The 113,645-nt window shown below is 63.9% G+C and carries 107 protein-coding genes (2 of these 107 running past the window's edge); 52 read left to right on the forward strand and 55 right to left on the reverse strand.

The features are described from left to right. Positions 1-1,288 carry the 5' portion of a glutamate--tRNA ligase gene (gene gltX, locus E1B25_RS05815; RefSeq protein ID WP_132827822.1) on the reverse strand. The gene continues 38 nt to the left of window position 1, outside the view, so 1,288 of the gene's 1,326 nt are visible here — the first part of the coding sequence; the start codon lies at positions 1,286-1,288; its stop codon lies beyond the left edge, outside the window. A gap of 195 nt (positions 1,289-1,483) precedes the next feature. Here gltX and E1B25_RS05820 point away from each other — a divergent pair, with 195 nt between their 5' ends. Continuing rightward, complete coding sequence (locus tag E1B25_RS05820; RefSeq protein WP_132827823.1) at positions 1,484-2,416, forward strand: MBL fold metallo-hydrolase; 933 nt, start codon at positions 1,484-1,486, stop codon at positions 2,414-2,416. 49 nt (positions 2,417-2,465) lie between these two features. Here E1B25_RS05820 and E1B25_RS05825 read toward each other — a convergent pair whose 3' ends face one another. The 3 genes from E1B25_RS05825 to E1B25_RS05835 form a co-directional block, all read right to left on the reverse strand. Then, the gene (locus E1B25_RS05825; RefSeq protein WP_132827824.1) at positions 2,466-3,797 is read right to left on the reverse strand and encodes an NAD(P)/FAD-dependent oxidoreductase; all 1,332 of its coding nucleotides are present in this window, start codon (positions 3,795-3,797) and stop codon (positions 2,466-2,468) included. A 63-nt stretch (positions 3,798-3,860) separates the two neighbouring features. Then, the gene (locus E1B25_RS05830; RefSeq protein ID WP_165937560.1) at positions 3,861-4,793 is read right to left on the reverse strand and encodes a DMT family transporter; all 933 of its coding nucleotides are present in this window, start codon (positions 4,791-4,793) and stop codon (positions 3,861-3,863) included. A gap of 42 nt (positions 4,794-4,835) precedes the next feature. Beyond that, positions 4,836-6,494 (reverse strand): NAD+ synthase, encoded by a 1,659-nt coding sequence (locus E1B25_RS05835; protein WP_132827826.1) that lies wholly within the window; start codon positions 6,492-6,494, stop codon positions 4,836-4,838. A 202-nt stretch (positions 6,495-6,696) separates the two neighbouring features. Here E1B25_RS05835 and E1B25_RS05840 point away from each other — a divergent pair, with 202 nt between their 5' ends. Further along, positions 6,697-8,094 (forward strand): MORN repeat-containing protein, encoded by a 1,398-nt coding sequence (locus tag E1B25_RS05840; RefSeq protein WP_132827827.1) that lies wholly within the window; start codon positions 6,697-6,699, stop codon positions 8,092-8,094. A gap of 95 nt (positions 8,095-8,189) precedes the next feature. Here E1B25_RS05840 and E1B25_RS05845 read toward each other — a convergent pair whose 3' ends face one another. From E1B25_RS05845 to E1B25_RS05855, 3 genes are all read right to left on the reverse strand, one after another. After that, positions 8,190-8,648, reverse strand: coding sequence for a tRNA (cytidine(34)-2'-O)-methyltransferase (locus E1B25_RS05845; RefSeq protein WP_342635584.1), 459 nt, complete (start codon positions 8,646-8,648; stop codon positions 8,190-8,192). Positions 8,649-8,745: 97 nt separating this feature from the next. Further along, positions 8,746-9,258, reverse strand: a complete 513-nt coding sequence (locus E1B25_RS05850; protein ID WP_132827828.1) for a hypothetical protein — start codon at positions 9,256-9,258, stop codon at positions 8,746-8,748. Positions 9,259-9,505: 247 nt separating this feature from the next. Then, positions 9,506-10,786 carry an NAD(P)/FAD-dependent oxidoreductase gene (locus E1B25_RS05855; protein WP_132827829.1) on the reverse strand — a complete coding sequence of 427 codons (1,281 nt, stop codon included), beginning with the start codon at positions 10,784-10,786 and terminating at the stop codon, positions 9,506-9,508. 542 nt (positions 10,787-11,328) lie between these two features. Between E1B25_RS05855 and E1B25_RS05860 the strand changes: the two genes are divergently transcribed. From E1B25_RS05860 to E1B25_RS05890, 7 genes are all read left to right on the forward strand, one after another. Then, complete coding sequence (locus E1B25_RS05860; protein WP_132827830.1) at positions 11,329-12,903, forward strand: 2-isopropylmalate synthase; 1,575 nt, start codon at positions 11,329-11,331, stop codon at positions 12,901-12,903. 214 nt (positions 12,904-13,117) lie between these two features. Beyond that, entirely contained in the window at positions 13,118-14,164 is a 1,047-nt protein-coding gene (locus E1B25_RS05865; protein ID WP_132827831.1) for a rod shape-determining protein, read from the forward strand. A 59-nt stretch (positions 14,165-14,223) separates the two neighbouring features. Continuing rightward, the gene (mreC, locus tag E1B25_RS05870) at positions 14,224-15,141 is read left to right on the forward strand and encodes a rod shape-determining protein MreC (RefSeq protein ID WP_132827832.1); all 918 of its coding nucleotides are present in this window, start codon (positions 14,224-14,226) and stop codon (positions 15,139-15,141) included. Beyond that, positions 15,134-15,673, forward strand: a complete 540-nt coding sequence (locus tag E1B25_RS05875) for a rod shape-determining protein MreD (RefSeq protein WP_132827833.1) — start codon at positions 15,134-15,136, stop codon at positions 15,671-15,673. The genes mreC and E1B25_RS05875 overlap by 8 nt, the downstream gene beginning before the upstream one ends. Then, positions 15,670-17,613 carry a penicillin-binding protein 2 gene (gene mrdA, locus E1B25_RS05880; RefSeq protein WP_132827834.1) on the forward strand — a complete coding sequence of 648 codons (1,944 nt, stop codon included), beginning with the start codon at positions 15,670-15,672 and terminating at the stop codon, positions 17,611-17,613. Before E1B25_RS05875 ends, mrdA begins: the two co-directional genes overlap by 4 nt. Then, positions 17,610-18,749, forward strand: coding sequence for a rod shape-determining protein RodA (rodA, locus tag E1B25_RS05885; protein WP_132827835.1), 1,140 nt, complete (start codon positions 17,610-17,612; stop codon positions 18,747-18,749). Before mrdA ends, rodA begins: the two co-directional genes overlap by 4 nt. 19 nt (positions 18,750-18,768) lie before the next feature. After that, positions 18,769-19,707, forward strand: coding sequence for a 2-hydroxyacid dehydrogenase (locus E1B25_RS05890; RefSeq protein ID WP_132827836.1), 939 nt, complete (start codon positions 18,769-18,771; stop codon positions 19,705-19,707). A 116-nt stretch (positions 19,708-19,823) separates the two neighbouring features. Here the strand turns inward: E1B25_RS05890 and E1B25_RS05895 are convergent, their stop codons facing one another. Next, the gene (locus E1B25_RS05895) at positions 19,824-21,836 is read right to left on the reverse strand and encodes a M3 family metallopeptidase (RefSeq protein ID WP_132827837.1); all 2,013 of its coding nucleotides are present in this window, start codon (positions 21,834-21,836) and stop codon (positions 19,824-19,826) included. Between the two features lie 120 nt (positions 21,837-21,956). Between E1B25_RS05895 and E1B25_RS05900 the strand changes: the two genes are divergently transcribed. Next, positions 21,957-24,191, forward strand: coding sequence for a S8 family serine peptidase (locus tag E1B25_RS05900; RefSeq protein ID WP_165937561.1), 2,235 nt, complete (start codon positions 21,957-21,959; stop codon positions 24,189-24,191). A gap of 60 nt (positions 24,192-24,251) precedes the next feature. Here E1B25_RS05900 and E1B25_RS05905 read toward each other — a convergent pair whose 3' ends face one another. The 5 genes from E1B25_RS05905 to E1B25_RS05925 all read right to left on the reverse strand — a co-directional run bounded on the left by E1B25_RS05905 (position 24,252) and on the right by E1B25_RS05925 (position 28,807). Beyond that, positions 24,252-25,322, reverse strand: coding sequence for a HesA/MoeB/ThiF family protein (locus E1B25_RS05905; RefSeq protein WP_132827839.1), 1,071 nt, complete (start codon positions 25,320-25,322; stop codon positions 24,252-24,254). Then, on the reverse strand, positions 25,322-25,777 hold the full coding sequence (dut, locus tag E1B25_RS05910) for a dUTP diphosphatase (protein WP_132827840.1): 456 nt from the start codon (positions 25,775-25,777) through the stop codon (positions 25,322-25,324). The genes E1B25_RS05905 and dut overlap by 1 nt, the downstream gene beginning before the upstream one ends. A gap of 49 nt (positions 25,778-25,826) precedes the next feature. Further along, positions 25,827-27,023, reverse strand: a complete 1,197-nt coding sequence (gene coaBC, locus E1B25_RS05915) for a bifunctional phosphopantothenoylcysteine decarboxylase/phosphopantothenate--cysteine ligase CoaBC (protein WP_132827841.1) — start codon at positions 27,021-27,023, stop codon at positions 25,827-25,829. Between the two features lie 90 nt (positions 27,024-27,113). Then, on the reverse strand, positions 27,114-27,932 hold the full coding sequence (locus tag E1B25_RS05920; RefSeq protein ID WP_132827842.1) for a ChaN family lipoprotein: 819 nt from the start codon (positions 27,930-27,932) through the stop codon (positions 27,114-27,116). Further along, positions 27,929-28,807: an RNA polymerase factor sigma-32 gene (locus E1B25_RS05925; protein ID WP_132827843.1), complete on the reverse strand. Its 879-nt coding sequence runs from the start codon at positions 28,805-28,807 to the stop codon at positions 27,929-27,931. The genes E1B25_RS05920 and E1B25_RS05925 overlap by 4 nt, the downstream gene beginning before the upstream one ends. A gap of 97 nt (positions 28,808-28,904) precedes the next feature. Between E1B25_RS05925 and cobU the strand changes: the two genes are divergently transcribed. The 4 genes from cobU to E1B25_RS05945 all read left to right on the forward strand — a co-directional run bounded on the left by cobU (position 28,905) and on the right by E1B25_RS05945 (position 32,403). Continuing rightward, complete coding sequence (cobU, locus tag E1B25_RS05930; RefSeq protein WP_132827844.1) at positions 28,905-29,426, forward strand: bifunctional adenosylcobinamide kinase/adenosylcobinamide-phosphate guanylyltransferase; 522 nt, start codon at positions 28,905-28,907, stop codon at positions 29,424-29,426. Next, entirely contained in the window at positions 29,423-30,001 is a 579-nt protein-coding gene (locus E1B25_RS05935) for a histidine phosphatase family protein (protein WP_132827845.1), read from the forward strand. The genes cobU and E1B25_RS05935 overlap by 4 nt, the downstream gene beginning before the upstream one ends. Positions 30,002-30,059: 58 nt before the next feature. Then, positions 30,060-30,761, forward strand: a complete 702-nt coding sequence (locus tag E1B25_RS05940; RefSeq protein WP_132827846.1) for a glutathione S-transferase — start codon at positions 30,060-30,062, stop codon at positions 30,759-30,761. Between the two features lie 127 nt (positions 30,762-30,888). Continuing rightward, positions 30,889-32,403: a YifB family Mg chelatase-like AAA ATPase gene (locus tag E1B25_RS05945; RefSeq protein ID WP_132828112.1), complete on the forward strand. Its 1,515-nt coding sequence runs from the start codon at positions 30,889-30,891 to the stop codon at positions 32,401-32,403. Here the strand turns inward: E1B25_RS05945 and E1B25_RS05950 are convergent. The 4 genes from E1B25_RS05950 to rsmI all read right to left on the reverse strand — a co-directional run bounded on the left by E1B25_RS05950 (position 32,369) and on the right by rsmI (position 35,534). Beyond that, positions 32,369-33,277: an alpha/beta hydrolase fold domain-containing protein gene (locus tag E1B25_RS05950; protein WP_132827847.1), complete on the reverse strand. Its 909-nt coding sequence runs from the start codon at positions 33,275-33,277 to the stop codon at positions 32,369-32,371. The genes E1B25_RS05945 and E1B25_RS05950 overlap by 35 nt on opposite strands. Continuing rightward, positions 33,274-34,209 (reverse strand): glutathione synthase, encoded by a 936-nt coding sequence (gene gshB, locus E1B25_RS05955; RefSeq protein ID WP_132827848.1) that lies wholly within the window; start codon positions 34,207-34,209, stop codon positions 33,274-33,276. The genes E1B25_RS05950 and gshB overlap by 4 nt, the downstream gene beginning before the upstream one ends. 70 nt (positions 34,210-34,279) lie before the next feature. Continuing rightward, entirely contained in the window at positions 34,280-34,672 is a 393-nt protein-coding gene (locus tag E1B25_RS05960) for a YraN family protein (protein WP_132827849.1), read from the reverse strand. Positions 34,673-34,676: 4 nt separating this feature from the next. Then, positions 34,677-35,534 (reverse strand): 16S rRNA (cytidine(1402)-2'-O)-methyltransferase, encoded by an 858-nt coding sequence (rsmI, locus tag E1B25_RS05965; RefSeq protein WP_132827850.1) that lies wholly within the window; start codon positions 35,532-35,534, stop codon positions 34,677-34,679. Positions 35,535-35,618: 84 nt separating this feature from the next. On the opposite strand from rsmI, the gene E1B25_RS05970 reads away from it, so the two are divergent. From E1B25_RS05970 to E1B25_RS05985, 4 genes are all read left to right on the forward strand, one after another. After that, positions 35,619-36,797 (forward strand): penicillin-binding protein activator, encoded by a 1,179-nt coding sequence (locus E1B25_RS05970; RefSeq protein WP_132827851.1) that lies wholly within the window; start codon positions 35,619-35,621, stop codon positions 36,795-36,797. Continuing rightward, complete coding sequence (locus E1B25_RS05975; protein ID WP_132827852.1) at positions 36,757-39,600, forward strand: [protein-PII] uridylyltransferase; 2,844 nt, start codon at positions 36,757-36,759, stop codon at positions 39,598-39,600. Before E1B25_RS05970 ends, E1B25_RS05975 begins: the two co-directional genes overlap by 41 nt. Before the next feature lie 99 nt (positions 39,601-39,699). Beyond that, positions 39,700-41,244: a murein biosynthesis integral membrane protein MurJ gene (gene murJ, locus E1B25_RS05980; RefSeq protein ID WP_132827853.1), complete on the forward strand. Its 1,545-nt coding sequence runs from the start codon at positions 39,700-39,702 to the stop codon at positions 41,242-41,244. 99 nt (positions 41,245-41,343) lie between these two features. Then, entirely contained in the window at positions 41,344-41,535 is a 192-nt protein-coding gene (locus E1B25_RS05985) for a YgaP family membrane protein (RefSeq protein ID WP_132827854.1), read from the forward strand. Positions 41,536-41,642: 107 nt separating this feature from the next. Here the strand turns inward: E1B25_RS05985 and E1B25_RS05990 are convergent, their stop codons facing one another. Further along, the gene (locus E1B25_RS05990; protein WP_132827855.1) at positions 41,643-42,329 is read right to left on the reverse strand and encodes a rhomboid family intramembrane serine protease; all 687 of its coding nucleotides are present in this window, start codon (positions 42,327-42,329) and stop codon (positions 41,643-41,645) included. 101 nt (positions 42,330-42,430) lie between these two features. On the opposite strand from E1B25_RS05990, the gene trpS reads away from it, so the two are divergent. The 12 genes from trpS to E1B25_RS06050 all read left to right on the forward strand — a co-directional run bounded on the left by trpS (position 42,431) and on the right by E1B25_RS06050 (position 53,777). After that, positions 42,431-43,459 carry a tryptophan--tRNA ligase gene (trpS, locus tag E1B25_RS05995; protein ID WP_132827856.1) on the forward strand — a complete coding sequence of 343 codons (1,029 nt, stop codon included), beginning with the start codon at positions 42,431-42,433 and terminating at the stop codon, positions 43,457-43,459. Between the two features lie 182 nt (positions 43,460-43,641). Beyond that, on the forward strand, positions 43,642-44,505 hold the full coding sequence (locus tag E1B25_RS06000) for a branched-chain amino acid aminotransferase (protein WP_132827857.1): 864 nt from the start codon (positions 43,642-43,644) through the stop codon (positions 44,503-44,505). 68 nt (positions 44,506-44,573) lie between these two features. Continuing rightward, the gene (locus E1B25_RS06005) at positions 44,574-45,029 is read left to right on the forward strand and encodes a universal stress protein (RefSeq protein ID WP_132827858.1); all 456 of its coding nucleotides are present in this window, start codon (positions 44,574-44,576) and stop codon (positions 45,027-45,029) included. Positions 45,030-45,151: 122 nt separating this feature from the next. Further along, complete coding sequence (locus E1B25_RS06010) at positions 45,152-45,715, forward strand: NifU family protein (protein ID WP_132827859.1); 564 nt, start codon at positions 45,152-45,154, stop codon at positions 45,713-45,715. A 20-nt stretch (positions 45,716-45,735) separates the two neighbouring features. Then, positions 45,736-46,383, forward strand: a complete 648-nt coding sequence (tsaB, locus tag E1B25_RS06015) for a tRNA (adenosine(37)-N6)-threonylcarbamoyltransferase complex dimerization subunit type 1 TsaB (RefSeq protein ID WP_132827860.1) — start codon at positions 45,736-45,738, stop codon at positions 46,381-46,383. Further along, entirely contained in the window at positions 46,383-46,817 is a 435-nt protein-coding gene (locus E1B25_RS06020; protein ID WP_245510623.1) for a GNAT family N-acetyltransferase, read from the forward strand. The genes tsaB and E1B25_RS06020 overlap by 1 nt, the downstream gene beginning before the upstream one ends. A 161-nt stretch (positions 46,818-46,978) precedes the next feature. Then, positions 46,979-47,977 (forward strand): BMP family lipoprotein, encoded by a 999-nt coding sequence (locus E1B25_RS06025; RefSeq protein WP_132827861.1) that lies wholly within the window; start codon positions 46,979-46,981, stop codon positions 47,975-47,977. Positions 47,978-48,049: 72 nt separating this feature from the next. Continuing rightward, positions 48,050-49,585: an ABC transporter ATP-binding protein gene (locus E1B25_RS06030; RefSeq protein WP_132827862.1), complete on the forward strand. Its 1,536-nt coding sequence runs from the start codon at positions 48,050-48,052 to the stop codon at positions 49,583-49,585. A gap of 184 nt (positions 49,586-49,769) precedes the next feature. Continuing rightward, complete coding sequence (locus tag E1B25_RS06035; protein WP_132827863.1) at positions 49,770-50,864, forward strand: ABC transporter permease; 1,095 nt, start codon at positions 49,770-49,772, stop codon at positions 50,862-50,864. After that, the gene (locus E1B25_RS06040; RefSeq protein WP_425358921.1) at positions 50,861-51,829 is read left to right on the forward strand and encodes an ABC transporter permease; all 969 of its coding nucleotides are present in this window, start codon (positions 50,861-50,863) and stop codon (positions 51,827-51,829) included. Before E1B25_RS06035 ends, E1B25_RS06040 begins: the two co-directional genes overlap by 4 nt. Before the next feature lie 62 nt (positions 51,830-51,891). Next, entirely contained in the window at positions 51,892-52,815 is a 924-nt protein-coding gene (locus tag E1B25_RS06045) for a sulfite exporter TauE/SafE family protein (RefSeq protein WP_132827864.1), read from the forward strand. 197 nt (positions 52,816-53,012) lie between these two features. Next, positions 53,013-53,777 carry a TIGR02186 family protein gene (locus tag E1B25_RS06050; protein WP_132827865.1) on the forward strand — a complete coding sequence of 255 codons (765 nt, stop codon included), beginning with the start codon at positions 53,013-53,015 and terminating at the stop codon, positions 53,775-53,777. Here E1B25_RS06050 and E1B25_RS06055 read toward each other — a convergent pair. The 5 genes from E1B25_RS06055 to E1B25_RS06075 all read right to left on the reverse strand — a co-directional run bounded on the left by E1B25_RS06055 (position 53,774) and on the right by E1B25_RS06075 (position 59,329). Further along, the gene (locus E1B25_RS06055) at positions 53,774-54,508 is read right to left on the reverse strand and encodes an SDR family oxidoreductase (protein WP_132827866.1); all 735 of its coding nucleotides are present in this window, start codon (positions 54,506-54,508) and stop codon (positions 53,774-53,776) included. The genes E1B25_RS06050 and E1B25_RS06055 overlap by 4 nt on opposite strands. Further along, a complete protein-coding gene (locus E1B25_RS06060) occupies positions 54,505-56,040 on the reverse strand; it encodes an ATP-dependent DNA helicase (RefSeq protein WP_132827867.1) in 1,536 nt (511 codons plus the stop codon). The genes E1B25_RS06055 and E1B25_RS06060 overlap by 4 nt, the downstream gene beginning before the upstream one ends. Positions 56,041-56,108: 68 nt before the next feature. After that, on the reverse strand, positions 56,109-56,324 hold the full coding sequence (locus tag E1B25_RS06065) for a hypothetical protein (RefSeq protein ID WP_132827868.1): 216 nt from the start codon (positions 56,322-56,324) through the stop codon (positions 56,109-56,111). A 157-nt stretch (positions 56,325-56,481) separates the two neighbouring features. Then, positions 56,482-57,771 (reverse strand): crotonyl-CoA carboxylase/reductase, encoded by a 1,290-nt coding sequence (gene ccrA, locus E1B25_RS06070; protein WP_132827869.1) that lies wholly within the window; start codon positions 57,769-57,771, stop codon positions 56,482-56,484. Positions 57,772-57,964: 193 nt separating this feature from the next. Further along, positions 57,965-59,329 (reverse strand): 1-acyl-sn-glycerol-3-phosphate acyltransferase, encoded by a 1,365-nt coding sequence (locus E1B25_RS06075; protein WP_132827870.1) that lies wholly within the window; start codon positions 59,327-59,329, stop codon positions 57,965-57,967. Between the two features lie 195 nt (positions 59,330-59,524). On the opposite strand from E1B25_RS06075, the gene E1B25_RS06080 reads away from it, so the two are divergent. The 3 genes from E1B25_RS06080 to deoD all read left to right on the forward strand — a co-directional run bounded on the left by E1B25_RS06080 (position 59,525) and on the right by deoD (position 62,663). Beyond that, the gene (locus E1B25_RS06080; protein WP_132827871.1) at positions 59,525-61,504 is read left to right on the forward strand and encodes a protein meaA; all 1,980 of its coding nucleotides are present in this window, start codon (positions 59,525-59,527) and stop codon (positions 61,502-61,504) included. 105 nt (positions 61,505-61,609) lie between these two features. Further along, positions 61,610-61,933, forward strand: a complete 324-nt coding sequence (locus E1B25_RS06085; protein ID WP_132827872.1) for an H-NS histone family protein — start codon at positions 61,610-61,612, stop codon at positions 61,931-61,933. A 16-nt stretch (positions 61,934-61,949) separates the two neighbouring features. After that, positions 61,950-62,663, forward strand: a complete 714-nt coding sequence (deoD, locus tag E1B25_RS06090) for a purine-nucleoside phosphorylase (protein WP_132827873.1) — start codon at positions 61,950-61,952, stop codon at positions 62,661-62,663. Positions 62,664-62,689: 26 nt separating this feature from the next. Here the strand turns inward: deoD and E1B25_RS06095 are convergent, their stop codons facing one another. The 9 genes from E1B25_RS06095 to sdhC all read right to left on the reverse strand — a co-directional run bounded on the left by E1B25_RS06095 (position 62,690) and on the right by sdhC (position 69,801). Then, complete coding sequence (locus E1B25_RS06095; protein WP_132827874.1) at positions 62,690-63,535, reverse strand: urea carboxylase-associated family protein; 846 nt, start codon at positions 63,533-63,535, stop codon at positions 62,690-62,692. 179 nt (positions 63,536-63,714) lie between these two features. Beyond that, entirely contained in the window at positions 63,715-64,887 is a 1,173-nt protein-coding gene (locus E1B25_RS06100; protein WP_132827875.1) for a type III PLP-dependent enzyme, read from the reverse strand. 208 nt (positions 64,888-65,095) lie between these two features. Further along, complete coding sequence (locus E1B25_RS06105; protein ID WP_245510639.1) at positions 65,096-65,284, reverse strand: hypothetical protein; 189 nt, start codon at positions 65,282-65,284, stop codon at positions 65,096-65,098. 71 nt (positions 65,285-65,355) lie between these two features. Further along, on the reverse strand, positions 65,356-65,544 hold the full coding sequence (locus tag E1B25_RS06110; RefSeq protein ID WP_132827877.1) for a hypothetical protein: 189 nt from the start codon (positions 65,542-65,544) through the stop codon (positions 65,356-65,358). A gap of 104 nt (positions 65,545-65,648) precedes the next feature. Next, entirely contained in the window at positions 65,649-66,404 is a 756-nt protein-coding gene (locus tag E1B25_RS06115) for a ZIP family metal transporter (protein WP_132827878.1), read from the reverse strand. A 9-nt stretch (positions 66,405-66,413) separates the two neighbouring features. Further along, positions 66,414-67,193: a succinate dehydrogenase iron-sulfur subunit gene (locus E1B25_RS06120; protein WP_132827879.1), complete on the reverse strand. Its 780-nt coding sequence runs from the start codon at positions 67,191-67,193 to the stop codon at positions 66,414-66,416. Between the two features lie 13 nt (positions 67,194-67,206). Then, on the reverse strand, positions 67,207-69,012 hold the full coding sequence (gene sdhA / locus E1B25_RS06125) for a succinate dehydrogenase flavoprotein subunit (RefSeq protein WP_132827880.1): 1,806 nt from the start codon (positions 69,010-69,012) through the stop codon (positions 67,207-67,209). A 23-nt stretch (positions 69,013-69,035) separates the two neighbouring features. Continuing rightward, positions 69,036-69,407, reverse strand: a complete 372-nt coding sequence (gene sdhD / locus E1B25_RS06130; protein ID WP_132827881.1) for a succinate dehydrogenase, hydrophobic membrane anchor protein — start codon at positions 69,405-69,407, stop codon at positions 69,036-69,038. A gap of 10 nt (positions 69,408-69,417) precedes the next feature. Further along, entirely contained in the window at positions 69,418-69,801 is a 384-nt protein-coding gene (gene sdhC, locus E1B25_RS06135; RefSeq protein ID WP_132827882.1) for a succinate dehydrogenase, cytochrome b556 subunit, read from the reverse strand. 373 nt (positions 69,802-70,174) lie between these two features. Here sdhC and E1B25_RS06140 point away from each other — a divergent pair, with 373 nt between their 5' ends. Further along, positions 70,175-71,299 carry an alpha/beta fold hydrolase gene (locus E1B25_RS06140; protein ID WP_132827883.1) on the forward strand — a complete coding sequence of 375 codons (1,125 nt, stop codon included), beginning with the start codon at positions 70,175-70,177 and terminating at the stop codon, positions 71,297-71,299. A gap of 16 nt (positions 71,300-71,315) precedes the next feature. Here E1B25_RS06140 and E1B25_RS06145 read toward each other — a convergent pair whose 3' ends face one another. The 5 genes from E1B25_RS06145 to E1B25_RS06165 form a co-directional block, all read right to left on the reverse strand. Continuing rightward, positions 71,316-72,356 carry a MaoC family dehydratase gene (locus E1B25_RS06145; protein ID WP_132827884.1) on the reverse strand — a complete coding sequence of 347 codons (1,041 nt, stop codon included), beginning with the start codon at positions 72,354-72,356 and terminating at the stop codon, positions 71,316-71,318. After that, on the reverse strand, positions 72,357-72,563 hold the full coding sequence (locus E1B25_RS06150) for a DUF1737 domain-containing protein (protein WP_132827885.1): 207 nt from the start codon (positions 72,561-72,563) through the stop codon (positions 72,357-72,359). It abuts the gene before it with no gap. An 8-nt stretch (positions 72,564-72,571) separates the two neighbouring features. After that, positions 72,572-73,123: an NnrU family protein gene (locus tag E1B25_RS06155; RefSeq protein WP_132827886.1), complete on the reverse strand. Its 552-nt coding sequence runs from the start codon at positions 73,121-73,123 to the stop codon at positions 72,572-72,574. A gap of 6 nt (positions 73,124-73,129) precedes the next feature. Then, complete coding sequence (locus E1B25_RS06160; protein WP_132827887.1) at positions 73,130-73,987, reverse strand: HpcH/HpaI aldolase/citrate lyase family protein; 858 nt, start codon at positions 73,985-73,987, stop codon at positions 73,130-73,132. A gap of 186 nt (positions 73,988-74,173) precedes the next feature. Continuing rightward, complete coding sequence (locus tag E1B25_RS06165; protein ID WP_132827888.1) at positions 74,174-74,929, reverse strand: sulfite exporter TauE/SafE family protein; 756 nt, start codon at positions 74,927-74,929, stop codon at positions 74,174-74,176. Between the two features lie 158 nt (positions 74,930-75,087). On the opposite strand from E1B25_RS06165, the gene mdh reads away from it, so the two are divergent. From mdh to lpdA, 7 genes are all read left to right on the forward strand, one after another. Continuing rightward, entirely contained in the window at positions 75,088-76,050 is a 963-nt protein-coding gene (gene mdh / locus E1B25_RS06170; protein ID WP_132827889.1) for a malate dehydrogenase, read from the forward strand. A gap of 332 nt (positions 76,051-76,382) precedes the next feature. Continuing rightward, positions 76,383-77,576, forward strand: a complete 1,194-nt coding sequence (sucC, locus tag E1B25_RS06175) for an ADP-forming succinate--CoA ligase subunit beta (RefSeq protein WP_132827890.1) — start codon at positions 76,383-76,385, stop codon at positions 77,574-77,576. A gap of 3 nt (positions 77,577-77,579) precedes the next feature. Further along, positions 77,580-78,014, forward strand: coding sequence for a hypothetical protein (locus E1B25_RS06180; protein WP_132827891.1), 435 nt, complete (start codon positions 77,580-77,582; stop codon positions 78,012-78,014). A 1-nt stretch (position 78,015) separates the two neighbouring features. After that, the gene (sucD, locus tag E1B25_RS06185) at positions 78,016-78,897 is read left to right on the forward strand and encodes a succinate--CoA ligase subunit alpha (protein ID WP_132827892.1); all 882 of its coding nucleotides are present in this window, start codon (positions 78,016-78,018) and stop codon (positions 78,895-78,897) included. 309 nt (positions 78,898-79,206) lie between these two features. Then, complete coding sequence (locus E1B25_RS06190; protein WP_132827893.1) at positions 79,207-82,164, forward strand: 2-oxoglutarate dehydrogenase E1 component; 2,958 nt, start codon at positions 79,207-79,209, stop codon at positions 82,162-82,164. Between the two features lie 6 nt (positions 82,165-82,170). Next, positions 82,171-83,691: a 2-oxoglutarate dehydrogenase complex dihydrolipoyllysine-residue succinyltransferase gene (gene odhB / locus E1B25_RS06195; protein WP_132827894.1), complete on the forward strand. Its 1,521-nt coding sequence runs from the start codon at positions 82,171-82,173 to the stop codon at positions 83,689-83,691. A gap of 241 nt (positions 83,692-83,932) precedes the next feature. Beyond that, a complete protein-coding gene (lpdA, locus tag E1B25_RS06200) occupies positions 83,933-85,321 on the forward strand; it encodes a dihydrolipoyl dehydrogenase (protein ID WP_132827895.1) in 1,389 nt (462 codons plus the stop codon). A gap of 149 nt (positions 85,322-85,470) precedes the next feature. On the opposite strand, the gene E1B25_RS06205 is transcribed toward lpdA, so the two are convergent. Genes E1B25_RS06205 through E1B25_RS06215 form a run of 3 tightly spaced genes read right to left on the reverse strand, consistent with a single transcriptional unit; the run spans position 85,471 to position 87,757 of the window. Continuing rightward, a complete protein-coding gene (locus tag E1B25_RS06205) occupies positions 85,471-86,184 on the reverse strand; it encodes a lysophospholipid acyltransferase family protein (protein WP_132827896.1) in 714 nt (237 codons plus the stop codon). Next, on the reverse strand, positions 86,184-87,071 hold the full coding sequence (locus E1B25_RS06210; protein WP_425358924.1) for a cell division protein FtsX: 888 nt from the start codon (positions 87,069-87,071) through the stop codon (positions 86,184-86,186). Before E1B25_RS06210 ends, E1B25_RS06205 begins: the two co-directional genes overlap by 1 nt. A gap of 8 nt (positions 87,072-87,079) precedes the next feature. Continuing rightward, positions 87,080-87,757 (reverse strand): cell division ATP-binding protein FtsE, encoded by a 678-nt coding sequence (locus E1B25_RS06215; protein ID WP_132827898.1) that lies wholly within the window; start codon positions 87,755-87,757, stop codon positions 87,080-87,082. Between the two features lie 178 nt (positions 87,758-87,935). Between E1B25_RS06215 and E1B25_RS06220 the strand changes: the two genes are divergently transcribed. Beyond that, a complete protein-coding gene (locus tag E1B25_RS06220; protein ID WP_132827899.1) occupies positions 87,936-88,826 on the forward strand; it encodes a zinc-ribbon domain-containing protein in 891 nt (296 codons plus the stop codon). Between the two features lie 36 nt (positions 88,827-88,862). Here E1B25_RS06220 and E1B25_RS06225 read toward each other — a convergent pair whose 3' ends face one another. From E1B25_RS06225 to argH, 4 genes are all read right to left on the reverse strand, one after another. Next, the gene (locus E1B25_RS06225) at positions 88,863-91,478 is read right to left on the reverse strand and encodes a TIGR02302 family protein (protein WP_132827900.1); all 2,616 of its coding nucleotides are present in this window, start codon (positions 91,476-91,478) and stop codon (positions 88,863-88,865) included. 36 nt (positions 91,479-91,514) lie between these two features. Next, positions 91,515-92,780, reverse strand: a complete 1,266-nt coding sequence (gene lysA / locus E1B25_RS06230; protein WP_132827901.1) for a diaminopimelate decarboxylase — start codon at positions 92,778-92,780, stop codon at positions 91,515-91,517. Between the two features lie 76 nt (positions 92,781-92,856). Next, on the reverse strand, positions 92,857-93,174 hold the full coding sequence (locus E1B25_RS06235; RefSeq protein ID WP_132827902.1) for a DUF2834 domain-containing protein: 318 nt from the start codon (positions 93,172-93,174) through the stop codon (positions 92,857-92,859). 178 nt (positions 93,175-93,352) lie between these two features. Further along, positions 93,353-94,744: an argininosuccinate lyase gene (gene argH / locus E1B25_RS06240; RefSeq protein WP_132827903.1), complete on the reverse strand. Its 1,392-nt coding sequence runs from the start codon at positions 94,742-94,744 to the stop codon at positions 93,353-93,355. Positions 94,745-94,765: 21 nt separating this feature from the next. Between argH and E1B25_RS06245 the strand changes: the two genes are divergently transcribed. Beyond that, on the forward strand, positions 94,766-95,332 hold the full coding sequence (locus E1B25_RS06245; RefSeq protein WP_132827904.1) for a TlpA family protein disulfide reductase: 567 nt from the start codon (positions 94,766-94,768) through the stop codon (positions 95,330-95,332). 112 nt (positions 95,333-95,444) lie between these two features. Next, positions 95,445-95,828: a hypothetical protein gene (locus E1B25_RS06250; RefSeq protein ID WP_132827905.1), complete on the forward strand. Its 384-nt coding sequence runs from the start codon at positions 95,445-95,447 to the stop codon at positions 95,826-95,828. Positions 95,829-95,981: 153 nt separating this feature from the next. On the opposite strand, the gene E1B25_RS06255 is transcribed toward E1B25_RS06250, so the two are convergent. After that, complete coding sequence (locus tag E1B25_RS06255; RefSeq protein ID WP_132827906.1) at positions 95,982-96,578, reverse strand: DNA-3-methyladenine glycosylase I; 597 nt, start codon at positions 96,576-96,578, stop codon at positions 95,982-95,984. Positions 96,579-96,675: 97 nt separating this feature from the next. Here E1B25_RS06255 and E1B25_RS06260 point away from each other — a divergent pair, with 97 nt between their 5' ends. From E1B25_RS06260 to phbB, 3 genes are all read left to right on the forward strand, one after another. Then, entirely contained in the window at positions 96,676-97,527 is an 852-nt protein-coding gene (locus E1B25_RS06260; protein ID WP_132827907.1) for an EAL domain-containing protein, read from the forward strand. 180 nt (positions 97,528-97,707) lie between these two features. After that, positions 97,708-98,883: an acetyl-CoA C-acetyltransferase gene (locus E1B25_RS06265; protein WP_132827908.1), complete on the forward strand. Its 1,176-nt coding sequence runs from the start codon at positions 97,708-97,710 to the stop codon at positions 98,881-98,883. A 200-nt stretch (positions 98,884-99,083) separates the two neighbouring features. Continuing rightward, positions 99,084-99,806: an acetoacetyl-CoA reductase gene (phbB, locus tag E1B25_RS06270; protein ID WP_132827909.1), complete on the forward strand. Its 723-nt coding sequence runs from the start codon at positions 99,084-99,086 to the stop codon at positions 99,804-99,806. 207 nt (positions 99,807-100,013) lie between these two features. Here phbB and E1B25_RS06275 read toward each other — a convergent pair whose 3' ends face one another. From E1B25_RS06275 to E1B25_RS06285, 3 genes are all read right to left on the reverse strand, one after another. Then, on the reverse strand, positions 100,014-100,178 hold the full coding sequence (locus E1B25_RS06275) for a DUF465 domain-containing protein (RefSeq protein ID WP_132827910.1): 165 nt from the start codon (positions 100,176-100,178) through the stop codon (positions 100,014-100,016). Between the two features lie 127 nt (positions 100,179-100,305). Further along, positions 100,306-101,073, reverse strand: a complete 768-nt coding sequence (locus E1B25_RS06280) for a tRNA1(Val) (adenine(37)-N6)-methyltransferase (protein ID WP_132827911.1) — start codon at positions 101,071-101,073, stop codon at positions 100,306-100,308. Next, entirely contained in the window at positions 101,070-101,285 is a 216-nt protein-coding gene (locus E1B25_RS06285) for a putative signal transducing protein (RefSeq protein ID WP_132827912.1), read from the reverse strand. Before E1B25_RS06285 ends, E1B25_RS06280 begins: the two co-directional genes overlap by 4 nt. 68 nt (positions 101,286-101,353) lie before the next feature. On the opposite strand from E1B25_RS06285, the gene E1B25_RS06290 reads away from it, so the two are divergent. Then, complete coding sequence (locus tag E1B25_RS06290; RefSeq protein ID WP_425358922.1) at positions 101,354-102,340, forward strand: polyprenyl synthetase family protein; 987 nt, start codon at positions 101,354-101,356, stop codon at positions 102,338-102,340. A gap of 142 nt (positions 102,341-102,482) precedes the next feature. Here the strand turns inward: E1B25_RS06290 and E1B25_RS06295 are convergent, their stop codons facing one another. The 3 genes from E1B25_RS06295 to E1B25_RS06305 form a co-directional block, all read right to left on the reverse strand. Then, positions 102,483-103,301 (reverse strand): 4-(cytidine 5'-diphospho)-2-C-methyl-D-erythritol kinase, encoded by an 819-nt coding sequence (locus E1B25_RS06295; RefSeq protein ID WP_132827914.1) that lies wholly within the window; start codon positions 103,299-103,301, stop codon positions 102,483-102,485. Beyond that, a complete protein-coding gene (locus tag E1B25_RS06300; RefSeq protein ID WP_132828115.1) occupies positions 103,291-104,958 on the reverse strand; it encodes a tetratricopeptide repeat protein in 1,668 nt (555 codons plus the stop codon). Before E1B25_RS06300 ends, E1B25_RS06295 begins: the two co-directional genes overlap by 11 nt. 147 nt (positions 104,959-105,105) lie before the next feature. Next, entirely contained in the window at positions 105,106-106,755 is a 1,650-nt protein-coding gene (locus tag E1B25_RS06305) for an electron transfer flavoprotein-ubiquinone oxidoreductase (RefSeq protein WP_132827915.1), read from the reverse strand. Between the two features lie 561 nt (positions 106,756-107,316). Between E1B25_RS06305 and greA the strand changes: the two genes are divergently transcribed. Further along, positions 107,317-107,787 carry a transcription elongation factor GreA gene (gene greA / locus E1B25_RS06310; RefSeq protein ID WP_132827916.1) on the forward strand — a complete coding sequence of 157 codons (471 nt, stop codon included), beginning with the start codon at positions 107,317-107,319 and terminating at the stop codon, positions 107,785-107,787. Positions 107,788-107,815: 28 nt separating this feature from the next. Beyond that, positions 107,816-108,847, forward strand: coding sequence for a hypothetical protein (locus E1B25_RS06315; RefSeq protein WP_132827917.1), 1,032 nt, complete (start codon positions 107,816-107,818; stop codon positions 108,845-108,847). 46 nt (positions 108,848-108,893) lie between these two features. Here the strand turns inward: E1B25_RS06315 and hemF are convergent, their stop codons facing one another. The 4 genes from hemF to clpS form a co-directional block, all read right to left on the reverse strand. Further along, positions 108,894-109,787 carry an oxygen-dependent coproporphyrinogen oxidase gene (hemF, locus tag E1B25_RS06320; RefSeq protein WP_132827918.1) on the reverse strand — a complete coding sequence of 298 codons (894 nt, stop codon included), beginning with the start codon at positions 109,785-109,787 and terminating at the stop codon, positions 108,894-108,896. A 107-nt stretch (positions 109,788-109,894) separates the two neighbouring features. Continuing rightward, complete coding sequence (locus E1B25_RS06325) at positions 109,895-110,704, reverse strand: SDR family NAD(P)-dependent oxidoreductase (RefSeq protein WP_132827919.1); 810 nt, start codon at positions 110,702-110,704, stop codon at positions 109,895-109,897. A gap of 52 nt (positions 110,705-110,756) precedes the next feature. Continuing rightward, positions 110,757-111,764 (reverse strand): class I SAM-dependent methyltransferase, encoded by a 1,008-nt coding sequence (locus E1B25_RS06330; protein WP_132827920.1) that lies wholly within the window; start codon positions 111,762-111,764, stop codon positions 110,757-110,759. A gap of 8 nt (positions 111,765-111,772) precedes the next feature. Then, entirely contained in the window at positions 111,773-112,114 is a 342-nt protein-coding gene (clpS, locus tag E1B25_RS06335; protein WP_132827921.1) for an ATP-dependent Clp protease adapter ClpS, read from the reverse strand. Between the two features lie 100 nt (positions 112,115-112,214). On the opposite strand from clpS, the gene E1B25_RS06340 reads away from it, so the two are divergent. Continuing rightward, positions 112,215-112,925, forward strand: a complete 711-nt coding sequence (locus tag E1B25_RS06340) for an HAD family hydrolase (RefSeq protein WP_132827922.1) — start codon at positions 112,215-112,217, stop codon at positions 112,923-112,925. 323 nt (positions 112,926-113,248) lie between these two features. Further along, positions 113,249-113,645, forward strand: the beginning of a protein-coding gene (locus E1B25_RS06345) for a D-alanyl-D-alanine carboxypeptidase family protein (RefSeq protein ID WP_245510624.1). Its footprint extends 1,121 nt past the window's final position; only the first 397 of its 1,518 coding nucleotides appear in the window; the start codon lies at positions 113,249-113,251; its stop codon lies beyond the right edge, outside the window.

The raw sequence follows: 113,645 nt of genomic DNA on the forward strand, positions 1-113,645 counted from the left end.
GCGTGGCCATTTCCGGCCCGCGCTCCATCCCCGTCAGCGCCTTGCGCAGCGGCATGAACAGACCTTTGCCCTTGCGCCCGGTCGCCTCTTTCACAGCGGCGGTCCATGCGCCCCAGGTCGTGCCGTCGAACGGGCCTTCGGGCAGCAGCGTCATCGCCTGCGCAATGAAGTCCTTGTCCTCGTCGGCGATCAATGGCTCGGCCCCATCCCGGCACAGGCTCCACCAGCCGCCAAGGTCGTTCAGCGTGGTGATGTTATCGCGCGCCATCAACCAGAACGACTCGGCCAGATCCGCCGGCACGCCCAGCGCATCGACCTCTGCCCGCACGGTGTCCAGCGGCAGCGACTGCAGATGGTGGGCGGTCAGCGGGAACAGGTCATTGACGTCGAACTTGGTCGGCGCCGCGCCAAAGCGCGAGATATCAAAACCTTCGATCAGCTCGTCCATGTTGCTGCGCAGCTCTACCGGATCCGCCGAACCCAACCGCGCCATCAGGCTGAGCAGCGCCATCGGCTTGACGCCCTGCGCCCGCAGATCGCGCAGGCTAAGCGTACCAAGCCGTTTCGACAGCGCCTCGCCCTGCGGGCCGGTCAACAACGAATGGTGCGCGAACTCCAGCGGCGCGCCGCCCAAGGTCCGGATGATCTGGATCTGGGTGGCGGTATTGGTCACATGGTCAGCGCCGCGCACGATATTCGTCACGCCCATTTCCATGTCGTCCACCACCGACGCCAAAGTATACAGGATCTGCCCGTCGCCGCGGATCAGAACCGGGTCGGAAACCGAGGCCGCGTCGATCGAAATCGGGCCAAGGATACCGTCCGTCCACTCGATCCGTTCCCGGTCGAGCTTGAAGCGCCAGACGCCGTTGCCACGCTCGGCCCGCAGCGCGGTCTTTTCCTCGTCCGACAGATCAAGCGCGGCGCGGTCATAGACCGGCGGCTTGCCCATGTTCAGCTGCTTCTTGCGCTTGAGGTCCAGTTCGGTCGGGGTCTCGAACGCCTCATAAAAGCGGCCCATCTCGCGCAGTTTGTCGGCCGCCTCGTGATAGCGATCCAGCCGTTTGGACTGATATTCCATCCGGTCCCAGGTGATTCCCAGCCATTCCAGATCTTCCTGGATGCCGTCGATGTATTCCTGTTTCGACCGTTCCTGATCGGTATCGTCGATCCGCAGGATGAACGTGCCGCCCGCCTTGCGGGCGATCATGTAGTTCATCAGCGCGGTGCGCAGGTTTCCGACATGGATATAGCCGGTGGGCGACGGGGCGAAACGGGTGATGGTCATGGGGGTACTCCTGTTGTCGGCCATGTGTCACACGGACCGGGAAATGTCCAGTTGTCAGCATGCCGCCCCCCGTCTTTGCGCCCGTCTTTGCGCCGCGCCGTGATCGCCCCTCCAGATCAAATAATTGCGATTTGCACGCGCCGAATGCGCCGGATGCCCTATGTTTCCTGCAAGAGTTCAACAAGGAGCAAGACCATGACGATCAGACTGACGCGCCGCGCCGCCCTGACCGGGGCTGCCGCCCTTCCCCTGGCCATGAGTGCCGCCCGCCCTGCCTTGGCAGAGGCCCACGCAGGCAAGCCCGCGCTGCCGCACGCCCGCGCCTTTTCGCTGGGCGAGATGTCGGTGACCACCCTGCTTGACGGCAGCCTGCCGCGCGACGGCGCCAAGGCGATTTTTGGCGGCGGGGCCAGCGAAGAGGAATTCGCCGAGGTTTCGGCACAGAACTTCATCTCGCCCGATACCGCGCAGTTCTATTTCACCCCGTCTCTGGTCGAGGTCGGCGGGCAGAAGATCCTGTTCGACACCGGGTTGGGACAGGGCGGTATTGCACAGGCCCTGGCCGAGGCAGGCACCACCCCCGATCAGATCGACGTGGTGGTGCTGACCCATATGCATCCCGACCATATCGGTGGCATGATGACAGAGGGCGCGCCGACCTTTGCCAATGCGCGCTATGTCACCGGACGGGTCGAATATGATTTCTGGTCCAAGATGGATGCGGGCAATCGGGTCGGTGATCTGGTGGCTAAGAACGTGACGCCACTGGCGGAAAAGATGACCTTTATCGAGGACGGGGCCGAGGTGGTGCCGGGCATCACCGCGCTGGCCAGCTTCGGCCATACACCGGGGCATCTGTCGTTCCATCTCGACAGCGCCGGCAAGCGGCTGGTGCTGGCTGCCGATCTGGCCAACCACTATGTCTGGTCCTTCGCCCATCCCGAATGGGAGGTGCAATTCGACATGGACAAGGCCGCCGCCACCGCCGCGCGCCGCAAGGTGCTGGGTATGCTGGCGGCCGACCGGGTGGCGATGATCGGCTATCACATGCCCTTCCCGGCCACCGGCTTCGTCGAGACACGCGGAGATGGGTTCCGGTTCGTGCCAGTCAGCTATCAGATGATGTAAAGGCGAGGCGTCCCCGTCCGACGTCAACGCCGGGCGGGGCGTCTGTCTCTCAAAACCCCTTGTCGAGATAGACCCGGCTGCCGTCGCTGAAGCGCGACAGGCGGAAGGCCTGCGGGTCCACCACCGGCGCACTTCCAGTGACCAAATCGGCCATCAAACGCCCCGCCGCCGGCCCGATGCCAAAGCCATGGCCGGAAAATCCGGTCGCGATATGCAGCCCCGGCAGATCCTCCACCCCGGAAATCACCGGCACCGCATCGGGGGTCACGTCGATCATGCCGCTCCAGCTTTGCAGCCTTTCGGCCCCTTGCAGGATCGGAAAGGCCTGTTGCGCCTCGCCCCAGCATTGCCGCAGCACCCGCTCGGACGGAGTCGGATCAAGGATGCGGCAGGTCTCGAACGGGGTGATATCCTCGGGCCGCCAGTGGCGCGGCTGGCGCGCCTCCTCGCTCCAGCGCCCGGACAGGCGGAATTTCAGGCTCGACCATTCGTGAAACAGTGCCGGCAGGAAAGCGCGGGCAAGGCGAAAGCTGTCGGGCACGAAATCAACGGTATTCTCGGTGCCCGAGGCCACGGTGTAGCCCCCATCGGCGCGTTTGCGCAGGGCAAAGCCCCCCGCCCAGACCGAGGCCTCCGGCCCGCCCTCGACCGGAGAGGTGCGCATGACGGTGTTCAACACCTTGAGCTGCGGCAGTTGCACCCCGGAATTGCCGGCAAACAACCGCGACCACGCCCCGCCCGCCAGCACCACCGCATCGCAGCCCACCCTGCCCTTTTCCGTGACCACGCCCGTCACCCGCCCCGCTGCGACGTCAAGGCTGCGCACCGCGCATCCGGTCATCACCACCGCCCCGGCCTCGCGCGCTGCTTCGGCGACGGCAGGCGCGGCCCATTGCGGTTCGGCCCGGCCATCGCGCGGGGTATAAAGCGCGCCTTTCAGATCCATTCGGTGCCCCGGCAACAGCGCGTCCAGATCCGCGCCGGACACCATCTTGCTCTCGACCTGATAGGGGGTCAGGTGCTCGGCCCAACGGGCGTGTTCGGCATAGGTTTTCTCGCTGTCGGCGGTGAACAGGATGCCGGCGCGGCGATACCCTGTCTTGCGCCCGGTGCGCACGTCCAGCCCCTCCCAAAGGCGCAGCGCCTCGATCATCAGCGGGATCTCACGCGGGTCGCGCATCGACAATCGCACCCAGCCCCAGTTGCGGCTGGACTGTTCGCCGCCGATCACGCCCTTTTCACACAGCAAGACGGACAAGCCGCGCTCGGCCAGTTCCAGCGCAGTCGAGGTGCCGACGATGCCGCCCCCGATCACCACCACATCGGCGCGATCAGGAAGCTGCAGGTCAGAAGAAACGGGGGTGAGTTGGGGTCCGGGCATGGCGTGACTATAGCCAAGCCATCGCCACGCGCATCCCCTTTTTGCCCGGGTTCAGGGGCCCCCTCAGGGGGTCGGGCCGGGGGCCGCGACGGCGACTGTCTTCGACTGTCTCGGCTGCACCAAGGACAGGCCCAGCGCCATCACCGCCAGCGCCGCCCAGACCCAAAGCGAATAGCGCTCGCCCAGCACGACCATACCCAGCAGAACCCCGGTGCCCGTCACCACATACCCCACCTGTGCGGCAAACACCGGCCCAGCCTGCCCGATCAACCAGATATAGCCCGCATAGGCCACCAGATGCAGCACGGTGATGCCAAGCACGGCCAGTTCCGGCGGGCCAAAGGCGGTGATGTCAAACCAACTCTGCGTTGCCAGCATCGCCGGCGTCAGCAACCCCAGCGCGCCCCAACTGAGCCCACAGAGCATTGCGAACGGCCCCAGATCGCGCATATCCGATTTGGCAATGACGATATTCTCGCCGGAATAGGACAGTGCCACCGCCAGCGGCGCGAGGATCCAAAGCGCCTTGGCCGGGTCCGGCAGGCTGCTGCCCGGAAGCACGATCAGCGCCACGCCCACCACCCCCAGCAAAAGCCCGAGGATGCGGCGAAGCGAGGGGCTCTCCAACCGCAGCGGCCAGGCCAGCAGCAGGGTGACCATCGGCACCAACGACAGCATCATCATCATGATGCCAACCGGCAGATGCGCGTAGGCGGTATAGGACAGGCTGTTGGGTAAGGCGGTTCCGAGCAGACCACAGGTCAGGTAAAACCGCACATGCCGCGCGCTCAGCGGCAGCCGCCGCCCGCGTACTGCCAGCGTCAAGCTCAGGATCAGAGCGGCAAGCAGGGTGTTCCAGAATGTGATCCCCACCGCACTATGTCCGGTGGAAACCGCCAGCTTCGACAGCGGCCCGGTCGCCCCCCAGCACAGCCCGATGCCCAGAACCGTCAGCCAGAGCCGCGAGGTCGAGGATGCTGCGATCAGGGCTGTCACGGGGCAAACTCTCCTCAATCGGCAAAGATGGCCCGCAGGCCCTCAGGACGGGTCGCGCCAACGGTTGACGATGGGGTAGCGGCGATCAAGCCAGAACGCGCGCTTGGTCAGACGCGCGCCGGGGGCCGACTGGAACCGCTTGTATTCACTAATGTAGAGCAGATGCTCGACCTTCTTAGCCGTGGCCCGATCAAACCCGGCGGCGACGCAATCGGCGATGGAGCCGTCGCGGTCCACAAGGATATCAAGGATCGCGTCCAGCTCGTCATATTCGGGCAGGCTGTTGCTGTCCTTCTGATCCGGGCGCAGTTCGGCACTGGGCGGTTTGGAGATCACCCGGGGCGGGATCACCTCGCCCGCAGGCGCCTTCATCCAGTCGCGGTGATTATCATTGCGCCAGCGGCAGGTTTCGAACACGCGGGTTTTGTACAGATCCTTGATCGGATTGTACCCTCCGGCCATGTCGCCGTAGATGGTGGCATAGCCCACCGCCACCTCGGATTTGTTGCCGGTGGTCAGCAGCATCTCGCCAAACTTGTTGGACATCGCCATCAGCAGCAGACCGCGCAGGCGCGACTGGATGTTTTCCTCGGTCAGGTCGGGTTTCAACCCCGCAAACAACGGCTCCAAGGTATTGGAGATCGCCCCCCGCCCCTCGGCAATCGGGACATAATCATAATGGCAACCCAGCGCCTTGGCGACAGCCTCGGCGTCCTCCAGCGACTCCGGGCTGGTGTATTCCGAGGGCAACATGACGCAGCGCACATTCTCTGGCCCCAGCGCATCGGCCGCGATCACCGCGACCAGCGCCGAATCGATGCCCCCCGACAGCCCCAGCAGCACCTTGGAGAACCCGGTCTTGGCCATGTAATCGCGCAGGGCGATGACCATCACCTGATAATCCTGCTCCCATTCCGAGGGGTGGACGTGTTCCGCGCCCGGCAGGATGCGCCAGCCGTCGGACCCACGTTCCAGATCCACGTGAGTGATGGCCGCGTCGAACTGCGGCATCTGAAACGCCAGTTCGCCCCCCGGGTTCAACCCGAAGCTGGCCCCGTCAAAGACCTGATCGTCCTGTCCGCCCACCATGTTGAGATAGATCAGCGGCAGGTCGGTCTCGACCACGCGGGCGACCATGTGGTTGAGCCGGGTGTCATGCTTGCCCCGGTAATAGGGCGAGCCATTGGGCACCAGCAGGAATTCCGCCCCGGTCTCGGCCAGGGTCTCGGCGACATCCTCGTGCCAGGCATCCTCGCAAATCGGGCTGCCGATGCGGGTGTCGCCCACCGAATAAGGCCCGCCCAACGGACCGGCGGCAAAGATCCGCTGTTCGTCGAACACCATCTCGTTGGGCAGATTATGCTTGAGCGCGGTATGGGCGATCTTGCCATCCCTGAGGATGAAATAGGCGTTGAACAGCTGCGCCCCCTCGACCCATGGCCCGCCAATGGCCAGCGCCGGACCGTCGGCACAGTCTGCCGCCAGTTTGCGCACCGCCTCGATCGCGGCGGTGTGGAAGGCGGGTTTCATCACCAGATCCTGCGGGTTGTACCCGACAAGGAACATCTCGGGCAGCGCCACCAGATCGGCGCCAGCGGCACGGCCCTGGTCCCAGGCCTCGCGCGCCTTGGCGGCGTTGCCTTCCAGATCCCCCATCACGGGGTTCAATTGCGCCAGCGTCACGCGGAAACGATCAGACATCCTGCCCTCGGTCCAAGTCCTGTTTGCAGCCATTTAACAGATCATGTGCCGAGGGAAAGCCTTGCGCCGCAAAAGACGTTGCTTGAACCCGCCCCCTCGCCTAGTTTCTAATGGCTTCGCAGGCGCGCCACAGCGCCGCGCGGGCACATCGCGACGCGGATCTCGACACGGATCGCGGCACAGGGGGCAGGCAGGACATCCGATGAGACATCTTGGAATGGTATTGGCGATCACAACCGGTCTGATGCTGGCGGGACAGGCCCGTGCGCAGGACGGTCAGGTGCTGACCACCGAAGACGATATCGGCGGCGTCTATGAGGGCACCTTTCGCGGCGGGTTGCAGCACGGCACCGGCACCTATCGGCTGCCGAACGGCTATGAATATTCCGGCGACTGGCTGGATGGAGAGATCAAGGGCCAAGGCGTGGCGCGGTTTCCCAACGGCTCGGTCTATGAGGGCGAATTTGCCAAGGGCAAGCCGAACGGTCTGGGCAAGATCACCTTTTCCGACGGCGGCACCTATGAAGGCGACTGGCTTGATGGGGTGATCAACGGACAGGGCGTGGCCACCTATGCCAACGGGGTGCGCTATGAGGGCGAATTCCGCAACGCGCAGCACAATGGCTTTGGCGTCATGACCAGCCCCGGCGGGTATGAGTATCGCGGCGACTGGCTCGATGGCGAGAAACAGGGCAAAGGAGTGATCACCTATCCCGACGGCGCCGTCTATGATGGCGAGATCAACGATGGCCAGCGCCACGGCCAAGGCACGCTGCGGATGCCCGACGGGTTGACCTATGTCGGCACATGGGCAGACGGGCAGATCAGCGGCACCGGGGTGCTGACCCAAGCCAATGGCGATGTCTACGAGGGGGATCTGGTCGCCGGTCGGCGCGAGGGCATGGGCAAGGTCACCTACGCCAATGGCGACGTCTATCAGGGCGCCTTCGCCGATGACCGCCGCCATGGGCAGGGCAGCTTTACCGGCGCTGACGGCTATGTTTACACCGGTTCCTGGGTGGCAGGGCAGATCGAAGGACAGGGCCGCGTCACCTATCCTGACGGTTCGATCTATGAAGGTCAGTTCCGCGCCGATCTGGCCGATGGGCAGGGCAAGATCGCCTATCCCGACGGGTCAACCTATGAGGGCGCATGGACCGCCGGGGTGATCGACGGCGAGGGCGTGGCCACCTATGCCAATGGCATCATCTACAAGGGCATGTTCAAGAACGCCAAGAACCACGGCACCGGGGTGATGACCTATGCCGACGGCTATCGCTATGAGGGCGACTGGCAAGACGGCCAGCGCCACGGGCAAGGCAAGGCCACCTATGCCGACGGCTCGGTCTATACCGGCCAGTTCGTCAACGGCCAGCGCGACGGTACGGGCGAGATCGTGATGGCCGACGGCTTTCGCTATTCCGGAGACTGGTCCAAGGGCGAGATCAGCGGCGAAGGTGTGGCCACCTATGCCAATGGCGATGTCTATGAGGGCACCTTCAGAAACGGCAAGCGACAGGGTCAGGGCACCATGCGCTATGGCACCGGGCAAGAGACCAGCGGCCAGTGGGACAATGGCGCGCTGAAGAACGGCGGGTGAGGGTTCGCTTGCGTCGCCTGTTCGGGTGAGGGGCGGAATGCGGAGGTGCAGGCGCGGGCGTGCAGGCAGTGCCAACGACCTCACGCAGACCGCTGTCAGCCGCCCAGTTGCGGACGCATCGCTTGATAGACAACTGCCGCGGCTACATTCGCCAGATTGAGCGATCGAACACGTGAATCGAGCATGGGCAACCTGAAAGTCCGATCTTCCAACCCGTTGAGAATCGCCAATGGCAGGCCTTTGGATTCACAGCCAAAGACCAGAAAGGCATCCTTAGGATAGTCGGGATCGTAGAACGTTTGGGCCCCGTGTTCTTCGAAGAAAAACAGGCTTTCGGGACGCGGCTTACGCGCCTCCAAAAAACTTTCCCAAGTGTCATATTCGCTGAGGTTCACATATTTCCAATAGTCGGTTCCGGCCCGCCGCACCGCTTTTTCGTCGAGGGAAAACCCGTAGGGCTTGATCAGAACCAGCTCCAGATTCAGCGCAACGCAGGTCCGTCCGATGGCCCCTGTGTTGTACGGTATTTCGGGGGTGACCAACACGATTTTCATGCGGGGATCAGACATGGGATATGTGAACTTTCTCAGGTGAGGGCGCGGCATTCGCCGTGCTTCTCCTATTCAATCTCGTGAAATCGAGGGTGGAAACCTACCGGGTCTCTAGGAATTTATGCGCCTCAAGAAGTGTCGTGGCGAGCCCGTCAAAAAAGCCCGGCACGCCAACATCTATCAGGCTTGAAGGCGCGTCTTCTTCTTTTGGATCGAGAGTTTCAGCGGGTTTCATATGAAAAAGTTCGGTCGGAGTGTCGAGCAATTCCCGATAGCTTGCGCCTTTTCCGTGCTTGAGCACGTTGATCGCCAGATAGTACTTGTGGACCCGATCGGCGAGGTCAGCCTGCCCGGAGTTTACCAGCGACGTTCTCAACTTTTTTGAAAACGGCCCCCGTTTGAAGTGGTGCTGCATGCGCGCCTCGAACAGGGTGAAGATATCAACAGCGGCCAATTCAAGCGCGACAGTCGCCGCGCGCAGGTCTTCAGCTTGAGCTTCGGAGCCGCTCTGCCCGTCCAACTGCGCCCGCGCGAGCGAAATTCTATCTTCGAACACCTTTGCTTTGACCTGTGCCGCCACAATCAGGTCCGGCACGCTCTGTGAGGTTTCCACCGTTCGCTCTCCTTAATGTCCCGGCCTCTCTTAAGCTAAGCGGACAGGAATGATAGGGGCGGGAACGATTCAGTGTACCGCCGCACAAAAACCCTTTCCCTTCGGCAGAGCCTCAAGAGTGCAGAGTCGTGCCAGCGCCGGATTGTGGTTCCGGCGCTGGCACGACTCTGACACGGCGGGCCTACGGCCCTTGAGTCCGTGCCCTTTGCGCTTTGCGACAGACGTTTGCAAAGGGAGGTGACGCGCCTCAGCCCTGCCCGTCTTTCAGCTTGTTGATCTTCATGAACCGCATCATGAATTTCTCGTAGAACGGTTCGCTCACCCCACGGCGCACCTTGCGCATGAAATACCACTCGAACGCCAGCTTGGCCCAGTGCACCCAGCGCCCCTGCGCCGCCCAGTTGACGTTGCGCGGCGGGTTCTGCGGCATCGCCAGAAAGGCGGCCCCGTCGTCGCCGAAATCGGCCAGACACAGCGCGTTCCAAGTGGCCATCTCGCGCGGCTCGCCGCCTTTCACGATCTGCGCGATGTTGTGGGCGGTGGCGGTGACCATGGATTCGATCATGAACCCGGTTTTCGGCACGCCGGTGGGCACCGGCGTGGGCTCTTTCGGGGCGATGGCGATACAGACGCCGATGCCAAAGATATTGGGATAGGCCGGGTTGCGCTGATGTTCGTCGACGATGACAAATCCGCGCGGATTGACCAGCCCTTCAAGCCCCATCAGCGCGGGGATGCCGCGGAAGGCCGGCAGCATCATCGCATAGGTAAAGGGGATGTCATGCGTCTTCTTCGGCTTGCCGTCCTCGTCGCATTCGGTGACGTGGATCTTGTCGGCCTCGAAACTGTCGGTCTTGGCATTGGTGACCCAACGGATCGAGCGTTCGCGCATGATCGTTTCCAGCATGCCCTTGGTGTCACCCACCCCGCCAAGGCCCAGATGGCCAATATAGGGTTCCGGGGTGACAAAGGTCATCGGCACCTTGTCGCGGATCTTGCGGCGACGCAGATCGGTGTCGATACTCATGACATATTCATAGGCCGGGCCAAAGCACGAGGCCCCCTGCACCGCGCCAACCACGATCGGGCCGGGATTGGCGCAAAACGCCTCCCAGTTTTTGCCCGAGATCTCGGCATGTTCGATTTGACAGATCGAATGGGTGAACCGATCCGGACCGAAGCCTTCGATCTCGTCAAAGGCCAGGTCGGGACCGGTGGCGATCACCAGCATGTCATAGCTGACCTCGCGGCCGCTTTGCAGGTGGATGACATTCGCCACCGGGTCTAGTTTCACCGCCCCGTCGCAGATGAATTCGATCCCCTGCCGCTCCATCACCGGGGCCAGATCGATGGTGATTTGCGCCTTTGTGCGCAAACCGATCCCGGCCGAGGGGTTGGAGGGCGTGAACTGAAAATAGGGCTTGTTCGAAATCACGGTGACCGTGTCATTGCTGCCCAGCGCTTCCTTGAGCTCATAGGCCTGAATGGTACCGCCTACCCCGGCACCTAGGACGACCACATGCGTCATATCCGTCTTCCCTCCTGAGTGGTGGCCCCGGCTCCCCCTCCGCGGCCTGAATGCACGCCTTGCAAATCGGCGTGCCCTGCCCCCCTGCGGTCAAAGCGGCCAGAACCGGCGCACCCCGACTGCATGGGATTAGGGGTTGGCTAACATATTCAATCTTCGCCATATATGATATGGATCAAATGGCGCACAAACTGGTACGCCGAAGTATACCCAAGCAAGCTGGAACGGCGCGGCGGGTCGATCCAGCCCGTCCATACGCTGGGGGCGGTCATTGCTGCTCCCGCATATATCCCCCTTCATCCCCCCTTCCTCCATCCATTTTGTCTCACCTCGGTCATTTTGGCTTTTCTTTCCGGTTTTCCGCGGTATAGATTGCCCACATGATCAGCCAGCCACATACCCCGACCGACGCCGCGTTTCGCGGCGCGTCGCTACGTGGCCTACTGCTCCTAATCCGCCTCTGAGCGTGCCCTTCGGCGCGCCCGCTCAGGGGAGGACGCTTGCGCGCCAAAGGCATTAGGACAGATACGAAAGATACCGACATGACACATGCATCAGAACAAGACCGCGTCTTGATCTTTGACACCACGTTGCGCGACGGCGAACAAAGCCCGGGTGCCACGATGACCCACACCGAAAAGCTGGAGATTGCCGGCCTGCTCGATGAAATGGGCGTGGACATCATCGAGGCCGGCTTCCCGATCGCCTCGGAAGGCGATTTCAAAGCGGTGAGCGAGATCGCGGCGAATTCCAAGAATTCGGTGATCTGCGGGCTGGCCCGCGCCAGTTTCACCGACATCGACCGCTGCTGGGAGGCGGTGAAAAGCGCCGGGAAACCGCGCATTCACACCTTTATCGGCACCTCGCCGCTGCACCGGGCCATTCCCAACCTCAGCATGGATGAGATGGCGCAGAAGATCCATGAAACCGTCAGCCACGCGCGCAATCTTTGCGACAACGTGCAGTGGTCGCCTATGGATGCCACCCGGACCGAATGGGATTACCTCTGCCGCACGGTCGAAATCGCGATCAAGGCCGGGGCCACCACGATCAACGTGCCCGATACCGTCGGCTATACTGCCCCGGAGGAAAGCGCTTCGCTGATCCGCCGCCTGATCGAAACCGTCCCCGGTGCCGACGAGGTGATCTTTGCCACCCACTGCCACAACGACCTTGGCATGGCGACGGCGAATGCGCTGGCCGCCGTGGCCGGTGGCGCGCGCCAGATCGAATGCACCGTCAACGGGCTGGGCGAACGCGCAGGCAACACCGCGCTGGAAGAGGTGGTGATGGCGCTCAAGGTGCGCCATGACATCCTGCCTTGGACCACCGGCGTGGACAGCAGCAAGATCATGCATATCTCGCGCCGGGTTTCGACCGTGTCGGGCTTTCCGGTGCAGTTCAACAAGGCGATCGTCGGCAAGAACGCCTTTGCGCATGAAAGCGGCATCCACCAGGATGGCATGTTGAAGAACGCCGAGACCTTCGAGATCATGCGCCCCGAGGATGTCGGCTTGGCCGCGTCGAACCTGGTGATGGGCAAACACTCTGGCCGCGCCGCATTGCGCGACAAGCTCAAGCATCTGGGCTATGAGATCGGGGACAACCAGCTCAAGGACGTTTTCGTGCGGTTCAAGGCGCTCGCCGACCGCAAGAAGGAAGTCTATGACGACGATATCGTGGCGCTGGTGGGCGACACCGTTGATCCGGCCAATGACCGCTTGCAGATCGTATCGCTCAAGGTGCTTTGCGGCACCGACGGGCCGGCCGAGGCGACGCTTGAGATGGAAATCGACGGCAAGGAGGCGATCGCGACCGAACATGGCGACGGACCCGTGGATGCCACCTTCAAGGCTGTGCGCGCGCTGTATCCCAACGAGGCGCGGTTGCAGCTGTACCAGGTGAATGCCGTGACCGAGGGCACCGACGCCCAGGCCACAGTCAGCGTGCGGCTGGAAGAGGATGGCGTGATCGCCACCGGCCAGTCGGCGGATACCGATACCGTGGTGTCCAGCGCCAAGGCCTATGTCAACGCGCTGAACCGGCTGCTGGTGCGCCGCGAAAAGGCCGGCCCCGGCGCGGATACCCGCGAAGTGTCGTACAAAGACGTGGGCTAGACCCGCGAGGCCGGCGCGCGCGACCCCGCGCGCTGGCCGTTCCAGGGGGCATCACAGGTCTAGGTGACGTCACAAGTGGCATCACAGGCGAAAACGCGCTGCCCGCCGCGAATCCGCTCTTTCACGCTTTGACTCAGCCGCCTATAAGGCAAGGGTCCGGCTCGTCAGGAGTCGTGGACCAGGCGCGCAGTACTTTACAGGATCGCAGGTATATATGTCGGTGTTTGGAAATTTCGGCGGCTTGTTCACATCGGACATGGCCATTGACCTCGGTACGGCTAACACTTTGGTCTATGTCAAAGGGCGCGGCATCATCCTGTCGGAACCCTCGGTGGTGGCCTATCACATCAAGGACGGCGTCAAGAAGGTGCTCGCCGTCGGCGAAGACGCCAAGTTGATGCTGGGGCGCACGCCCGGCTCGATCCAGGCGATCCGCCCGATGCGCGAAGGCGTGATCGCGGATTTCGACACCGCCGAAGAGATGATCAAGCATTTCATCCGCAAGGTGCACAAACGCTCGACCTTCTCCAAGCCCAAGATCATCGTCTGCGTGCCCCACGGCGCCACCCCGGTCGAGAAACGCGCGATCCGCCAGTCTGTCCTGAGCGCCGGCGCCCGCCGCGCCGGGCTGATCGCGGAACCCATTGCAGCGGCCATCGGGGCCGGCATGCCGATCACCGACCCCACCGGCAACATGGTTGTGGATATCGGCGGCGGCACCACCGAGGTTGCGGTTCTGTCGCTGGGCGACATCGTTTACGCCCGCTCGGTCCGGGTCGGCGGCGACCGCATGGATGAGGCGATCATCGCCTATCTGCGGCGCCAGCAGAACCTGCTGATCGGGGAAAGCACCGCCGAACGGATCAAGACCACGATCGGCACCGCGCGGATGCCCGATGACGGGCGCGGCACCTCGATGCAGATTCGCGGTCGCGATCTGCTGAACGGGATTCCGAAAGAGATCGAGGTCAGCCAGGCCCAGATCGCCGAAGCGCTGGCCGAGCCGGTGCAACAGATCTGCGAAGCGGTGATGACCGCATTGGAAACCACGCCCCCGGATCTGGCGGCGGATATCGTGGATCGCGGCGTGATGCTCACCGGCGGCGGCGCGCTGCTAGGGGATCTGGACCTTGCCCTGCGCGAACAGACCGGGTTGGCCGTCTCGATCGCCGACGAGAGCCTGAATTGCGTGGCGCTTGGCACCGGCAAGGCGCTGGAATACGAGAAACAGCTTCGCCACGCGATCGACTACGACAGCTAGGGGGCGCACCCTTTGTCCGGTCGCCCCGTGCGACCGCGACATGTGACGCAAGGATACCATTGGCCAGGGACCGCTCACAGCGCGATGACTATACCACCCCCCTGCGCCGGTTGGGGCTGGGGGTGCTGGTTCTGTGCCTGCTGGGCATCTTTCTGATCTGGCGCATCGACAGCCCGCGGGTGGAACGTTTCCGCGCGCAAGTGGTCGATCGCGTCGTGCCCTCGATGGACTGGGCGATGGCGCCTGTCACCGGCACGATCAACCTGATCCGCGATTTCCAAAGCTATCGCCGGCTGACCGACCAGAATCAGGAGCTGCGCCGCGAGTTGCGCCAGATGAAGGCCTGGAAAGAAGCCGCGCTGCAACTGGAACAGGAAAACGCCCGCCTGCTTGACCTCAACAACGTGCGGCTTGACCCGCGGCTGACCTATGTGACCGGCGTCGTGCTGGCCGACAGCGGCTCGCCCTTCCGCCAGTCGGTGCTGCTGAACGTCGGCGCGCGGGACGGCATCCGGGACGGTTGGGCGGCGATGGACGGGATCGGGTTGGTCGGGCGGATCTCTGGCACCGGCCAAAACACCGCGCGGGTGATCCTGCTGACCGACGCCTCCAGCTCGGTGCCGGTGATCGTGCAACCCTCGGGGCAGAGCGCGCTTGTCGCTGGCAACAACACCGCCGCACCGCTGATCGATTTTCTGGAGAACGCGGATCTGGTCCGCCCCGGCGACCGGGTGGTCACCTCGGGGGATGGCGGGGTCTTTCCCGCCGGCCTGCTGATCGGGCAGGTTGCCGCCGACCCGACGGGGCGGCTGCGGGTGCGACTGGCGGCGGATTACGAGCGGCTGGAATTTCTGCGGGTGCTGCGTCTTCACGGGGCGGAAACAATCACCGATCCCGGCCAGCTTGTCCTGCCAGCGACCGAGGCAGTGCCCCCCACCGCCCCCGCCGTCCCGGACGAGGAGGCCAGCGGTGGCTAGCCCGTCCCCCTCGCACCTCTGGCTGATGCGTGCCGCCTTTCTGGGGCTGGCGCTTCTGATCATGTTCTTTCACCTGATCCCGCTCGACACCGTGCCACGGCGCTGGGCCCCGCCCGATCTTCTGATCGCCGCCGCCTTTGCCTGGTGCCTGCGACGGCCTGACTTTGCCCCCGCCGCCAGCATCGCAGCCATGATGCTGATGGCAGATCTGCTGTTCCAACGCCCACCGGGGCTGATGGCGCTGCTGGTGGTGCTGGGCAGCGAATACCTCAAGACCCGCGCCGGTGGCCTGCGCGAGGCCAGCTTTGCTGGCGAATGGCTGGCGGTCTGCCTGACGCTGCTGGCGATCACCGTGCTGAACCGGCTGGTGTTGGCGCTGCTGGCCGTCGAACAGGCTCAGCTCAGCCTCAGCCTGTTTCAGATGGTGATGACCATGCTCGCCTATCCGCTGGTGGTTCTGGTCACACAATCGTTGATGGGGGTGCGCAAGCTGTCACCCAGCGACGTCGAAGCAATGGGAAACCGGGCATGAGACGCAATCCGCGCGAGCTTGAGCAGTTGAACCGCGTTTCCAGCCGCCGGGCGCTGCTTTTGGCGGGGGTCCAACTGGCCTTTGTCGGCGGACTGGCGATGCGGATGCGGTATCTGCAAGTCGAACAGGCCGACCAGTTCCGCCTGCTGGCCGAAGAAAACCGCGTCAATATCCGCCTGATCCCGCCGACCCGTGGCAAGATCTTTGACCGCAACGGAAATGTGCTGGCGCAAAATGTGCAAAGCTATCGCATCGTCATCGTGCGCGAAGATGCCGGCGATGTCGAGCGGGTGCTGGCCGACCTGTCCGAACTGATCCCGCTGGACCCTGAGGATCTGGAGCGCGCCCGCGCCGAGATGCAGCGCAGCCCGCCGTTTCTGCCGGTCTCGCTGGCCGACCGGATCAGCTGGGAGGACATCTCGAAAGTGGCGGTAAACGCTCCCGCCCTGCCCGGCATCACGCCCGAAGTCGGCCTGACCCGCGTCTATCCGCGCGGCGCCGATTTCGCCCATGTGGTCGGCTATGTCGGTCCGGTTTCGGATTACGACCTGAGCAAGATCGAGGATCCCGAACCGGTGCTGCGCATCCCGCGGTTCCAGATCGGCAAGGTCGGGCTGGAGGCCAAGCGCGAGGTGATGCTGCGCGGTAAGGCCGGCGCAAAGCGGGTCGAGGTCAACGCCACCGGCCGCGTCATGCGCGAGCTGGACCGCCGCGAGGGCCAGCCCGGCGCCGACCTGCAACTCTCGGTGGATGCCGATCTTCAGGGCTATGTGCAGGCCCGGCTGGGCAGTGAAAGCGCCAGCGCCGTGGTGATCGACTGTGAAACCGGCGATCTGCGCGCCATTTCCTCCTCGCCCAGCTTTGACCCCAACCTGTTCGTGCGCGGCATTTCGGTCACCGACTACCGCACGCTGACCGAGGACATCCATCGCCCGCTCGCCTCGAAAACCGTGCAAGGGCTGTACCCGCCCGGCTCCACCTTCAAGATGATCACCGCCATGGCGGCGCTGGAAGAAGGGCTGATCGGCCCCGAAGATACCGTCTGGTGCCCCGGCTATCTGGAGGTCTCGGGTCGAAGGTTCCACTGCTGGAAGCGCGGCGGGCATGGCCATTTGAATCTGGAAGGCTCGCTCAAGCAAAGCTGCGACGTCTATTTCTATGACCTCGCCCTCAAGGTCGGGATCGACAAGATCTCGGCCATGGCACAGCAGTTCGGCCTCGGCATACACCACGACGTGCCGATGTCGGCGGTGGCCAGCGGGCTCGCACCGGACCGCGCCTGGAAGAAACGCGTGCACGGCGCAGAGTGGCTGATCGGCGACACCGCCAATGCCGCGATCGGTCAGGGCTATATGCTGGCCTCGCCGATGCAACTGGCGGTCATGACCGCCCGGCTCGCCACCGGGCGCGATCTTACGCCGCGCCTGATCAAGTCCATCGACGGGATCGAACAGCCCAGCCATGGCGGCGCGCCGCTGGGGGTAAACGAAAACAACCTGCGCACCCTGCGCAAGGCGATGTATGCGGTGTCGAACGACCGGCGCGGCACCGCCTATGGCAGCCGCATTATCGAAGATGCCTTCCGCATGGCGGGCAAGACCGGCACCAGCCAAGTGCGCAACATCACCACCGCCGAACGGGCCGCCGGAGTAACCCGCAACGCCGACCTACCGTGGAACCGGCGCGACCACGCGCTGTTCGTCTGCTTCGCCCCCTATGACAAACCGAAATACGCCGTCTCGGTGGTGGTCGAACATGGCGGCGGCGGCTCCTCGGTGGCGGCGCCGGTGGGGCGCGACGTGATGCTGCAGGCGCTTTATGGCGACACCCCGCCGCTGGCCGCCTACCCGTCCAAGGACCGCAGCCGGATCAAGGCGCAACAGGACCGGCTGCACCGTGAGCGGCTGCGCGTCCAGCAAGAACAGAGCGGCCGCGCATGAGCTATCTGGAGCACCGGGTCAAATCCACGCCGTCGGGGCTGCGCAAGGTGCTCTACCTGAACTGGCCGCTGGCGCTGTTGCTGATCTCGGTCGCCGGAGTGGGCGTTCTGATGCTCTATTCCGTCGCAGGCGGCTCCTTCTCCCCATGGGCCGACCCCCAGATCAAGCGCTTCGCGCTCGGCTTCGTGGTGATGATCGCAATCGCCATGGTGCCGATCTGGTTCTGGCGCAACATGGCCGCGCTGGCCTATGGGGTGTCGGTGCTGTTGTTGGTCGGGGTCGAATTGTTCGGCACCGTCGGCATGGGCGCACAGCGCTGGATCGACCTTGGGTTCATGCGGTTGCAACCCTCTGAGCTGACCAAGATCACGCTGGTGATGCTGCTCGCGGCCTATTACGACTGGCTCCCGGCCGAGCGCACCTCGCGCCCGCTCTGGGTGCTGCTGCCGGTGCTGTTCATCCTTGTCCCTACCGCGCTGGTTCTGAAACAACCAGATCTGGGCACCGCGATCCTGCTGATGGCGGCGGGGGGCGCGATCCTGTTTGTGGCCGGGGTCCACTGGGCCTATTTTGCCGCCGTCATCGCCGCCGGCATCGGTCTGGTGACGGCGGTCTTTGAATCGCGCGGCACGCCTTGGCAATTGCTCAAGGACTATCAGTATCGCCGCATCGACACCTTCCTCGACCCGGGCAGCGACCCGTTGGGGGCCGGTTATCACATCACCCAGTCCAAGATCGCGCTGGGGTCGGGCGGCTGGACCGGGCGCGGCTTCATGCAGGGCACGCAATCGCGGCTGAACTTCCTGCCCGAGAAACATACCGACTTCATCTTCACCACCCTGGCCGAAGAGTTCGGCTTTGTCGGCGGCATGTCCCTGCTCACCCTGTATGGGCTGATCATCCTGTTCTGCATCGCCTCGGCGCTGGCCACCCGCGACCGGTTTTCCTCGCTGGTCACGCTCGGCATTGCCGTCAACTTCTTCCTCTTCTTCGCCGTCAACATGTCGATGGTGATGGGGCTTGCCCCGGTGGTCGGCGTGCCGCTGCCAATGGTCAGCTATGGCGGCTCGGCCATGCTGGTGCTAATGGCCGCCTTCGGCATCGTGCAAAGCGCCCATGTTCATCGACCTCGCTAAATCACCAACAGGAATGCCCATGACCACCAATGTTCTCTTTCTCTCCACGCCGAAACGCTGGGCCCAATATCAAGCCCCGCTCATGCGCGCGCTGGCGGCCACCGGGCTCGATTTCCAACTGTCCGAGGATCTGCCACCGGAAGAGGTCGAGTACATCGTCTTCGCCCCGGCTGGCCGCGGCGTCGATCACGATTTCACCCGGTTCCCGCGCCTGAAAGCGGTGCTGAGCCTCTGGGCCGGGATCGAAACGGTCGTCGACAACCCCACCCTGACCGTGCCGTTGGCGCGGATGGTTGACCACGGGCTGACCCAGGGCATGGTCGAATGGGTGACCGGCCATGTTTTGCGCCATCATCTGGGTATGGATGCCCATATCCTGGGGCAGAACGGCACCTGGAACCAGATCGCCCCGCCGCTGGCCCGCGAGCGGCGCGTCACCATCCTCGGGCTCGGCACCCTCGGCAGCGCCTGCGGTCAGGCGCTGGCCAGCCTCGGCTTTCCGGTCACCGGCTGGAGCCGCAGCGCCAAATCGGTCGAGGGGATCACCTGCCTGCATGGCGCGGACGGCATGCACCAAGCGCTCGCCTGCGCTGACATTCTGGTGCTGCTGCTGCCCAACACACCCGCCACGCGCGATGTACTCAATGCCGAAACCCTCGCGCAGCTGCCGCAAGGCGCAGTCGTGCTCAACCCCGGTCGCGGCCCGCTGGTTGACGATGAGGCGCTGCTGGCCGCGCTCGACAGCGGCCATCTGGCACATGCCACGCTCGACACCTTCCGGGTCGAGCCGCTGCCGCCCGAACATCCGTTCTGGGCCCATCCCAAGGTCACCGTGACGCCGCATATCGCCTCGGAAACTCGGGCCGACACCGCCGCAGACGTCATCGCCGAGAATATCCGCCGGGGCGAGGCGGGCGAACCTCTGCTTCATCTGGTGGACCGCTCGCTGGGCTATTGAGGCACGCCCCCCCTGCCAAGGGGGGCCATATTTGCAACAGGATCAAGCCGGGGCACGGTCCCAGAGCTTCTTCTTGTCGCAAATACTCTCGCCGAAGGCCTGCGCCGCAGGCGCAATCAGGCTGCGAGCCCGCGCCCTTTGAGCAGGGCCTCGACCCCCGGCAACCGGCCACGAAACGCGGTATAAAGCGCCTCCGGCTCCTCCGAGCCGCCAGCCGACAGGATATGTGCCTCCAGCGCGCGGGCGCGCTCGGGATCAAAGGCACCGCCGGCCTCTTCAAAGGCGGCAAAGGCGTCGGCGTCCATCACTTCGGACCACATGTAGCTGTAATAGCCCGAGCTGTAGCCGTCGCCGGAAAACACATGCGCGAATTGCGGCGTGGCGTGGCGCATGCCGATGGCGTGGGGCATCCCGATCCCGGCCAGAACCTCGGCCTGTTTCGCCATCGGATCCGCCGGGGCCGCCCCGTCATGGAACGCCAGATCGACCAGCGCCGAGGCCACATATTCCACCGTCTGAAAGCCCATGTCGAAATTGGCCGCGTTCAGAACCTTGTCGCGCATCGCGTCCGGCATCGGCGCGCCGGTCTCCACATGGGTGGCGAATTCGCTCAGCACTTCGGGAACTTCGAGCCAATGTTCAAACAACTGGCTGGGCAGTTCGACAAAGTCGCGCGCCACCGAGGTGCCCGAGATGCTCTCATAGGTGACATCCGACAACAGCTGGTGCAGGGCATGGCCGAACTCATGAAACAGCGTGCGCGCATCGTCATAGGACAGCAGCGCCGGATCGCCCTTGGCGAAGTTGCACACGTTGATCACCACCGGGGCCTGCGGTTCAGGGAACTTGGCCTGCCCCCGCATCGCGCTGCACCACGCACCGGAGCGTTTCGAGCCGCGCGCGAAATAGTCGCCGATGAACACGCCCACGTGTTTGCCGCCGCGCGTCACCTCCCACGCCCGGCAATCGGGGTGATACAGCGCCACGTCGAGCGGCGCGAACTCCAGCCCGAACAAGCGGTGCGCGCAGGAAAAGGCGGCCTCGATCATCCGGTCAAGCTGCAGATAAGGTTTCAGCGCCGCCTCATCCAGATCGTGTTCCGCCCTGCGCCGCTTCTCGGCGTAATAGCGCCAGTCCCATGGCTCCAGATCGCCGTTCAGCCCGTCTTCGCGCATCCTTGCGCTCAGCACCTTGGCGTCCGCCTCGGCCTGTGCCTTGGCCGGTTCCCAGACCTGCATCAAAAGGTCCTTGACCGCCTCCGGCGTCTTGGCCATCTCGGTTTCCAGCTTATAGGCGGCGAAGCTCTCATAGCCCAACAGCTTTGCCCGCTCTTCCCGCAGGTGCAGGATTTCGGCGGCAATCTCGCGGTTGTCGGTCTCGCCGCCATTCGCCCCGCGCGCGGCCCAAGCGCGCCAAGCGGTTTCGCGCAGATCGCGGCGGGGAGAGAATTGCAGGAAGGGTACGATCAGCGAGCGTGACAGTGTGATAACGGGGCCATCCATGCCGTTTTCCTCACCGGCCATGCGGGCGACACGGATCACGAAATCGGGCAGCCCCTCAAGATCGTCTTCCGACAGTTGCATCCGCCAGTCGCTCTCATCGGCCAGCAGGTTCTGGGTGAACTGCGTACCCAGCGTCGCCAGCCGCGCCTTGATCTGCTTGATCCGCTCGGCCGCCTCGCCCGTGAGCGCGGCGCCAGAGCGCACAAAGCCGCGATGGGTCAGCATCAGCACGCGCGCCTGTTCCGGGGTGAGGTCCAGCGTATCGCGACGCGCCCAAAGATCGGCCACCCGCGCGAACAGCGCCGTATTGGCGGAAATCTCGGAATAATGCGCGGCGAGCTTGGGCGAAAACGCGCGCTGCAAGGCTTGGCGTTCCGGGTTGCTGTCAGCCCCCGCCACGGTGAAGAACACGGAGAGCACCTTGTCCAGCGCCTCTCCCGCTGCTTCCAGCGCCTCGATGGTATTGGCAAAACTCGCCGGCTCGGGGGTTTGCGTGATTGCCGCGATCTCATCGCGATGGGCGGCGAGCGCAAGCTCCAGCGCCGGGGCGAAATCATCGTCGGAAATGGCGTCAAACGGGGCGATCTGGAACGGGGTGTTCCAGTCGGACAGGATCGGGGTGTTCATAAGGGTCTCCTTTGCCTACGCAAGCTATGCAGCGCGCGGGGAATGTCCAGTGGGGACGGCCCATATCCCCGCTTCGGGAGGACTACCGCAGACCGCGAGACCCGCGCCGCGCCGCAATCAATGAATGACTCGGCACGTCCGATCGGGCAGGATTGCCGCACCGTCAACGGTCACCGGAGCACTGCCATGCCTGCCGCCTCGTCCATTGCCACATTCGTTCCCACCGATCCGCTCTATCCCTACCAACGCCATTTGGCCGCGCTGAACGGGTTGGAGACCGTCTGGGGGGACTACACGGGCGCGGGTGTCATCGTCGGCGTCTATGACGTGTCCGTCGATTTCCACCACCAGGATCTGGCGGGAAAGGAGATCACCGGGTTGTTTCCGCTGTTCCGGGGCGAGCGCTATGCCATCGATCCCAACCCGAACCTGACCCATGGCACCGGTGTCGCCGGGCTTATCGCGGCCTCCGCCAATGGAGAGGGCGCGGTCGGCGTCGCCTTCGACGCCAGCCTCGTGTCAGTGGGACTTCAGGAATGGTGGGAAAACCAAAAGACCCCGCTCGCCAATGCCTTGTTCGAGACGTTGCAGCATGTCGACGTGTCGAACAACAGCTGGGGCGGGTTTCCGACTTATTCCGTCGGCGACCCGGTGACGGGCAGCCCCCTTGTCAGGGCCGCCTATGAAGAGGCCGCCGTTTCCGGCCGCTACGGGCTGGGCACCATCCTGGTGAAGGCGGCTGGCAATGAATCCTCCACCGCGCAGGCCGAGTATTACAACACCCTGCGCGAGTTCATTCTGGTCGGGGCGACGTCACATGCAGGGGTTGTGCTAAGCTATTCCAATCGCGGGGCGAACCTGCTGGTCACCGCGCCGGTCGGGGTAGGCTTCAAGACCGGGACCATCACGACGAACAACACCCATGACGTCGATTGGGGCGCCCCCTATGGGCTGACGAACCGGCAGCTGTCGGGGGTTGGCGACCTGGTCACTGACCCGACCGATTACATGTACTTCAACGGCACCTCGGCGGCGGCGCCGATGGTCTCGGGCGTGGTGGCGCTGATGCTGGAGGCCAATCCCGATCTAGGCTGGCGCGACGTGCAGGAGATCCTGTCGCTATCGGCCCAGCAGACCGGTCGCGACATGGACAGCCCGCGTGAACGCTTCGCGTGGCAATACAACGGCGATACCCATTGGAACGGCGGCGGGCGGCACATCAGCAACGACTATGGCTATGGCGAGGTCGATCCCCTTGCCGCCGTGCGCATGGCCGAGGTCTGGAGCCTGTTCAACACCCCGGCGACATCGGCCAATGAAGAGCAGGTCACAAGCGGCCCGACCCCCGCCGTCGTCCATGACGTTCCCGGCGATGGCACCGCGCTGGACCTGACCGCACAGATCGAGGCGGAGGGCGGTTTCGATATCGAAACCGTCGAGGTCACCGTCCATATCCAGGCCGACCGGATCTATGACCTGCAACTCACGCTGGTGTCGCCCGACGGGACCGAGATCGCCCTGACCGATACCGAACGCTCCGTCTATACGCCCGGCAAGGTCGCCAAGGACGGGCTGAGCTGGACGTTCCTTGTGCAACACCTGCGGGGCGAGGACGCCGATGGCAGTTGGACCCTGCGGGCGGAGGACACCGTGGACAACGACAAATCGATCCAGCTGTCCGATTTCTCGATCACCGCCTATGGCACGACGCCCGGTCGCAACGATGTCTATACCTTCACGGACGAGGCCTTTGAACTGCTGGACAGCGATCCGACGCGAAGCGAGATCACCGATCTGCGCGGCATGGACGACGGGCTCAACCTCGCGGCGGTCACCCGCGACATCGTGGTGAACCTGTCCCGCGGCGGTGACATCGGCGACGGCGACAGCACGCTCTTCTCCTTCGGTCCCGACACGAGGATCGAACACGCCATTTCCGGCGATGGCAACGACTGGCTGCGCGGCAATGGCGTAGACAATTTTCTGTCTGGGAACCGGGGCGACGACCGGCTCTCGGGGCGGGTCGGAGACGACGATTTGTTCGGCGGCACCGGGAACGACGTGATCCGGGGTGGGCGCGGGCGCGATCAGATCGAAGGCGGCGCGGGCGACGACATCCTCTGGGGCGGGCGTGGGCGCGATGTCTTCGTCTTCGGCCCCGGCGCGGGATCGGACGTGATCCGCGACTTCGATGTGGAAAAGGATGCCCTCGACATCGCCTTTCTGGGCGGTTCCCCTTTCATCCTCGATGCCCGGGACGATGGGGCCGACCTTTTGATCGGTTTCCTGGATTTCGAGATCCGCCTGACAGATCTGGCCGGCACCAGCGAATACGACCTGACCTGGCTGAGTTGAGCTTCCACGACCGGGGCGACACCCCCACCCCGGTCACGCGCCCCTATATCACCCCAAGGGTCATGCCGCGCCGCGGCCGCAGACCGGGCAATCGGCGCGCGGCTTCAGTGTGAATTTGCGCGTCTCGCCATAAAGCCCGTCATAAATCAGCATCTCGCCACGCAGGGGGGCACCGATGTCGGCGATCACCTTGACCGCCTCAAGCGCCATCATCGCGCCCACCACGCCGGGCAGCGGGGCGATCACCCCGGCCTCGGCACAAGACGGGGCAAGACCGGGTGCGGGGGCCTGCGGAAAGATGCACTGATAGCAGGGCGCACCACGGGCCGGGTCAAACACGCTCAGCTGCCCCTCCCACTGCGCCAGCGCGCCGGAAATCAGCGGTTTGCCCAGCGCCACGGCGGTGCGGTTGGCAAGATAGCGGGTCTCGAAATTGTCGGTGCCATCAAGGATCACGTCATATTCGGCAAAAAGATCGGCAGCGATCCCCGCGTCCAGACGGCGGTGATAGGGGCGGATGGTGACAAAGGGGTTCAGCGCCTCCAGCGCCGCCTGCGCCGAAAACACCTTTGGCATGCCGATCCGCGCCTCGGTATGGATCACCTGCCGTTGCAGGTTGGAGCCCTCGACCGTGTCGTCGTCGATCACCCCGAGGGTGCCGACCCCGGCAGCGGCAAGATAGAGCAACGCGGGCGAGCCGAGCCCCCCCGCCCCGATCACCAGAACACGCGCCTGTTTCAGCTTTTTCTGCCCGGGACCGCCCAGTTCGCGCAGCACGATGTGGCGGGCGTATCGGCTGATCTCCGCCTCGGAAAAGGTGCCCTGCGCCGGTTTTATCTTGGCCTCTTCGCCTGTTTTCGCCCCCGCAGACTTCGCAACCGCCCGGCGCTTGAGCGCACGCACGCCAGAGCCATAGACCAGCGCGATCACACCCGCGCCGCCGAGCAGCAGCCAAAGCGCCGGTGACTGTCCAGTCGCCAGCCGCAGCGCATGGCCATCGGGCAGCGCCAGATGCAGCGCCAGAACGGCAAGGTACAACAGCCCGATCATCGCCCAGCGCAAACGTACAGGCAGCCCAGCGGCCCAGCCAATGGCCCAGAGCACGGCGGCCAGAACAAAGACCAGCAGCATCAGTGCCGCCCTGTCGAGCCGAACCCGCCCGCCCCGCGCGCGGTCGCGCTCAGATCATCCGCCAACTCGAACCGCGCATGCACCACCGGGGCCACGACCATCTGGGCGATGCGGTCACCATGGGCGATGCGAAAGGGCGCCTCCCCCGCATTCATCAAGATTACCCCCAGCGGCCCGCGATAATCGCTGTCGATGGTACCGGGGCTGTTGGGCAGGGTGATCCCGTGTTTCAACGCCAAGCCCGAGCGCGGGCGGATCTGCACCTCATAGCCCACGGGGATCTCGATCCGCAGCCCGGTGGGTACCAGTGCCCGCGCCCCGGGCTCCAGCACGATCTCGCCCCGGTCGGGCAGATTGGCGCGTAGGTCAGCCCCCGCCGCCCCCGGTGTTTCATAGCTGGGCAGCGGCACATCCCTGTCCGCGTCGGTGTCATGGATCACCGCGATTGCAACCATCGGCCTTGGCCCCTTGTTCTGTTCCGATTCCTGTCTGCGCTTGCGGCCCCTAACCGGCCAGCGCCGCCGCGATACGCTGCGCCAGCCGCTCGGCCACCGCCGCTTTGCCCATGCGCGGCCACTCCTCGTTGCCCGCATCGGTGATCAGGGTGACGGCATTCTCGGTGCCGCCCATGATCCCGGTCGCCGGGCTCACGTCATTGGCGACGATCCAGTCGCAGCCCTTGCGCGCGCGCTTGGCGGTGGCATTCTCGATCACATCGTTGGTCTCGGCGGCAAAGCCCACCACCAGCCCCGGCCGCCCCGCGCCCATCCGCGACACGGTCTTGAGGATGTCGGGATTCTCGGCAAATTCCAGCTTGGGCAGGCCGTCATGGCTTTTCTTCAGCTTGCGATCCGAGGCGCTGGCGACGCGCCAGTCGGCCACGGCAGCGGCAAAGACCCCGGCATCGGCGGGCAGCGCCACCTCGACCGCCACCAGCATCTGTTGTGCGGTTTCCACCGCCACCACCTCGACCCCTTGCGGCGGTGCCACCTCGGCCGGGCCGGTGACAAAGACCACCTGCGCGCCCAAAGCGGCCAGTGCGGCGGCGATGGCCGTGCCCTGCGCCCCGGAGGAGCGGTTGGCGATATAGCGCACCGGGTCAATCGGCTCATGCGTCGGGCCAGAGGTAACGATGATGCGCTTGCCCACCAGCGGCCCGGCGGCAAACTGCGCCGCAACCGCCGCAACGATCTCGGCGGGTTCTGCCATCCGTCCGGGGCCAAATTCACCACAGGCCATCGCGCCGTCGTTGGGCCCGACAAAGGTGATCCCGTCCTGCTCCAGTTGCGCCCGGTTGCGCGCGGTCGCCGGATGCGCCCACATGCGCACATTCATCGCCGGGGCCAGCAGAACCGGGGTGTCGGTGGCCAAAAGCAGGGTCGAGGCCAGGTCATCGGCAAGCCCGCCCGCCATCTTGGCCATCAGATCCGCCGTCGCCGGGGCCACCACCACCAGATCGGCGCTACGCGACAGTTGGATATGGCCCATCTCGGCCTCGTCGGTCAGATCGAACAGATCGCGATGAACCTTGTGCCCGGCCAGCGCCGAAACCGACAGCGGCGTGACGAACTGTTCCCCGCCCCGGGTCAGAACCGGGGTTACCTGCGCGCCGCGCTCCTGCAGACGGCGGATCAGCTCCAGCGATTTATAAGCGGCGATCCCGCCCCCGATGATCAGCAAAATGCGCTTTTCGGCCAGCATGTCCGCAAGTCTCCCGTGTTGCGCCGGCCCCTCCGGCCGCGCCCAAGCCTAGGCAAGCGCGCGCTGATCCGCCAGAGGAGAATGCGCCGCTCAGCCGCCCTTGGAGAAGGCGGCGCAGGGATCGGGGCGCTCGGTCGCGGGGCCATCCAGCACCGCGTCGAACTCTCCCGAAACCTGCCCCGCCTCAGACTGTCCAAGCGTAAACAGCGCAACATCCGGCGCGGCGCGGCGCAGATAGACCGGCGCACCACGATCCGCACGGGCATGGCCGTTGCCGGTGATCACCGCGACCGGCCCGCCGGTCTCGTTCAGCGCGCGCAATGCCGTGCGGGCCAGCACCGCATCGCGCAGGCGCTGGATGTCGACCATGTCCGGCAGGATCTTTTCGGGCAGGGCGTTGCAATGGTTTTCCATCTGATCGGCCTCGCGCGCGGCCTGTTCCGCCTGTGGCAACGGCGCGCCCAGCCCGTACCGCGCCGCACCCTCGCCAAAGGCCGTTGCTGCGCCGGTTTCCATCACCGCGCGCGCGGCGCTGCGCGGCACCAACGCACCATAGTGCACCGCCCCGGCGGCGGCCTGAAACACCGGCAGATACTGCGCCAACGGAGGCCAGCCAGAACTGGCCCAACCGGTCGCCGCCTCCAACGCCAGCGGATCACCGATCACCGCCGCATCCAGCCCCGCTGCCTGCTCGGCGGTGAGCATTTCCCAGACCACCGCGCGCGGCGCCAAAGCCGCCACCGCCGCCGCCTGCACCCGGTGATGCGCCGGGTTGTCATGGATCTCGCCCAAGAACACCACGTCGGCGCGCGCCATCACCGCAAGCACGTCGTCCGGCACCGCGACGGCCCCGACGGGGGCCGCCCTTGCCATGACCGTCAGGCTCAGAACAATCAGAAATCTTATCATACGAGAAAGTGTTGCACCTCGCGCGACTGGGCTTCAAGGGTCTTGCGCATCTTCTGGAAGGCCACCACCTCCAGTTGTCGCACCCGTTCCTTTGACAGGCCCAGTTCATTCCCAAGGCTTTCCAAGGTGCGCGGGTCTTCGCGCAGCTTGCGTTCGCGCACGATCAGCCGTTCGCGCGCATTGAGCGCCTGCAGCGCCACGACCAGCCAGTCGCGCAGCCGGGCGGTATCATGTCTGTCCTCGACAAGTTCGGCGCTCTGGGCGCTGTCATCCTCCAGCGTGTCGATCCATTCCCGCCCGTCCTCGTCGGCGGACTGCACCGCATTGAGCGAAAAGTCCGACCCGGCGAGCCGCCCCTCCATCATCTCCACATCCCGCAATGGCACGCCGACCTCAGTCGCGATCATCTGATGCAACTGGTGGCGGTCCAGCACCTCGCCCTGCGTCGCCGCCTCGCGCTCCAGCTTGGCCTGCACCCGGCGCATGTTGAAGAACAGCGATTTCTGGCTGCTGGTGCTGCCGGTGCGCACCATGGACCAGTTGCGCATTACGTAATCCTGAACGCTGGCCTTGATCCACCACACCGCATAGGTCGAGAACCGCACGCCGCGATCAGGATCGAATTTTTCGGCCGCCTTCATCAGGCCCAGTCCGGCCTCTTGAATCAGATCGTTCATCGGCGCGCCATAGCGGCGAAACTTGGCCGCCATCGAGATCGCCAGCCGCATATAGGCGGTGATCAGCCGGTGCAACGCCGCCTCGTCGCGCTCATCACGCCAAGCATAGGCCAGTTTCAGCTCAGTCTCTGCATCCAGAAACTCCGCCTTCATCGCCCGCCGCGACAGCGACATGTCATCCGTCCAACGCTGTGCCATATTTCCCCCTCCATCCGCCTCGACAGTGCCGCATCTTGTCTGACACTCCATACGTGCTACGCAGGCCGGACTTGAGCGGATCACAAAAAGGCAAAACATGTCTTCGGGACTTACATTTATACTCGGAGGAGCCGCTTCAGGCAAATCCGAATTTGCCGAGATCCTCGCCCGGACCTCGGGAAAACCGCTGCACTACTTGGCCACATCACAACCTTTTGATCACGAGATGCGCCAAAAGGTCGACATTCATCGCGCCCGCCGTGGCACCGATTGGACGACGCATGAGGCCCCGCTTGAGCTTGCGCCGGTGCTAGAGGCCCTTCCGACAGGGGCGATCTGCCTGCTCGATTGCGCGACCTTCTGGCTCAGCAACCACATGATGGCCGAAAGCGATCTCGACGCGGCGCAGTCACGACTGCTACGGGCGCTCTCGGACTGCCCGGCAGCGGTGATCGTCGTCTCGAACGAGGTGGGTCAGGGCATCGTGCCCGCCGATGCGCTGTCACGCCGCTTTCGCGAGGCGCAGGGCCGGCTCAACATCGCGCTCGCCGCACGGGCCGATCTGGTGGTGCAGGTGGTCGCCGGGCTGCCCAATGTGCTGAAGGGGAAACTGCCATGACCCGGCTGCATCTGGTCCGACACGGCCCGACCCACGCCAAGGCCATGGTCGGCTGGTCCGACCTGCCCGCCGATCTGTCCGACCATGCCGCGCTGGCGCGACTCGCGGCGCATCTGCCGGAAACGGCGGCGGTCATCTCCTCTGATCTGTCCCGCGCCACAGCAACGGCGGACGCCATTCAGGGCCCCCGCCACCGCCTGCCCCACCACCGCGCCCTGCGCGAAATCAATTTCGGCCAATGGGAGCTGCGCAGCTACCGCGAGATCGAGGCCGAAGATCCCGATCTCGCCCGCGCCTATTGGCAAACTCCGGGCGATACCCGCCCCCCCGATGGCGAAAGCTGGAACGAGGTCCGCACCCGTGTGGATGCCGCCATTGACGCGCTGATCGCCCAGCACGCGGACGGCGATCTGATCGTGGTGGCCCATTTCGGCGTGATCCTGACCCAGGTCCAACGCGCGCTCGCGCTCGATGCCGAACAGGCCTTCGGGCACCGCATCGACAACCTCTCGGTGACCGAGATCACCCGCACCACCGAGGGCTGGCAGGTCGGGCGGATCAATCACCTTGCGTGACGCGCCGGCGCACAAATCATCATTTTGTGCCCGGCCCGACCCGGCCTAAGCTTTGCCCATGACATACGATCTTTTCCTCGGCGACCGGATGTATTCAAGCTGGTCCCTGCGCGGTTGGTTGATGCTCGAGAAATTCGGCCTCCCCTACCGCCCCCATATGGTCGGCCTCTACTCGGGCACCATGGCAACCGACCTCGCACCGCTGGCCCCCGCGCGCCTTGTTCCGGTGCTGCGCACACCAGACGGGACCATTGTGGGCGAAACCCTCGCCATGGCCGAAACCTTGGCCGAACGTCACCCGCAGGCGGGGCTCTGGCCCGCCGATCCCGCCGCCCGCGCCACCGCGCGCTGGCTCTGCGCCGAGATGGCCACCGGCTTTGCCGCCCTGCGGGCCGTCTGCCCGATGCAGCTTCAGCGCCAATATCAAGGCTTTGCCCCCACTGCGGCGGTTGTGGAGGATCTGGCCCGGCTGGACACAATCTGGACCCATGCCCGCGCCATCTCGGGCCAAACCGTCTCTGGCCAAACCGGGGGCTGGCTCTTTGGCGCCTACAGCCTCGCGGATGTGTTCTATACCCCGGTCGCGGCCCGGCTTGTCGGCTATGACCTGCCGATCAGCGACGCCGCGCGCGCCTACGCCACGGCGCTGCTGTCTGATCCGGCGGTGCGCGAATGGCGCCAACAGGCGCGAGAGGTCACATATGACCCCGAACCCTATGCCTGCGACTTGCCCGCAACCGCATGGCCGATTGCGGACTGACCCCGCCGCTTCTTCTTCGCCCAAATACTCAAATCCAACGGTGCCCCTTGCGGCGCCGTTAACCCTTTCTCAACCACACGCCCGCTAGCGATGGTCACACATGCTTCCTCACACGGGGACCGGACCCATCGTCTCACGCGCCTATACCGTCGCCTTTCAAGGGGTCGAGGCCCGGCTGGTCGAGGTGCAATGCGCCGTCGCCGCCGGACTGCCCGCCTTTGCCATCGTCGGCCTGCCCGACAAGGCGGTCTCCGAGGCCCGCGACCGGGTGCGTAGCGCGCTCAGCGCACTGGCCATCGCGCTGCCGGCCAAGCGGATCACCGTCAACCTGTCGCCCGCCGACCTGCCCAAGGAGGGCAGCCATTTTGATCTACCGATCGCGGTGGCGCTGCTCGCCGCGCTCGGGATTATCCCCGACGACATGGCCGAAACCGCCGTGGCCCTGGGCGAGCTTTCGCTTGACGGCACGCTGATCGCGGTGCCCGGAGCCCTGCCCGCCGCCATGACTGCCGCGCAAGAGGGGCGTAGCCTGCTCTGCCCCGCCGCCTGCGGCGCCGAGGCCGCCTGGGTCGGCGATTGCCAGGTGATCGGCGCTGAAAGTCTGGGCGCGGTCATCCGCCACGCCACCGGTCAGGCCGCGATCCCCCCGGCTGAACCGGGCGAAGTGCAACAGGCCCCGACCAACCGAGACCTGCGCGACGTCAAAGGCCAGGAACGGGCCAAACGCGCGCTGGAAATCGCCGCCGCCGGGCGTCACCACCTGATGCTGGTCGGCACGCCCGGATCCGGAAAATCCATGCTGGCGGCCCGCTTGCCGGGGGTGCTGCCGCCCCTCACCGCGCCCGAGGCGCTGGAAACCTCGATGATCCAATCGCTTTGCGGCGTGTTGGAAGAGGGCGGGATCAGCCGCACCCGCCCGTTTCGCGAACCGCATCACACCGCCTCGATGGCCGCCATCGTCGGTGGGGGTCGCCGCGCCCGACCGGGCGAAATCAGCTTGGCGCATAACGGCGTATTGTTCATGGACGAATTCCCCGAATTTTCGCGCACCGTGCTGGAAACCCTGCGCCAACCGATCGAGGCGGGCGAGGTGATGGTGGCCCGCGCCAACGCCCATGTGACCTATCCCTGCCGTTTTTTGCTGGTGGCCGCCGCCAACCCCTGCAAATGCGGCTATCTCTCCGATCCCGCCCGCGCCTGTGCCCGGGTGCCGCAATGCGGCGCCGATTATCTCGGGCGTATCTCCGGGCCACTGATGGACCGCTTTGACCTGCGGGTCGAGGTGCCCCCGGTCGCCTTCACCGATCTCGACCTGCCCGCCAATGGCGAAACATCCGAAACAGTCGCGGCGCGGGTCGCGGCGGCGCGAACGGTGCAGGCAAGGCGGTTTGCCGATCTTCCCGGCCTGCGCCAGAATGCCGATGCCGAAGGCGGGGTGCTGGACCAGATCGCAGCCCCCGATGCCGAGGGGCGCGCCCTGCTTACCAAGGCCGCCGAACGGTTCGGCCTTTCGGCGCGCGGCTATCACCGCATCCTGCGGGTGGCGCGCACCATCGCCGATCTCGACGGCGCGCAGGACGTCCGCCGCCCGCATCTGGCCGAGGCGCTCAGCTTCCGGCTGACGGCGCAACTCTCTGCCTGATCCAACCCGCCAAGGCACGCAGCGTCGCCTCCCCCTCTGGCAAATAGCGCCAGAAAAAGGGCCAGACATGCGGCAGATCACCGGCGATGACCTCGGCCACCGTGACCCCCTGCCCGCGCAGATGCGCCGCCATGCGTCGCGTGTCGTCAAGCATGATCTCAGTCCGCCCCACGGTCAGCCAGACCGGCCCGGCCCCGGCAAACCCGGCAAACAACGGCGAGGCCCGCGAATCGCGCGGATCGGCCCCTTGCAGATACATCTGTGCCATATCCTGCGTCCGCTCTGCCGGCAGCATCACGTCGCAGGCGACATTGGCCTGAAGACTGGCCCCCGAAAAGGTAAGATCGCTCAGCGGGGAAAAGGCAAAGCATCCCGCCGGCCGATCCGCCCCCCGCGCGCAGAGATCGCCCAGCAACGCCAGCGCCAAGCCACCACCGGCGCTGTCCCCGCCAAGCACGATCTGCCCCGGCGCTACCCCCCGCGCCAAAAGCGTCTCATAGGCCACCCGGGCATCTTCCAGCGCGGCGGGAAAAGGGTGCTCGGGGGCCAAGCGATAGACCGGCATCAAAACCGGCAACCCCGCCAGTTGCGCCAGTCGCGCCGCCAAGCCCTTGTGGGTCTCCGGGGCGCCAAAGACAAAGGCGCCGCCGTGAAAATAGAGGATCACCGGCCCCGCCCCCGACGCCGCCGACGCCCCGCCCAGCCAGAGACCGCCCGGCACAGCCGTCACCTGCACCCCGCGAGGCGGCGGAAAAAACAGCCGCGCCCGGCGGTGAAACCGGGCGCGCAGGGCATCAGGATCAACGACACGGGCCAGGTAACGCTTTTCGGTCAACCGCAGGATCAGGTTGAGGACACCTCGCTGCCAGCTCATCTCAGCCGGGCTTCGATCGCTTCCCAGATCTTTTCAGCCACATTGATACCGTCGAACCGCTCCAGCTCCTGAATGCCGGTGGGCGAGGTCACGTTGATCTCGGTCAGATAATCGCCGATCACGTCGATCCCGACGAAGACCTGACCCTTTTCCTTCAACAGCGGGCCAATGGCAGCACAGATCTCCAGATCGCGCGCGCTCAACCCGATTTTCTCTGGCCGCCCGCCCACATGCATGTTCGAGCGCGTCTCGCCCGCCGCCGGCACCCGGTTGATCGCGCCCACCGGTTCGCCATCAATCAGGATCACCCGCTTGTCGCCATTGCTGACGTCGGGCAGGAATTTCTGCGCGATCAACGGCTCCCGGCTGAAGCCGGTGAAAAGTTCGTGCAGCGAACTGAGGTTGCGGTCGTTCGCATCCAGCCGGAACACGCCGGCACCGCCGTTACCATAAAGCGGTTTGAGAATGATATCGCCATGCTTTTCCTTGAACGCCCGAATCGTGCGCAGATCGCGCGCGATAGTGGTCGGCGGCGTAAGCTCGGGAAAATCCAGCACCAGCAGCTTTTCGGGATAATTGCGCACCCAGAACGGATCATTCACCACCAGCGTCTGCGGCGCCAACCTGTCCAGCAAATGGGTCGCGGTGATGTAATGCATGTCGAACGGCGGGTCCTGACGCAGCCAGACCACATCCCAGTCGGCCAAGTCCACCTCGCGCTCCTCGCCCAGAATGGCCGGCGCTCCTGGCACCCGCTGCACGGTCATGTCGCAGCCGCGCGCGGTGATCCGCCCCTCCTGATAGGCAAGCTGGTCCGGCCCGTAGAAGAACAGCTCATGGCCCCGCGCCTGCGCCTCTTCGGCCAGCCGAAAGGTGCTGTCAGCATTGATGTCCACGGCCCCGATCGGGTCCATCTGAAAGGCGATTTTCATGGGCAGTTCCCTGTATCCGACGGCTTGATCCATCGATACATGGCCCAGCACGCCAGAGGGATCAATGGGGTCAGGCGCCGAAAGCGTTCTCGACGATCTCAAAGGCCCCGCGCCGGTCCACCAGCGCCACATCAAACCGCGCCCCGGTCAACTGGCCGGCGGGTTCGTCCTCAAGGAATTCGCTTGCCGCCGTATAAAGCCGTTTCATCTGCCGCGCGCCAAGCCGGTCAGCGGCGGTGGCAAAGTCCCGTGCCGATTTCACCTCGACAAAGATGACGTCGGCCCCCTGTCGCACGATCAGGTCAATCTCACCGCCCTTGCCGCGCCAGCGCCGCCGCGCGACGGAAAACCCGCGCCGCTCGTAATCCTGCGCGATACGCGCCTCCGCTGCCTCCCCCGACAGATAGGCCCTCAGGCCCCGGTCCCGCCGATCCGCCCCCCGTCGTGCCGCAAAGCCTTGCATGACATCACCTTTTCGCCAGTTTCAGCGCCAACTGATAGACCTCGCGCCGCTTTTGCCCGTGCATCCGGGCCACGAAATCGGCGGCATCCCGAACAGAGTGGTCTTCAAGCGCCGCGCGCAGGTCATTTTCTATGTCAGAAGCACTAACAGTCGGTAAATGCCCACGATCCACCAGAATCACGATTTCGCCGCGCGGTGGATCTTCGGCGGCCTGCTCTGCCAGCTCTGCCAGCGAGCCGCGGCGGACCTCCTCGAATTTCTTGGTCAGTTCACGGCACAGCGCGGCGGGCCGTTCGCCGCCCAGAACCTCGGCCATGTCAGCCAGACTCGCGGTCGCGCGTTTGGGGGATTCGTAAAACACCAGCGTACCGGGAATATCTCGCAACGCCTCCAGCCGCGTCCGCCGCGCCTGGCTGGCATTGGGCAGGAACCCTGCGAAAAAGAACGCATCGGTGGGCAGCCCGCCCAGAGTCAGTGCCGCCAGCGCCGCCGAGGCCCCCGGCGCGACGGTCACCAAAAATCCGGCCTCGGAGGCGGCGCGGCTCAGATCGTAGCCGGGATCGGCGATCAGCGGCATCCCCGCCTCGGAGGCGTAGGCGACCGAGCGCCCCTCGCCCAGCGCCGCCAGCAGCCGCCCCCGCGTGACGTCTCCGCTATGATCATGATAGGCAACGATCCGGCGCCCCTCCAGCGGCACGCCGTGAATCTCCATCAAGTGGCGCAGGCTGCGGGTGTCCTCGGCGGCGATCACATCGGCCGAGGCCAGGATATCCAGCGCCCGCAACGTGATGTCGCGCGCCGTCCCGATCGGGGTCGCCAGGAAATACAGCCCCGGAGACAAACTGACTTTTTGGTGATTCACGCTGGACCCGACCTTTCAGACGTTTATGATCCTGATCGATTGACATGCGGAGCCATACCGCCGGATCAGGGAGTTCGTTTCGTTATGTTTGCCGTTTTCACCACCGCCCGCAAGGCGGCGCTTGCCCTTCTCGCCCTGACCGCAGCCGCGCTGCTATCGTCCTGTGATACCACCATGGTGGGCGGCGGCGGGGGGCCGTCGATCAATACCTCCAAACCCGTGCCCGTCGCCCTGCTGGTGCCTAAAGGCTCCGGTCATGAAGGCGACGCGATCCTGGCGCAAAGTCTGGAGAACGCGGCGCGTCTCGCCATCGCCGATCTGCAGAACGTCCAGATCGACTTGCGCGTCTACGACACCCGGGGCGACGCCGCAACCGCCGCCTCTGTCGCTTCGCAAGCGGTGAGCGAAGGCGCGCGGCTTATCCTTGGTCCGGTCTATGCCGAGACCGCCAACGCCGCCGGTCATGCCGTGGCGGGGCGCCAGATCAACGTGCTATCCTTCTCCAACAACCCCACCATAGCCGGCGGCAACGTCTTTGTGCTTGGCCCGACCTTCGAGAACACCGCGCGGCGGCTCTCTGGCTATGCCGTGCGTCATGGCAAGGGCAATATCGTGATCGTGCACGGCACCGACGTGGCCGGTCAGGTCGGGCGCAATGCGATCCGCACCGCCATGGCCGAAACCGGCGCGCGAGAGGTCGGCGCAGTCGGCCATGAGCTGTCGCAGCAAGGGGTAATCAACGCCATCCCCGCAATTCGCGACGCGGTTCAGACCCAGAGCGCCGACGCGGTCTTTCTCACCGCGACCACCGCCGGGGCGCTGCCGCTGTTGTCGCAACTCCTCCCCGAGGCGGGCGTGTCCCCGGTGACGACGCAGTACATCGGCCTGACCCGCTGGGATATCCCGTCGCAGACGCTGGCGCTGCCGGGGGTGCAGGGCGGCTGGTTCGCGATGCCCGACCCGGTGTTGTCGCAGCAGTTCCGCGACCGCTATGCCCATACCTATGGCGGCCCGCCGCACCCGATCGGCGGTCTGGCCTATGACGGTATCGCCGCCATCGGCGCACTGGTGGGCGCCGGGAAATCCGACGCGCTGACTGGCGCCGCCCTGACCCAGAATGCCGGTTTCAAGGGCGTCAGCGGCATCTTCCGCCTGCGTCCCAACGGCAGCAACGAACGCGGCCTCGCAGTGGCCACGATCCAGAACAAACAGGTGGTTGTGATTGACCCTGCCCCGTCAAGCTTCTCCGGCGCCGGATTCTGATCCGGCCCCGGGTGCCGCCAGCCGCCAAGCTGGCGCCCTGCCGGCGCCGTCCGGCCCGCTGATCTGCGATGAGAACGTCATTTTCGACGCAGTTTCCGTGCGCGTGCAGATCGACGCTGCAGCCTCGGCCACCACGGATCCGGCGAAAATGCGGGCCGAAACCGTGCGCATTCTTCGCACCGCGCAGGAGGAGGGGCGCGCAGCCATCGCCGCCGCCTTTGAGGAACAGCCCTTTGCCGCGCGCCCGCTGACACGCTCCTATACCTACCTGACCGACGGGCTGGTCACCTCGGCGTTGCATCTGGCGACGGCCCATCTGCACCCGCTGCCCAATCCGACAACAGCCGAACAGATCGCGGTGATCGCCGTGGGTGGCTATGGCCGGGGCGAAATGGCACCGTTTTCGGATGTCGATCTGCTGTTCCTGACCCCGTCCAAGATCACCGCCTGGGCCGAGAGCGTGATCGAATCCATGCTCTATACCCTGTGGGACATCAAGCTGAAGGTCGGCCATGCCAGCCGCACGATCCGCGATTGTATCCGGTTGGGCCACGAAGATTTCACCATCCGCACCGCCCTGCTGGAGCATCGCTTTCTCGCTGGCCACGGGCCGCTTGCCAAGGAATTGAACACTCGGCTGAAGAGCGAGTTGTTCTCGGACGGGGCCCGCGCCTTTATCGAAGCCAAACTGTCAGAACGCGAAGCGCGCCATCGCAAACAGGGCGAACGCTATGTGGTGGAGCCCAACGTCAAAGAGGGCAAGGGCGGGTTGCGCGACCTGCAATCGCTGTACTGGATCGCCAAATACATCCACGGGGTGCAGAACACCGCCGAGCTGGTGCCTCTGGGCGTGTTTCACCCCGACGAGTTCGACCGCTTTGTCGAGGCCGAGGATTTTCTCTGGGCGGTGCGCTCCCATATGCACCTGATCACCGGACGACCGACCGAACAGCTGACCTTTGATCTGCAGGTCGAGGTGGCCGAACGCATGGGCTATCGCGACCGGGCCGGGCGACGCGGCGTGGAAGTCTTCATGCAGCGCTATTTCCGCGAAGCGACGGCGGTGGGCGATCTGACCCGGATCTTTCTGACCAAGCTTGAGGCGGTCCACCTCAAGAACGAACCCTTGCTGGAACGGATCTTTCGCCGCCGCCCCCGGGTGCGCGCGGGCTATCAGGTGATCAACAATCGCCTTGCCGTTTCCGACCCCGAGGCATTTCTCGCCGACAAGGTGAACCTGCTGCGGCTGTTCGAAGAGGGGCTGCGCACCGGCATGTTGATCCACCCGGACGCGATGCGTCTGGTCACCGCCAATCTGCATCTGATCGACGACGAGATGCGCGCCGACAAAGAGGCACGGCGCATCTTTCTCGACCTGCTGCTCAAACATGGCAATCCGGAACGCGCGCTGCGCCGGATGAACGAGCTTGGCGTGCTTGCCGCCTTCCTACCGGAATTCGAACCGATCGTGGCGATGATGCAGTTCAACATGTATCACAGCTATACGGTGGACGAGCATATCATCCAGTGCATCGCCCAGCTTGCCAAAATCGAACGCAACGAGCTGACCGAATCACTTCCGATCGCGTCGAACATCCTTGAACAGGGCGTGAACCGTCGCGTGCTTTATGTGGCGCTGCTGCTGCACGACATCGCCAAGGGCCGGCCCGAGGATCACTCGATCCTTGGCGCGAAGATCGCGCGCGACGTCGCGCCGCGGCTGGGTCTGAGCAAAAGCGAAACCGAAACCGTGTCCTGGCTGGTGCGCTATCACTTGCTGATGTCTGACATGGCGCAGAAACGCGATATCGCCGATCCGCGCACGGTGCGCGATTTCGCCAAGGCGGTGAAGACGGTCAAACAGCTGGATCTTTTGACCGTGGTTACCGTGTGCGACATCCGCGGCGTCGGCCCCAACGTCTGGAACAACTGGAAAGCGGCGCTGATCCGCGCGCTCTATCGTCAGACCCGCCGTGCGCTTGAGACCGGGATGGAGGATCTGACCCGCGAAAACCGGGGGGCCGAGGCCAAGAAGGCGCTGCGCGACGCCCTGCCCGACTGGCCGAAATCCGTGCTCAAGACCGAAACCGCGCGCCACTATCCACCCTATTGGCAGGGGCTGCACCTCACCGCCCATGTGGATTTCGCCGAGATGCTGCGCGAACTGGAGCAAAAGGGCGACCCGTCCGAGATCCTGATCCGCCTGCACCCCGACGAAGACCGCGACGCTACCCGTGCCTGTTTCGTGATGGTGGATCATCCCGGCATCTTTGCCCGCATCGCCGGCGCGCAGGCGCTGGTCGGGGCGAACGTGGTCGATGCGCGCAGCTACACGACCAAGGACGGCTATGTCACCGATGCCTTCTGGATTCAGGATTCCGACGGTCATCCGTTCGAGGCCGATCGCCTGCCGCGCTTGACCCAGATGATCCGCAAGACGCTGCGGGGCGAGGTGATGGCAGGCGAGGCGCTGAAATCGCGCGACCGCATTCGCAAGCGCGAAAAAGCCTTCAACGTGCCGACCCATATCACCTTCGACAATGACGGCTCCGAGATCTACACCATCATCGAGGTCGACACCCGCGACCGCCCCGGGCTGCTGTATGATCTGGCGCGCGCGATGGCTGCGGCCAATGTCTATATCGCCAACGCAGTGATCGCGACCTATGGCGAACAGGTGGTGGACAGCTTTTACGTCAAGGACATGTTCGGGCTGAAATACCACTCCAAGGCCAAGCAGAAATCGCTTGAGGCCAAGCTGCGCAAAGCCATCACCGAAGGGGCCGAGCGCGCGGAAACCTAGACGCGGCGGCCCTTTTCCGCGCTGGGCAAAGCGGGTAAGCCTGCCGGGAAACAGTCAGAAAGAACGCCCCGTGCCAACCCCAGCCCGTGTGAGTGCAGGATGAAACCGATCCGCCTGATGGCCGGGTTCTTTACCGTCGGCGTCTGGACAATGGCCAGCCGCGTGCTGGGCTTTGTGCGTGACGCGATGATCCTTGCCCTGCTGGGCACCGGCCCGCTGTACGAGGCCTATGTCGTGGCCTTCCGGCTGCCCAACCTGTTCCGCCGCTTCTTTGCCGAAGGCGCCTTCAACATGGCCTTCGTGCCGATGTTCTCGAAGAAATTCGAGAACGACCAAGATCCGCAAGGCTTTGCCGAGGACGCGTTGAGCGGGCTGGCCAGCGTGTTGATCGCGCTGACGCTGCTGGCGCAGCTGGCGATGCCGTGGATGATCTTTGCCATGGCCAGCGGGTTCAGCGGTCAGGCCCGGTTCGACCTGTCGGTCGAATTTGGCCGCATCGCCTTTCCCTATGTGCTGTTCATCTCACTGGCGGCGCTGTTCTCGGGCATCCTGAACGCCACGGGGCGGTTCGCCGCCGCTGCCGCCGCGCCGGTGCTGTTGAACGTGATCCTGGTCTCGGCCATGGCGGCGGCGCATTGGCTCGGCGGCGACGTGGCGCGCACGCTGATCTGGGCGATCCCGGCGGCCGGCGTGGCCCAGCTGGCGCTGGTCTGGTGGGCCTCGGCAAAGGCCGGCTTTGCGCTACGCCCGCGTCGTCCGCGCTGGACCCCCGAACTGGCACGACTGGTGCGCATCGCCGTGCCTGCCGCGCTGGCAGGCGGTGTGGTGCAGGTGAACCTGTTGGTCGGTCAACAGGTGGCCAGTTATTTTGATCGTGCCGTGGGCTGGCTCTACGCCGCCGACCGGCTCTATCAGCTGCCGCTTGGCGTGGTCGGCATCGCCATCGGCGTGGTGCTGCTGCCGGATCTGTCGCGTCGGCTGGCCGCCAAGGACGAAACCGGCGGGCGGCACGCGTTTTCCCGCGCTGGCGAGGTGTCGCTGGCGCTGACCATTCCGTCAGCCGTGGCGCTGATGGTGATCCCGCTGCCGCTGGTTGCGGTGCTATTCCAGCGCGGCGAGACGACCGCCACCGACAGCGCCGCCATCGCGCAGGCAGTGGCGATCTATGGGCTCGGCCTGCCCGCCTTCGTGCTGCAAAAGATCCTGCAACCGCTGTTCTTCGCCCGCGAAGACACCACGACACCGTTCCGCTATGCGCTGGTGGCAATGGCGTTGAATGCCGCCGCCGCCATCGGGCTCACGCCCGTTCTCGGCTGGCTCGCCCCCGCGATTGCCACCACCGCAGCGGCTTGGGTGATGGTGCTGCTGCTGGCGCGCGGCGGGCGACAGTTCGGCGACGTCGCCCGCTTCGACGCCCGCTTTCGCAGCCGCATCTGGCGCATCTGCCTTGCCGCCGCCGTGATGGGGGCCGTGCTCTGGGCCACGGCGCGGGCGCTGGAGACGGCGCTCAACACCGGCGGGCTGCGCTATCTGGCGCTGTTCGGGCTGGTGACGGTGGGCATCGTGGTCTATTTCGCCACCGCCCATGTGATCGGCGCGGTGCGGCTTTCGGACTTCTCCCGCTCCCTGCGCCGCAAAGGCTGAAGCTGGGGCTGACTTTCGCAAAGATGTCACATGGGACAGCGGCGCGAAAATCCGCTAATATCCCTCGCTGCAATCGCTGAGTCTCGAAAGGAAAGCGTCATGCTCCATAACGAAGGTACCCTGGACCGCGCCCTGCGCATCATCGTCGGTCTGATCCTCCTGTCGCTGATCTTTATCGGCCCCAAAACCATGTGGGGCCTGGTCGGGTTGATCCCGCTGGCAACCGGGCTGTTGGGCTGGTGCCCGCTGTACCAGATCCTCGGTCTCAAGACCTGCCCGATGAAAAAGTGATCTGCGAAAAAGTGATCTGAACTGCATCGCCAAGCGCCCTGCAACCGCAGCGTTTGAGCGCGCAGTTTGAACCGACCGCCCGGCGGCAACGCCGGGCGGGGTCGGCCTCAATCGTGCCGGATCCGCCCGCGTATCCGCGCCCAGCCGCCGGGCGATACGAAGATCGACAGCGTAAAGCCGGTGGCGAAACCGCCCAACTCGGCAACCCAGTCGGGGCTGCCGCCAAAGATCAACCCGAACACCAGTTGAATGCCCATCAGCATCGCGATCAGCGAAAACGCCCGCGTCTGGTTCGCCCCCACCGCGCCAAGCCGCCGCCACAGGATATAGGTGAACGCCCCGATCAAGCCGTAGACGGCGGGAAACCCGCCGATCAGCGGCATCGGATCGTTCAGCAGCAGCGCATAGATCAACGCGCCACCAATCGCCGACACCAGAAAGATCGCCAGCATCGCCAGACTGCCGAACACCTCGGCCACCATCTTGCCCATCGCCAGCACGAAAACACCAACGAACAGCGCATGGGTGAACGAGGTATGCACGAACGAATAAGAGACAAAGCGCAGCAGATGCGCGATCGGCCATGTTCCATTGCGCCACATCCAATCAAAGATCTCGCCCGAGAACGCATAGGTCTGGATCGCGGACAGCCGCCAGCCCACCGCGGCGGGCCCGCCAATGATGCCGCGCGCCCCGAGGAAAAACGTAACCTCGATCCCCATGATCACCAGAAACAACGCCGCCACCACCGGGGGCAGCGGGTTCACCGCCCCATTATGCGGGTCTTGCTCCATGATCCGGTCTCCTTGCCTGCCTGACTGCCGGTGCCGGTTGACGGCACCTGAGGGCATGGGTAAGCGACACAGGTCCATTTATCCAGACGGGAGTTCGCACGATGACCGAGACTACGTTCACGCCGCGGGTGTTTTCCGGGATCCAGCCCTCCGGTAACCTCCACCTCGGCAATTATCTCGGCGCGCTCAAGCGGTTCGCTGATGCGCAGAACAAGGGCATCGAGTCGATCTATTGCATGGTCGATCTGCACGCGATCACCGTCTGGCAAAATCCCGCCGATCTGCGCCGCGCCACGCGCGAACTTTGCGCCGGGTTCATCGCCTCCGGCATCGACCCGGAAAAATCCATCCTCATCAACCAAAGCCAGGTGCCCGAACACGCCCAGCTTGCCTGGGTGTTCAACTGCGTCGCGCGCATGGGCTGGATGCAGCGCATGACCCAGTTCAAGGACAAGGCCGGCAAGAACACGCAGGACGTCTCGCTGGGGTTGCTCGCCTACCCCTCGCTGATGGCCGCTGACATCCTGATCTATCACGCCACCCATGTTCCGGTGGGCGAGGATCAGAAACAGCACCTTGAACTGACCCGCGACATCGCCGCCAAGTTCAACCACGACTATGGCGTTGATTTCTTTCCGCTGACCGAACCGGTGATCGAAGGTGCCGCAACCCGGGTGATGAGCCTGCGTGACGGCACCAAGAAGATGTCGAAATCCGATCCCTCGGATGCCAGCCGGATCAACCTGACCGACGATGCCGACACCATCGCCAAGAAGATCCGCAAGGCCAAGACCGACCCCGAGCCGCTACCCGACAACACCGATGCGCTGGACGACCGGCCCGATGCCCGCAACCTCGTCAACATCTATGCCGCGCTGGCCGACACCACGGTGGAACAGGTGATCGCGGATCATGCCGGGCAGAACTTTGCCACCTTCAAACCGGCGCTGGCCGATCTGGCCGTCGCCAAGCTGTCGCCGATCACCAAGGAAATGAGTCGCCTGATGGGCGAGCAGGACGAGATCGACCGCATCCTGACCCGTGGCGCCGAGCGGGCCCGCGCGATCACCGCCCCGATCCTGCGCCAGACCTATGACATCGTCGGCATGGTCGGCCCGGTCGAGATCTGATCCGCCCCCTTTTACTGACCGAATGACACGGCCCGGACGTCTTTTACGTTCCGGGCCGTTTTCTGTACCGGCCCCCTCTCCCCTTTTGCGCGCGCCCGTGCCGCCGACCGCCCCGCGACATCAGGGCTCTAGACCTTCCCCCGTCTTGTTCTTAGTGTCCGCCGGCAGACTAGGAGAACGACATGGCCACCGGCACAAACATCCGCACCTATTTCAATGGCACTTGGCACAACGGCGACACCCCGATCATCAGCGCGGCCGATCACGGCGCTTGGCTCGGTTCGGGGGTCTTCGACGGGGCGCGCCTGTTCGAGGGGATGACCCCGGACCTTGATCTGCACTGCGCCCGCATCAACCGCTCGGCCAAGGCAATGATGCTCAAGCCCACGATCGGCGACGAGGAAATGGTGGAGATCGCGAAAGAGGGGCTCAAGGCCTATGGCCCCGACTCGGCGGTCTATATCCGGCCGATGTACTGGGGCATCAACGGCGATGAGTCTGCGCTGGTCCCCAAGGCTGACGAGACCGGATTTGCCTTGTGTCTGGAAGAAATCCCGATGCCCGCGCCCGAGGCCGGCACCACCCTGACCCGCACCCGATTCCGCCGCCCGGTTCTGGAAAACGCGATCTGCAACGCCAAGGCCGGCTGTCTTTATCCCAACAACGCCCGGATGCTGGTCGAGGCGCGCTCCAAAGGCTTTGCCAATGCGCTGGTCGCCGATGCCACTGGCAACGTCGCCGAGACCGCCACCGCCAACGTCTTCATGGTCAAGGATGGCGAGGTGTTCACGCCGATTTCCAACGGCACCTTCCTGGCTGGCATCACCCGCTCGCGGCACATGAAGAACATGCGCGCCGAGGGCATGACGGTGCATGAGACCGTGCTGACCTTCAAGGATTTCGAAGAGGCCGACGAGATCTTTCTCTCGGGCAATTTCAGCAAGGTGACCCCGGTGACCGCCTTTGAAGAAAACCGCTACCAGATGGGTCCGGTAACCCGGCGCGTACGCGAGATGTACTGGGACTGGGCCGCCTCGACCCGATAGGCCAAGAGTCGCCGCGCTTGCCTGACATATCGGCATCGGGCATCATCCGCGCCGAGGAGAGACCCTGTATGCGCAAATTTCTGGTCGTTCTGGACGACAGCCGCGAATGTCTGAACGCCATGCGTTTTGCCGCCATGCGCGCCGCCCATACCGGGGCGGGCGTGATGATTCTTTCGGTGATCCCGCCGGAGGAATTCAACCACTGGATCGGCGTCGGCGAGGTCATGCGCGAAGAGGCGCGGGACCGCATCCACGCCCATTTCGAGGTCTTCGCCAAGTGGATGCGCGACAAGCAGGGGGTCGACCCCGAACTGGTGATCCGGGAAGGCCAGTCGGTCGAAGAGATCATCGCGCAGGTGCAGGAAGACCCCAGCATCGGAATTCTGGTGCTGGGCGCGGGCACCGGACGCAAGGGGCCGGGGCCCTTGGTCACCCAGATGAGCAAATCCGCCGGCAGCCTGCCGATCCCGATCACCATCGTGCCCGGCGACCTGAGCAAGGAAAAGCTTGAGGCGATCACCTGACGCCCCCTCCCCCGGATCTTTCGGGAATGCCGGCCTCTCAACCGTCTTAGAACCGTTCCAAACCTTGACGTATCGCGGTCGCAGACGCATATAAGGGACAACCCAGCAAAGGTGCATGTCAGATGTTCATCCAGACCGAATCGACCCCGAACCCGGCGACACTGAAATTCCTGCCCGGCCAGACCGTGCTGGAGGCCGGCACCGCCGATTTTGCCTCGGCCGAGGCCGCCGCGAATTCCCCGCTGGCCACCCGCATCTTTGCCGTCGATGGCGTCACCGACGTGTTCTTCGGCAATGATTTCGTCACCGTCACCAAGGCCGACAGCGTCGAATGGGACCACATCAAACCCGCGATTCTGGGTGCGGTGATGGAGCATTACCAGTCCGGTGCCCCAGTGATGGAAGGCGCGGACGACCCGGCCTCGGGCCATGCCGACTTCAGCGGCGAGGATTCCGAGATCGTCGGCCAGATCAAGGAGCTGTTGGACAGTCGCGTGCGCCCCGCCGTGGCACAGGACGGCGGCGACATCACCTTCCACGGGTTTGAGCGCGGCGTGGTCTATCTGCATATGCAGGGTGCCTGCGCGGGCTGTCCCTCGTCCACGCTGACCCTGAAGATGGGCATCGAAAACCTGTTGCGCCACTACATTCCCGAAGTGATCGAGGTGCGCCCGGTCTCGGTCTGATCCGCAGACAGGCCAGCGGCATGACACACGTTCCCCTGATCCTGTCCTTTGACACCTCGGCCGCGCATTGCGCGGCCGCCTTGCTGTCGGGCAACCAAATTCTGGCGAGTTGCGGCGAGGATATGGGCCGGGGTCAGGCCGAACGGCTGTTTCCCTTGCTGGAAGAGCTGCTGGCCGGGGCCGGTGTGACATGGGGTGATCTTGCCGCCATTGCCGTCGGCGTCGGTCCGGGCAATTTCACCGGCATCCGCATCGCCGTCTCTGCCGCGCGTGGGTTGGCGCTGGGGCTGAAGGTTCCGGCGATCGGCGTCTCCTGCTTCGATGCGCTGCGCGAAGGCACCGCCGAACCGGTCCTGACCACCGTCTCTGCCCCTCGTGGCGCGGTCTATCTCGGCCCGCCCGATGCCACGCCCTTGGGGCCGGTGCAACCGGGTGAGATCCCTGCGCCCCTGCTGCACAGCGGTCTGTCCGTAATCGGGGCCGAGGCCGAGGCGTTGGCGCATCTGACCGGCGGGCGCGCCCTGCCCCCGGTTTATCCGATGGTCGAGGCCATTGCCCGCGCCGCCAGCCGCCGTGTCCGCCCCGACGCGCCGCTGCCGAAACCGCTGTATATCCGCTCTGCCGACGCCGCCCCCTCGCGCGAGGCACCGCCGGTCCTGCTGGACTGATGCCCACAGCGACATCCGCCCTTACGCCCGAGGATATGGCTGCCACCCATGCGGCGGCCTTTACCCAATCGCGCCCGTGGCGGGCGGATGAATTTTCCGCCCTGATCCAACTACCCGGCTGCTTTGCCACCGGGGACGCCGCCTGTTTCGCGCTGGTCCGGGTGATCGCCGATGAGGCCGAACTTTTGACCATCGCCACCGCCCCCGCCCAGCGCCGCCAAGGTCGCGCGCGGATCTGCATGGCGGCATGGATAGCCGAGGCGGCCACGCGCGGCGCAACGCGGGCCTTTCTTGAGGTGGCGCATGACAACCCCGCCGCGCTCTCGCTTTACGAGACGATGGGGTTTCATCGCAGCGGCTTGCGTCGCGGATATTACCCCCGCACCGGGGCCGAAGCTGCCGATGCCGTGGTCATGTCGCGCCCACTTCCCTGAGGTCAGCGTCGGAAATCCTGAACCCGATGGTCAAAAGCGGGTTGACCGTTTGCACCTGCTGCGGCCTAAATTGACAGGTCAAGACATTCGGCGTGCCCATTTGCTGTCCATCCGGACCGGCGGCCTGCCGCAATCAGAAAAAACCAACCGGGAGTATAACGATGACCCTTTTGAAATCCCTGATGGGGGCCGCCGCCGCAATGGCCCTGAGCGCGGGCGCCGCACTGGCCGAACCGGCGCTGATCTTCGACCTTGGTGGCAAATTCGACAAAAGCTTTAACGAGGCGGCCTTCACCGGGGCGCAACGCTGGGCCGATGAGACCGGCGGCAGCTTTCGCGAGATCGAACTACAATCCGAGGCCCAGCGCGAACAGGCCCTGCGCCGCTTTGCCGAGGCCGGTGCCAACCCGATCATCACCATGGGCTTTGCCATGGCCGACCCTCTCAGCAATGTCGCCCCGGATTATCCCGACACCAAATTCGTCGTGGTCGATGTGACATGGATCAAGGGCGACAACATCCGCCAGCTTGGCTTTGCCGAGCATGAAGGCTCCTATCTGGTCGGGATGCTGGCCGCGATGGCCTCGAAATCCGGCACCGTCGGCTTTATCGGCGGGATGGATGTGCCGCTGATCCGCCACTTTGGCTGCGGCTATGCGCAGGGGGTGAAAGCGGTCAACCCGGACGCCAAGATCATCGCCAACATGACCGGGACGACCCCGGCGGCGTGGAATGACCCGGTCAAGGGCTCGGAATTGACCAAGGCGCAGATCAGCCAGGGCGCCGATGTGATCTATGCCGCCGCCGGCGGCACCGGCGTGGGCGTATTGCAGACCGCCGCCGACGAGGGGATTCTGTCGATCGGGGTGGACAGCAACCAGAACCACCTGCATCCGGGCAAGGTGCTGACTTCGATGCTGAAACGCGTCGATGTTGCGGTCTATGACGCCATGAAAGCAGGCAACGACGTGGAACCCGGTGTCTTTGTGCTGGGTTTGGCCGAAGATGGTGTCGGCTATGCGCTGGATGACAACAACGCTGCGCTGATCACCCCGGAAATGAAGGCTGCGGCGGACAGCGCGCGCGACAAGATCATCAGCGGTGATATCAAGGTCACCAGCTATTACGAAAACGACAGCTGCCCGGTTCTGGACTTCTGATCCGGACCCGACACACAGGCGAACGGGCCGTGCGACGTTTCCCGCACGGCCCTTGTTTTCTGCGGGGGCCTTATGAGCGATACATCACCAGCCATTGAACTGCGCGGCATTTCCAAGGCGTTCGGGCCGGTGCAGGCCAACAAGGACATCTCGATCCGGGTGATGCCGGGCACGATTCACGGCATCATCGGTGAAAATGGCGCCGGAAAATCGACGCTGATGAGCATCCTCTATGGTTTCTACAAGGCCGATGCGGGCGAGGTTTTCATCAACGGCCGCAAAACCGAGATCCCCGATAGCCAGGCGGCCATTTCCGCCGGCATCGGCATGGTGTTTCAGCATTTCAAACTGGTCGAGACCTTCACCGTGCTGGAAAACGTCATTCTGGGTGCCGAGGAAGGGCGGCTGCTGCGCCCCTCGCTGGCCCGCGCGCGCAAGGTGCTGGCCGAATTGGCGGTGGAATACGAGCTGAACGTCGATCCAGACGCGCGCATCGACCAGATTGGCGTCGGGATGCAGCAGCGGGTCGAGATCCTCAAGGCGCTCTACCGGCAGGCCGATATCCTGATCCTTGACGAACCCACCGGCGTTCTGACCCCGCCCGAGGCCGACCACCTGTTTCGCATCCTCGACAACCTGCGGGCCGAGGGCAAGACCATCATCCTGATCACCCACAAGCTGCGCGAGATCATGGACATCACCGACACCGTCAGCGTGATGCGCCGCGGCGAAATGACGGCAACCGTAAAGACCGCCGAGACCACCCCCGAGGAGCTGGCCGAGCTGATGGTGGGCCGCAAGGTGCTGTTGCGGGTGGACAAGGCCCCCGCGACCCCCGGCAAGATGGTGCTGGAGGTCAAGAACCTGCGCGTGCGCGACGATCAGCGGGTGGAACGCGTCAAGGGCGTCGACCTGAACCTGCGCGCCGGTGAAATCTTGGGCATCGCCGGGGTGGCGGGCAACGGGCAATCCGAACTGTTGGAGGTGCTGGGCGGCATGCGCCCCGCTACCGGCACGGTCACGCTGAACGGTACCACGCTCAAGTTGGAGGGGCGCGGCTCGGACGGGCAGTCGCGGCGGGCGGCGGGCATCGCCCATGTGCCCGAGGATCGCCAACGCGAAGGGCTGATCATGGAATTCCACGCTTGGGAAAACGTCGCCTTTGGCTATCACCACGATCCGGCCTTTTGCCGCGGGCCGTTGATGGTGAACGCCGCGCTGGTCCGCGACACCGAGGCGAAGATGGAAAAATTCGATGTGCGCCCGCCAGACCCGGCGCTGGCGGCCAAGAACTTCTCGGGCGGCAACCAGCAGAAAATCGTGGTGGCGCGCGAGATCGAGCGCAATCCCGATCTTCTGCTGGTGGGCCAACCCACGCGCGGGGTGGATATCGGCGCGATCGAGTTCATTCACAAACAGATCGTCGCCCTGCGCGATCAGGGCGCGGCGGTGCTGCTGGTCAGTGTCGAGCTGGATGAAATTCTGGCGTTGTCGGATCGTATCGCGGTGATGTTTGACGGTCGCCTGATGGGCGAACGCCTGCCCGATCAGACCGATGAACGTGAACTGGGCCTGTTGATGGCCGGTGTATCGGGGGCGGCAGCATGAGGCGCATGAAAGCGACACGACCTGACTTGATGTGCCTTTCTAGCCTGGGGCGCGTAGCGACCCGGGCTGCGCCCGCCCGCCCCCATGGCGGGCGCATTCGCGCCCACCCGGGCGGCCGCAGCCCTTATCACGGGGCTGACCTCCCCTGCGGGATGCCAAACACGCCTGTTCGAAAGGCCCGCTGATGGACAAGATGCCGAAATGGGCCGATGTGGTCCTGATCCCTTTGATCAGCCTGATCCTTGCCGCCGCGCTGTCGGCGCTGGTGATCCTTGGCATCGGAGAAGACCCGGTTGCCGCGGTCAAGATGATGGTCTCTGGCGCACTGGGCTCGACCTATGGCTGGGGCTATACGCTGTATTACGCCACCAATTTCATGTTCACCGGGCTGGCCGTCGCGGTCGCCTTTCATGCCCGTCTGTTCAATATCGGCGGCGAAGGGCAGGCAATGCTGGGCGGGTTGGGCGTGGCGCTGATGTGCCTTTATGTGCCTTGGCCGCACTGGTCGCTGGCGCTGATCGGCGCCACCACGCTTGCCGCGCTGTTTGGCGCGGCCTGGGCGATGATCCCGGCTTGGCTACAGGCAAAGCGCGGCAGCCATATCGTGATCACCACCATCATGTTCAATTTCATCGCCTCGGCGGTGCTGAACTATGTTCTGGTCAACCTGATGCGGCCAAAGGGGTCGATGGACCCGGCCACCGCCCGGTTCCCCGAGGCGGCGCATCTGCCGACCCTGCATGATCTTCTGGCCCCGCTCGGCATCAGTTTTTCCAAGGCCGCCCCCGCCAATGTCAGCCTGCTGGTCGCCGTCGCGGCCTGTATCCTCGTCTGGTTGCTGATCTGGCGCACCCGTTTGGGATACGAAATCCGCGCCTATGGCCACTCCGAGACCGGCGCGCTTTATGCCGGGATCTCGCCGGTCAAGATCACCATGATCACCATGCTGATCTCGGGCGGACTGGCCGGGATGATGGCGATCAACAACGTCATGGGTGAGGCCGAGCGGTTGGTGCTGAACGCGACCGAGGGCGCGGGGTTCATCGGCATCGCCGTCGCGCTGATGGGGCGCAGCCACCCGTTCGGGGTGTTCCTTGCCGCGATCCTGTTCGGTTTTCTCTATCAGGGCGGGGCCGAACTGGCGCTGTGGACAAGCATCCCGCGCGAGCTGATCGTGGTGATTCAGGCGCTGGTGATCCTGTTCACCGGGGCGCTGGACAACATGGTGCGGATGCCGCTTGAAAAGCTGTTCCTGTCGCTGCGGAGGGCGCGCACATGATGGACCTCATGACGCTGATCCCGGTGCTCGACAGCACGATCCGGCTGTCGACACCGCTGTTGCTGGCCTGTCTGGCCGGGCTGTTTTCCGAGCGCGCCGGGGTGTTCGATATCGGGCTTGAGGGCAAGATGCTGATGGCGGCCTTCTTCTCGGCTGCCATTGCCTCGGTCACCGGCTCGGTCTGGCTGGGGCTACTGGCCGGGATCGCGTCCTCGATGGTGCTGGCGGGGCTGCACGGGCTGGCCTCGATCACCTTTCGCGGCAACCAACTGATTTCCGGCGTGGCGATCAATTTTCTCGCCGCCGGGATCACCGTGCTGATCGCGCAGCACTGGTTCCATCAGGGCGGGCGCACCCCCTCGCTGATCGGTGCCGGACGCTTTTCCCCGATCGAGCTGCCATTGGCGGGCCCGCTTTCCGGCGTGCCGGTGCTGGGGCCGGTCTATAGCGATCTGCTGTCGGGGCATTCGGTGCTGGTCTATATTGCCTTTCTTGCTGTGCCCGCGACGTGGTGGGTGCTGTATCGCACCCGCTTTGGCCTGCGCCTGCGCGCGGTGGGGGAAAACCCGGCGGCGGTGGATACCTCTGGCGTTTCGGTCGTCGGGATGCGCTATGCCGCCGTCGCCATCTGCGGGCTGTTGTGTGGGATCGCCGGGGCCTATCTTGCCACCGCGCTGCAAGCCGGGTTCGTCAAGGATATGACTGCCGGGCGCGGCTTTATCGCGCTGGCGGCGCTGATCTTCGCCAAGTGGCGGCCTTGGCACGCGATGTGGGCCTGCCTGCTGTTCGGCTTTCTGCAGGCGGTTGCCCTGCGCTATCAGAACATCGACATCGGCGGCGTGGTGATTCCCGTGCAGGTGATGGACGCGCTGCCCTATATCCTGACGGTGGTGATCCTGGCCGGGTTCGTGGGCAAGGCGATCCCGCCCCGGGCGGGCGGTGAACCCTATGTGAAAGAACGCTAATCGCGGCCCGACGCGGCGGGTTGGCGATTGACCTTTTCGCGCACCGGGGCCTTACTGGTGTCATGCAAACGTACCTGCCAATCGCCGAAGTCTCTGTGAACGCATTCCTGCTTCTGGGGTTGGGCGGGCTGGTGGGAATCCTGTCCGGCATGTTCGGTGTCGGCGGCGGGTTCCTGATTACGCCGCTGCTGTTCTTTATCGGCATCCCGCCTGCGGTGGCGGTGGCGACCGGCGCAAACCAGATCGTCGCCTCGTCGTTTTCTGCCGTGCTGGCGCATTTCCGACGCCGAACCGTCGATCTGGCCATGGGGTCGGTGCTACTGACTGGCGGGCTGGTGGGATCGGGCCTTGGCGTGTTTGTTTTCAACTACCTCAAAAGTCTGGGTCAGGTCGATCTGCTGGTGCGGCTGTGCTATGTCATTTTCCTCGGCGTTGTCGGCGCGCTGATGTTCGTCGAAAGCCTGAACGCCCTGCGCAAGGCGCGCAAGGCACAGGTCGGGGCAAGGCCGCCGCGCCGCCCGCGCACGCTGGTCCATGCCCTGCCGTTCAAGATGCGCTTTCGCACCTCGGGCCAGTACATGTCGGTAATCCCGCCGCTTATGATCGGGCTGGCCGTGGGGGTGCTGGCGGCGATCATGGGGGTCGGCGGCGGCTTTATCATGGTGCCGGCGATGATCTATCTGCTGGGGATGCCGACCAAGGTGGTGGTGGGCACCTCGCTGTTTCAGATCATCTTTGTCACCGCCTTTACCACCATGCTGCACGCCACCACCAACCAGACCGTCGATATCGTGCTGGCGGTCTATCTGATCCTTGGCGGTGTGATCGGGGCGCAGATCGGCACCCAGATCGGGCTCAAGCTCAAGGCCGAACAGCTCCGCGTCCTGCTCGCGGCGCTGGTGCTGGCCGTCTGCGGCAAGCTGGCGCTGGAACTGCTGATCCAACCGGCCGAGCTGTATAACCTGACCGAACTGGGGCGACATTGACGCCCGCTTTCGCCCCCGTTCGCACCCGGTTCCCCGCCGCCTGTTTTCGTCTATGATCGGTGGAGAAAGCGGAGTTAGATAATCCCATGCACATGCACTCCCAGTCGCGGACGTTTCGCCCAGTGCCTTTCCTGTTCTCGGGCTTGGCGGGCTGGCCGGGATCTTGTCGGGCCTGTTCGGCCGGAGGGCACTGAGCCATGTGGCGCCAGTTTGCCTTGCTGCTTCTGCTGATGTTTCCTCTGGCCGCCAGCGCACAGGAAGAGGTCGTGCTTGGCCTGTCCAGCGACCGGGTCGCGATCACCACCAGTTTCGACGGCTCCGAGATCCTGATTTTCGGGGCCGTCAAACGCGAAACCCCGATCCCCGCCGACCCACTTGAGATCGTCATCACCGTTGCCGGCCCCTCGCATCCGGTGCTGGTGCGCCGCAAGGCCAACCAGCTTGGCATCTGGGTCAATACCGACGCTGTCGAAGTCGATGCCGCCCCCTCGTTTTACGCGGTGGCCACGACCAACCGCTGGGCCAATGTGCTCAGCGACACCGAAGATCTGCGCCACAAGGTCAGCATCGGGCGCGCGATCCGGTCTGTCGGCGCCCCGATGGAGATCACCAACGCCCCTGATTTCACCGAGGCGCTGATCCGTATCCGGCAAAAATCCGGCCTGTATCAGATGCTCGAAGGCAAGATCGCACTGGACCAGCAGACGCTGTTTCGCACCGCCATCGACATGCCGTCCGACCTGACCGAGGGCGACTATACCGCGCGCATCTTCCTGACCCGGCAGGGCGCGGTGGTGTCGCAATATGAAACCACGATCAACGTGCGCAAGGTCGGGCTGGAACGCTGGCTGTACATGCTGTCGCGCCAGCAGTCGATCCTGTACGGGCTGATGTCGCTGGCCATTGCCATCATTGCCGGCTGGGGCGCATCGGCGGCCTTTACCATGATCCGGAACCGCTAGCCGCGCCCGATATAGGGCATCTTGGTCGCCATCACGGTCATGAACTGCACGTTCGCCTCCAGTGGCAGGCTGGCCATGTGCAGCACCGACCTCGCCGCCTCCTCCACTGCCATGGTTTCGGGCAGCAGCGCCTCCGGGTCGTCGGCCTTCTGCTTGGCGACCAACTCCTCGATCATCGGTGTGCGGGCATTGCCGATGTCGATCTGCCCACAGGCGATGTCAAAAGGGCGCCCGTCCAGCGACAGGCTGCGGGTCAAGCCGGTGATGGCATGTTTGGTCGCCGTATAGGGCGCCGACTGCGGCCGTGGCACATGGGCCGCGATCGAGCCGTTGTTGATGATCCGTCCCCCGCGCGGGGTCTGCGCCCGCATCGCGGCAAAGGCGGCGCGCGCGGCCAGAAACATCCCGTTCAGGTTCACGTTGACCGAGGCATACCAATCATCGAGCGCAATCTCGTCGATGGTCCCCGCAGGGGTGAAAATGCCCGCGTTGTTGAACAGCACATCCAGCCGCCCGGCCCGGCCTGTAAATCGGACAAAGGCCGCCTCGACCGCCTGCGGGTCGGTCACATCGGCGGGCAGCACCACGGCAGTGTCCCGACCTGCCGCGACCTCCTCCAACGCCGCGGCGCGACGCGCCAAAAGGCCCACCGTCCATCCCTCATGCAGGAACAGTTCGGCGGTTGCGCGCCCTATGCCAGAGCTGGCGCCAGTGATCAGGATCGTGCTCATCCCTCTTGCACCTGCAGTTCCAGCGCTGCCACCGGTGCCGCGCGCAGATCGTCCACCCTGAGCGGATAGGTCGGCTTGGACAGCCGGTTGCGCACCACCCAGATCAGCCGGTCCTGCGCCCGGGTGATCGCCACATAGGCCAGCCGCTTCCACAGCGGTTGACCGGCCTCGATCCGTCCCATGCGCGCCGCCGCGTAAAGATCGGGGGCAAAGACCTGCACCGTATCCCACTGGCTGCCCTGCGCCTTGTGGATGGTGACCGCCGCCCCGTGCAGGAAGGTCGCCCCCATCCGCGCGGCAAAGGGAATGAACGGCTCTTCTTCGTCCGGCTTCTCGATCTTGATGATCGAGGCGGCGCTGACCTGCGGGTCTTCGGCCCCGATCACATGCAGGCGGGAAAACCCCGGTTTGCGCCCGGTGCCAAGATAGATCACCTGCGCCCCCTTGATCAGGCCGCGCGCCTCAAGATCCAGCCGTTTCTTGCGGTGTTTCAGCGGCAGCTCGATGCCGTCGCAAATCAGCGGCTCGCCCTCGACCAGATCATCTTCGGGCGCGCCATGGACGGCACGAAAGGCGCTGATCAACCGGATGCGGGTGGCGTTGCGCCAAACCAGAACCGGGCTTCGCGCCATCAGGTCAACCTCGACCCGCTGGCCCCAGACCACCCGCTCGTCGCGGCGCGCGCTGTCTTCGATCATGCGCTCGAAATCTTCAAACCCAAGCTGCGGATCGGCCAGCGCATGGGCCAGATCCAGAATCGGATTGTCCGCCTCTTGCCGGTGGATGCGGTGCAACTCCAGCTTGCGGTCCTCGGGCAAGGTCTCGAACGCCATCGCGCCCGACTGGTTTACCGGAGCAAGCTGCGCCGGATCGCCGAACAACACCAGATTGGGAAAAATCTCTTTCAGGTCATTGAACTGGCGGTCATCCAGCATCGACGCCTCGTCGACAAAGCCGATATCCAGCGGATCCTCGCGCCGTTTCCAGCCGGTGATGAAATCAGACCCGCGCAGACCGGCAGCGGCCAAGGCACCGGGAATCGATTTGTTGACGCCGTAGAACGCCGCAGCCCGATCCAGCGCCACATCGCTCAGCCCCTCGATCTCCGGGCGTTCGCCATTGCCCGCCAGCCATTCGGCGATCCGCTCGTATTCGGGATCATAGACGGGGGTATACAGGATACGGTGAATCGTGGTCGCCGGAACCCCGCGAAACCGCAGCACACTGGCCGCCTTGTTGGTGGGCGCCAGAATCGCCAAGGTGCGCCGGTCGCGCCGCTTGCGCCCCTCATAATCGCCCGAGATCACATCGACGCCAACCTGTTCCAGCGCCTTGTAAAGCTCGGCCAGCAGCAAGGTCTTGCCAGACCCCGCCTTGCCAACCAGCGCCATCGTGCCAGCGCCGGTCCCATCGGGGCGCGGCGGTGTCAGCGCACCCGCCTCAAGGTCGACCCCTGCCCCACGCAGCATCTCGGCCACGCTGTCAAAAGCGGCTGCCTGATCGTCGGAAAATGTGAGTGCCGGCGCTGTCATGGCGGTGACCCTACCCTGCCGCCGCGGCGGGCACCAGAGACAAGCGGCGGCATACACGACGCGCGCTGTCAGGCCTGTTCGCTGGTCTCCGACGCGCTCTCGGACGTCTCTTCGGCGTCTTCAATTTCAAGGCTGGTTTTGGATTCAATGTTCGCATCAAGCAATTCCCGGCTGGCGGTCCAACTGGCCAGTTTCAATTGCAGCTCTAGATGCTCCATGCCGTTCTTTGCGGCAAAAATGCGCAAATCCTCCAAGACGGCCAGCAACCAGTGCAAACGAGACATTAACAACTCATCGAATTCCTACGTGTATATACCTATCACCACACACGAAAATATCAAATTGATATTTAAAACTCTCTAAAAACCGCCACGCACGAAACGAAACGGCCCGCAACACATTCTGCGCTGCGGGCCGTATATGCATTCCCTTTCGGGCAGTTCAGCGCTGGCCCGCCTCCAGCACCTCTTCGAAGGTGCGCAGCCCGGTTTTCGGTGATTGAACCAGAACCGACATATTGCCCGGCTTATGTTCATTGCGCAGCATTTTCATGTGCGCCTGCGGCAGGTCATCCCAAGTGAAGACCTCGGACATGCAGGGATCAATCCGCCGCTCCAGCATAAGCCGGTTGGCCGCGGCCGCCTGCTTCAGATGCGCAAAGTGCGACCCCTGCAAACGCTTCTGGTGCATCCACATATAGCGCACATCAAAGGTACAGTTGAACCCGGAGGTGCCAGCGCAGATCACCACCATGCCGCCCTTTTTGCACACCAGAGACGAGACGGGGAATGTCGCCTCGCCCGGGTGTTCAAACACCATGTCCACGCTCACGCCCTTGCCGGTGATCTCCCAGATCGCCTTGCCGAACTTGCGGGCTTCTTTCAGCCAGGTGTTGTATTCCGGCGTGTTGACGGTGGGCAGACGGCCCCAACAGCTGAAATCCTTGCGGTTGATCACGCCCTTGGCGCCCAGCGCCATGACGAATTCGCGCTTGTCCTCGTCGCTGATCACGCCGATGGCATTGGCGCCTGCGGTATTGATCAACTGGATTGCAAAAGACCCCAACCCGCCCGAGGCGCCCCAGACCAGAACGTTCTGACCGGGTTTCAGATCATGCGGATGGTGACCGAACAGCATCCGATAGGCGGTGGCCAGCGTCAGCGTATAGCAGGCGCTTTCTTCCCAGGTCAGATGCTTGGGCCGCGGCATCAACTGCTGCGACTGCACCCGGGTGAACTGCCCGAACGACCCGTCCGGGGTTTCATAGCCCCAGATCCGCTGGCTGGGCGAAAACATCGGGTCGCCGCCGTTGCATTCCTCGTCGTCACCGTCATCCTGATTGCAGTGGATCACGACCTCGTCGCCGACCTTCCAGCGCTTGACCTTGTCGCCAACCGCCCAAACGATCCCGGCGGCGTCAGAACCGGCAATATGATAGGGTTGCTTGTGACCATCAAACGGGCTCACCGGTGTGCCCAGCGCGGCCCAGACGCCGTTATAGTTGACGCCAGCGGCCATAACCATGACCAGCACTTCATGGCTGTCTAGTGTTGGCGTGTCCACGACTTCCAACTGCATCGCGCTGTCGGGATCGCCATGGCGTTCCTTGCGGATGGCCCAAGCATACATCTGCTTGGGCACATAGCCCAGCGGAGGCATTTGCCCCATCTCATAGAGATCTTTCTCAGGCGCCTCATAGGGCGCGATATCGCCGTGGGTGTCCAAAGCCATGATGGCCTCCTTACATATCCTCGGTGCCGCAATGCAGAATCGCGGCTCTCGTGAGAGGGATATGAATAGCCACGCAACATTGCAACAGATAATCGGTCATGTTTTGTAATTATATGACCCAGCGGGTGCAGAAACTACTTTGCGCCCGCAGAATAAGCGGCCGAATAAGCGTCAAGCTAGCCGACGGCATAAGCTACGGTCCTGGCGGCATCAGATGACAGATCGAGTTGGCGTAAAACCGCAACAACTCCAGCCCCTGCGGATCGACCACATAGCGCCCCCCGTCCTCTCGCAGCGCCTCTTGCGCACTCAGCGCGCGCAGCCCGGCCTCGGTGGCCGCATGGGCATCAGAGCTGAACCGACCCACATTCGAGACCGGCAAGGTCGCCATTGCGGCGCGGGCGCGGGCGTCGATCTCGGCGCGGGTCATGGCCCCATACGTCAGCATCAGCCAGGCCACCAAGGGCACCGGCAGCACCGGCACGCCATCGGCGATTCGCTGCATCAGTCGCCGCGCCAGCACCCGGGTCACGTCGCCGGGGATCTCGGCCTGCAGGGCGTCTAGGGACAGCGGTGCGCCAAAGGTCACCACAGCCTCGCCAAAGCGCTGATACCGCCCGGTCAGCCACAGCCAGCATTGCCGCAACACTTGGGCGAAAATCACCCCGATCCGCGCATTGAACCGCCGCCCGGTCCCCTGCCCGGCGGCAATCAGGATGCGATCCTCCAACACCCGGTCATAGTTCAGCGCGACCGGGACAAAGACCACGTCGCGCCCCTCCGGATCAAATCCCGCCGTGATATAGGTCAACAGCCCCAGCTTCGGCGGCATCAGCCCGCCCGACAGGCTCAACCCGCCCTCCGGGAACATCGCTTGGGTCACACCGGCATCCGTGGACAGCCGCACATAGCAGGCCAGCACCGCCCGATAGAGCGCATTGCGCGACTTGCGGCGGATGAAATAGGCCCCCATCGCCCGGATCAACCGGCTCAGCGGCCAGACATGCGCCCACTCGCCCACCGCATAGGACAGGGCCGAACGGTCCGCCGCCAGATAGGTGACCAACACGTAATCCATATTGCTGCGATGGTTCATCACGAACACAACCGTTGCCTCGGGATCGATCGCTTTCAACGCCGGCTCGTCCAACTGCCGCAACCGCACATGATAGATGGCGTTGCTCAGGATTCGCGCCAACCGGATCGCAACGCCAAAATAGATCGAGGCGGAAAACGACGGTACGATCTCGCGGGCATAGCCGCGCGCCTGCTGAAAGGCGACATTGTCGGGGATCCCCTCGGCGCGGGCGTGATCGGCAATCGCCTGGCTGACATGGGGGTTATATATGATCCGCTGAATCATGTCGTATCGCCGCGTCAGCTTGAACGGCTGGATCGGCCGCTCCAATCGCTGGTTCAACTGCGCAACCGCCCGTTCCAACCGCCGCCGGAAAAACCAGCGCACCGAGGGAAACAGAAAATGCGACGCAAAGGTGACCGCCGCAAACAGCACGATCAGCCCAAACAGCCACAGCGGAAGTTCGACAGTTCTTGTCATATGCAAGCCTTGCCGCAACCCGGCCCCGGGGAGAAGAGGGAACATGCACGAGAAATCGGCAAATGCACCCTCGCCAAAGCCGCGACCAGGGCCTTCGCCCCGATGCCGCAATGCAGCGAATTGACATGCGTCGATAATTACGATTTAGAGCGGTAAAGCGAAATAATCTTGCGGCCCCATATCAAGAGGTTCCCGATGACGCAGACGCAGAAACCCCGCCAGACCGACCGCCCTTGGCTGATCCGCACCTACGCCGGGCATTCCACGGCCAAGGCCTCCAACGCGCTCTATCGCGGCAACCTTGCCAAGGGGCAGACCGGCCTCTCGGTGGCGTTCGATCTGCCGACCCAGACCGGCTATGACAGCGACCATGTGCTGGCGCGTGGCGAGGTCGGCAAGGTCGGGGTTCCGATCTCGCATCTGGGCGACATGCGGATGCTGTTCGACGACATCCCGCTGGACCAGATGAACACCTCGATGACGATCAATGCCACCGCGCCATGGCTGCTGGCGCTTTATATCGCGGTGGCCGAGGAACAGGGCGCGGATATCAGCACGCTGCAAGGCACGGTGCAGAATGATCTGATCAAGGAATACCTGTCGCGCGGCACCTATGTCTGCCCGCCGAAACCCTCGCTCAAGATGATCGCGGACGTGGCCGAGTATTGCTATACCAACGTGCCGAAATGGAACCCGATGAACGTGTGTTCCTATCACCTGCAAGAGGCCGGCGCGACGCCCGAGCAGGAACTCGCTTTTGCGCTGGCCACCGCCATCGCCGTGCTCGACGAATTGCGACCCCGTGTCCCGGCCGAGGATTTCCCGGCCATGGTCGGACGCATTTCATTCTTTGTGAATGCGGGCATTCGCTTCATCACCGAGATGTGCAAGATGCGCGCCTTTGTCGATCTCTGGGAAGAGATTTGCGATCAGCGCTACGGCGTTACCGATCCCAAGTTCAGCCGCTTCCGCTATGGGGTGCAGGTCAATTCGCTCGGCCTGACCGAACAACAACCCGAAAACAACGTCTATCGTATTCTGATCGAAATGCTGGCCGTGACGCTCAGCAAAAAGGCCCGCGCCCGCGCCGTGCAATTGCCCGCCTGGAACGAGGCCCTGGGCCTGCCGCGCCCGTGGGATCAGCAATGGTCAATGCGGATGCAGCAAATCCTGGCGTTCGAAACGGATCTGCTGGAATACGAGGATCTGTTCGACGGCAACCCGGCAGTCGATGCCAAGGTCGAAGAGCTAAAGGAAGGCGCCCGCGCCGAGCTTGCCAATCTCGACAGCATGGGCGGCGCAATCCAGGCCATCGAATATATGAAATCGCGGCTGGTGGACTCCAACGCCGAACGCCTTGGCCGGATCGAGGCCGGCGAAACCGTCGTCGTCGGCGTCAACCGCTTCACCACCACCGAACCCTCACCGCTGATGAGCGCGGATGGCGGCATCATGACCGTGGACCCGGAGGTGGAACAGGAACAGATCGACCGCCTGAACATCTGGCGCGCCGAGCGCGACGAGACCGCCGTGCAGAGCGCGCTCTCGGCCCTACGCGAGGCGGCCCGCAACGGCACAAACATCATGATCCCCTCGATCGCCGCCGCCAAGGCGGGCGCCACCACCGGCGAATGGGCGGAGCAGATGCGCGCGGTCCACGGCACCTATCGCGGCCCCACCGGGGTGTCGGGCTCTGTCTCGAACAAGACCGAAGGGCTCGATGACCTGCGCGCCGCCGTCGATGCGGTCAGCGACCGGCTTGGCCGGCGGATGAAATTCCTTGTCGGCAAGCCGGGGCTCGACGGCCACTCCAACGGCGCCGAACAAATCGCCTTTCGCGCCCGCGATTGCGGAATGGATATTTGCTATGACGGCATTCGACTCACGCCCGCGGAAATCGTCGAAAAGGCGCAAAGCGAAATGGCGCATGTTGTCGGCCTTTCCATCCTGTCAGGCAGCCACATTCCCCTTGTCGAAGAGGTCATGACCCGCATGCACGAGGCGGGTCTGGGACATATCCCGGTAATCGTCGGGGGCATCATTCCCGAAGAAGATGCCGAAAAATTGCGCGCAATGGGCGTATCAAAGATCTATACACCGAAGGATTTCGAACTAAATACGATCATGGGCGATATCGTTACACTGGTGGACCCGGAAGAAATTGCAGCTGAATAAACATGTTGTTCATTTTAGCGCTGACCTCCGCCACATTTACCGCTATTGTCCCTGACTCGTAGCGACCATTCGGTCGGTGCATATGACACTCAATAGGAGATCGCCATGGCGCTTGATCTTTCTTCCATGTCCCGGAAAGAGTTGCTGCAACTCAAAGATGATCTCGGCGCAGCTTTGAAAGCCGCCGAGATTCGCGAACGAAGTGAAGCCCTGAAAGCCGCCGAAAAAGCCGCTGCTGAATTCGGCTTCTCGCTCTCCGAACTCTCGAGCGACGCGAAATCGCGAGCGGCCGGGAAAACCACCAAAGCCCTGCCGAAATATTTCAATCCGGCGAATCCAGAACAAACCTGGTCGGGCCGCGGGCGCAAGCCACAGTGGGTGCACGACGCGCTGAACCGGGGCGTCGATATTACTGAAATGGAACTTTGAGGCAGGCCGTCTCAAAATGACCATTCATATTGGTGCAGCGCCCGGCGACATTGCCGAAACGGTTTTGATGCCGGGCGACCCCTATCGCGCGAAATGGGCGGCGGAAACGTTTCTTTCCGACATCCGCCAAATCAATGCCGTGCGCGGAATGCTGGGCTTTACCGGCACTTGGAACGGCCATCGCGTCACCATTCAGGGCAGCGGCATGGGCATGCCGTCGCTATCGATCTATGCCAATGAGCTGATCCGCGATTACAACGCCCAGACCCTGATCCGGATCGGCTCCTGCGGCGGGATGCAGGATCATGTGGGCCTGCGCGACATCATCCTCGCGATGACGGCAAGCACGCTCACCTCGCCCTCCTCCGCCATTTTCCGGGAACTGAATTTCGCCCCCTGCGCCGACTGGTCCTTGCTCAACGCCGCTGCGACGGCTGCCAAGGCCAAGGGCACGCAGACCCATATCGGGGGCATCTATTCGTCGGACACCTTTTATGACGAACGCCCCGATCTGAACGAACAGATGGTGCGCCACGGTGTTCTCGGGGTCGAGATGGAGGCGGCCGAGCTTTATACCCTCGCCGCCCGCTACAACCGCCGGGCGCTGGCGGTTCTGACCGTCTCCGACCATCTGATCACCGGCGCCTCCCTGCCCGCGCAAGAGCGCGAGCGCAGCTTTGCCGATATGGTCGAAATCGCCTTGAACGCGGCCTTCCCGCAATCCAGCTGACCCAGCTTCGGGGCCTTTGCCCCGCCTCAACGCCCGTGGCTGCGGTCATAGCCGTTCGCAGGCGGCGAGACCCAGCCCGCCAGCGCCCCTTCTTGCGGCGCGAACACCTCGATCAGCAACGGGTGGCAGACCGCCGCATCACTAGAATGCGCCTGCGAACAATCGCCGCCGGGACAGGCGCTGAGCGCGCCCAGAAGATCAATCTCGGCAAAGATCTCCAGATAATCGCCCGGTCGCACCGGGCTTGCCTTCATGAAATACTGCCCGGTGTCGCGGGTGAACCCGGTGCACATGAAAACGTTGAGCACGTCATGCACATGCGGCTCTGCCTCGGCCAATGTCATGCCGGCATGATCAGCCAGCGCCCGGATCAAGTTGGAATGGCAGCAATGGTGATATTGCCCGCCTGCCAGCAGATTGTGCGTATAGGGATCGCAGCGGGTGCCGATCACGTCATGCACCGAGCCTCCAAAGGCATCGATCCCATACCATGACAGCGTGTCTTCGGTGATCGTCGCCATGGGCCGCAGGCTGGGAAAACTGCTCCACAGCCGATCCCCCAGACTCACATGCGTGCCATGCAGGGCCCGCGTCTTGCCGGAATAAAACCGCTCGTTCAGATCCCGCGCATTCCACAGGTTCAGATCCCCCACCTGTGCCCCTTCGACAGAGGAGATGCGACAGAATTGCCCCGCCGCCACTTCGAAGGTCGCCGCCTCGCGCGGCGGTGCGATCACCTCTGACAGTTTGCGCGCCCCGACCCGCGCTTGCGCATAAAGCGCCAGATCAGGCTGCGGCAGCCCCACATCGGGATAGCAGATCACCGGCGCGATGGCGCGGCGCGCCTCGGCATCTGCGGGCGGATGGGTCATGGCAGGGCTCCTGTCGGTTTCCCCCAACAGAGCGCGGCCCCCCAAAAATCACAAGTCCCCCTTCGATTCCCTTCCCCCCTTCTTCTTGTTTCAAATACTCAAAAAAAAAGCCCGGCCAAAAGGCCGGGCGAATCGATATCGATCAAATTCCGAACACAAGCGCCGCGTGGGGCAGCCGGTCAGATCACAATCACATCCAGCGGCGGAAAGCCGTTGAACCCGACGCTGGCGTAGGTCGAGGTATAGGCGCCACAGTTGCGGATCAGGATCCGATCCCCGGACTTCAACCCCAGCGGCAGCTCGACCGGGCGCTTTTCATACAGCACGTCGGCGCTGTCACAGGACGGCCCGGCCAGAATGCAGGCGCCCATCGGCTCGTGATCGCGATCGGTCACGAATTGATAGCGAATCGCCTCGTCCATGGTCTCGGCCAGCCCGGAAAACTTGCCGATATCCAGATAGACCCAGCGATGCAGGTCGCTGTCGGACTTGCGGCTGACCAACAGCACCTCGGCGACGATCATCCCCGCCTCGGCTACCATGCCACGGCCCGGTTCCGCCATGATCTGCGCGACATCCCCGAACCGCTCGGTGATCAGCTCCATCACCCGCGCGGCATAGGGGGTCGGCCCCTGAATCTCCTCGCCGTAATAAGCCGGGAACCCACCGCCGATGTTCAGCAGCTCCAACCGGTGCCCAGCCTCCTGCGCGGCGTGCCAGACGGCGGCCACCTGATCCAGCGTGGCGGTCCACATTTCGGCCCGCCGGGTCTGGCTGCCAACATGGAACGACAGCCCGACCGGGTGCAGCCCGAGCGACACCGCCAGATCCATCAGCGCAATCGCCTTGTCCCGGGCGCAGCCGAATTTGCGCGACAGCGGCCAGTCGGCCTCGGAGGCATCCACGATCAGCCGGATATAGACCCGCGATCCCGGCGCAAATTCCGCGATCTTCTCCAGCTCTTCCTCGGCATCGGCAGCAAACAGGGTGATGCCGGCGTGAAAGGCAAACTCGATATCGCGCGGTTTTTTCACGGTATTGCCGAACGAGATATGATCCGGGTGCGCCCCAAGCGACAGGCACAGCTCGATCTCGGCGCGCGAGGCGGCATCGAACCCGGACCCGAGGTTGACCAGACGCTCGACGATTTCACGCGCCGGGTTGGCCTTGACGGCATAGTGGATGCGCGCCCGGCCCAGCCCGGCCTTCAGCGCGTGGAACTGATCGGCGACGCGATCCACATCCAGAACCAGCGTCGGATGATCGAACTCGCTCGAGCGGATGAAATTTTCGATGCGCGACTGTGGGCGCACGTCTTGAGAGACCGGAAAACCGGTTACGTATGCGTTCATTGGTCATCTCCATAAGACCCGGCCATTCCAGTTTCCCGGCGCAGACCGCTCACTTCAAAAGGAGACGTTACCGTCGCTACGTAACCTTAGGGGCGTTACCCCTTTCGCCAGAGGCGCGTGCGTTGGCGTCTTGAACGCGCATATCGGGCCAAACCCCGAGTCGATCAAGAGAAATATTCGCGCGCTTCGATTTTTTTTCTGAACACTGTCAGCTGTGGTTTTTGCGGCAGATCCGCGGCGCGCCCTCGCCGCTCTCAGGCAGCGCGCCGCCACAGGCAGCGCAGCGCCAGACACCGCCCGCCCGATCCAGCCGCCAGCGGCAGTCGCGCGTCAGCGAGGTGCTGCGATGGCGCCAGATGAAATAAGCCGGCACACCAAGCAGAAGCAGAAACAACACGGGCAAGGCAGGCTCTCCCTTTGGGTCGGGGGCCTACCTAGCGCATCGCTCCGATACCCGCCAGCGCGGGCTCAGGCGGCTGAATGATACTGGAACAGCTCTTGCACCAGATCGGCAGCGTCATCGCGATACTGGGGCTGCGGTTCGGGTGTGTAATAGGCCCAAGCCTCATTCAGGACCTGCAACGCGGCCTGTGCGGCAGCGGCGTTTGCAGTAGTGGCGTCGGGGGTGACTTTTTGGGTCTGTGCGGCATCAAACATGGGTCGCTCCGGTAATCTCAGAGGCCCTCCCTGCGCCAGAAGCTAATGCAAATGCTGCACTGCCGCATCGGACAAAAACGCAATCTTGCCATGCGCTTTCTGCATCACCCGACGATCAACGCTCCGGCCAGCCCCAGCCCGAACCCCAGCACCGCCCCTAGCGCCGGCGCGCTGCTGTCACGGGTGCGCGCAGCGGGGGCCACGTCCTGAAACACCAGATACAGGATACCGCCGGCGGCAAAGATCATGATCCCGCCCAGCACAGCAGGCCGATCGCCCAGAAAGCTCATTCCCAGCATGGCGCAAAGCGGCCCAAGTCCGGCCAATGCGACAAAGATCAACATCAGCGGCCGCGCGCCCATCCCGTTGCGCCAGATCTCGCCAAAGGCGGAAAACCCCTCGGGCACGTTTTGCAGAAACATCATCAGCGCCAGAAGCTTGGCGGTGGCGGCCTCGGTGATCAGCATTGCGCCCAACGCCACAGCCTCGGGCAGGAAATCAAGCAACATCGCCGCCAGCAACGCGCCCCCACTGACGCCCCCACTGGCATCGCCTCGGCCGCCCCCGCCTCCACGGCCACCGCTGCGTTCCAGCATCAGGTCAAGCAGATAAAAGGTGACGCCGCCCAGAAACAGCAGCCCCAGCGCCAGCCAGGGCGGCAGCATGGCCGCGCCCTCTGGCACCAGCACCAGCGCCACCGCAGACAGCAACGCGCCGCCGCCAAAGGCGATCAGCGCGTGCATCACCTCTTCAGTGAATTCGGTCTCGTGGCTATAGGCGGTCCGGGCCAGCGCCCCGCCAAGCGGCAGGGAAAGCCCTGCCGCGCCGGCGAGTAAAACCGCGCTGAATAGCGGGTCCATGGTCTGAGATCAGACCGTACGTTCCAGCATCATCTTCTTGATCTCGGCAATGGATTTCGCCGGGTTCAGACCCTTGGGGCAGGTCTTGGTGCAGTTCATGATGGTGTGGCAGCGATACAGCTTGAACGGGTCTTCAAGCTGATCCAGACGCTCGCCCGTGGCTTCGTCGCGGCTGTCGACGATCCAGCGATAGGCGTGCAGCAACGCGGCTGGGCCCAGATACCGATCACCGTTCCACCAATAGCTCGGGCAAGAGGTCGAGCAGCAGGCGCACATCACGCATTCATACACCCCGTCCAGCTTCTTGCGGTCTTCGATCGACTGCTTCCACTCTTTCGCGGGGCGGTTGGTCTTGGTCTCCAACCAGGGCATGACGCTGGCATGCTGGGCATAGAAATGCGTCAGATCCGGGATCAGATCCTTGACCACCGGCATATGCGGCAGCGGATAGATCTTCACGTCGCCCTTGATCTCATCCAGCCCATAGATGCAGGCCAGCGTGTTGATGCCGTCGATGTTCATCGCACAGGATCCGCAGATCCCTTCGCGACAAGACCGGCGGAAGGTCAGGGTCGGGTCGATCTCGTTCTTGATCTTGATCAGCGCGTCCAGCACCATCGGCCCGCATTTGTCCATGTCGATGAAATAGGTATCGACACGGGGGTTTGCCTCGTCATCCGGGTTCCAGCGATAGATCTTGAAAGCCCGGAGATTGGTCGCACCCGAGGGCTTCGGCCAAGTCTTGCCCGTAGTGATACGGGAATTCTTCGGGAGTGTCAGTTGAACCATGGTCCGTCTCTCCTTAGAAGTTCCGCGCCTTGGGCGCGATTTTCGCCAGCGCGATGCCGCCTTCGGCCTCGGTGGTCAGCGGATCGACAATCACCGGACGATAGCTCAGATCGACCTTGTTGCCCTCGACACGGCTGATCGTGTGCACCCGCCAGTTTTCATCGTCACGCTCGGGGAAGTCCTCGGACGCATGCGCGCCGCGGCTTTCCTTGCGCGCCTCGGCGCCGGTGATCGTGGCCAGCGCGTTGGGCATCAGGTTGGTCAGCTCCAACGTTTCCATCAGGTCGCTGTTCCACACCAGACTGCGGTCAGTCACGGCCAGATCGCCCAGCTTGGCGGCGATCGCGGTCATCTTCTCGACGCCTTCCTTCAGGCTTTCGTCGGTGCGGAACACCGCCGCATCAGACTGCATGGTGCGCTGCATTTCCAACCGCAGTTCTGCGGTGGGAATGCCGCCCTTGGCATTGCGCAACCCGTCGAACCGGTCAAACGCCTTGTCGATGGAAGGTTGGTTCAGCACCGGGTTCGGCGCCTCGGGGTCGACCACCTTGCCGGCACGGATCGCAGCGGCACGACCGAACACCACGAGGTCGATCAGCGAGTTGGAACCGAGACGGTTGGCCCCGTGCACCGAGGCACAGCCTGCCTCGCCCACGGCCATCAGGCCCGGCACGACAGCATTTTGATCGTCTGCGGTCGGGTTCAGAACCTCGCCCCAATAGTTGGTCGGAATACCGCCCATGTTATAGTGAACGGTCGGCAGAACCGGGATCGGTTCCTTGTTCACGTCAACACCGGCAAAAATCCGGGCGCTTTCCGAAATCCCCGGCAACCGCTCGGCCAGCGCCTCGGGCGGCAGGTGGCTCAGGTTCAGGTGGATGTGATCACCCAGCTCGCCAACGCCACGGCCTTCGCGGATTTCCATCGTGATCGACCGGCTGACATAGTCGCGCGGCGCGAGATCCTTGTACTGGGGCGCATAGCGCTCCATGAACCGTTCGCCTTCGGAGTTGGTCAGATAGCCGCCCTCGCCGCGGGCGCCCTCGGTGATCAGGCAGCCAGCACCATAAATACCGGTGGGGTGGAACTGAACGAATTCCATGTCCTGCATCGGCAGGCCCGCGCGTGTGACCATGCCGCCACCGTCACCGGTGCAGGTATGCGCCGAGGTGCACGAGAAAAAGGCCCGGCCATAACCGCCGGTGGCCAGCACCACGGTCTTGGCGTTGAACACATGCATCGTGCCGTCATCAAGCTTCCAGCACACCACGCCCTGACACACGCCGTCTTCGGACATGATCAGGTCGATGGCGAAATACTCGACATAGAATTCAGCGTTGTTCTTCAGCGACTGACCATACAGCGTATGCAGGATGGCGTGACCGGTCCGGTCGGCCGCGGCACAGGTGCGCTGCACCGGCGGGCCGTCGCCAAACTCGGTTGTGTGGCCCCCGAACGGGCGCTGATAGATCTTGCCCTCTTCGGTCCGGCTGAACGGCACACCATAGTGTTCCAGTTCATACACCGCCTTGGGCGCCTCACGGGTGAGGTATTCCATCGCGTCGGTGTCACCCAACCAGTCAGAGCCCTTGATGGTGTCGTATAGGTGCCATTGCCAGTTGTCCGGCCCCATGTTGGACAGCGAGGCGGCGATACCGCCCTGCGCCGCAACAGTGTGCGAGCGGGTCGGAAACACCTTGGTCACGCAGGCGGTGCGCAGCCCCTGCTCGGCCATGCCCAGCGTGGCGCGCAACCCTGCACCGCCGGCGCCCACAACCACGACGTCATAGTCGTGGGTTTCGTATTCGTATGCAGCCATTGTCTTGTGTCTCCCGTTCGGAGTTAGAGCGCGATGCGGGCGATGGCGAACAGGCCGACAGCCGTCGCGGTATAGCTCAGCAGTATCGTTGCAATGATCAGCGCCCGCTGTTTCCAGCCGTGCACGTAATCCTCGATCAGCACCTGAGCCCCGTCCTTGAAGTGGCGAAAGCCGACCAGAATGGTCAGCCCCGCAACGATCGCGGGGAACGGTTGGCTGAAATAGGCGATAACCTCGTCATAGGGCCGGCCCAGCATCGGGCCAAAGGTAAAGACGAACAGCGGGATCAGCCCCAGAAGGGCGACCGAGCTGATCTTCATCACCCAGAAATGATGGACGCCGGACTTGGCGACACCCAAGCCAGCGACTCGCTTGCGGTCGGTCAGGTAATGCATGGCGGCCTCCTCAGATGACGACGACTGTGAGCACGGTCAGCAGGACAGAGCCCCAGATCGCGATCCAGCCCAGTTTGGTTGCGGCACCCAGTTCCAGCATCTTGGCATTGTCCCAGATCAGGTGTCGGATCCCTGCCAGCGTGTGATACCACAGCGCCCAGAGCGACAGGAACATTACCAAATCGCCGAACCAGCTTGTGATCACCGCATCGGCCACGGCAAAATACGCCTCTGACGTCGACGCGGCAAGGAACCACCACACAATCAGCAGCGCTGCGAGAAGCAGGGCGTTGCCAGTGATCCTGGTCAGGATCGAGGTGATGGAGGTAAGCTGCGGGCGATAGATCGAGAGGTGCGGCGAAAGCGGGCGATTGCCCCGATTAACATCGGCCATGTTGGCTCCTTTCCGGTTGGCTGCGCTTTTACTACGCTCTTTCCTGTGCCTCTGTCACGCGTGCGACGTATCAAAATCCACGGTTTTTTGATGCGGCAGTGCAGAATGTTGGAAATGTGATCACATGAAACCAGCGTGTGATCACGAAATCCGGGGTTTCCCGCCCCGCCCCCGGCACCGGGCCCCAGTTGCGAGGCTCTGAGTCTCTCGCGAGCGACCATCGCCCCCGCATCGCCCCCCGGCCCCGCCCGCGCCCTGTCGGCCCCGCGGTGGTTTCTGGCTCAACCTCGGCCTCCGACCTTGTATCCGGCTTGCCATAGCATCAGATGTTACGGGCACGGGGGGAGAGACGCGGTTCAAAAGGAACGTTGCTATGACCCAACCTGAAGAGAAAACACCACTCCATGAAAATAGCGTCCCGTTCTTCTGGCCCTTGGCGGCCGGGATCGAAATGGGCGAGATGGGGCTGGACCTGTTCCAGCGCAACATGGAATTCGTCAACCTCGCCGAAAAGGTCGCCCACCCGCCCGACTCCGAATGGGCAACAGCCAATCGCATCCGCCTAGATCTGGACACCATGCGGCTGCGCGATTTCTCGGCGCCGGATGCCAAGGGCATTCCGGTTCTGATCGACGCCCCCTTTGCAGGGCACAGTTCGACCATCGCGGATTTCTCCGAAGGCCAGAGCCTTGTGAAAACCCTGCTCGACAACGGGATTGGCCGGCCACTGGTGACCGACTGGAAATCCGCCACCCCCGAGATGCGCGATTACGACATCGACAAATATCTGGCCGAACTGAACGTCGTGGTCGACGATCTGGGCGGGCGGGTCAATCTGGTGGGCCTGTGTCAGGGTGGCTGGATGTCGGCGATGTATGCCTGCCGCTTCCCCGACAAGGTCGAAAGCCTCGTGCTTGCCGGGTCGCCGATCGACACCAATGCCGGAGACGGCCCGATCCGCGAAATGGCGCATCGCCTTCCGCTCAGCTTTTACAAGAAGATGGTCGCACAGGGCCATGACCGGATGCTGGGCCGCAACATGCTGGCGGGCTGGAAGAACATGCACCCCGACCAGCAGTATCTGGGCAAATACCTCGACCTCTACGCCCATATGGACGATCACGACTATATCAAGCGGACCAAGACCTTTGAAAGCTGGTATGAAAACCCGCTCGACCTGCCCGGGATCTACTACATTCAGGCGATTGATCTGCTGTTCAAACAAAACCTCTTCGCCAAGGGGGAATTCATCGCGCTGGGGCAAAAACTGGCGCTGAAGCAGATCACCTGCCCGACCTATCTGCTGGCGGGCGCGAACGACGACATCACCACCAAGGAACAGGTGTTCGCCGCCCGCGACCTGATCGGCACCCCGAACGAGAAGATCGTCGAGAAACTGGTGCCCGGCGGTCATATCGGCCTGTTCATGGGGTCCCATACGCTGGCAGACGAATGGCCGGTGATTTCGCAATGGCTGAAAGAAAACGGCGGGGCCTGAACCCCGCCGCAAGCCACTACATCGGCATCAACACCCAATAGTCCAGATCCAGCAGCACATCGGGCAGGTACTTGCCATCGGCGCCGCGCAATTCAAACGGCGCGCCGCCCTTGGTCGCCACCAGCCGCAGCCTCACCGCGCCGACACCCGGCGCGGCGGTCTCGGATTTGTCCAGCACCTCGGACCACGCCTTGATCGTGTCCCCGGCGAAACAGGGGTTGGCATGTGCCCCGCCATTCAGCCCGACGATCATCTGCGCATTGGCCAGCCCGTTGAACGACAGCGCCCGCGCCATGCTGATCACGTGGCCACCATAGATCAGCCGCCCGTCGGGACGAAAGCTCAGGTCGAAATGCACCTTGGCGGTGTTCTGCCACAGGCGCGTCGCCATCATGTGCTCGGCCTCTTCGATGGTGACGCCGTCGACATGGTCGATCTGTTCGCCGATCTCGTAATCGCCCCAGCGATGCGGTTCGCCCGCCAGATCGAAATCGTAAGCGCTGAAATCCAGCCCCTCGGGGATCACCAGATCGGCAGCGTCCAGCCCTTTTTTCAGCTCGGGCACCACCGGCTCAGGCGCGGGCGCGTCAAGGTCGGATTTGCGCACCATCACCCAGCGCACATACTCCATCACCACCTCGTCGCGCTGGTTCAGGCCACGGGTGCGCACATAGACCACGCCGGTCTTGCCGTTGGAGTTCTGCTTGACCCCGATGACCTCGGATTCCGAACGCAGGGTATCGCCCGGATAGACCGGGATCAGCCAACGCCCCTCGGCATAGCCAAGGTTCGCCACCGCGTTCAGCGAAACATCCGGCACCGTCTTGCCGAACACCACGTGAAACGCGGCCAGATCGTCAATCGGAGAGGACGCCAGCCCGCACCCCTGCGCAAAGCTGTCCGAGGAATAAAGCGCATGGCGCGCCGGATACAGCGCATGATACAGTGCCCGCTCGCCCCCCGAGACGGTGCGCGGAACCGCATGTTTCAACACATCCCCGACGGCGTAATCCTCGAAAAACCGGCCCGGGTTGGTCTTTTGCTGGCTTTGGGCCATTCACTGCTCTCCTAGTTTCATGTCGGGGGAATAGACGGCCTCCACCTCCTTGGTGACCGCCTGACCGCAGCGCATCACACCGCGCGCCGCGTCAAAGGCATAGGTGGGCGCCCCGTGCAGCACCCACCCCTTGGCCAGCGCCGCGCTGACCTTGTGACAAAACGCCGAGGTGTCGTCCTCGGTCAGCAAACGATATAGTATGCTCATCTTCACCCTCACCCGAATGCCGGATAGCCAAGCCACAGGTGGATATATCCGATCACCACCAACAGCACGGCACTGATCGCCAGGAACATCGCATCCTTGCCAAGGCTGCCTTTGGCCGGCGGGGTCCAGTCAGGCTCGGCCCGGTTGATCACCACCATCTCGACGAGTGCCCAAATCCCCACGCCGCCGAACAGGATAAAGGACGGCACATCGCCATTCACCAACAGATGCGCTACCGACCAAAGCAGAACCCCGGTCAGCATCGGATGCCGCATCCGGTACAGCAGCGCGCCTTTCGACGGGCCCGGCGTGGTCAGGTAAAGCGCCACCAGCATCAACAGGTTGTTGATCCCCACCGTGGCCGGATGACGGCCCCAGAAAAATGCGCCATCCGCCCCGCGATAGCCGATGACCATCAGCACGATGGCAACGAACAGAACCAGCGCCACAGCGCCCTTGCCCTTGTCGCCCATGGCGGCGCGACGCGCCGGCGCCACCCGCTTGAACAGATGACCGGCCCACCAAAGCGCCACACCCAAAATCAGAAGTGAAAAAACCATCGCCGTCTACCCCGCTTGCAGTGCCTCGATTGCCTGTGCTTTTGCCAGTATTTCACGTGCGGTGACAACATGCAGGTTTTCGACGATCTTGCCGTCGACCACGGCAACCCCCTGCCCGCTGGCCTCGACCGCTTCAAAAGCAGCGATCTGGCGCCGTGCAAGGTCGATCTCTTCCGCCGAAGGGGCAAAGGCGGTATTGGCCACCGCCACCTGCGCCGGGTGGATCAGCGTCTTGCCGTCAAAACCCATGTCGCGACCTTGGGCACATTCGACCGCAAGCCCGTCGTCGTCCTTGAAGGCGTTATACACCCCATCGACGATCACCAGCCCCTCGGCCTTGGCCGCCAACAGGCACAGGCCCAGCCCCGCCATCATCGGCAGCCGGTCGGGCCGGAACCGCGTTTGCAGCTCCTTGGCCAGATCGTTGGTGCCCATCACCATGCCCGTCAGCAGCGGATGCGCCGCGATCTCGGCAGCATTCAGCATCGCTTTCGGGGTCTCCATCATCGCCCAGATCGGCAAATCGCCGGTGATCTTGGCCAAGGCGTCGATATCGGCGGCGCTCCCCACCTTGGGCAGCAAAACCGCGTCCACATCCATGTCACAGACTGCGCGCGCATCGTCAGCGCCCCAGTCGGTCTCCAGCCCGTTGATCCGCACGATCTTGACGCGCGGATCATAGCCGCCCTGCGCCAGCGCCTCTTTCAGCGTATCGCGGGCGTTGTCCTTTTCATCGGCCGACACCGCGTCTTCCAGATCAAAGATGATCGCGTCCACCGGCAAACCACGGGCCTTGTCCAGCGCGCGCGGCTTGGAGCCGGGGATATAAAGGACGGAACGATACGGGCGGGAACGGGGGTCCATGAAATTCTCCTCGGGTCATAATGTTGCGCGCGAGAGGGGCATTCTTTTGCGGAAAGTTCAAGTGGAAATCGCCGCGTTGCAGCAAGAGCCACCCCGCACGGCCCGCCAATCCGGCCCACACCAACAGCCCTGCACATCAAACCGGCGCAGTCTTAAAACCGGCACCGTCTCAAAACCCGCGCAGTCTCACATCAGCCCGTCCCAGATCAGCTTGCCGCCCGTCACCAGCAACAAGACATAGGTCAGCCCGAAAAACACCCGTTCCGGCACCAGATCATGCGCGCGCACGCCCAGCCATGTGCCAAGTAGCGCAACGGGTGCCAGCATCAGGTTTGCCTTGGCGGTTTGCAGCGTGAACATGCCCAGCCAGGCATAGGGCACGAATTTCACGCTATTGAGCACCCAGAAGATCAGCACGGAACTGGCCTGATACTGCGTCTTGCTCAACCGCTGCGACAGCAGATAAACCGCCGCCGGCGGCCCTCCGGCATGGCTGACAAAGCTGGTGAACCCGGTCACCACTCCGGCCAGCAGCCCGACCCAGCCCGGCAACCGCTCGCGAAACGGGTGAATCCAGCCGCGCCGCTGGCCAAGCTGCCAGACAACGAACAGCACCGAGATGCCGCCGATCAACAGCCGCATCGCGTCGGCATCCGCCACCCGGTACAGCGACACCCCCAAAACGACTCCGGGCACCCCGCCAAGGATCAAAAGACGCGCATCCGGCCAGTGCCAACGCCGCCAATAGGGTTTCAACGAGGCCACATCGATCAGCATCAAAAGCGGCAGCATCACCCCCAGCGCCTGCCCCGGCTCAAGGAACAGCGCCAGAATCGCGGAGGACGCAAACGCCGCGCCAGAGCCGAAACCGCCCTTGGAAACCCCCGCGAACAGCACCGCCGGCACCGCAACTGCGAAAAAGCCTGCGCTCAACTCCAACATCGAAAATTCTCCTAACAGGCCGCGTTTTCAACGGCTTTCCGGTCTTGCTCAGGCCAGCCCCCGTGCCGCGCTGCGGCATCGACCTGCGCGTAAGCCTTGCGTGCGCACCCGTAAAGCACTAGTCAACGCGCACTTCCAACCGGACCGGAGATATTTCCATGGCCAGACCCAAGATTGCCCTTATCGGCGCAGGTCAAATCGGCGGCACGCTCGCACATCTTGCCGCGCTGAAAGAACTTGGCGACGTTGTCCTTTTCGACATTGCCCAAGGTACACCCGAAGGCAAGGCGCTCGATATCGCCGAATCCGGCCCCTCCGAGGGGTTCGATGCCGCACTGAGCGGCACCCAGTCCTATGAGGACATCGCAGGCGCCGACGTCTGCATCGTGACCGCCGGCGTTCCCCGCAAACCCGGGATGAGCCGCGACGACCTTCTGGGCATCAACCTGAAAGTCATGAAATCCGTCGGCGAGGGCATCGGCAAACATGCGCCCAACGCCTTCGTGATCTGCATCACCAACCCGCTCGACGCGATGGTCTGGGCGCTGCAGAAATTCTCGGGCCTGCCCGCGAACAAGGTTTGCGGCATGGCCGGGGTTCTCGACTCCGCCCGTTTCCGCCACTTCCTCAGCGTTGAATTCGGCGTCTCGATGAAAGACGTCACCGCCTTCGTTCTGGGCGGCCACGGCGACACCATGGTGCCCTCGGTCCGCTATTCGACCGTTGGTGGCATCCCGCTGCCCGACCTGATCGAAATGGGCTGGACCACGCAGGACAAGCTCGACAGCATCCTGCAGCGCACCCGTGACGGTGGCGCCGAAATCGTCGGCCTGCTGAAAACCGGTTCGGCCTTCTACGCCCCGGCCACCGCGGCGATCGAAATGGCCGAAGCCTATCTCAAGGACCAAAAACGCGTCCTGCCCTGCGCCGCCTATTGCGATGGCGAACTGGGCGTGAAGGACATGTATGTGGGCGTGCCCACGGTGATCGGTGCCGGCGGCATCGAAAAGGTCATCGACATCAAACTGAACAAAGAAGAACAGGTGATGTTCGACAGTTCGGTCAAGGCTGTGAAAGGCTTGGTCGAGGCTTGCAAAGGCATCGACGGTTCGCTGGCATAAGCCCGCGCCACACCGCATCCTGATGAACGGGGCCGGCCAGTCATGGTCGGCCCCTTTCTATTGCCCGTCGACGTCTAATGGCCCCTCGGTTTTGCATCGCCCGCCGCTTGCCGGGGCAAATGCGCCGCAAACCGCTCCGAACCAGGTTTGATTCCTTTTCGCAGCACCATTTTCACCCCTGAACGCCGATTTGTGATCACAGGTTTTTCACGTGTGATCACAAAGTGCGCTAATTTGCGCCAAAATCTTTTCCACAGCTCATAGCCCCTTAACTGCGACGTGCAGACGTGCCAATACACGGCCAAATCGCAGCCAGACGGGACAGTTTATCCATGAACATCCACGAATACCAAGCCAAGGCGCTTCTACGCAGCTATGGCGCGCCGGTGTCCGACGGTCGCGCCGTTCTGAAGGCCGACGAAGCCAAGACCGCGGCCGGTGAACTCGACGGGCCGCTTTGGGTCGTCAAGGCGCAGATCCACGCCGGTGGCCGCGGCAAGGGCAAATTCAAAGAGCCCGAAGCCGGTGAAAAAGGCGGCGTTCGCCTTGCAAAATCGGTCGAAGAAGCCGCCGAGATGGCCAAGCAGATGCTGGGCAAGACGCTTGTCACCCACCAGACCGGCCCGGCCGGCAAACAGGTGAACCGCATCTATATCGAGGACGGTTCGGACATCACCAGCGAACTCTACCTCGCGCTGCTGGTTGACCGCGTCTCCTCGCGCATCTCCTTCGTCTGCTCGACCGAGGGCGGCATGGACATCGAAGAGGTCGCCGCCTCGACGCCCGAGAAGATCCTCAGCTTCTCCGTCGATCCGGCCACTGGCTACCAGCCGTTCCACGGTCGCCGCATCGCCTTCTCGCTCGGTCTGGAAGGGCCGCAGGTCAAGCAATGCGTCGCGCTGATGGGCAACCTCTACAAAGCCTTCGTCGAGAAGGACATGGAGATGCTGGAGATCAACCCGCTGATCGTCATGACCGACGGCAACCTCAAGGTGCTTGACGCCAAACTGGGCTTTGACGGCAATGCGATCTATCGCCACCCCGACATTGCCGAGCTGCGCGACACCACCGAAGAAGACCCCAAAGAACTCGAAGCCAGCAAATACGACCTGAACTACATCACGCTGGACGGCGAGATCGGCTGCATGGTCAACGGCGCCGGGCTGGCGATGGCCACCATGGACATCATCAAGCTCTACGGCGCAGAACCCGCCAACTTCCTCGACGTCGGCGGCGGCGCCACCAAGGAAAAGGTGACCGAAGCGTTCAAGATCATCACCTCTGACCCCAACGTCAAAGGCATCTTGGTCAACATCTTCGGCGGCATCATGCGCTGTGACGTGATCGCCGAGGGCGTGATCGCCGCCGTCAAAGAGGTCGGCCTGCAGGTTCCTCTGGTGGTCCGGCTCGAAGGCACCAATGTCGAGAAGGGCAAGGAAATCATCGCGAATTCCGGCCTGAACGTCATCGCTGCCGACAACCTGTCGGACGGGGCCGAAAAGATCGTAAAGGCCGTGAAAGGCTAAGGGATGTCGCTGATCGCGAAAATAGACCCTCCCCTGACCGTCGCCGAAAACGGTGTCGCGCAGATTCATGCGCGCCCGTACAAACAGGCGGCGGCCCCGACCGGAGAGGAAATCTTCGTCTGGACATCCGACATGTCCGGCGGGCACGCACTTGCCGCGCGCGGCACCGTGCTGACGGCCCGGATCGAAAGCCTCCCCAACAAGACAGGCCCCGGCGCGCACAAGGAACTTGTGCTTGAGGTCCAGATCGTCAGCGCGGCGCCCTTGCGCGCGCTGACCCTCGACCAGATTGCCCCGCATCGCGACAGCGATGCCGGCGACGACGCGACGCCCGAGGCCGCAGCCGGAAAGCTCCTTTACACACACGCACTCAACAAGATCACCTCGATAGAGTCCGAAGTCGCGGATTTTGTCAGGTCGCACTTCGAGGAACAATAGAATGTCCGTACTGGTCGACGAAAACACCAAAGTCATCTGTCAGGGCCTGACCGGCTCGCAGGGCACCTTTCACACCGAACAGGCCATCGCCTATGGCACCAAGATGGTCGGCGGCGTCACCCCGGGCAAAGGTGGCAACACCCACCTTGGCCTGCCGGTCTTCAACTCGGTCCACGAGGCCAAGCATGTGACCGAAGCCAACGCCTCTGTAATCTATGTGCCGCCCCCCTTCGCGGCCGATTCCATCCTCGAGGCGATCGACGCCGAGATGGAACTGATCGTCTGCATCACCGAAGGCATCCCGGTGCTGGACATGATGAAGGTCAAGCGCGCGCTGATGGACAGCAACTCGATCCTGATCGGGCCGAACTGCCCCGGCGTCATCACCCCCGGCGCCTGCAAGATCGGCATCATGCCCGGCCACATCCACCAGCGTGGCTCGGTCGGCGTCGTGTCGCGCTCCGGCACCCTGACCTATGAGGCGGTCAAGCAGACCTCCGATATCGGTCTGGGCCAATCCACTGCGGTTGGCATCGGCGGCGACCCGATCAAGGGCACCGAACATATCGACGTGCTGAACATGTTCCTGGACGACGATGAAACCCAGTCGATCATCATGATCGGTGAAATCGGGGGCTCCGCCGAAGAAGAAGCCGCCGAATTCCTCGCCGAGCAGAAGAAAAAAGGCCGCTGGAAACCTGTCGCGGGTTTCATCGCCGGTCGTACCGCCCCTCCGGGCCGCCGCATGGGCCATGCCGGTGCCATCGTCGCCGGTGGCAAAGGCGGTGCCGAGGACAAGATCGAAGCCATGAAATCGGCCGGTATCGTGGTCGCTGACAGCCCCGCAGGCCTCGGCGAAGCCGTGCTCAAAGCCATCGGCTGACACCTACCTCCAGAAAAACCGGGGCGGGCGGCCCGCAACTCAAGCCGCCCGCACCAAGAAAGCGTGGCGCCCCCCGTCGGAGGCGCGATCCTTGGGAGACTGGCGCATGCCAGACGAAACCGCGCAAGACCCCTTCCCGGCCGCCGCCGCCCTGCGGCGCACCCGACCAATCGCTGGCCCCGATCCCTGTCGGGGCCAGCTGTGGTCTGTCTCCCCCCGGTCCTGCTTTCGCTCCTACGGCACCAGCGGCCCATCTCTCCTCCCCAATCCCCCCAGCTTTCAGCGCGCCAACCCGCCAAAGGTAGCTCAATGACTGAACACTCCCCCAACGACCAGCTTCACGCCTCGTCCTTCATGCAGGGCGCGAACGCGGAATATCTCGAACAACTCTACGCCCGCTACGCCAATGATCCGGCGGCAGTGGATGCCGCTTGGGCCGACTTCTTTCGCCAGCTTGGCGATGCCGACCTCGACGTCAAAGCCGAGGCGCAGGGCCCCTCCTGGTCGCGCAGCGACTGGCCGCTCATGCCCAATGATGACCTCACCGGCGCGCTGACCGGCGAATGGCCCGCAGCCGAGGCCAAGGCCGCCAGCGAGAAGATCGGCAAAAAGGCGAAAGCGGCCGGTGTTCAGGTCAGCGACGACGCCATCAAACGCGCCGTGCTGGATTCGATCCGCGCGCTGATGATCATCCGGGCCTATCGCATCCGGGGCCATCTGGTCGCAGATCTCGATCCGCTGGGCATGCGTGATTCCACCCCGCATCCGGAACTCGACCCGAAATCCTATGGCTTCACCGAGGCCGACATGGACCGGCCGATCTTCATCGACAACGTGCTGGGGCTGCAAGTCGCCTCGATGCGCGAAATCATGGACATCGTCCAGCGCACCTATTGCGGCACCTTCGCGCTGCAATATATGCACATCTCCAACCCCGAAGAGGCAGGCTGGCTCAAGGAGCGGATCGAAGGCTTCGGCAAGGAGATTAAGTTCACCCGCGAGGGGCGCAAGGCGATCCTGAACAAGATGGTCGAGGCCGAAGGCTTCGAAAAATTCCTCCACGTTAAATATATGGGCACCAAGCGGTTCGGCCTTGATGGCGGCGAGGCGCTGATCCCCGCGATGGAACAGATCATCAAGCGCGGCGGCGCTCTGGGGATCCGCGAAATCGTCATCGGCATGCCCCACCGGGGCCGGTTGAACGTGCTGGCCAATGTGCTGGCGAAACCCTACCGCGCCATCTTCAACGAATTTCAGGGCGGCAGCTCCAAACCCGAAGACGTGGACGGTTCCGGCGACGTGAAATATCACCTCGGGGCCTCCTCGGATCGTGAATTCGACGGCAACAAGGTCCACCTCAGCCTGACCGCCAACCCCTCCCACCTCGAGGCGGTGAACCCGGTGGTTCTGGGCAAGGTCCGCGCCAAGCAGGACCAGCTGAACGATCAGGAAAACCGCGTCGCGGTGCTGCCGGTGCTGCTGCACGGCGATGCCGCCTTTGCGGGTCAGGGCGTCGTGGCCGAGGGCTTTGGCCTGTCCGGTCTGCGCGGCCACCGCACCGGCGGCACCATGCATATCGTGGTCAACAACCAGATCGGCTTTACCACCGCGCCGCACTTCTCGCGCTCCTCGCCCTACCCCACCGATCTGGCGCTGATGGTCGAGGCCCCGATCTTTCACGTCAACGGCGACGACCCCGAGGCGGTGGTTCACGCCGCCAAGGTGGCGACCGAATTCCGCCAGAAGTTCCACAAGGACGTGGTCATCGACATCTTCTGCTATCGCCGCTTCGGTCACAACGAAGGCGACGAGCCGATGTTCACCAACCCGGTGATGTACAAGCGGATCAAGACCCACAAGACCACGCTCAGCCTCTATACCGAGACGCTGGTCAAGGACGGGCTGATCCCCGAAGGCGAAATCGAGGACATGAAGGCCGCCTTCCAGGCCGAGCTGAACGAAGAGTTCGAGGCCGGAAAGGACTACAAACCCAACAAGGCCGACTGGCTGGATGGGCGCTGGTCGCACCTGAACCGCGAAGGCGGGGAATATGTGCGCGGCGAAACCGCGATCCCGCCCGAAACGATGGAACAGATCGGGCGCGCGCTGACGACCGCCCCCGAGGGCTTTGCGCTGCACCGCACCGTCGGTCGCCTGCTCGAGGCCAAGAAAGAGATGTTCGCAAAGGGCGAAGGCTTCGACTGGGCCACGGGCGAGGCATTGGCCTTTGGCTCGCTGCTGACCGAAGGCTATCCGGTCCGCCTGTCGGGTCAGGACTGTACCCGCGGCACCTTCTCACAGCGCCATTCCGCCCTGATCAGTCAGGACACCGAAGAACGCTACCACCCGCTCAACAATATCCGCGCGGGTCAGGCGCAATACGATGTCATCGACTCGATGCTGTCGGAATATGCAGTGCTCGGCTTTGAATACGGCTACTCGCTGGCCGAACCCAACGCGCTGACCCTGTGGGAGGCGCAGTTCGGCGATTTCGCCAACGGCGCACAGATCATGTTCGATCAGTTCATCTCGTCCGGTGAATCCAAATGGCTGCGGATGAGCGGTCTTGTCTGCCTGTTGCCGCATGGCTTCGAGGGCCAAGGCCCCGAGCACAGCTCGGCCCGGCTTGAACGCTTCCTGCAGATGTGCGGTCAAGACAACTGGATCGTCGCCAACTGCACCACGCCGGCCAACTACTTCCACATCCTGCGCCGGCAGCTGCACCGTTCGTTCCGCAAACCGCTGATCCTGATGACGCCGAAATCGCTTCTGCGTCACAAGCTGGCGGTCAGCCGGACCGAGGATTTCGTCACCGGATCGTCGTTCCACCGGGTTCTGTGGGATGACGCCGAACGCGGCAATTCCGACACCAAGCTGGCGAGCGACGACAAGATCAAGCGCGTGGTGATGTGTTCGGGCAAGGTCTACTATGACCTGCTGGAAGAACGCGACGCGCGCGGCATCGATGATGTCTATCTGCTGCGGGTCGAACAGTTCTATCCGTTCCCGGCCCATGCCCTGATCAAGGAATTGGAACGCTTCAAGGGCGCCGAAATGGTCTGGTGTCAGGAAGAACCCAAGAACCAGGGCGCCTGGACCTTTATCGAGCCCAATATCGAATGGGCGCTGACCCGCATCGGGGCCAAACATCAACGACCGCTCTATGTCGGTCGCGCCACATCGGCCTCGCCCGCGACGGGTCTGGCCAGCCAACACAAAGCCCAACAAAGCGCGCTCGTTAACGAAGCGCTGACGATCGAAGGATAACGGAACATGACAACCGAAGTTCGCGTCCCCACGCTTGGCGAATCCGTCACCGAAGCAACGGTCGCCACCTGGTTCAAGAAACCCGGCGAAGCCGTCGCAGTGGACGAAATGCTGTGTGAACTGGAAACCGACAAGGTGACCGTCGAGGTGCCCAGCCCGACCGCTGGCACCATGGGCGAAATTGTCGCCGCCGAAGGCGAGACCGTTGGCGTGAATGCGCTGCTCGCCACCATCGCCGAAGGGGCCGGTGCAGCCGCCCCAGCCGAAGCCAAGGCATCCCCTGCCCCGGCGGTCGCAGCCCCGGCAGCCGACAGCGCCAAAAGCGTCGACGTCATGGTCCCCACCCTTGGGGAATCGGTGACCGAGGCCACCGTCTCGACCTGGTTCAAAAAGGTCGGGGATACCGTCGCGCAAGATGAAATGCTGTGCGAGCTGGAAACCGACAAAGTCTCGGTCGAGGTACCCGCCCCCGCCGCCGGTGTGCTCAGCGAAATCCTCGCGCCCGAAGGCGCAACGGTCGACGCCAGCGCCAAACTGGGCGTGATCTCGGGCTCTGCCGGTGCTGCCGCTGCTGCCCCGGTGGCTGCCGCTGCGGCCGCTCCCGCTGCCGCGACCACCGGCAAGGACGTGGCTAACGCCCCCTCCGCCGAAAAAGCGATGGCCGAAGCCGGTCTGACCGCCACTCAGGTCACCGGCACCGGCCGCGACGGGCGCATCATGAAGGAAGACGTGCAAACCGCACTGGCCGCAGGCACCGCGAAACCCGCCGCCCCGGCCCCGGCCCAGCCCGTCGCCGCACCGCGCGCCCCGGTTCCGGCTGACGATGCCGCGCGCGAGGAACGGGTCAAGATGACCCGCCTGCGCCAGACCATCGCGCGGCGCCTCAAGGATGCCCAGAACGCCGCCGCGATCCTGACCACCTATAACGAGGTGGACATGACCGAGGTGATGGCCCTGCGCAACACCTACAAGGACCAGTTCGAGAAGAAGCACGGCGTGCGCCTTGGCTTCATGTCCTTCTTCACCAAGGCCTGCTGCCACGCCCTGAAAGAAGTGCCCGAGGTCAACGCCGAGATTGATGGCACCGACATCCTTTACAAGAACTTCGTCCACATGGGCGTCGCCGCCGGCACGCCACAGGGGCTGGTTGTCCCGGTGATCCGTGACGCCGACGCGATGTCCTTTGCCGAAATCGAAAAAGCCATCTCGGAAAAAGGCAAACGCGCCCGTGACGGCAAACTGTCGATGGCCGAAATGCAGGGCGGCACCTTCACCATCTCCAACGGCGGCGTCTACGGCTCGCTGATGTCCTCGCCGATCCTGAACCCGCCGCAATCGGGTATCCTCGGCATGCACAAGATCCAGGACCGCGCGATGGTCATCAACGGCGAAATCAAGATCCGCCCGATGATGTACCTCGCCCTCTCCTATGATCACCGCATCGTCGACGGCAAAGGCGCCGTGACCTTCCTCGTGCGGGTCAAGGAAGCACTGGAAGATCCGCGCCGGTTGTTGATGGATCTGTAAAGGACAGTCCGATGCCCGGCCAAGCCCAACATTGGGCAACGCCGGGCCGCCGGGCGGGTGCACCGCACCCGCCCGTGACACCAGCTTCCGATCGGGTCATTCTCTCCCGACACGCACCACTCCGCCAAAACGTACAAAACCGGGCGAAAACTCCCCAATCCGGCCTTTTGCGCCGGAAATCGCCCCCTGAAAACGTACGGAACACGCCCTATTTCGTACAAAAGAAGACAGGAGACCTGTAATGGCAAATTATGACGTGATCATCATCGGCGGCGGCCCCGGCGGCTATGTCTGCGCGATCCGCTGCGCCCAGCTGGGCCTGAAGACCGCCTGCGTCGAAGGACGCGGCGCGCTTGGCGGCACCTGCCTGAACGTCGGTTGCATGCCCTCCAAGGCGCTGCTGCACGCCAGCCACCAGCTGCACGAGGCCGAGCACAACTTTGCCAAGATGGGGCTCAAGGGGAAATCCCCTTCGGTCGACTGGAAACAGATGCTCGCCTATAAGGACGAGGTCGTCGAGACCAACACCAAGGGCATAGAATTCCTGTTCAAAAAGAACAAGGTGGACTGGATTCAAGGCTGGGCCACCATTCCCGAAGCGGGCAAGGTCAAGGTCGGTGATGATGTCCATGAGGCCAAGAACATCATCATCGCGACCGGCTCTGAACCCGCCTCGCTGCCCGGTGTCGAGGTCGACGAAAAGGTTGTCGTCACCTCAACCGGCGCGCTGACCCTTGGCAAGATCCCGAAGAAACTGGTGGTGATCGGGGCCGGCGTGATCGGGCTGGAACTGGGCAGCGTCTATTCCCGCCTCGGCGCCGAGGTGACGGTGATCGAATTCCTCGACGTCATCACCCCCGGCATGGATGGCGAGGTTCAGAAGGTCTTCCAGAGAACCCTTAAGAAACAAGGGATTAACTTTATCATGGGGGCTGCTGTTCAAAAGACCGAGGCGACAAAGACCAAGGCGAAAGTCACCTATAAACTGCGCAAGGACGACAGCGAACACGTGATCGACGCCGACACCGTCCTCGTCGCCACTGGCCGCAAACCCTATACCGAGGGGCTCGGCCTTGACGCGCTTGGCATCGAGATGACCCCGCGCGGTCAGGTTCAGGTCGGCAAGGATTGGCAGACCAACGTCAAAGGCATCTATGCCATCGGCGACGTGATCGAAGGCCCGATGCTGGCGCACAAGGCCGAAGACGAAGGCATGGCCGTGGCGGAACAGGTGGCCGGCAAGCACGGGCATGTGAACTATGGCGTGATCCCGGGCGTGATCTATACCGCCCCCGAGGTTGCCAATGTGGGCGAAACCGAAGAAGCCCTGAAAGGGCAAGGCCGTAACTACAAGGTCGGCAAGTTCAGCTTCATGGGCAACGGCCGCGCAAAGGCCAATTTCGCTGGCGAGGGGTTCGTCAAGATCCTTGCCGACAAGGACACCGACCGAATCCTTGGCGCCCATATCATCGGCCCCGCAGCGGGCGAGCTGATCCACGAGCTTTGCGTCGCGATGGAATTCGGAGCCTCGGCCGAGGATCTGGCGCTGACCTGCCACGCGCACCCGACCTATTCCGAAGCGGTGCGCGAAGCGGCACTCGCCTGCGGCGACGGCGCGATCCACAGCTGACCCTAACCCCGGGCGGCGCGACCAGCATCGCCCGGGGATCCGCTGGATCATGTTTCAGTGGCAATAGAACGGAGCCATCCTGCGCGCTACCTTGCGCAACGCCGCCGAGGTGTGGTTCGGGTGGTTCGCCGCACAGTGCCCCGAGCGACTCAGCCCAGCTGCACCTCGCGCATCAGGGCATCCGAGCGGGTCTCGATCACCTCTTCCAGCTGTGCCATGAACGCCTCGCGCGGCACGCCCGGCAGGATCGGGTCAAGGAATTCGACCACAGCGGTGCCGGGTTTGCGCAGGATGCCGGTCTTTGGCCAGAACAGGCCCACATTGGTGGCCACCGGCACACAGGTATAGCCGGTGCCGCGATACAGGATCGCCGTGCCGCCCTTATAGGGTTTGTAGTCGCCCGGCGCGACACGGGTGCCTTGCGGGTAGATGGTCAACTGCCCCGGATCCTCGAACTCCGCCGCCACATCCCGCACCATTCTGGCGATCGACGCCCCCTTGCGACCGCGATCGACCGGGATACAGCCCAGCCGCTTGGCATAGAGACCGATGAACGGGGTCCAGAGCAGCTCCCTCTTCATGATGAATTTGGCATGCGGCAGGGCGGCAAAGATGATCAGAACGTCAAAGAACGACTGGTGCTTGGCGGCAATCAACACCTCGCCGGTGGGCACGGTGCCGCGCACCTCAACCTTCAGGCCGATCATCCAGCGCGCCGACCACATCGCATAGCGCGCGTAAAGCTTGCAGGCCACCAGCGCGCCGCGCTTGGACAAAAGCGCCCAAGGGGTGAAGGAAATACCCAGCACCGCCATGGCGATATAGACTTGGATCACATAGATCAGCGAGCGCAGATATTGCATCAACTCAGCTCCTTGAGCCGGCGGCGCGCGGCCAACCCTGTGGCGGCAAAGGCCACCGCCCCGCCCAGCAGCGGGATCAGCAGCGGCCAAAGCCAGCTGAACCCATGAAAGCCCAGCCCGGTAAGAAAGCCGCCCTCGTCCGAGGCCTCGGGCAGCAGCAACACACCGGCCAGTCCCAGCACCACACCGATGCCTGCGCCGATGAAGGCGCGCAGGGTGAAGCGGCGCACAAAGGCGCCGGCGATATAGCTGTCGTGCGCGCCCACCAGCCGCAGCACCTCGATCACCTGCGCATTGGCGGCCAGCGCCGCATTGGCGGCCAGCGTGATCATGGCGGCCATCGCCCCGCCGATCAAAAGGATCGAGATCCAGCCCAGCCGCCGCAGGCTGTTAGCGGCGTCCACCAGCGGTTTACGCCAGCGGGTGTGATCGTCAAGCACCGCACCCGGCACCTCGGCGGACAGCCGCAGGCGTAATCCGGCGGCGTCATATCCCTGTTCGTCTTCCTTCACCTCGATCAGTTGCGGCACCGGCAGCGCATCCAGATCCAGTCCCGGCCCGAACCAGGGGGCGAGCAATGTCGCCTGTTCTTGCTTGCTCAGCGCGCGGGCGCGCGCCACGCCGGGGGTCTGGCGCAGGATGCGCAGCGCCACCTCGGTCTGGGCGGCGACCTGATCCTCGGGCGCGGTGATGCGCAGCGTGGCGCTACGCGCCAACTCGCTGGCCCAGCGGTCGGCCAGACGGCCCGAGGCCAGCGACAACGCCAGCGCAAAGACGGCGAGAAAGGCCATCGCCCCAGAGGCAAACAACGTGAGCTGCGCGGTGAATCCGCTGGGCGGGACCACCCGGTCGGCCTGGGTATCGCCGATCAGCACCGTGCGCAGCATCCCGGTGCTCACAGATCCGCCCCCGCCAGTTGCAGCTGCCGGTTCGAGATCCGCAGCACCCGCGCCTGAACCTGGCTTTTCGCGGCGCGAATCAGGCCAAGGTCATGACTGGCAATCAACACGGTCTTGCCCATCTTGTTCAGTTCCACCAGCAGGGTAAGAAGGCGCATCGACATCTCCCAATCCACGTTGCCGGTGGGTTCGTCGGCCAGCACCACATCGGGCGACAGGATCACCGCGCGGGCCAGCGCGGCGCGCTGACGTTCACCGCCCGACAGCTCGGGTGGGCGCGCATCGGCCCGCGCGGTCAGCCCGACCCAGCCCATCAGCTCTTTCAGGTTGGCCGATTCCTGCGCCATATCGCGACCCGACACGATCAGCGGCAGCGCGATATTGTCGGCCAGCGGCAGGTGATCGAGAAAGCGACAATCCTGATGCACCACCCCCATCCGGCGGCGCAGCAGCGCCGTCTGGCCCCGATCCAACCCGCGCAAATCGCCATCAAAGGCCCGCACCACGCCCGAGGTCGGTGTCAGCGCGCCATAGCAAAGCTTGAGCAGCGTGGTCTTGCCCGCCCCTGATGGTCCGGTGAGAAAATGAAAAGACCCCGGCGCGAGCCTGACAGAGACATGGCTCAACAGCTCGCCGCCGCCATAGCTATAGCCGACATCGTCCAGCTCGATCACGCCCTGCCCCCTGCGGTGGTCACAAGGACTTGTGCCTCAGCTGCGACGCAGTTTCAATGGGGTCGGGTCCCGGTACGGTCGATTGCGGTGAAACGATGCGGTTTCCACCCTTCCCCAGATCGCTGCAGCGTCCTATGATCACGGAAAACCAATGGGTTCGCCGGCCAGGAGAGACACTATGCGTCTGACATGTCCGAATTGTGGTGCGCAATATGAAGTACCGGATGAGGTGATCCCGTATGAGGGTCGCGATGTGCAATGTTCCAATTGCGGCGATACCTGGTTTCAAGCCCACCCTGAAACGGTGGCCGAAGAGGATCGCAAGCGGCTGAACGCGGGGATGTATGCGTTCGACCATGGCCTGCCTGAACCTGAGGCGGAAAACGCTGCGGAAAACGGGCCCGAATCGCCCCCGGAGGCAAAGCCTGCAAGTGCGCCGGAAACAGAGCCGGAAGCAGAGCCGGACCTTTCCCTGCCAGCCGAAGGGACCCCGGAGTACCCATCAGAGCCGCAGCGGCAGGAGTTGGACACCGCGATCTCCGAAATCCTGCGCCAAGAGGCCGAGCGGGAAGCACAGCTGCGCACCACCGAGGGGGCCGGGCTGGAAAGCCAACCGGAATTGGGTCTGGCAAGCCCGCCCGTCGTTCCCACCCGCCAAGTGCGCGACACCCGCGACACCCGCGAGCACATGGCCCGCCTGCGCGGCGAAGAAACCAATGAGGCGAAAAGTGACGATCAGCCCGCCGCCCGCAGCGAGCTGTTTCCCGATATCGAAGAGATCAATTCGACCCTGCGCTCGACCGGGGGCATGCCGTCCAACGCCGACGACAGCGCGTTGCCGACCGGCGAAATAGCCGGGCCGCGCAACAGCGGCTTTCTGCGCGGCTTTTCCGTGGCGCTTGTGATCGGGGCGATACTGTTGCTGATTTATGCCAACGCGCCGCGCATCGCCCAATCGCTGCCGCAAGCCGATCCGGCGCTAAGCACCTATGTCGCGATGATCGATCAGGCGCGCTACTGGATGGATGCGCGGCTGGGCGATTTCGTGAAGAATGTGCTGCCAGAGTAACCTCTCCGGCAGCGCCTCCAATACCACTGGCACGTTTCAGAACCGGTCAAGCAAGCGCCGGAGATAGTCCAACTCGACCTCCGGGCGGGCCCCTTCGCCGGATCGACGACGGATTTCGTCCAGCAATTCACGCGCCCGGCGATAGACATCCTCGCCCTGCAACATGCCCTCCTCCGTGCCAAGCCCGCCATTGACGCCCGCCTGTCGACCCAGCGGGTCGCGCTGATTGGCGCGCATATCGCCCTGGGCCACGCCCTGACCCTGCTGTTGGCTGCCCTGCTGTTGCTGCTGTGCCATGGCCTCGCCCAGCGCGCGCATGCCTTCGCGCAGCGCCTCGATCGCCTCGGCTTGCCGATCGATCGCCTCGGCCAGATCATCCCCGCGCAACGCCTCTTGCGCGCCCTCCATGGCGCGACCGGCGCGGCCCAATGCCTCGCGCGTCGTGTCGCCTTCCGGGGTTCCCGCGCCGGGCATGTTGCCCTGCTGGCGGCGCAATTCCTCGCGCAGCGCCTGCTGGCGATCCGCCAGCGATCCCACGTCCGGGTCTTGCGCCCCTGGTTGCTGGCCGCCCTGCCCCTGCTGGGAGCCATCACCGCCCTGCCCGTCCCCTTGTTGTTGTCCCTGACCCTGCCCGTCATGGCTCTGACCGCGGCCCTGACCGCCGCTGCGCCCCTCGTTCTGCTGGCTCTGCCCCGCCCCGGCACCGGGGTTGAACTGCTCTTGCAAGTCACGGAACGCCTGATCGCTCAGCCCTTGCTGACCGCGCAAGGTGTCGGCCAAATCCTCCATCGCGCGTTCGCCGTCCGATGGCCCCCCCTGCCCCTGTTGGCCCTGGGTGACGCGCATGTTTTCCATCAGTTGCTGCAATTCCTCCAGCGCCTGCTGCGCCTCGGCCATGCGGCCCTGTTCCATCAGCTCCTGAATGCGGTCCATCATGCGCTGCAGGTCGTTCTGCGTCATCTGCAGGCTGTCGCCGTCCTGCGGCTGACCTTGGTCGCCTTGCTGCCCGTCCTTCTGGGCTTGGCGTGACAGCTGGCGCAGGTATTCGTCACTGGCCTCGCGCAGCTCTTGCATCAGCTCGGCGATCTCCTGGTCCCCGGCGCCATTCTTCATCGCCTCGGACAATCGGTCCTGCGCTCGGCGCAGCCGTTCCAGCGCATCGCCGAGGTCGCCCTCCTCCAACAGGATCGCCAGCCCCCAAAGCGCCTCGGCAATCTCGTCGCGTTGCGCAACCTTCAGGCCATGGGCGGTAAAGGTTTCCAGCCGCCGCAGAATCACCCGCAGCCGCAGATAGGCGGTTTCAGAGCGGAACACCTCGTCAGGTCGGTGTGACACCGCGCGCAGAATCTGCGCCACGCGCCGCGCGTTCTCGCGGCTCCAGAGCAGGTCGCGCCGCTGTTCGGCAATGGCTGCGGCCAGTGGATCAAAGAAATGGCGCGCCGAAAGGGGGGCAGCGTAAGGGGCGGCCTGCCCGACCTGTCCGGCGGCATCGGTGGCGGTCAGCGTGAAGATCACCGGCAGGTTGGCCCAAGCGTGTTTCGAGAAATCCTCGATCAGCTTTTCGGTGAAATCGGCCCTGTTGCCGGAAATCGGCAGCGGCAGCGGCACGGTGATCGCCGCGCGCGGCTCCGGCGCCACAGCCAGACCATAGCGACGATCCAGCGCGGCCATGTCCAGTTCAATCCCAACCGCGCCCCCGGTCACGCCGTAGTCATCGCGCGCCGAGAACGGCAGCGTCAGCTCGCCCTCGGCCCCGGTTTCCGCAGCCCCCGAAACTGAGACCTCGGGCGGAGCATCAGCGATCACGGCCACGTCCCAAGCACGGCCGCCGGGCCCGTCGACGCGCAGCTCGCCCGCCTTGGCGACGGTAAACTCCTGTTGCGGATCGGCGGCAGAGGGCAGTTCGCCGATACGGCCGGACACGGTTTCGGCCAGCGTCAACGCCCCGACCTCGCCATAAAACCGCAGGGTGATGCGGCTGCCTTCGGGCACGCGCATCTCTGGCGTGGTGATATCGCCCAGATACAAGGTCGGCAGGCCGGTATAGCGGGGCGGCTCGACCCAGCCTTCCCATGTCGGGCCCCCGGCAAGCGCGGCACCGCCCGGCGTCATCTGCGCAACAGAGCCAACCCGCCAGACCGACCCAAAGATCAGCCCGACCGCCAGCGCCAGCAGCGCCAGATAGCGCAGCGCATAGGGATCGCGCGCCGCCAGCCTGAGATTGGGCCGCACCGGCCGCGCCGTTGCCGCGCGGGCCGCCATGCGCGCCTGATGCGCGTGCCAGACGGCAGCCGACGCCGCATCCCCCGCGCCCACGGCCTGTTCGTCCAGCAGCGCCCGGATCGGTCGCCCGGGTAGGGTCGCGTCCAGCCGCGCCAAGGCCGCATCCCGACCGGGCCAGTCAAAGCGCAGCGCCCCGCGCACCGTGAACCCCAGCGCGGCCAGTATCGCCAGCACGCCCAAGCCCCAGACCACCTCGATCGGGGCCATGTCGTGCAGGCCCAGCATCAGCGCCGCCAAAACGCCCATGAGAATGGACAGCACCGGCCAGAAACAGCGCAGCAGCCGTTCGGCCAGCATCCCCGCCTGCGTCAACAGAAGCGGCAGTCGCAGGCTGCTTAGTCTTGGATCGCGCTCCGGCGCAGAAGCCATAAAGGGATCACTCCTTTCGGCCCGCGCGGGATCGCGTCAAAGCCATTCGGGGATGGTATCGCGATTTATGATTTCGTCAAAGGTCGGGCGTCGGCGGATAACCGCGAATTGATCCCCATGCACCATCACCTCGGGAATCAGCGGGCGGGTGTTGTATTCGCTGGCCATCACCGCGCCGTAGGCCCCGGCGCTGCGAAAGGCGAGCATATCACCGGCGGCGAGCGGCGGCACCGATCGCTGACGGGCAAAGGTATCGCCGCTTTCGCAGACCGGGCCAACGATATCATACATGTGTTCCTCGACCCCCGGCGCAGGCTCGATCAGGGGGACGATTTCGTGATGCGCCTCGTACATGGCCGGGCGGATCAGGTCGTTCATGGCGGCGTCGACGATCAGGAAATCGCGGCCCTCGCCCTCTTTCACATAGATCACCTGCGATACCAGCAGCCCGGCGTTCCCCGCGATCAGCCGGCCCGGCTCGATCTCGATCTCGCAACCCAGATGGCCCAGCGTGCGTTTGATCAGCGCGCCATAGTCGGTCGGCAGCGGCGGCGCCTCGTTCGAGCGGGCATAGGGGATACCCAAGCCGCCGCCAAGGTCGAGCCGGCGGATGTCATGGCCATCGGCGCGCAGCGTTTCGGTCAGGTCTGCAACCTTTTTGTACGCAATCTCGAAGGGCTCCAACTCGGTCAACTGGCTGCCGATATGCACGTCGATACCAACCACCTTGATCCCCGGCAAGCTGGCGGCATGGGCATAGACGGCGCGGGCGCGGGAAATCGGGATGCCGAACTTGTTCTCGGATTTTCCGGTGGCGATCTTGGCGTGGGTTTTGGCGTCGACGTCCGGATTGACGCGAATGGTGATCGGCGCAACCTTGCCCAAGTCTTGGGCAACCGCGCTGATCACCTCCATCTCGGGTTCGGATTCGACGTTGAACTGGCGCAGCCCGCCCGAAAGCGCGGTGCGGATTTCTTCCGCCGTTTTACCAACGCCCGAGAACACGATCTTTTCGCCCGGCACCCCGGCGGCCTTGGCGCGCAGGTATTCCCCCGCCGAAACCACGTCCATCCCGGCCCCGGCCTGCGCCAGCGTGGTCAGGATCGCCTGATTCGAGGCCGCCTTCATCGCGTAGCAGATCAGGTGGTCGATCCCCTCCAACGCCTCGTCAAACAGCCGATAGTGGCGCAGCAGCGTTGCGGAGGAATAAACATAGAACGGCGTGCCCACGCTGGCCGCGATCTCGGCCAGTGGGACATCTTCGGCGTGCAGGACGCCGCCCCTGTAAAGAAAATGATCCATGTCGCGCGCTTAAGAGAAAGCGCGGCGCAGTTCAATTGCTATTGCATGCAAACCGCTCTCGGACGGGCGGCAAAACCTAAACGACCGGGCGGCTGCGCAAGAACAGGTACAGCGGCAATCCGCAGCTGAGCCCGATGCAGAGGGTCACCGGGATGGCAACAAGGGCGATCCAGTTGCGGCGCACCGCGACCTCGGCAATCACGAAGACGGCGAGCGCGACGGCGGATATGGTCAGATCCCAGACCAGCCCGCTGCTGGCGGCGTTCGCGTTCCAGGCTGCGACCATTCCGGGCAGATCGAACCCGTTTTCCCCGAACCAAGCCCCGAAATAAACCATCGGGTGCACCGCGCCCCAGATCGCCAAAGCCAGATAGATCATGCGCAGGGGCGACATCGGCGGTCTCCTTCTCCCGTTTGCGGGCACGATAGCCTGTCCTCCGCGCAGGGGTCCAGAACTCAGCCCCCGGCGACGGGCCCGACATGCAAGGCGCGGGTCGGCGGGGTCGGTTCGCCATCCACACCGCAGCCCGCCAGCAGCCCGCAGGCCGCCAGCGTCAGAACGACCGCGCGGATCATGCCAGCGCCTCGGTCCAGCGGGCAACCTGTTCCCGCACCCGCTTGGGGGCAGTGCCGCCATAGGACAGGCGCGAATTGACCGAGTTGTCGACGCCGAGCACGGAAAAGATGTCCTTGGTGATGCCGGCATGAACGCCCTGCATCTCCTCCAGCGTCAGATCGGGCAGGTCACAGCCCTTTTTCTCGGCCATGGCAACCAGTGTCCCGGTCACATGGTGGGCATCGCGGAACGGCACCTTGAGCACCCGCACCATCCAGTCGGCCAGATCGGTGGCGGTGGAAAAGCCCGCCCCCGCAGCAGCCGCCAGATGATCGCGGTTGGCGGTCATGTCGCGCACCATGCCCTCCATCGCCGCCAGCGCCAGCATCCAGTTGTCGGCGGCGTCAAAGACCTGTTCCTTGTCTTCCTGCATGTCCTTGGAATAGGCCAGCGGCAGCCCCTTCATCACCATCATCAGCGCGGTATTGGCGCCATAGATGCGCCCCACCTTGGCGCGGATCAATTCGGCTGCGTCGGGGTTCTTTTTCTGCGGCATGATCGACGAGCCGGTCGAGAACCGATCGCTGAGCGCCACGAACCGGAACTGGGCCGAGGACCAGATCACCAATTCCTCGGCAAAGCGGCTCAGGTGCATGGCACAGATCGAGGCGGTTGAGAGGAACTCCAGCGCGAAATCGCGATCCGACACGGCGTCGAGGCTGTTGGCCGAGGGGCGGTCAAAGCCCAGCGCCTGCGCCGTCATCTCGCGGTCGATCGGAAACGAGGTGCCAGCCAGCGCGGCGGCACCCAGCGGGCATTCGTTCATCCGCTTGCGCGCATCGCGCACCCGGGACAGATCGCGCCCGAACATCTCGACATAGGCCATCATGTGATGCCCCCATGTCACCGGCTGCGCGGTTTGCAGATGGGTAAAGCCCGGCATCACCCAATCGGCCCCCGCCTCGGCCTGAGACAAAAGCGCGCGGATCAGGGCCAGAAGCCCGCTTTCGGCGGCGTCGAATTGATCGCGCACCCAAAGTTTGAAATCGGTCGCAACCTGATCGTTGCGCGACCGGCCCGTGTGCAAACGCCCCGCAGGCTCGCCAATCAGGGTTTTGAGCCGCGCCTCCACATTCATGTGGATGTCTTCCAGCGCGGTCGAGAACTCGAATGTTCCTCCCTCGATTTCTGACAAGACCGTGAGCAGCCCTTCCCGAATGGCCTTTGCATCGCTATCGGTGATCACGCCTGTGGCGGCCAACATCGCCGCATGGGCTCTGGAGCCTGCGATGTCCTGCGCCGCCATCCGCTTATCATACCCGATCGAGGCATTGATCGCCTCCATGATCGCGTCTGGTCCGGCGGCAAAGCGGCCGCCCCACATCTGGTTCGAGGATTGATCTGCCATGTCTACACCCGTGGAGGTAATATGCGTCTGTTCCGTTTCCTGACCCTTTATATGGCCCTGCTCTTGGGTGCAAACGCCGCTATGGCCGCCGATCTTGCCACGTTGGAGGGGTTGCGCGCAGGCGACATGAAGAAACTGGTGCTGCACAGCACGCCCAAGCCGGTCTCGGACAAGGCGTTTACCCTTGCCGATGGTGCCGGAACCGGCACGCTGGCCGAGTATCGCGGCAAGTATATCCTGCTGAACTTCTGGGCCACATGGTGCGCCCCCTGCCGCAAGGAGATGCCGATGCTCGCGAACCTGCAGGAGGAATTCGGCGGCGAGTCGTTTGAGGTGGTGACACTGGCCACCGGGCGTAACATCCCGGCCCGGATCAGCAGTTTTTTCGACGAAATCGGGGTCACCAACCTGCCCCGCCATCAAGATCCGAAACAGGCGCTGGCCCGCGACATGGCCGTTCTGGGCCTGCCGGTGAGCGTGCTCATCGACCCGCAAGGTAATGAGATCGGGCGCCTGATGGGGGATGCGGACTGGAATTCCGACAGCGCAAAGGCCATCATCCGGGCGTTGATCGCACCGGCGGGCTGAACGGGCGCACCGGACGCGCTGCAGATCCGGCGCGCGGCGGAGTGTCTGACCCGAGGTTCCCTTTTGACAGCGCCCACTGTCGCGCGGTTTACTCCAGACCGAAGGAGAAGCCATGCCACCGCTACTGCTCATTGCCTTGGGGGGTCTCGGCATCGCGGGATTTGCGCTGCTGCTGCGACTGGCCGGTCGGTCGCGGCGCTGTGTGCTGACGGACGAGATGGCCGAGTCCGCTTGGCTGCGCCACTTCCCCGACGATCCCCTGCGCGAAGTGACCCTCGCCCATGATGGCCATGCTGCGCTGATCCTTTCTGATCTGGGCACCGGGCTGCTTTGGTCCCACGGGGCCGGGACCGTGGCGCGCCGACTGGTGGATTACGACCTGTTTGATCAAGGCGACCACCTGCGTGTCGTGTTCCATGACTTCACCGCCCCCGCCGCGACCATCAAGCTTGACCCGTTCGAGCACCGCCATTGGCTTGACCGGATGCAGGCGTGAACGGGACGCGGGCCTTGCGGTATTCATGGGGATCGCCGTCAAGCGGCGTGGCGGGCGATACGCCCCCGCCCTTGAGCGGCTCAAGATGAACCACCTGACAAGGCCATAGTCCTGTCTAGAGCGGCAGACCCGCGCCCGAACCAAGGAGCTGCGCTATTTCGGCGAGGGAAGTTGAGGCCCCGCCGCGCCCATTTCCCGCACCGGCGCATGACAGGGACAGGTGGTGAGGTGATCGTTCACCATCCCCACCGCCTCCATGAAGGCATAAACGATGGTGGGGCCGCAGAACTTGAACCCGCGCCGCTTCAGATCCTTTGAAATTGCCGTGGACAGCGGGGTGAAGGGCGGCACCTGATCGAGCTGCGCCCAGCCGTTCTGAATCGGCCTGCCCCCGACGAAATCCCACAGATAGCGGTCAAAGCCCTGCTCCGCCTCGATCTTCTGCCAGGCCCGGGCATTGGCGATGGTCGCCTCGATCTTGCCGCGATGGCGGATGATGCCGGGATCAGACAGCAGGCGAGTGACCTCATCCGCACCCCAGCCGCTGATGACATGCGGGTCGAACCCGGCAAAGGCGGCGCGGAAATTGTCGCGCTTTTTCAGGATGGTGATCCAGCTTAGCCCGGCCTGAAACCCATCAAGAACCAGCTTTTCCCACAGTGCGCGGCTGTCCCACTCCGGCACGCCCCATTCGCTGTCGTGATAGTCGATATAGATCTGTTCGGATCCCGCCCAGCCGCAGCGTTCCATGCCTGCCCCTTTTTCCAAACCGCCTCTGGCGGCGTTAATCGCCACGAAAGGAATTTCCCCGACTCTACTCGTGAACTGCAACGGGAATCAAAACGTTATGACCGGACCCGACATCCCCCATCGGCCTTGGGCCGATATCCCCCACGGGGCCGACAGCCCCCTGAACGCGGCCGTCGCGGACCGCGATTCCTCCACGCTCGACATGGTCCGCGCGGCGGTCTGGCACCGGCAATGCCTGCTGGCCTTCCAGCCGGTGGTGCAGGCGACATCCCCGCGCAAGACCGCCTTCTATGAGGGGCTGATTCGCGTCCTTGACGCCACCGGGCGGGTGATCCCCGCGCGCGATTTCATGCCGGCAATCGAGGCCAACGAGCTGGGGCGCCAGATCGACTGCATCGCACTCGACATGGGGTTGCGGGCGCTGGCGGAAAACCCAACACTACGGTTGTCGATCAACATGTCCGCCCGCTCGATCGGCTATGGGCAATGGATGCGGACGCTGGAACGCGCCCTGCGGGCCGATTCCCGGTTGGGCGAGCGGCTGATCCTGGAAATCAGTGAACACTCGGCCATGACCGTGCCGGAACTGGTGATCGACTTCATGGACCGGCTCCAAGGCCACGGCATTGCCTTTGCGCTGGACGATTTCGGCTCTGGCGCCATCGCCATACGGTATTTCCGCGATTTCTTCTTCGACGCGGTCAAGATCGACGGAGAGTTCATTCGCAAGGTCCAGACAGATCAGGAAAGCCAGGCCACCGTGCGGGCGCTGATTGCCATGGCCCGCGAATTCGAAATGCTGACCATCGCCGTCGCCGTCGAAACCCAGGAGGAGTCCGACTGCCTGATCGGGCTGGGAATTGACTGCATGCAGGGCTATCTTTTCGGGGCCCCCACCGTGCATCCGGCCTGGATGGACAAGGCCAGTGCCCGCGCCACCGCCAGTTGAGCCACGCATGCCTCTAGCCGGGGTGCAAGGGCATGATTGCCGCAACTGCACGCTCTCTGTTGCTGCGGCTGCAGCAATCCGGTATCACAACCGCATCGTGGTGGCGGCCCCCGCAGGCGCAAAAGCGCAGCGCCAAACGGGGGAGGAGGCCGCCCACTGGATGGCAAAGGACCGGATCACATGACAAATGTAGTAATTGCATCGGCAGCGCGTACAGGCGTCGGGAGCTTTGGCGGATCATTCGCCAACACCCCCGCCCATGACCTGGGCGCCGCCGTTCTGGAGGCGGTCGTGGCGCGCGCCGGAATCGCCAAGGAGGAGGTGTCGGAAACCATCCTCGGTCAGGTTCTGACCGCCGCTCAGGGCCAGAACCCGGCCCGTCAGGCCCATATCAATGCCGGCCTGCCGATCGAAAGCGCCGCTTGGGGGCTCAACCAGGTTTGCGGCTCGGGTCTGCGCGCCGTCGCGCTTGGGGCAATGCACGTCCAACTGGGGGATGCCAATATCGTCGCCGCTGGCGGTCAGGAAAACATGACCCTTTCGCCCCATGCCGCCGCCCTGCGCGCCGGACACAAGATGGGCGACATGACCTATATCGACACGATGATCCGCGACGGGTTGTGGGATGCCTTCAACGGCTATCACATGGGCCAGACCGCCGAGAACGTGGCCCAGCAATGGCAGATTTCCCGCGAAATGCAGGATGAATTTGCCGTCGCCAGCCAGAACAAGGCCGAAGCCGCGCAATTGGCCGGTCGGTTCGCCGATGAGATCGTCCCCTTCATCATCAAGACCCGCAAGGGCGAGACGGTGATGGACAAGGACGAATATGTCCGCTTCGGCGCCACCATGGCCGCCATGGCCAAACTGCGCCCGGCCTTCACCAAGGACGGCTCGGTCACCGCAGCCAACGCGTCTGGCCTCAACGACGGTGCCGCCGCCGTGCTGCTGATGACCGCCGATGAGGCCGAGAAGCGCGGCATCGAACCACTGGCACGCATCGCCTCCTATGCCACCGCTGGCGTCGATCCCTCGATCATGGGCACAGGTCCGATCCCCTCCTCGCGCAAAGCGCTGGAAAAGGCCGGTTGGTCGGTCGAGGATCTTGACCTTGTCGAGGCCAACGAAGCCTTTGCCGCGCAAGCCTGCGCCGTGAACAAGGAAATGGGCTGGGACCCCGAGATCGTCAACGTGAACGGCGGCGCCATCGCCATCGGTCACCCGATCGGGGCCTCGGGCGGTCGTATCCTGAATACCCTGCTGTTTGAAATGAAGCGCCGCGATGCGAAAAAGGGGCTCGCAACGCTCTGCATCGGTGGCGGCATGGGCGTGGCCATGTGCCTGGAGCGTCCGTAACCAGCGCCCGCACCGAGGATACCAAAGGGCGCCGGTTGGCGCCCTTTTCTTTGGCGGCACCGAAGACAACGCCGAAAGTCGCCGCACCTGCGACAAGATTCCCCACCGTTACGAAAATTTCATCACGAAATATTATTGCGAATTCATAACTTTATGAGTAACAGAGTTACTATAGAGTTTTTTACCCAGAGGAGCCTCCCATGACACGAACAGCACTCGTCACCGGCGGAACACGCGGCATCGGTGCGGCAACGTCCAAGGCCCTGGCCGCAGCCGGCTATTCCGTCGCCGCGACCTATGCCGGCAATGATGAGGCCGCCGCCAAGTTCACCGAGGAAACCGGCATCAAGACCTACAAGTGGAATGTCGGCGATTACGAGGAGAGCAAGGCAGGGATCGCCAAGGTCGAGGCCGATCTGGGGCCGATCGACGTGGTCGTCGCCAATGCCGGCATCACCCGCGACGCCCCGTTCCACCGGATGACCCAAGAACAATGGCAGCAGGTGATCGACACCAACCTCAGCGGCGTGTTCAACACCGTCCACCCGGTCTGGCCGGGCATGCGCGAACGCGGCTTTGGCCGGGTCGTCGTGATCAGCTCGATCAACGGGCAAAAGGGCCAGTTCGGCCAGGTCAACTATGCCGCCACCAAGGCCGGGGATCTGGGCATCATCAAATCGCTGGCCCAAGAGGGCGCGGCCAAGGGCATAACCGCCAACGCCATCTGCCCCGGCTATACCGCCACCGACATGGTGATGGCTGTTCCGGAAAAGATCCGCGAGTCGATCATCGCCCAAATCCCGGTGGGTCGGCTGGGCGAACCCGAAGAGATTGCCCGTTGCGTGGTGTTCCTGGCCTCTGACGACGCCGGCTTCATCAACGGCTCGACCCTCACCGCCAATGGCGGGCAGTTCGTCGTCTGACCTACGCCGGTGTCCGTGCCGACGCGCACAGACAGACGCGAACCGACAACGGAAAGGGCCGACCCAGCAAGGTCGGCCCAATTTACTCTCGAAAGGTTCGGCAAGCAGACGCGATTGTTGATTTCCGCGTCCCGCTGCCGACTGTCTCGCGAAACCGAAAGGATGCCGACCCGGCGGGTCGGCCCACCCAAAGCTCCGCCGCGGTGGTCAGTTCGACAAACGCGTAATCTCTTCTTTCAGTTTGAGTTTGCGTTTTTTCAGGGACGCAACATGAAGTGCGTCAGCGCTGGGGCCGCGCTCAACTTGTTCAACCTCGTGACTCAGGATTTCGTGCTTACGCTTAAGTTCCGTCAGATGCGAACTCAGGTTCATGGCAATCCTCCTGTAAATGTATTGCCAGACAAGTTGAGCATATCCCGCCCCACCTGTCACGCGGCAGGCACATCGGTTTTGTCACAAAAGCGACATCTTGCCGGTTTTCCAAATTTTCGCCGACAGCCTACGCTGGCCAGCGCAGCGCAGCGCCGTCGCGCAAGACCTGCGCGACCTCTGCGCGATAGCTCTCCCCGTCGCGCATATGGTGCGCGCCCTCATGCAGGATCAGCGGCGCATGCAGGCGGAACGCAGCCCGCCCGCCCTTGCGCGCACGCAGAATCAGCAGATCAGGCGCGCGCCCGTCCCGCGCCGCCAACGGCAATACCTCGATCGACCCCAGACGCCCGGCACAGCCCGCGATAAGATCGGGCAAGCGGTCGCTGCGCTGAATCACATGCAGATAGCCACGCGGCACCAGACGGCGCGCCGCCGCCGCCACCCAGTCGGCCAGTGGCGTCGCCTCCCCCAAGGCGGTACGTCGCCCCGGATCTGTCGCCGCCACATGGGCACCGGCGCGAAAATAGGGCGGGTTGGCGATCACGTGATCGAACTGCCGTTGGCGCAAATCAGGCGGCAGTTCGCTCAGATCTCCGCAGACCACCTTGAGGTCGAGACCATTTTGTACAGCATTGCGCCGCGCAAGATCCGCATAACCCGGTTGCAGCTCGACCCCAGCCAGCGCCAGATCCGGCACCCGTGCGCCCAGCGCCAGAATCGCCGCGCCCCCGCCACAGCCCAGCTCCAGCACAGCCTGGCCCGGTCGCGCCGGAACCGCGGCGGCCAACAGCAGCGGGTCGACCCCGGCGCGATAACCCCGGCGCGGCTGGTGCAGGACAATCCGTCCGCCCAGAAACACGTCGCGGCTCAGCTCGTCTTCGCTAAATACGCTCACCGGCCCAGTGGCACGTCATTGTCGCGCATCACCCGCAGCGCGGCGTCGTAATCGACATCGCGCACCATCATCCGGCGCGGGAAAATTCCGATCCCACCTTCCAGAACGCTCATATTTACGTCCATTTCAAAGCAGTCTATATCCTCACCTCCAAGAAGGGCGGAGGCAAAGGCCATGACGGTCGGGTCGGTGCTGCGCAGAAGTTCCTTCATGACACCGGATGTAAGGGTAAGCCACGCATGATGTCGAGCCTTTGGAACAAAGCAAGATGAACATACCTATGGCCACTAAACCACATGACCGTCTCGCCGCCGCGCTGAACAGTGATCTGGAGGCGGTCGACGGGCTGATCCGCGCCCGCATGCATTCCGACAACGCCCCGCGCATTCCCGAGGTCACCGCCCATCTGGTCGAGGCCGGCGGCAAGCGTCTGCGCCCGATGCTGACGCTGGCGGCGGCCCGCCTGTGCGGCTATGATGGCGCGCATCATCTCAAACTGGCTGCGACGGTCGAGTTCATTCACACCGCCACGCTGCTGCATGACGATGTCGTGGACGAAAGTGAAAAACGCCGGGGGCGGCCCACCGCCAACCTGCTGTGGGACAATAAATCCAGCGTGTTGGTCGGCGATTACCTGTTCTCGCGCTCGTTCCAGTTGATGGTTGAAACCGGCAGCCTGCGGGTGCTGGACATCCTCGCCAATGCCTCGGCCACCATTGCCGAAGGCGAGGTGTTGCAGATGACGGCGGCGACCGATCTCAACACCGGGGAAGATGTCTATCTCAAGATCGTGCGCGGCAAGACGGCGGCGCTGTTCTCGGCCGCGACCGAAGTGGGCGGCGTGATTTCAGACGCCCCGGAAGACAAGGTTCAGGCGCTTTTCGCCTATGGTGATGCGCTGGGGATCGCGTTCCAGATCGCCGACGACCTGCTGGATTATCAGGGCGACAGCGGTGCCACAGGCAAGAATGTCGGAGATGATTTCCGCGAACGCAAACTGACCCTGCCAGTGATCAAGGCCGTGGCGCAGGCCACCCCGGAAGAACATGCCTTTTGGCAGCGCACGATCGAAAAGGGCCGTCAGGAAGACGGCGATCTGGAGCACGCGCTGAGCCTGATGGCGAAATACGACACGCTCAATGCCACCCGAACGGATGCCGAAAGCTGGGCGGCCAAGGCACAGGCGGCGCTCGCCCCCCTGCCCGACCACGAGCTGCGCGCCATGTTGCACGATCTGGCCGCCTATGTGGTGTCGCGCCTGTCCTGAGCGCGCCCGCCGCTCAGGCGAATCTCAATCCATAGGTCAGGCAGATCCCTGCCTTTGTCTGACCCCAGTCTTTTCTGGCGCCCGTCTTTTTCTGGCTGAAAATACTCTCGCCGAAGGCCGCGCCCCAAAGGGGCGCCCGCGATCACACCTCAATGCTGCCGATGCTGCGGGTCGCATGTGCCCACCAACCGGGCTGCGCCGCCGCGATCTGTGCCGCCGCCTCCCGGGCCTGAGCGTCGCTCTCGAAAATCCCGAAACAGGTGGCGCCCGAGCCGGACATGCGTGCCAACCGGCAGCCGTTTGCATGGCGCAGAGCCGCCAGCACGTCGCGAATCACCGGTGCAGTGGCGATCGCCGGGGCTTCCAGATCGTTGCGCTGCTCCGCCAGCCACGACAGGAACGCCGCCCGTGACGGCCAATGCAGCCTCTCTGCCATCGCCGGATTCTGTTTCCGTGCCAAGACCCGGAATATATCGGGTGTCGGCACCTGCACCCCGGGATTGACCAGAACCAGCGCGAAAGCCGGCACTCCGGAAACCTGCTCCAGCACATCCCCGATCCCGCGCATCCGTTGCGGCCGCTCAGACAGGCAGACCGGCACATCCGCCCCCAGCTCTGCCGCGCGGGCCTGACCGCCGCAGGTCCGCAGCACCGCCGCCGCATCCGCCGAGCCGCCGCCAATCCCCGCCCCGTGTGGCAGCTGCTTGTCCAACCGGATGTTCAGAGGCATTCCCGCCAGCTCTGCCGCGCGCCAGACGAGGTTGCGCCGGTCCTCGGGCACCCCCTCGGCAAAGGGGCCGGTCACTTGCAAACTTGTCACGGCAGAGGGGGTGAGCCACAGGTGATCCCCCAGCTCGGTAAAGACCACCAGCGAATCAAGCAGATGATAGCCGTCGGCGCGCTGGCCGGTCACATGCAGGGTCAGGTTGATCTTGGCCGGTGCGACAGCCTCAGTCGCCATTGGCCACTTTCAACGGTGCGGCCCCCTCTTCGGCCAGCACCCGGTCCAGCCCCACCTCCAACTTGCGCCGGATGCGGTCGGGATCGGCCTCGCCGTCGGCATCGTCGGGATCGACAAAGGACAGCGCCCGGCGCCACTGGAATTCCGCCTCGCGCGCGCGGCCAACCGCCCAATAGACATCGCCCAGATGGTCCGTCACCACCGGGTCCACCGGCATCAGTTCGACGGCATGCTCCATATGCGCCACCGCCTCCTCATAGCGGCCCATCCGGAACAGGACCCAGCCCAGCGAATCGACGATAAAGCCACTGTTGGGTTGCGCGGCCACCGCGCGTTCAATCATGTCCAGCGCCTCGTCGAGACTTTCCTGCTTCTCGACCAGAGAATACCCGAGATAGTTCAGAACCTGCGGCTGATCCGGGTTCAGCTCCAGCGCATGGCGAAAATCGGCTTCGGCCTGCGGCCATTGCTCCAACCGTTCAAGGCTGATGCCCCGGGCATAGAGCATGAACCACTGCGACGGCGCGCCCTCTTCGGTGTATTCGAGCGCCTTGTCATAGGCCGCGACCGCGCCTTTGTAATCCTCTTGCTGGCGCAACAGATCGCCCAGCGCATTGTGCACGACCGGCAGCGTGGGGTAATCCCGCGCCAACTGTCCCAGCACCTCGATGGCGGCATTCGGCTTGCCCGCGCGGCGCAGCGCATCGGCGCGGCCCAGTTCGGCCGCATGACGATCCGGGCTGGTGGCGGGCACCTTCTTGTACGTTTCGACCGCCAGATCGTACTGTCCCAGCCCATCCAGCAAATCGGCGCTGAGCAAAAGCGCGTCAATGTGCGCGGGACGCAGATAGTTGGCGATGCGCACATAGATCAGCGCATAATCATCGGCCGCCTCGCCATTCAGCGCGGCACCAACGGAAAAGAACACCTCGGCCATCCCATCGCGAGTCGTGCCGATCAGATCGAACGGCAGCTGCTCGCCCGCAGCCAGAGCGTCGGCCATCGCCGTCAGCCCGGGATCGAACGCCGCGCCAAAGGCATCGGTCATCATTTCCAGCGCCTCGGGATTGCGCCCCAGTTGGGACAGGATCTGCGCCCGTGCGATCACCGCGCGTCGCGACATCCCGCTCAGGCCCGATTTCCGGTCGGCATAAATCGCCTCGGCACCCTCGAAATCGCCGACCATCGCCAGCGCCAACGCCTTGTGATACAAGGCGAAACTGCGCAGGCCATTCTCTTCGGCGACCTGATCGAACCGCTCCAGCGCCTTGGCGACAGAGCCGGTCCCGATATAGGCCCAGCCCGCCAGCAACCCGTCGACCAGCGGTCCGATGCCGCCATCCTCGTTGTCGGCCTTCAGGAACGGGTCAAACTCGCCCCGCACAACCCGGTCGGCGGCGATCACCATCCGCGCCGCCTGATTGCGCAGCCCTTCGGCCTCCATCTTCTGCGCGATGGGCAAGGCCCGGTCGATCCGGCCCAGCGCCAATTGCGAGATGATGACGTTTTCCATCAGCCCGACGTTGCCGGGATCGCGGCTGAGCGCCCGGGTGAAATAGCTGGCGGCCTGCTCGAAATCGCTATCGAACAGCGCGTGGCGCCCGGCCAGATACGACCCGGCACCCGATTGCGCCAAAAGCGGCGCCGGAAGCGCCATGGCAGCGACCACAAGCGCGGCAGCCGCGCGACGAACTAGGGATTTCACCAAGACCTGCCTCTTTATTTTGACCGCCTTCACGCTAGGCGCAAGTCCCGGCAAGGGCAATGGCGCGTGCCCCGTCAGCCATGCGATTGCGGCAATCCGCTACATATTGGGGTAATTCGGCCCGTCGCCGCCCTGCGGAGTGGCCCAGTTGATGTTCTGGCTGGGATCCTTGATGTCGCAGGTCTTGCAATGCACGCAGTTCTGGAAGTTGATGACAAAGCGCGGGTCCTTGCCCGCCTCCTCGACAATCTCATAGACCCCGGCCGGGCAATAACGCTGCGCCGGCTCTGCGTATTTCGGCAGGTTCACCTTGAGCGGGATCGAAGCATCCTTGAGTTGCAGGTGACAGGGCTGATCTTCGGCGTGATTGGTAAAGCTGAACGAGACATTGGTCAGCCGGTCAAAGCTGATCTTGCCGTCCGGTTTGGGATAGTCGATCGGCTTGAAATTTGCCGCCTCGCCCGTGGCTGCCGCGTCGCTCTTGCCGTGGCGCAACGTCCCGAACAGCGAAAAGCCCAGCGTGTTGGTCCACATGTCCATCCCGCCCAGCGCCAGCGAGGGCAACAGCCCCCATTTCGACCACATCGGCTTGACGTTGCGCACCTTTTTCAGATCGCTGCCGATGGCGCCGCTGCGCACTTCGGTTTCATAGGCGGACAACTCATCGGCGCTGCGCCCGGATTGCAGCGCCTCAAAGGCGGCCTCGGCTGCGGCCTTGCCCGAAAGCATGGCGTTATGGTTGCCCTTGATCCGCGGCACGTTGACCATGCCCACGGAACAGCCCAGCAGCGCCACACCCGGCGCCACCATCTTGGGCATCGACTGCCAGCCCCCCTCGCTGATCGCGCGCGCCCCGTAAGCCACCCGCTTGCCGCCTTCCAACAGGTCGGCCACGATCGGGTGATGCTTGAACCGCTGGAATTCCATGTAGGGGAACAGATAGGGGTTTTCGTAGTTCAGGTGCACAACGAACCCGACATAGACCTGATTGTTTTCAAGATGATAGATGAACGATCCGCCACCAGCGTTGCTGCCCAACGGCCAGCCCATCGTATGGGTGACGGTGCCCTCGCGGTGCTTGGCCGGGTCGACCTCCCAGATCTCTTTCATGCCAAGGCCGAATTTCTGCGGGCAATGGCCCTTGGACAGATCGTACTTGGCGATCACCTCCTTGGCCAGCGACCCGCGCACCCCTTCGGACAGGAACACGTATTTGCCGTGCAGCTCCATCCCGGGCTCGTAAGACGGTCCGGGGGTGCCATCTGCGTTTTTGCCGAACTCGCCCGCGACCACGCCTTTGACCTCGCCCGCGTCGCCATAGACCAGTTCCGAGCACGACATGCCGGGGAAGATCTCCACCCCCATCTCTTCGGCCTGCTCTGCCATCCAGCGGCAGACATTGCCCATCGAGACGATGTAATTGCCGTGGTTGCTCATCAGCGGCGGCATCGGCCAGTTGGGCACGCGGATCTTGCCCGCCTCGCCCAGCATGTAGAAGTTGTCTTCCTTGACCGGCACGTTCAGCGGCGCGCCCTTTTGTTTCCAGTCCGGGATCAGCGCATCCAACCCACAAGGGTCCAGCACCGCGCCAGACAGGATATGCGCGCCGACCTCGGAGCCCTTTTCCAGCACGACGACATTCAGCTCGGCATCAAGCTGTTTCAGACGGATCGCCGCCGACAGGCCCGCAGGACCCGCCCCAACGATCACAACGTCATATTCCATCGCTTCGCGTTCTATGTCGGCCATCAAGGGGCTCCCTGGCTAAATCAGTCGTCATACCCGCGCGCGGGGCAATTTTCTTTCGCGGCTGAATACCCTTTGTCGCAGGGCGAGGTCAATCGCAACACCACGTAAATCCGCTGCAGTGCAGAAAAGACGCTGCGGTCAGACTCCGGCGGTCTCTCGCAACAGATAGCGCGACCTGCAACGCTTGTCTCCGGGCTTGTTGTCGGGATGTGCAGATGCTGCATTGAACCGTGACAGCCGTGCAAATGCTGGCGCGGCTATCTTGAGCGCCATCTAGCGTGTCCCGCCCTCCTCTCCCGGAGTCTGATTCGCGGCACCAACCACCGACGGTGGCGTCTTGCTAAAGCCCCTCGCGCAGGCCATTTCCCGCGCAACCCGGGCGAGAGCCAGCGAAATCCACCCTGTTGCGCTGAAATGCTTGTGGACAGCCCGCCTGTTCCCCTTGCAATCGCCCCCCGCATTGGGTCAGGTATTCGTCAACCCAATCCGTCGCCCCGGCGCATCGCGCGGCGGGGCGCTGCATTTTGCGTGGATGAACACTAATTTTCGTGGATGAACACTATGGAAAAAATTCTGATGACACCGGCGGGCCACGCCGCGCTCGAAGTCGAACTGAAACACCTGAAGTCGGTCGCGCGCCCTGAGATCATCCGGGCGATCGCCGAGGCGCGCGAGCATGGCGACCTGTCGGAAAATGCCGAATACCATTCGGCCCGCGAGAAGCACTCCTTTATCGAAGGCCGTGTCAAAGAGATCGAGAGCATCCTGTCGCTTGCCGAGGTGATCAACCCGGCCAAGCTTTCGGGGGCGATCAAGTTCGGCGCCACCGTGACACTGGTGGACGAAGATACCGACGCCGAAAAGACCTGGAAGATTGTCGGTGAGCACGAAGCCAATATCGAAAGCGGCTTGCTCAACATCAAATCCCCCATCGCCCGTGCCTTGATCGGCAAGGAAGAGGGAGACAGCGTCGAGGTCCGCACACCGGGTGGCGTGCGGTCCTACGAGGTGCTGAAAATCATCTTCGCCTGAAATCATCTACGCCTGACGGAGCACGTCCATGGCCGGTCCAACGCCTGACCCAAACAAGGCCCAAAGCACCCCTCTGGGCATGTATGACCGGCCCAGCCGGCAGCAGGTCACCGGAATCGAGATTTCGGCCATCGCGCTCAGTCTGTTGTGGTTGGCGGGCGCCATCGTGTTCCTTTTCGCCGTGCCTGCGGGCAGCGACGGGATCGACGGGCTGCGCTTTATCATCACCCTGCTGGCGGTATTCCTGCCGGTGGCGATGATCTGGGTCGCCGCCACCGCCGCCCGTGCCAGCCGCGTGATGCGCGAAGAAAGCCGTCGCTTGCAGATCGCCATCGACGCCATCCGCCAGACCCTGATCGCACAGCAGCAGCGCGGCGCGAGTCAACCCGATGGCTCGGTGGCGAAGAAGCTGGATGAGATCGCGGCGATCACTAAAAAGACCGAGGCGGCACTGGCGATGTTCCATTCGAGCCGGGCGGTTGCGGGGGCAGCACGACCGGTGGTTGCGATGGTCGCCCCCAGCCGGACGGACGCGCCCGAAGATCAAGGCGCGCTGGAGCTGGGCACACCAGCCGAGGCGCTGTCGCCGCCGCTGCCGCATGCGGATTTCATCCGCGCCCTGCACTTTCCAGAAACCGCCGAGGACGAGGCCGGTTTTGCCGCCCTGCGCCGCGCGCTGAAGGACCGCAAGGCCGCCCAACTTATCCAAGCGGCACAAGATGTGCTGACGCTGCTGAGCCAGGACGGCATATATATGGATGACCTGTCCCCGGACCGGGCCCGGCCCGAGGTCTGGCGGCAGTTCGCACAAGGCACCCGTGGCCGCGTCGTGGCGGCGCTGGGGGGCGTGCGCGACCGCTCTTCGCTGGCGCTGAGTGCGGCGCGGATGAAGCAGGATCCGATCTTTCGCGATGCTGCCCACCACTTCCTGCGCCGGTTCGACCAGACCTTTGCCGAATTCGCGCAGGAGGCCAGCGACGAGGAGATCACCGCGCTGGCAGAGACCCGCACGGCGCGGGCCTTCATGCTGCTGGGTCGGGTCGCGGGCACCTTCGACTGATCCGCGACCGGAACGTTTGGCGGCCGCTCGCCACCCGCTCAGGCGGTCAGACCCATTTGGCCAATGGTGGCAGGCTCATCAGCACGGCATTGGCGTCGTGGCCGGTTTCAAGGCCGAACTTGGTGCCGCGATCATAGACAAGGTTGTATTCGGCATAGAGGCCGCGGTGGATAAGCTGGGTGTCGCGGTCGGCCTCGGAAAAGCTTTGACTGCGGCGTTTCTCGACCAGCGGCACAAAGGCAGGCAGGAAGGCGCGACCGATGTCCTGGGTCAGGGCAAAATCCGCCGCCCAGTCATTGGAGCAATAATCATCCATGAAGATGCCGCCGACCCCACGGGCGCGGTGGCGGTGGGGAATATAGAAATATTCGTCCGCCCAGTCCTTGAACCTTGGGTAATGCGCCGCGCCGTGCGGGTCGAGATGCGCCTTTTGTGTGGCGTGAAAATGGGCGGTGTCGGCGTCGTATTCGATGCAGGGGTTCAGGTCGCTGCCGCCGCCGAACCACCAGGCATGCGGGGTCCAGAACATCCGGGTGTTCATATGGACCGCCGGAACATGGGGGTTTTGCATATGCGCCACCAGCGAGATGCCAGAGGCCCAGAACCGGGGATCGCCCGACATGCCCGGCAGCCCCTTGCGCGCCATCATGGCGGCTTGGGCACGCTCGCCCAGCGAGCCATAGACGGCAGAGACATTGACGCCGACCTTCTCAAACACGCGCCCGCCGCGCATCACGCTCATCAGACCGCCGCCGGCATCGGAGCCGTCGTCAGAGGCGCGCTTGGTCTCGCTCACCTCGAAACGAGCGGGGGCGGCATCCGACAGCGGGCCGGTGCTGTGGCTGTCCTCCAGCGCTTCGAAGGCGGCGACGATCTGGTCGCGCAATTGCCGGAACCAGCCGGATGCGGTGGCTTTCTCAGTGTCGAAATCGGTGCTCATCTGGGTCTTTCCCCCGGCTGTCTGGTCTGGGGCGCCAATCTAACCGCAGGGGCGGCGGCGGCCAGTGGTTTCAGGCGCAGGTCACGATATGACGCATCCCCGCCGCGTCAGTGCGCGGGGGCCGCCACCGGGTCAAGCAGGGTGCGGCCGCCGTCAAGGGTGAGGATCTGGCCGGTCATGAACCCGGCGGCCTCGGAGGCGAGAAATTGCACGGTATCGGTCAGTTCCGAAGGGGAGGCGATGCGCGCCAGCGGGGTGTGATCCTCGATGTCCTGACGAAACCCGCGATTTTCCTTCAGCGTGGATTTGAGCGAGGCGCTCATCACCGAGCCGATGGCGACGGCATTGACCCGAATCCGGTGCGGCGCCAGCGCCACCGCCAGTGAACGGGTCATCTGATCAAGCGCGGCAGAGCTGACGGAATAAGCCAGAAGGTCGGGATGGGTGCGGCGCGCGGCGATCGAGCTGAGATTGATGATGGCGCCGGCCCCGGCACCGCTGTCGTCCTCGCGGGTGCTGGCCTGTTTGATCATGCGTTTGGCGACCATCTGGCTAAGCCGCAGCGCGGGCATCAGGTTCTGGCTGAGCAGCACGTTGACCGAATCGTCATCGGGGTCGAGCGGGTCCGAGGGGATCATCTGGCGCGCGCCGTTGACCAGAATGTCGATCTGATCGAAGGCGTCCAGCGTCGCCGAAATCAGGTTGGTGATGGTCAACCGTTCCCGCAGGTCGCCGGCAAAGTAGCGGACATTACTGTCTTCGGCCCGTTCGCCCAACTCGTCGATCAACCGCGCCTCGTCCATGTCGGCGAACATGACGTTGGCGCCTTTTTCGGCGAACTGACGCCCGATGGCCAAGCCGATGCCGTTGGCGGCACCGGTCACGATGGCGGTCTTGCCGGCGATGGAAAAGGACATGAGGGCTCTCCTTGCGGGATGGGGCCTTGGGGGATGATGGGGGTCGGCGCGATCAGCGGCGCGTGCGGCGGGGCTGGGCGGCGTAAAGCACCTTGAACCGGGTATCGCCGGCAATTTCTTTCGTTTCGGCGAAAGCGGCGTCGAGCGCGGCCTCGTAGGGCAAGTGGCGGTTCGCCACCAGCCAGAGCTGGCCGCGTGGGGTCAGCAGCCGTGCGGCCGCCTCGATAAAGCTTTGCCCCAGCGACGGCTCGGCAGCGCGGCCGGTGTGAAAGGGCGGGTTCATCACCACCGCGTCAAGCGGGGGATTGGCACGAAAGAGGGTCGCGTCGCTCCAATGGAAGCGGGCGCGGGGATCGGCGGCGTTCTGCATCGCGCAGCCCAGTGCGATGCGGTCAGCCTCGACCAGATCAAGCGTTTCGAGACGCGCATCGGCCAACAGCCGCGCCGAGAGATAGCCCCAGCCAGCCCCCAGATCGGCGACATGGGCGCCAAGATGCTCTGGCAGCGCCTCGGCCAGCATGCGCGAGGCCGGGTCGATCCCGTCGGCGGAGAACACCCCCGGCGCGGTAACAAAGCCATCGACACGCTGTGCGTCGGGGGCGATCCAGTCGGCAAAGGCGGCGCGGTCAAACCCGGGCTGATCGGTGCGGAACCAGAAGATCCGGCCATGCGATTTCGACAGCGACCCGTCAAGCGTGGTGCGTTTGCGCACCTCGCGCATCAGGCTGTCGGCACCGTCGGTCTTGGCCCCGTCGATGATCACCACCCCGTCGGTCTGGCTGGCGGCGCGGGCGATCAGATCCTGCGCCTGTTTCTTGGCCCGTGGCAAAACGACCAGCGCGGCGGCGAAACGATCCGTCTGGGGCACCATCCAGTCGACCGTGAAGCCGCTGGCGGCAAGGGCGTCGTGATCGGGGCGGAACGGTTGCACCAGCAGCGCCTGCTCGCGCGGCAACGCGGCAAGATCATCCCCGGCGCGCGGGTTGAACACGACGATCGGGCCGCTGGTCGGCAAGAGCAGACCGCCCTGATCGATGGCGAGGGAAAGACGCGCGGACACGAGGCTTCTTATTCCTCTTTTTCCATGGTGCATTGCAGCGGGTGCTGATGCCGGCGGGCGAAATCCATCACCTGCCCCACTTTGGTTTCGGCGATTTCATGGGTGAACACGCCAACCACGGCGACGCCTTTCTTGTGCACGGTCAACATCACCTCGAACGCCTCGGCATGGGTCATGCCAAAGAACCGCTCCAACACATGGACGACGAATTCCATCGGCGTGAAATCATCGTTCAGCAGCAGCACCTTGTAGAGCGGCGGCCGCTTGGTCTTTGGTCGTGTCTTGAGCAGGGTCGAGGCGTCGCCCTCGCCGTCCGGCTTGTCGGTCATCATCAATGGCTGTAGCAGCATCGCGAAGCTTCTCGTCCGGTTGTGGTCTGTGCGGAGACTGATCTGCCATGTTATATACCGCTTTGGCCGGATTAGAAAAGGGATAGCGGACAGGGACGCCATGACGCACGGAATGTTGACCACCATCGGCTTTGATGCGGATGACACGCTTTGGCAGAACGAGCGGTTCTTTCGCCTGACCCAGGACCGTTTCGCGGCGCTGCTGGCGGATTATGCCGCGCCGGAGCATCTGAACGAGCGGCTGTTGGCCGCCGAACGGCGCAATATCGGGCGCTATGGCTATGGCATCAAGGGCTTCACGCTGTCGATGATCGAGACCGCCATCGAGGTGACCGAGGATCGGGTGCCTGCGGGCATCATCCGCGAACTGATCAGCGCCGGTCAGGACATGTTGGCGCATCCGATCGAGCTGTTGCCCCATGCACAAGCCGCTGTGGAAGCGGTGGCGCGGACCCATCGCGTTGTCCTGATCACCAAGGGCGACCTGCTGGATCAGGAGCGCAAGCTGGCGCAATCGGGGCTGGGCGATCTGTTCGACGCAGTCGAGATCGTGTCGGAAAAGACCCCGGCCGTCTATGAGGCGATCTTTGTCCGCCACGGGGATGGCGCGGCGCAGGCGATGATGGTGGGCAATTCCATGCGCTCGGACGTGGTGCCGGCGATCGAGGCCGGGGGCTGGGGCGTGCATGTGCCTCACGATCTGATCTGGGACATCGAACATGCCGAGGCGCCGGACCATGCGCCCCGATATCGCAGCATTGCCGATCTGGCGGCGCTGCCGGCGCTGATCGCCGGACTCGAAGCCGGCTAAGCCGCCCGGCGCAAGGGCGGGATACCGCCTGTCTCTTCCTCTGAAGGCGCGAAAATAAGCGCCATGATTTTGCCGCAATCGCCGGTGTAGCGGCGCGGCGAAAGATGACCGCAAGATGTAGGAAAGCAAGCGCGGAAAATGAACAACTCCCGGCAACCTGCGGGTTTATTTTGATTATTCCCTGTGCTAGCCTTCGTTCACAAATCAAAAAAATGCCACCGGTCAACCGGGGCACCGAGGCAGACAGAGGCAACATCGTGCAGGACCGGCGTATTCGTCCGGCCCGATCCGGGTCGAGTGATTTTTCCATCAACCCCATGCCAATGCTATGGGCATTCATTCTGGTCGCCCTGCTGGGTGCGCTGGCCGTCACCCCGGCCCGCGCGGCGCCCTATGCGGCGATCGTGATGGATGCGCGCACCGGCGAGGTGCTGCATTCGCGCAACGCCGATACACGGCTGCACCCGGCCTCTCTGACCAAGATGATGACGCTTTACATCGCCTTTGAGGCGGTGCGGAACGGCGAGATCTCGATGGATACGTCGGTGCGCATATCGCAGAACGCAGCCGCCGAGCCGCCCTCGAAACTGGGGCTGCGGGCGGGTCAGAAGATCGCCCTGCGCTATCTAGTGCGGGCGGCGGCGGTGAAATCGGCCAATGACGCCGCCACCGCTATCGGCGAGGCCATCAGCGGATCAGAAGCCGCCTTTGCCCAGCGCA

Origin of the sequence: Antarcticimicrobium sediminis, assembly GCF_004348975.1 — a bacterium.
Lineage (GTDB): Bacteria > Pseudomonadota > Alphaproteobacteria > Rhodobacterales > Rhodobacteraceae > Antarcticimicrobium > Antarcticimicrobium sediminis.

Bases quoted from the DNA above. Each gene is read 5' to 3' on its own strand.
- E1B25_RS05925 (WP_132827843.1), bottom strand. From the start codon at position 28,807: ATGGCACAGCGTTGGACGGATGACATGTCGCTGTCGCGGCGGGCGATG.
- E1B25_RS05820 (WP_132827823.1), top strand. From the start codon at position 1,484: ATGACGATCAGACTGACGCGCCGCGCCGCCCTGACCGGGGCTGCCGCC.
- E1B25_RS06210 (WP_425358924.1), bottom strand. From the start codon at position 87,071: ATGCTGCGCACGGTGCTGATCGGCGATACCCAGGCCGACCGGGTGGTC.
- E1B25_RS06055 (WP_132827866.1), bottom strand. From the start codon at position 54,508: ATGAGCACGATCCTGATCACTGGCGCCAGCTCTGGCATAGGGCGCGCA.
- E1B25_RS06260 (WP_132827907.1), top strand. From the start codon at position 96,676: ATGACCGGACCCGACATCCCCCATCGGCCTTGGGCCGATATCCCCCAC.
- sdhC (WP_132827882.1), bottom strand. From the start codon at position 69,801: ATGGCCGATGTTAATCGGGGCAATCGCCCGCTTTCGCCGCACCTCTCG.
- E1B25_RS06155 (WP_132827886.1), bottom strand. From the start codon at position 73,123: ATGGTTTTTTCACTTCTGATTTTGGGTGTGGCGCTTTGGTGGGCCGGT.
- dut (WP_132827840.1), bottom strand. From the start codon at position 25,777: ATGGTTGCAATCGCGGTGATCCATGACACCGACGCGGACAGGGATGTG.
- E1B25_RS05970 (WP_132827851.1), top strand. From the start codon at position 35,619: ATGTTTGCCGTTTTCACCACCGCCCGCAAGGCGGCGCTTGCCCTTCTC.
- E1B25_RS06085 (WP_132827872.1), top strand. From the start codon at position 61,610: ATGGCGCTTGATCTTTCTTCCATGTCCCGGAAAGAGTTGCTGCAACTC.
- E1B25_RS06145 (WP_132827884.1), bottom strand. From the start codon at position 72,356: ATGGCCCAAAGCCAGCAAAAGACCAACCCGGGCCGGTTTTTCGAGGAT.
- E1B25_RS05855 (WP_132827829.1), bottom strand. From the start codon at position 10,786: ATGACGCATGTGGTCGTCCTAGGTGCCGGGGTAGGCGGTACCATTCAG.
- E1B25_RS06180 (WP_132827891.1), top strand. From the start codon at position 77,580: ATGTCGCTGATCGCGAAAATAGACCCTCCCCTGACCGTCGCCGAAAAC.
- hemF (WP_132827918.1), bottom strand. From the start codon at position 109,787: ATGAGCACCGATTTCGACACTGAGAAAGCCACCGCATCCGGCTGGTTC.
- E1B25_RS06340 (WP_132827922.1), top strand. From the start codon at position 112,215: ATGACGCACGGAATGTTGACCACCATCGGCTTTGATGCGGATGACACG.
- E1B25_RS06235 (WP_132827902.1), bottom strand. From the start codon at position 93,174: ATGTCGCCCCTGCGCATGATCTATCTGGCTTTGGCGATCTGGGGCGCG.
- E1B25_RS05865 (WP_132827831.1), top strand. From the start codon at position 13,118: ATGTCGGTGTTTGGAAATTTCGGCGGCTTGTTCACATCGGACATGGCC.
- ccrA (WP_132827869.1), bottom strand. From the start codon at position 57,771: ATGGCTTTGGACACCCACGGCGATATCGCGCCCTATGAGGCGCCTGAG.
- E1B25_RS06255 (WP_132827906.1), bottom strand. From the start codon at position 96,578: ATGGAACGCTGCGGCTGGGCGGGATCCGAACAGATCTATATCGACTAT.
- E1B25_RS06020 (WP_245510623.1), top strand. From the start codon at position 46,383: ATGCCCACAGCGACATCCGCCCTTACGCCCGAGGATATGGCTGCCACC.
- E1B25_RS06115 (WP_132827878.1), bottom strand. From the start codon at position 66,404: ATGGACCCGCTATTCAGCGCGGTTTTACTCGCCGGCGCGGCAGGGCTT.
- E1B25_RS06065 (WP_132827868.1), bottom strand. From the start codon at position 56,324: ATGTCTCGTTTGCACTGGTTGCTGGCCGTCTTGGAGGATTTGCGCATT.
- phbB (WP_132827909.1), top strand. From the start codon at position 99,084: ATGACACGAACAGCACTCGTCACCGGCGGAACACGCGGCATCGGTGCG.
- E1B25_RS05950 (WP_132827847.1), bottom strand. From the start codon at position 33,277: ATGAGCTGGCAGCGAGGTGTCCTCAACCTGATCCTGCGGTTGACCGAA.
- gshB (WP_132827848.1), bottom strand. From the start codon at position 34,209: ATGAAAATCGCCTTTCAGATGGACCCGATCGGGGCCGTGGACATCAAT.
- E1B25_RS06120 (WP_132827879.1), bottom strand. From the start codon at position 67,193: ATGGTTCAACTGACACTCCCGAAGAATTCCCGTATCACTACGGGCAAG.
- coaBC (WP_132827841.1), bottom strand. From the start codon at position 27,023: ATGCTGGCCGAAAAGCGCATTTTGCTGATCATCGGGGGCGGGATCGCC.
- greA (WP_132827916.1), top strand. From the start codon at position 107,317: ATGGAAAAAATTCTGATGACACCGGCGGGCCACGCCGCGCTCGAAGTC.
- E1B25_RS05895 (WP_132827837.1), bottom strand. From the start codon at position 21,836: ATGAACACCCCGATCCTGTCCGACTGGAACACCCCGTTCCAGATCGCC.
- E1B25_RS05935 (WP_132827845.1), top strand. From the start codon at position 29,423: ATGACCCGGCTGCATCTGGTCCGACACGGCCCGACCCACGCCAAGGCC.
- E1B25_RS06265 (WP_132827908.1), top strand. From the start codon at position 97,708: ATGACAAATGTAGTAATTGCATCGGCAGCGCGTACAGGCGTCGGGAGC.
- sdhA (WP_132827880.1), bottom strand. From the start codon at position 69,012: ATGGCTGCATACGAATACGAAACCCACGACTATGACGTCGTGGTTGTG.
- E1B25_RS06220 (WP_132827899.1), top strand. From the start codon at position 87,936: ATGCGTCTGACATGTCCGAATTGTGGTGCGCAATATGAAGTACCGGAT.
- E1B25_RS06095 (WP_132827874.1), bottom strand. From the start codon at position 63,535: ATGACCCATCCGCCCGCAGATGCCGAGGCGCGCCGCGCCATCGCGCCG.
- E1B25_RS05960 (WP_132827849.1), bottom strand. From the start codon at position 34,672: ATGCAAGGCTTTGCGGCACGACGGGGGGCGGATCGGCGGGACCGGGGC.
- E1B25_RS06050 (WP_132827865.1), top strand. From the start codon at position 53,013: ATGTGGCGCCAGTTTGCCTTGCTGCTTCTGCTGATGTTTCCTCTGGCC.
- E1B25_RS06285 (WP_132827912.1), bottom strand. From the start codon at position 101,285: ATGAAGGAACTTCTGCGCAGCACCGACCCGACCGTCATGGCCTTTGCC.
- E1B25_RS05940 (WP_132827846.1), top strand. From the start codon at position 30,060: ATGACATACGATCTTTTCCTCGGCGACCGGATGTATTCAAGCTGGTCC.
- E1B25_RS05860 (WP_132827830.1), top strand. From the start codon at position 11,329: ATGACACATGCATCAGAACAAGACCGCGTCTTGATCTTTGACACCACG.
- E1B25_RS06030 (WP_132827862.1), top strand. From the start codon at position 48,050: ATGAGCGATACATCACCAGCCATTGAACTGCGCGGCATTTCCAAGGCG.
- E1B25_RS05825 (WP_132827824.1), bottom strand. From the start codon at position 3,797: ATGCCCGGACCCCAACTCACCCCCGTTTCTTCTGACCTGCAGCTTCCT.
- E1B25_RS06190 (WP_132827893.1), top strand. From the start codon at position 79,207: ATGACTGAACACTCCCCCAACGACCAGCTTCACGCCTCGTCCTTCATG.
- E1B25_RS05985 (WP_132827854.1), top strand. From the start codon at position 41,344: ATGCTCCATAACGAAGGTACCCTGGACCGCGCCCTGCGCATCATCGTC.
- mdh (WP_132827889.1), top strand. From the start codon at position 75,088: ATGGCCAGACCCAAGATTGCCCTTATCGGCGCAGGTCAAATCGGCGGC.
- lysA (WP_132827901.1), bottom strand. From the start codon at position 92,780: ATGGATCATTTTCTTTACAGGGGCGGCGTCCTGCACGCCGAAGATGTC.
- E1B25_RS06305 (WP_132827915.1), bottom strand. From the start codon at position 106,755: ATGGCCGACATAGAACGCGAAGCGATGGAATATGACGTTGTGATCGTT.
- E1B25_RS06025 (WP_132827861.1), top strand. From the start codon at position 46,979: ATGACCCTTTTGAAATCCCTGATGGGGGCCGCCGCCGCAATGGCCCTG.
- E1B25_RS06165 (WP_132827888.1), bottom strand. From the start codon at position 74,929: ATGTTGGAGTTGAGCGCAGGCTTTTTCGCAGTTGCGGTGCCGGCGGTG.
- mrdA (WP_132827834.1), top strand. From the start codon at position 15,670: ATGAGACGCAATCCGCGCGAGCTTGAGCAGTTGAACCGCGTTTCCAGC.
- sucC (WP_132827890.1), top strand. From the start codon at position 76,383: ATGAACATCCACGAATACCAAGCCAAGGCGCTTCTACGCAGCTATGGC.
- E1B25_RS05840 (WP_132827827.1), top strand. From the start codon at position 6,697: ATGAGACATCTTGGAATGGTATTGGCGATCACAACCGGTCTGATGCTG.
- E1B25_RS05990 (WP_132827855.1), bottom strand. From the start codon at position 42,329: ATGGAGCAAGACCCGCATAATGGGGCGGTGAACCCGCTGCCCCCGGTG.
- lpdA (WP_132827895.1), top strand. From the start codon at position 83,933: ATGGCAAATTATGACGTGATCATCATCGGCGGCGGCCCCGGCGGCTAT.
- E1B25_RS06300 (WP_132828115.1), bottom strand. From the start codon at position 104,958: ATGGCGCTTCCGGCGCCGCTTTTGGCGCAATCGGGTGCCGGGTCGTAT.
- E1B25_RS06150 (WP_132827885.1), bottom strand. From the start codon at position 72,563: ATGAGCATACTATATCGTTTGCTGACCGAGGACGACACCTCGGCGTTT.
- sucD (WP_132827892.1), top strand. From the start codon at position 78,016: ATGTCCGTACTGGTCGACGAAAACACCAAAGTCATCTGTCAGGGCCTG.
- E1B25_RS05900 (WP_165937561.1), top strand. From the start codon at position 21,957: ATGAATGACTCGGCACGTCCGATCGGGCAGGATTGCCGCACCGTCAAC.
- E1B25_RS06225 (WP_132827900.1), bottom strand. From the start codon at position 91,478: ATGGCTTCTGCGCCGGAGCGCGATCCAAGACTAAGCAGCCTGCGACTG.
- cobU (WP_132827844.1), top strand. From the start codon at position 28,905: ATGTCTTCGGGACTTACATTTATACTCGGAGGAGCCGCTTCAGGCAAA.
- E1B25_RS06110 (WP_132827877.1), bottom strand. From the start codon at position 65,544: ATGTTTGATGCCGCACAGACCCAAAAAGTCACCCCCGACGCCACTACT.
- E1B25_RS06315 (WP_132827917.1), top strand. From the start codon at position 107,816: ATGGCCGGTCCAACGCCTGACCCAAACAAGGCCCAAAGCACCCCTCTG.
- murJ (WP_132827853.1), top strand. From the start codon at position 39,700: ATGAAACCGATCCGCCTGATGGCCGGGTTCTTTACCGTCGGCGTCTGG.
- E1B25_RS05890 (WP_132827836.1), top strand. From the start codon at position 18,769: ATGACCACCAATGTTCTCTTTCTCTCCACGCCGAAACGCTGGGCCCAA.
- trpS (WP_132827856.1), top strand. From the start codon at position 42,431: ATGACCGAGACTACGTTCACGCCGCGGGTGTTTTCCGGGATCCAGCCC.
- sdhD (WP_132827881.1), bottom strand. From the start codon at position 69,407: ATGCATTACCTGACCGACCGCAAGCGAGTCGCTGGCTTGGGTGTCGCC.
- E1B25_RS06040 (WP_425358921.1), top strand. From the start codon at position 50,861: ATGATGGACCTCATGACGCTGATCCCGGTGCTCGACAGCACGATCCGG.
- E1B25_RS05835 (WP_132827826.1), bottom strand. From the start codon at position 6,494: ATGTCTGATCGTTTCCGCGTGACGCTGGCGCAATTGAACCCCGTGATG.
- E1B25_RS06325 (WP_132827919.1), bottom strand. From the start codon at position 110,704: ATGTCCTTTTCCATCGCCGGCAAGACCGCCATCGTGACCGGTGCCGCC.
- E1B25_RS06000 (WP_132827857.1), top strand. From the start codon at position 43,642: ATGGCCACCGGCACAAACATCCGCACCTATTTCAATGGCACTTGGCAC.
- E1B25_RS06275 (WP_132827910.1), bottom strand. From the start codon at position 100,178: ATGAACCTGAGTTCGCATCTGACGGAACTTAAGCGTAAGCACGAAATC.
- E1B25_RS06205 (WP_132827896.1), bottom strand. From the start codon at position 86,184: ATGCAATATCTGCGCTCGCTGATCTATGTGATCCAAGTCTATATCGCC.
- odhB (WP_132827894.1), top strand. From the start codon at position 82,171: ATGACAACCGAAGTTCGCGTCCCCACGCTTGGCGAATCCGTCACCGAA.
- E1B25_RS06100 (WP_132827875.1), bottom strand. From the start codon at position 64,887: ATGAACGCATACGTAACCGGTTTTCCGGTCTCTCAAGACGTGCGCCCA.
- E1B25_RS06250 (WP_132827905.1), top strand. From the start codon at position 95,445: ATGCCACCGCTACTGCTCATTGCCTTGGGGGGTCTCGGCATCGCGGGA.
- argH (WP_132827903.1), bottom strand. From the start codon at position 94,744: ATGGCAGATCAATCCTCGAACCAGATGTGGGGCGGCCGCTTTGCCGCC.
- E1B25_RS06160 (WP_132827887.1), bottom strand. From the start codon at position 73,987: ATGGACCCCCGTTCCCGCCCGTATCGTTCCGTCCTTTATATCCCCGGC.
- clpS (WP_132827921.1), bottom strand. From the start codon at position 112,114: ATGCTGCTACAGCCATTGATGATGACCGACAAGCCGGACGGCGAGGGC.
- E1B25_RS05920 (WP_132827842.1), bottom strand. From the start codon at position 27,932: ATGATAAGATTTCTGATTGTTCTGAGCCTGACGGTCATGGCAAGGGCG.
- E1B25_RS05905 (WP_132827839.1), bottom strand. From the start codon at position 25,322: ATGCTGCTGGTCTTTGTTCTGGCCGCCGTGCTCTGGGCCATTGGCTGG.
- E1B25_RS06295 (WP_132827914.1), bottom strand. From the start codon at position 103,301: ATGGCGACTGAGGCTGTCGCACCGGCCAAGATCAACCTGACCCTGCAT.
- E1B25_RS06060 (WP_132827867.1), bottom strand. From the start codon at position 56,040: ATGACAGCGCCGGCACTCACATTTTCCGACGATCAGGCAGCCGCTTTT.
- E1B25_RS06035 (WP_132827863.1), top strand. From the start codon at position 49,770: ATGGACAAGATGCCGAAATGGGCCGATGTGGTCCTGATCCCTTTGATC.
- E1B25_RS06010 (WP_132827859.1), top strand. From the start codon at position 45,152: ATGTTCATCCAGACCGAATCGACCCCGAACCCGGCGACACTGAAATTC.
- E1B25_RS06045 (WP_132827864.1), top strand. From the start codon at position 51,892: ATGCAAACGTACCTGCCAATCGCCGAAGTCTCTGTGAACGCATTCCTG.
- E1B25_RS06245 (WP_132827904.1), top strand. From the start codon at position 94,766: ATGCGTCTGTTCCGTTTCCTGACCCTTTATATGGCCCTGCTCTTGGGT.
- E1B25_RS06075 (WP_132827870.1), bottom strand. From the start codon at position 59,329: ATGACAAGAACTGTCGAACTTCCGCTGTGGCTGTTTGGGCTGATCGTG.
- E1B25_RS06290 (WP_425358922.1), top strand. From the start codon at position 101,354: ATGGCCACTAAACCACATGACCGTCTCGCCGCCGCGCTGAACAGTGAT.
- E1B25_RS06140 (WP_132827883.1), top strand. From the start codon at position 70,175: ATGACCCAACCTGAAGAGAAAACACCACTCCATGAAAATAGCGTCCCG.
- E1B25_RS06005 (WP_132827858.1), top strand. From the start codon at position 44,574: ATGCGCAAATTTCTGGTCGTTCTGGACGACAGCCGCGAATGTCTGAAC.
- E1B25_RS06080 (WP_132827871.1), top strand. From the start codon at position 59,525: ATGACGCAGACGCAGAAACCCCGCCAGACCGACCGCCCTTGGCTGATC.
- tsaB (WP_132827860.1), top strand. From the start codon at position 45,736: ATGACACACGTTCCCCTGATCCTGTCCTTTGACACCTCGGCCGCGCAT.
- deoD (WP_132827873.1), top strand. From the start codon at position 61,950: ATGACCATTCATATTGGTGCAGCGCCCGGCGACATTGCCGAAACGGTT.
- E1B25_RS05845 (WP_342635584.1), bottom strand. From the start codon at position 8,648: ATGAAAATCGTGTTGGTCACCCCCGAAATACCGTACAACACAGGGGCC.
- rodA (WP_132827835.1), top strand. From the start codon at position 17,610: ATGAGCTATCTGGAGCACCGGGTCAAATCCACGCCGTCGGGGCTGCGC.